Genomic DNA, 92,041 nt, shown 5'->3' on the forward strand with positions numbered 1-92,041 from the left:
GCGGGTCGGGCGATGCCAGCTTCCGGCTGGGCTTCAACGATCCCAACAGCGACGGAAAGCTGCGCATCCCCGAGATCGTCAAGGTGGTTGAGGCGGTGGCGGATTCCTCCGGCTTCGTCGAGGCGCTGGAACTGGTGTTCAAGGGCGACGGCGGGTTCTCGTTCGGTGCCAGTGCAGGGGGTTCGGTCGGTATCGGGCCGGCCTCGGTGAGCTTCTCGATCGATATCTTCGAGTTCGGGACCAGCTTCACCTTTGGCGGTCTGCCAATTCCGGGTGAGATTTCCTCGGACATTGCCGATACCGGCAACACAGCGATCCTGAACATCGGCTCCCGTTCCGGGTTGAGCCTGACCGACGCGACGGAGGATGGCGACGACCGGCTGGTCATCACCGGCCCGAATTCCCCGATCTCGGTCAACTGGACATCGGGCGGCACCAACCAGATCGCCGGGCTGGACCCCGCCACCAGCGCGATCATCATTCCGGCTGGCAATGGCGACAATAATATCGATATGTCGGGCATTACCGACACCACCCCGACGCTGACTTATACGGGCAGCGGCGACGACAATATCGTCCTGTCCGATCAGGGCTTCCACGTCGTTTTCGCCGGTGACGGGCAGGATACGATCACCGCCGGCGCGGGTGCGACGGGCGAATACTGGATCATCGGCGGCGGTGGGCGCGACACCATCACGGTGGGCGGCACGGGCAGCACGCTGATCTTCTCGGACGACGATTACGGTTTGCGCGATGAGTTTCTGGCGGCCTTCGCGGCCGGTGGGTTCAACAAGGCCGCGGCGGAGGCGATCGTCGCTGGCCAGTGGGGCGACCAGAACAAGACGCTGGACGATTTCAAGACCAGCTATACCCAATCCACGCAGAGCATTGCAGGCTCGGACGCGGATGTTGTCACGGTCGGATCGGGTGATCACGTCATCTTTGCCGGGGCAGGGGCGGATTCCATCACCACCGGCGGTGCGTCCGGCACGGTCGAGATCTATGGCGGTGCGGGCGACGACACCATCAACGGCAACGGCGATTTCGTCACGGTCGAGGGGGGCGCGGGTGCCGACCGCATCTTCCTGGGTGACGGGCAGAACAAGGCCTATGGCTGGTCGGCCCAGCTGAGCGCGGACGGTCTGTCGGGCGATACCGCGTTGAACACGGCGGCGTCGCAGGATGGCGCGGACCTGATCATCGGCGGCGAGGGTACGGACGAGATCTGGGGCCACGCAGGCGATGACGTGATCGAGGGCGGCGGCGGCGACGATCTGATCAAGGGCAACCTTGGCAACGACATGATCACCGGCGGCCGGTTCGAGGTGACGCAGGGCGGCAACACGATCGACGTCGCGGCCTCGACCCTGCATCTGAGCTTCCCCGGTGTGCTGGTGGTTGACAGCCTCGACCTGTCCGACGGGCAGGATACCATCGACGGGCATGGCGGCAACGACATCCTGCTGGGCGGCGGTGAGGGCGACAGCATCACCGGCGGCGGCGGCTCCGACATGATCGTCGGGGATTTCGGCCAGACCACCTTGAGCGCGAACCGCGTGGTGCAGGACTTCACCGCCGCGCAAGTGGATTCGACCAATCAGGGCGCGGACACCCTGACCGGCGGTCTGGGCAACGATATCCTGATCGGAGGCGGGGCGTCCTCCGGCACGGTGGACGTGTTGACCGACCTGTCCGGCACCGGGGTTCTGATCGGCGATTACGCCGACATTCGCGGCGCGCGTCTGATGGAGGGTGTGACCCAGGTCACGAGCGTCGCCACATCCTTTGGCAATGCGGACCGGATCACGGCGGGTGCGGGCCACGACATCATTCTGGCGGGTGAGGGCAACGACACCGTGGATGCGGGTCTGGGCACGAATATCGTGTCCGGCGATCTGGCCCATGTCGATCTGATCGGCGGTGAGATCACCGTGATCGCCACGCTGAACAAGTTTGCCGACAGCATCATCTCGGGCGTTGCCTCGGATGCGGGCGGGGCGGCGGCGGATGCGGCTGACATGATCGTCGGCGGCAGCGGTGATGACACGATCTCCGCCGGGATCGGGCGCAATGCCATTCTGGGCGATGACGGAACGATCCTGTTCGACGCGGCAGCGCGGCGTGCGATCATCAACTTCGTTCCCGCGCTGGATGCCAGCCAGGCGGAGGCGGACCGCGTGGCCGCCGACATCGCGTTGATCGAGGGCATGACGCTGCGCCTGACCGCCACCATCACCGATCTGGACGGCGATGATGTGGTCACGACGCTGGGCGATGACGATTATGCCGTTCTGGGCGGCGGGGACGATATTGCCGATCTGGGTGAGGGCGTGAACTGGGCGGCAGGCGACGACGGCGTTCTGCGGGTCGATCTGTTCCAGATCTCCTCACGCTCCGACAGCCGGGGGGGTGACGATTCCATCACGACCGGGGCTGGCAACGACTTCCTCGTCGGGGGATCGGGCGGCGATACGATCACTGCCGGTGCCGGGGACAACGCCGTTCTGGGCGATGTGGGCGATATCTACGTATCGCTCGACACGATCCGCGCGACGACGTTGTTCAGCTTTGGCGGATCGGCGGATGGTGAGGATTCCGTCACGGCCCTGGGCGGGCAGGACTGGGTCATTCTGGGCGGCGACGACGATATCGCGGATCTGGGGCAGGGTGTGAACGTCGTGACCGGCGATACCGGGTCCATCAGCAATACCGGCGATGCACGGACCGCCGCGACGATCGAGGCGGGCGACGATACCATCACCACGGGTGACGATATCGACATCATCCTCGGCGGCGTCGGCAGCGATTCCATCATTGCGGGCGAGGGCGACAACCTGATCGTCGGGGATGCGGGGCAGATCCTGTTCAACATCACGACCTTTGCGGCGCTCAAGTTGACCTCCGGCCATACAGGGGAGGACGGCGACGACACTGTCACGACTGGCGCGGGCGCGGATATCGTGATCCTGGGCGGAAGCGACGATACCGCCAATGTCGGCGATGGCTTCAACCGCGTGCTGGGCGACAGCGGGACGGTGGACATCGCGGCGGGCACTCTGCTGACCGAAAGCGATCTGGATTCCGGGGATGATTCCATCACCGGCGGCATTGATCAGGACATCATTCTGGCGGGCGTCGGCGCGGATACCGTCAGCGCGGGGACCGGCAGCACGAACACGATCCTCGGCGATACGGGGCAGGTGACATACACGGTCATCGGGTTCGGCGTGTCGAATATCGTCGGCACCTCGGACGTGCGCGACGGCGCGGATATCATCACTGCGGACGGCCTGATCAATCAGGTCATGGGCGGCGGGCGTGACGACACGATCACGCTGGGCAACGGCTATAATGTCGTGCTGGGGGATTCCGGGCGGATCGAGCCGTTTGCCGGCTTGCTGTTGGCGGGATCCGATGCGTTTGGCGGCGATGATGCGATCTCCACCGGCACCTCGGCTGATGTTATCATCGGTGGCAGTGGCGACGATACGATTTCGGCGGATGCGGGCGACAACTCGATCCTCGGCGATACGGGTGAGATCCGTCACGGCGTCTTCGATTTCCTCGGCTACACGATGCTGTCCACCGGCGTTTCGCGCGATGGCAACGATGTAGTGACGACGCTGGGCGGCAACGATCTGGTCATTCTGGGCGGTCTGGCGGATACGGCCGATCTGGGCGATGGCGACAACAGGGTTCTGGGCGACAGCGGCACGATCGAGACGCGCAACGCCTTCCTGACCAGTGCGACGGATATCTTCGTCGGCGCGGATGACATCACCACCGGTTCGGGCCGTGACATGATCATCGGCGGCAGCCGTGCGGACGTGATCCGCGCAGGCGCCGGCGACAATGCGATCATCGGTGACACGGGCACGATCAACCACGACCGCGATACGCTCGCCACGCTGAACATGGTTTCGGCGTTCGAGAGTGACGGCGCGGACACGGTGACGGCTCTGGGTGGCATGGATGACGTGATTCTGGGCGGCGGCAACGATGTCGCCGATCTGGGTGAGGGGCTGAACCGGGTCATCGGTGGATCGGGTGAGATCAACATCACCCAAGGCCGGATCGAGACCGCCCTGGGCACCGACGGCGTGACCTCGAACGACGACACGATCACCACCGGGGCGGCGAACGATCTGGTCATCGGCGGCTATGGCGCGGATACGCTGACGCTGGGCGCGGGCGACAATGCGCTGCTGGGCGATACCGGGCGGATTCTGTTCGATGCCAGTGACAATCGCCTGATCTCTATGCTGTCGGATATGGACGGTTCGGATGGCGCGGACAGGGTCACGACGCTTCAGGGGCGCGATTATGCGATCCTGGGGTCGCGGGCAGACATTGCCGATCTGGGCGAGGGCGACAATATCGTCGTGGGTGAGGGCGGCGTGATCGACCTGCATACCGGCACGGCCAGCACAGGGCAGGCTGTCTTTGGCGGCAACGACCGGATCACGACGGCGGGCGGTGCGGATATCGTGCTGGGCGGATCGGGCGCGGATATTCTGACCCTGGGCGCGGGTGCGAACCTGATTCTGGGCGATAGCGGCACGATCACCTTTACCGCCACACGGGCGGCGATGGTGCTGACCTCCACCAGCAACCCGTTCGACGGTATCGACACGGTGACGACCACGACCGGGGCCGACGTGGCCATTCTGGGCGGCGGCGGCGACGTGGCCGATCTGGGCGCGAACGATAACAAGGTTCTGGCCGACAGCGGCACCATAAACGCGGTGGCGGGCACGCTGACCAACGTATCCGACATCTATTCGGGGGCGGATACCGTCACGACGGGCGGCGGCGCGGATATCGTCATCCTCGGCTCCGGCAACGATACGCTGGACGGTGGCGCGGGTGACAATCTGGTGCTGGGCGATACCGGCACGATCAGTCATCAGGTGGGCACCGCGACGCTGATCGCGATGCAGAGCGTTACCGACACGCGCGACGGGCGCGACACGGTGCGCGTGCTCGAAGGATCCGACCGGATCATCCTCGGCGGCAATCAGGACATCGCCCAGATCGGCGCGGGCGACAATTGGGTGCTCGGCGACAGCGGCCTGATCGACCGGACGACCGGCACGATCAGCAGCGTTGCCTCGGACCAGTCGGGGGCGGATCGGATCGTGATCGCGCTGACCGGGGGCGTCGCCTCGGGTGCGAATACGGGCAACGATATCGTCATCGGCGGCGCGGGCGCGGATGAAATCGACGTCAGCGCGGGCAACAATGCCGTGATTGGCGACAGCGGCACAGTGATGTTCGCGGTAGGGGCGGAAACGCTGATCTCCCTCACCTCGACCAGCGACCGGCGCGATGGGGCCGATACGCTGCGTGCGCTGGAGGGCGACGACATCGCCATCCTCGGCGGTGCGGCGGATATCGCCAATCTGGGTGAGGGCGCCAATCGGGTGATCGGTGACAGCGGGATCGTCGATGTGGTCGGGATGAGCGTGAGCGCAACCTCCGCCACCTATCTGGATGCGACACCTGCCGCCAGCACGGCAGGGGATGCCGGGGCGGACACGATCATCACCGGCGCGGGCACCGACCTGATCATCGGGGGCAGCCGCGCCGATACGATTTCCGGCGGCAATGGCGACAACATCGTGCTGGGCGATACCGGCACGATCAACCACGATGCGGCGTTCGCGCTGATCGACGCTGTATCGCTTGCGAATGTGCGTGACGGTGTGGACAATGTGACGCTGGGCAGCGGTGCGGATGCCGTGATCCTGGGGGGGCGCGGTGACGTGCTGAACGCCGGGGCGGGCAACAACCGTATTCTGGGTGACAGCGGCTCCATCGACACCCCGACGCTGACAATGACCACAGCCAGCGACAATGTGGCGGGTGCGGACGATATCACCACTGGTAACGGCAACGACATCATCCTCGCGGGCAGCGGGGCGGATACGGTCGCGGGCGGAAATGGCGCGAATGTCGTTCTGGGCGATACCGGCACGGTAACGCATGGCGTTGGCGGCGCGCTGGAAACGGCCAGTTCCACCGCCGATGCGCGGGATGGCGTGGATACCGTCACGCTGGGCACGGGCGCGGATGCCGTCATTCTGGGCGGTGCGGGCGATGTGCTGAACGCGGGCGACGGGACCAACAAGGTTCTGGGCGACAGCGGCAGCATCGACGCGCTGACCGGCACCCTGACCACGGAGTCCGATATTCAGGCGGGCGCGGACAGCATCACCAGCGGCAGCGGCGCGGATATCATTCTGGCCGGAAGCCGTGCGGATACGGTGACGGGCGGCGCGGGCGACAACCTGATCCTGGCTGAGACCGGAACGATCCTGCACACGGTCGGAACCACCGATCTGTTGAGCATGGTCAGCGCGGTGGATGCGCGCGATGCGGCGGATGTCATCACGGTTCTGGGTGGCGACGACTGGATCATCGCGGGTGGCGCGGGCGACAGCGTGGCCTTCGGTGACGGCAACAACGTGGTTCTGGGCGACAGCGGCTCCATCGATAACGTCAATGGCGTGATCGAGACGGTGGCCGACGATGAGGCCACCGGTGATACGCTGGTCATCGCATTGGGCGGTGGCACCTCGACCGGTGATGATATCGTCGTGGGCGGCGGTGGCGCGGACCTGATCCGCGTCGGTGCGGGCGACAACACCGTGCTGGGCGATTCCGGCCGGATCACTTACACGCCCGGCGTTAATGCGATCCTGACGGTGAGCGCGGTGACCGATCTGCGCGACGGGAACGACACGGTTACGGCCCTGGGTGGCGACGACATCGCCATTCTGGGTGGCGGCGCCGATGTGATCGACACGGGCGACGGGCTGAGCCGTATTCTGGGCGACAGCGGCACCATCGACGTCGCCGGGATGGAGATCACGGCGACTGTGGCGAGCGTCTTTGACGGTGCGGACACGATCACCACAGGTAGCGGCCGCGATATCATCCTTGGCGGTTCCGCGAGCGATACGATCGACGCAGGCGCGGGTGACAATATCGCGATGGGCGATCAGGGGCATCTGACCCATGATGCGGCGCTGACTCTGCTGGCGCTGGATGCGACTTCGGATGCGCTGGACGGTGATGATACGGTGACGATCGGTGCGGGCAATTCCGTGATTGTGCTGGGCGGCGGTTCCGACACCTTGAACGGTGGTGTCGCGACGGGCGACCGCAAGGTTCTGGGCGACAGTGGCGCAATCGACGCGGTCGGAGGCAGCCTGACCAGCGGCAGCGACAGCCTGGCCGGTGATGATGAGATTGTGCTGGCTGGCGGCTCCGACATGGTGATCGCAGGCTCCGGCGCGGATAACGTCACGGCGGCGGAGGGTGCGAACCTGATCCTGGGCGATACCGGAACGATCACGCATGTGGCGGGCAGTGCTGCGGCGCTGGTCCTGCGCTCGGTCGCCGACACGCTGGACGGTGCGGATGTCGTTACCAGCGGGTCCGGCGATGATATCGCGATTCTGGGCGGCGGGGCCGACAGCCTCGTGACCCTGGGCGGCGCGAACATGGTGCTGGCCGACAGCGGAACCGTCGACACGTTCACGCAGACGATGACCGGCGATGCGGCGGATACGGACGGTGCCGACAGCGTGACCGCAGGGACCGGCGACGACTGGGTCTTCGGTGGAACCGGCAGCGATCTGCTGATTCTGGGCGCGGGGGACAACGCGGCGATGGGCGACAGCGGTGTTCTGACCTACGGCGCGGATGTCCTGACCATGACCGGAAACGCGGATGCGCGTGACGGTGACGATACGGTCGATGCGGGCGTCGGATCGGACAGTGTGATTCTGGGCGGCGGCGCGGATGTTGCGGTGCTGAGCGCGGGTGACAATATCGCGCTGGGGGACAGCGGCACAGTCGATCTGGTTTCGGGTGCGGTGTCCACCACGGCGGATGCGACGGACGGCGCGGATGATATCCGGACCGGCGGTGGCGTTGATATCGTGGCTGCGGGCGGGGCGGATGATGTGCTGACGCTCGGCAGTGGTGACAATCTGATTCTGGGTGACAGCGGTACGATCCTCTACAATGTCGGCACGCGGGCGGGGCTGTCGCTGACCTCCACCGCTGCGGCGCAGGACGGGAATGACAGCATCGTGGCCGCGGGTGGCGCGGATGCCATCGTCGCGGGCGGCGGGGCCGATACCGTAACGGGTGGCGAGGGGACGAACCGGATCATCGGTGACAGCGGCGTGATTGATTTCGTCGCTGGCACGCTGACCTCCACCGCTGCGGACAATGCCGGGGCGGATGTCATCGACGTGTCCAACGGAACCGATATCGTGATTGCGGGCCTGCGCGCCGACGTGGTGCGTGCGGGTGGCGGTGACAATATCGTCCTCTCCGATGGGGGGACGGTCAGCCATGATGTGCTGATGGCCCTGATCGCCGCAAGCTCGGTCGCGGATGCACGCGACGGTGCGGATGACGTGACCAGCGGGCTGGGCGACGATGTCGTGATCTTGGGCGGTGCGGCGGATACGCTGGACGCCGGCGATGGCGACAACCGGGTTCTGGGCGACAGCGGCACGGTCGACAGCGGCACGGACGATGTGCTGTCCGGCGTGTCGGATGCCTTCGCCGCAGATGATGTGATCACGACGGGCAGCGGTGATGATCTGGTCATCGCGGGCGCGGGCAGTGATCTGGTGACGCTGGGCGAGGGTGGCAATTCGCTGCTGGGCGATACGGGCACGATTACCGTGACGGGCGCCGGGGTCAGAACGCTGACCTCCGCCGCCGATATACGTGACGGGAACGACACGATCACGGGGGGCGATGGCGGCAATGCGATCATCCTCGGCGGTGGTCTGGACATGGCGACCACCGGCTCCGGTGCGGATGAGGTGATCGGTGACAGCGGGCGGCTGGTTTTCGATGCGGGACGTGAGCTGTTCACCACCGATGCCGGTATCGGCGCGGCGGACATCCTTGTGCTGGGCGGTGGCGACGATCTGACCGCAGGCGGCTTCGGCGGGGACAGCGTCAGCGTCAGCGGCGGCAACAATGCCGTTCTGGGCGATAACGGTGCGATTTCCATCATTGCGGGCAATATCATGCTGCAATCCGAGGCGGAAACCCTGGGCGGTGACGATACCCTGACCACCGGCGCGGGCGACGATAGCATCGTCGGCGGCACCGGTGCGGACAGCATCATGGGTGGCGATGGGGCAAACCGTGTGCTGGGCGATAGCGGGCTGTATTCCTTGACCGCCGGGGCGGGCGCGCTCGAAACAATGCGCGGAACGGACCTGTCGGACGGTGGCGCGGATGTCATCACGACCGGCACGGGCGCGGACCGGATCATTGCCGGTGCCGGGGCGGACACGGTCACGGCGCTTGGCGGTGACAACCTGATCATCGGTGACAGCGGCGAGAGCATCGTCAGCGATACGGACACCACCGTCCGTACCTTGCAGGTGAGCATTGGCGGAACCGATCTGCTGACCACAGGGTCGGGCGATGACACGATCCTGGCGGGCGCGTTTGCCGACACGGTTCACGCCGGAGCGGGCAAAGATGCCGTCGCGGGTGACCATGCCGAACTGATCGTCACAACGGGCGAGGTATTTACCTCTCTCGATGAGGCGGAGGGCGGTGACGACATCCTCGATCTGGGCGCGGGCGACGACGTGGCGCTGGGTGGCGCGGGTGCGGACAGCATAAATGCGCTTTCCGGTGAGAACATCGTGATCGGTGACAGCGGTGTCGTCGTCTTCGACGCGGGGGGCTTCGCCTCCGCCAGCAGCAGCGCCAGCGGTGTCGGAGGTGCGGACAGCATCACGACCGGCGCGGGCGCGGACCGGCTGATCGGCGGCGTGGGCGCGGATACGATCCGTGGCGGCGATGGCGACAACGGCGTTCTGGGTGACGAGGGCAGCATCACCTCCACGGCGGGTCTGGATACGTTACGCTCCACCAATGACAATATCGGCGGTGACGACCTGATCGAGACTGGCACGGGTGCGGATGCGATCCTCGGCGGTGCCGGTGCGGATAGCATCACGGCCACCGGCGGAGACAACATGATCCTGGGTGATGCCGGAACGGTGGTCGGCGCGAGTGTCGGGTTCGAGAGCGGCACGACATCCTCGGCCAGTGTTGGCGGTGTCGATCAGATCGTTAGCGGCGATGGCGCCGATACGATCCTCGGCGGTGCGCAGGGCGATGAGATCTCGGCAGGTGCCGGGGGCAATGTCGTGCTGGGCGATGCGGGACGGGTTGCGGGCGGGGTTGCGACTTCCACGGACTTCACGATCGGTGGCGATGACCGGATCACCACGCTGGGCGGTGGGGATATCCTCATCGGGGGTGTGGGCAATGACCTGATCGACGCTGGCGATGGCCAGAACCGGATCGCGGGGGACAATGCGACGATCGACGCTGCACAGATCCTCGATCTGGATCAGACGGTTGGTGGGGCGGACAGCATCACCTCCGGCGCTGATGCGGACGATATCGTCGGCGGGGCCGGTGCGGATGTCATAATGGCTGGGGCGGGTAACAACCGCATCGCCGGTGATGGCGCGCGGATAGATGCGGCGGGCATCCTGAGCCTGAGCGATACGGTCGGCGGCAACGATACCATCACGGCGCAAGGCGGCGCGGACGATATTGTCGGCGGGGCCGGTGCGGACAGCATCGACGCGGGCGATGGCGACAATGCGATCCTGGGCGATGCGGGCACCATAGGGGCCGACAGCATCGAGACGGCGACCGACGGATCTGGCGGTGACGACCTGATCACCTCGGGTTCCGGTGATGATGACATCGCCGGTGGGTTTGGCGCGGACGTCATATCGGCGGGGGCCGGGGCCAATCGCATCGCCGGTGACGGTGCGCGCATTGATGCTGTCGGTGTGGCCAGCCTAAACGATATTCTGGGTGGCAATGACGATATCACCTCGGATAGCGGCGATGACGATATCGTCGGCGGTGCGGGCGATGACCTGATCGACGCTGGCGCGGGCGACAATGCCATATTGGGCGATGCTGGCGTGATCACGGCGGGCGATCTGACATCCTCGACCGTGGCGGCCGGGGGCGACGACGTGATCGTCACGGGTGGCGGAAACGATGCGATTGTCGGTGGTGCGGGCAGCGATACGATTGCCGGTGGTGCCGGTGACAACCGGGTCCTCGGCGATGCCGGGTCGATCACGGCAAGCGATGTGACGGACATATCCGGCGGCTTCGGCGGCGATGATCAGATCACGGTGCTGGGCGGTGCGGATACCATCATGGGCGGTGCGGGTGCCGACCTGATCGCGGCGGGCGACGGCGACAACCGGATCGCTGGCGGTGCGGCGATGCTGACTGCCGCCGACTTTACCACGATCGAGCCTGCCGGCGATGGCGACGACACCATCACCTCCGGCACCGGCGCGGATATCGTTATGGGCGGTGAGGGGTCCGACGACCTGACGACCGGCGCGGGCGATGACCTGATCGCGGGCGATGGCGCGACAGTGGTGTTGAGCGCGAATGTCGCCATGAGCGCGACATCCCGGTCCAGCCAGGGCGGCGCGGGCGACCTTATCGACGGGGGCGACGGCGACGATACGATCCTGGGCGGTGCCGGTGCCGACGACATCACGGGCGGGGCTGGCGATGACAGATTGCTGGGCGATTTCGGCACGGTCGATCTGATCACGGGTGCCCTGACATCGCTGGATGTGGACCAGGGTGGCGATGATACGCTGGCTGGCGGCGATGGCGACGATATCGTCTTTGGCGGTGCGGGGCTGAACGTCTTCAGCGATACCGGAGGCAGCAATATCGTGATTGCCGGTTCCGGCGGGATCACGGGAGGCAGTCTCGTAACCCTCGACATCACCGGGCCGGTGGTCGATCAGGTTCTGACCGGCGGCGCCGGGAACGACATGATCTTTGGCGGCGCAGGCAACGATACGATCTTTGGCTTTGGTGGCAATGACACGATTGTCGGGGATATCGCGCAATATGTCCGCGGGGTCAGCCTGACCGCGACCGAGGCCGACCTGTTCGGCGATGACGTGATCCATGCCGGTGACGGGGATGACGTCGTGGTCGGTGGCAAGGGATCGGATACGATCGATCTGGGCAGCGGCGACGATGTGGCCTTCGGTGACATGGGCGATCTGACCTTTGGCGCGGACGGGGCCGTCCTGACGATGGTGGCGACCCAGCAGGGCGCGGGTGCGGCGGATACGATCGAAGGCGGGGCGGGCAACGATCTGATCTTCGGTCAGGGCGGGGCCGATCTGCTGACGGATATCTCCGGCTCCAACATCATGATCGGCGATCTGGCGAGCGTGACGTTCCTGACCACGACGCCGGCGCCTGTGGGCAACGGCGCCGCCGACCGGGTGCAGACGCTGGCCACGATCCGCAACGACATCGCGTTCAAGGATGTGATCACGGGCGGTTCGGGTCGGGATCTGGCCGTGGGCGGTCTGGGCAATGATACATTGACCGGAAACGGCGGGCAGGATCTGCTGTTCGGTGACACGATCGAGATGCAGCGGGCCTATACGCTGGACACGGTTCTGGGTGGCTGGGTCGAGAGCATCGCGATGCGCACGACCCTGACCGGCAGCGGTGGCAACGACATGCTGATCAGCGGGGTGGAGCGTGATTTCGTCATCGCGGATCGCGGCGCCGATTTCTTCGAGACCGATTTCGAGCGTAATTTCGTGGCTCCGGGCGCGGCGCAACTGACCGTTACGGGCAGCGTGGCCGGTGGCGGCACTGCGACCCTGGGGGTTGCCGGAACCTCGATCGGTGGATCGGGCGGTGGCTGGGTGTCCTTTATTCCCAGCGGGTTGAATGCCGGGCTGACACCGGCGTTCGCGCCGTCTTACAACGGCCCGGCCATGCTGGAGGCGCGCAGCAGTGCCAGCTACGACACCACCCTGTCCCTGACCCCGATCGCGGAGCCCGCCCCGGCGGATATGTCCGGGTTTGCCACGCAGTCGCGCCTGCTGTCGGATGAAATTGCGCGGGTCGTGGGATCATCCGCCTTCGTCTCCGAAATGGCGGAGTTGCAACGCTATGACCTGCAACATGACATGGTGATCGACAGCGCGCGGGCCTCACTGCTGATGCATTTGCAGGGAGCGGGATTGTTGAACGACATGGCATTGTTCGACGCCCTGTTCGATGAAATGGTGATGCAGATGCTGGAGGAGATTCTGGCGCTGGACCTTGACGCGGCGATCGCACTCGCGGCGGAATGACACCGTCCCGAAACGGGGCGGCCTGAAGGAGCATAACGGAAAATGTCCGATACCAAGACGACGAACGGCCTGACCCAGACTCTGCCCAATGGGGTGGAGCTGGTCTGGGACGATGCCGACATCATGTCGAGCTACGCCAATGTGGCCACGGCGACCGCAACGCAGGAGGAGTTTTTCCTGCTGTTCGGTCAACATCAAAGCTGGAAGGGTGTGCCCGAGGGCGGCAAGGTCGAGATTCAGTTGAACAATCGGATGGTCATGAACCCTGCGGCGGCCAAGCGGTTTGCCGCGATCCTCGTCCGCTCTCTCGAAGCGTATGAGGAGCGGTTTGGCAAGATAGGCGGATGAGCGCCGCGCCGGGCGGGCCGGGGACAGGCGCGCTCGACGCGATCGGGGCGCCGGTCGATCTGCTGGCGCTGATCGTTGGCGGGGTGGCGACACCCTTGATCGGGCCGCCGCCGGGCGCGGAACTGCGCGCGCTGATCCCCGAGTTCGAGAGCGAGCGCCCCGGTGCGCGCAGGCTGGCCGGGGGCCGGTTGGCCGTGCATGTGCCATTGGGTGACGGGCGCGCGCATCTGTGGCAGGTCGGGGATGGCGACGTCGCGTTGCCGCATCTTATCCGCACTCTGGTTCGCGCCAGCCGGCAGATCGCCTTTCAGAACAGTGCGCCGGTTGCGGCGGCGCCGGCGGAAAACCGCTGGCGGATGCCGCTTTTCCAGTCGCTGGTGTCCTTGCCCAAGCGGCTGAAGACCCGCAGGCTGGTCGCGTTGGAACGTCTGGCCGCTGCCACGGGGTGGACGGGTCTGGCCTTCATCGAGATCAAGGGCGGACGCGCGCGCAAGGTGCATCGCCTCAGCCCGACGGCGGATCTGCGCAGCGACAGCTTGAGGATTTTTGCCAACCGCATGATTGCCGAGGATCAGCCGGTGCTGGCCGTCGATGCGCGGCGGATCGGTGACGGGCCCGCCGATCTGGAACTGTTTTGCGAGGAGCACCGGATCCCCGGTTTCGTGATCGCACGCCCGGCGGAGGACGGCCTGGCCCTGTACGTCGAGGGGATGCCACCCCCCGACGAGGTGGTCGAGGCACAGGCCGCGCTGTCCGTCGCCTTTCCCAAGCGGGTGCGCGGCACCGGTGGCTGGGTGCGGCGCGGGCTGGCGGCGGCGGCGGTCGTGGCCTTGATCGCGTTCCTGGCCTGGCCGGTCCGGTTCGAGGTCACGGCCCCCGGCGAACTGCGCCCGGCGACCAGTGAAATCGTGATCGCGGCGGAGGAAGCGCGTCTGGCCTCCGTTCTGGTCAGCGTCGGGCAGAGCGTCTCCACCGGGGATGTGATTGCCACGCTGGTTTCCGATCCGCTGGACGAAGCCCGGGACGAGGCGGCGTTGACGCAATTGCTGGAAGGGTTGAGCGCGCAGGAGGCCCTCGCCGCCGGGGATTACGCGCGCTATCAGTTGGCCCAGCAGCGACAGGACATCGCCGCCCTGCGCGTGGCCCGGCTGGACCAGCGGATTGATGCGCTGGTCCTGACCGCACCACAGGACGGGCGGATCGCGGATCTGATCAGCCGGGGGGAGGTCGGCGCGATGATGAATGCCGGAACCTCCGTGGCGGAGGTTCAGGTCGGGGACCGGATGCGGGCTCTGCTGCGCCTGGCCGCGATCGACGCGCCGCTGGTGCGGAGCGGGACCGAAGGCACGTTCGTTCTGCGCGGCATCAGCGGTCGCAGCTGGCCGGTGACAATCATCGAGGATCCCATCGCCTCACGCAGGGAGGAAGGCGACGTTGTCCTGCTGGTTCTGGCGGAAATCGCGGAGGCGGACGCCGCCCTGTTCAAGGGACTGACGGGGATCGCCCGTCTGGATCTGGGGGAGCGCCCGCGCGTGGCCGTCCTGCTGCGCCCCCTCGCGGAATGGGTCCGGCTGAAGGCCTGGGAAAAGCTGGGTATCGAATTGTGAGCGGCATGGCCGGAGCCGGGCCGCTGCGCGAGGCGCGGTTGCATCTGTCCGAGGAAGGCGGCCGCCACCTCTACCTGCTGGCCGATCCCGCAAGCGGGCGCATCCTGCGGCTGGAGCCCAAGCTGGCACGCCTGATGGCCAATGTTCGCGCGCGCCTGAACGGACGCTTGACCGGCACCCCGCCCGAGGAGGAAATCGCCGCCGCAACCGTGATTGGTGAGTTCATCAGGGCGATGCGCGCCGATGCCAGCGGGGAGCGCAGGCGGAAGTTCAACCCCCTGTTCATGCAGGTGCCGCTGTTCGACGTGGGGCCTTGGCAGAAATATCTGAGAGGCCTCGCTGCCGTGACCTTCTCGACGTTCGGGGCGGTGGTGTTCGCGATGCTGGCGATGCTCAGCCTGTGGATTCACTCGGCGACGGATGGCGCGATGGTCAGCCGGATCGGCGATATCTTCAGCCTGTCGGCCATCGCCACCTTCGCGATGGTCGCGCCGGTGACGAAGGTCCTGCACGAACTGGGGCACGTTCTGGCGGCGACCCGTGCCGGGGTCAGGGTGCGCAAGGCCGGGGTGATGCTGCTGGGACTGTACCCCCTGCCATTCGTGGACTGTTCCGAGGCGGATTTGCTGGCGCGACGCTCTGGCCGGATCATGATCTCGCTTGGGGGGCTGTTCGCGGATCTCAGCGTGGCGATGGTGGCGTTCATCGTCTGGCATCTGGTCGAGGATCCGGCCTTGCGGCAGGTCCTGTCGTCGCTGGTGGTGTTCAACTCGATCAATACGGTGATTTTCAACCTCAACCCCATTCTGAAGCTGGACGGCTATTTCGCGCTGTCCGACGCGGCGCACCGGCGCAACTGGCATATGGAAAGCTTCGTGGCGTTGAAATCGGTGCGTTCGGCGCTGGCCGGTTTCGACATGGGCACCGCGATGCGCAGGGTGATGGATGCACCGCTGCGGGTGGCCTTCGCGCTGGCCTCGACCGGGTGGAAGATCTGGATCGTGGCGTTCGTGGCGTGGCAGGTGTTGCCGAAATTCCTCGGCCTGGGGCTGTTTCTGGTGGGTTGGGGGATGGCGGCGATGTTTTTCACGCCGCTTCTGTCCCTGAACGGGGCGTCGCCGCAGGGGCGGGGGCGTAATCAGGGTGCAGGGGATGGTCCGCGCGGCCCGCGTCGGGCAGGGCGGGGTTGGCTGTGGCTGCCGCTGCTGGCGGGGATCGCGCTGCTCCTGGCGTTCCTGCCGCGCCCCTATCATGTGACGGTGCCGCTGGACCTCGACATGGACGGGTCATATGCGATCCGGGTCGCGCAGGGCGGTGTGTTGCGTGCAATGGCCGATGCCGCACATGTCGAACCCGGTGCGGCACTGGTGCAGCTTGAGGCGCCCGGAGCGGAGGCGGAACTGGCCCTGGCCGAGGCGGAACGCAGGTTCGATCTGGCACTGGCCGACAGCGCCGCCGGGCTGGATCCCCTGACCGCCCAGGCGGCCCGCCAGCGCGCCGTGACTTCCGCCGCCAGAGTTGCCCGTTTGCAACAGATAGCGGAGCTGCGAACGGTGCGCGCCGCGCAAGCCGGGCTGTTCCGGCCCGAATCTACGTTGCACCGCGGTGCGCAGGTCGGGCCGGGCCGCGTGGTGGGGCACCTTCTGCCCGATCATGGGACGGCACGATTGACCGGAGCCTTCCCGGAGATATGGGTCGAGAAGCTGAGCGATGATCTGAGGGGGGCGACCTTGCGCAGCTCGCACTTCTACGAAGTCCTTGATCCGGAGCGGGATATCCGACTGGAGGACATGGCCGGGGATGTGACAGGCGGGGTGCGTCTGGCGGTTGTCAGCAGCCACAGCGCCACGGCCCTGACGGGGGAGCCGCTGTCCACGAGATTGCAATTCGGCGCGGAGCCCCTGTGGCGCCACGCGGTTTTCCGGGGCCGGATATTGTTGCTGAGATTCCGTGAGGCACAGCAAGCCGCCCAGGGTGCCGCAACGCAATAGTGAAAATTGTGTGTATGTCCGCACAGCCTAAAGCACCGCCTCCATACAATAAGCTGAGGATTACATCCTGTAGTTGCGTGACACGAACAGCGTATTCGTGCTTTTCTGCGGCAACCCCCGTCCGGCGCGCCGGATCATTACCAGGCACGCCCACCACGGCCTTCGTTTAGGACAGACAGATGACCTTCCAGACCCCTCGCAAGTCGTTCGCGCTTTCAACTGCCATCGTTGGTATGGGCCTTATGAGTTTCCCTGTCATCGCACAGGCGGGAAGCTGCACGCAGGTCGCACCGCTGACATTTGAGTGTAGCGGAGCACCCGACAATGTGAACGACACGACGCAAACGGTCGCGGCGGGGGCAACTGGAACGCTGACATTCCTGGCCGGGGCGGGTGTGGATACAACCGGTCTGGCAGGAACGAAGGAGGAGGATGCCCTGCGCGTCGCGGCGGGCACGGGTGCGGGGTCTTTCACCACGACGATCGTGGCCACCGGATCGCTGACTTCGAACAGCAATGCGCTGGTCCTGTCGCCATTGGGCTCGGCTGATGAGGGTTTCGTGCAGACGGTAAACCTGGCCGGCACGGTCACCGGTGGCGCGGATTCGGCCTATGACGGTTACGGCATCCTGCTGCTGGATGAGGCCCCTGCGGGCGGTGGCTTCGGATCGAGCGACATCAATGCCGTTATAAACGTGGAGGGGACGGGGTCCGTCTCAGGCTCGGTCGGGGCGATCCAGTCACTGACATCGCAGTCATTCACGCTGAACAACGACGGATCGGTGGTCGCGACCACCGGCGCGGCGGTGGAAATCGTGGGGGGTGACGTCGCGCTTGACAACACGGCCACCATCACGGGCGTTTCGGGCGGCTTCAGCGCGACCACCAGCGGGGCCGCGACGATCGTGAACTCCGGTACGATCACGACTACGGACAATGCGGCGGTGTCGCTGACGGTGAATTCCAACAGCGATCTGGGCAATGCGGAGCTGCGCACGATCACCAATACGGGCAGCATCACCTCGACCAACGGGTGGGCCGTCGATGTCAGCAACGATCAGTCGATGGATCAGCTGCGGGAACTGACCCTGAATCTGGGCGGTACGGTGGCGGGCGGCAGCCGGCTCGGTTCCTCGGCTGGTGCGTCGCAGATCAACGTGACAGGCACCGTGACCAATGATGGAAACGCGGTGGAGGTTTCCGGCGCGGGCAATACCGATATCGACGTCTCCGCCACTGGCTCCGTGGTATCGACGGGCGCGATGGGCATCGTGCAGAGCACGACCGGATCGGGCGGGATCGACGTGAATGTCGCGGCTGGCGGGTCCGTTCAGGGCGCGACGGGCGGCGCAAGCCTGACGAACAATGGCTCCGGCGCGGTCGATGTCGGCGTGTCCGGCACGGTAATCGGCCTGTCGGGCAGCGCGCTGAGCATCGCGGACACCGTGGCGGGAGCGGGGACGAGCGTCGATCTGGCAAGCGGTTCGACCGTTACCGGCGTCGCGGGCGGTATCGTGGTCACGGCAAACGGATCGGGACCGGCGAGCGTCGATCTGGACGGCTCCGTCACTGCCTCGGACGCGGCGGGAACCGGGGTGAGCGTGACGGCGGGCGGCGCGAACACATCGACCACCGTGACGCAGGGCGCGCCGGGTGCGATCTCCGGCGGGGCACAGGCAATCGTCGTTAGCAACACCGCCACGGGTGCGACCACCGGCGTTACGTTGAACGGCAGCGTCACCCAGACTTCGGCCACGGCGAGCGATGCGGCCGTGGCGCTCAGCACCAGCGGTGGTGCGGGCGACATGTTCCTGACGGTGAACGGATCGGTCACGGGGGCGGCCTCCGCCGGATCACTGATCGCGGTGGACAATTCGGGGGCAGGAGCCGCGACGGTCACGCTCGAAGGTGGTTTCACGGTTGGCGGCACCGCGCCCGACACGCTGATCGACATCGACGGGGGCGCAGGCTCCGCCGGGATCACGCTGGACGTTCAGGCCGGAGCGGCAATCGCCAGCTCGAACGGTGACGCCATCAACATTTCCTCCGACGGGTCGGGCGTGGTTGACGTGGATATCGCGCGCTCGGTCACAGGCACCTCGGGTGACGGGTTGGATGTGACGACCGGCGCGGCGGCCACCGGCGTGGATATCGACGTGCTGGCGGCGGGAACCGTGACGGGCGATGACGTGGCGATCCGTGCGGCGCATAATGGAACGGGCGATCTGAGCATAGATGTGGCCGGGACCGCAGGCGACATCGTTGCCACGACCGGGGCCACGGCCACGAATGTCAGTGTCGGGTCCACTGGCGCTGGCGGAACGATGGGGTCGATCACGATCAGCCATGCAGGCAGCGGTGCGGCGACCGTCGATCTGGACAAGACCGGAGCGGCGGGCCCGATCGACGTCACGACGACAGCGGGCACGACGGCGACCGTCACCAGCGAGAGCAATGTCATTTCGGCGACCGGCAACGGCATCGACGTGGATCACGGTGGAGCGGGGCTTGCCTCGGTCGAGTCGAACGGCGCGGTCACGGCGGCTTCGGGAACGGGCATCGCGGTGCAGACGACGGGTGCGGGCCTGTCCATCCTGACCGGAGCCGGTGGAACGGTCGATGGTCAAGGCGGGATCGTCGCGGCCAACAATGGCACGGGCACGACCATCGTCACGACAAATGCAGCCGTCAATGCGACAACAGGCACGGGCGTCGAGGTGACGGGCGGTGCCGGCGGCTCCGACGTGGGGGTGACGACCAATGCCAGTGTCAACGCCGATGGCGCGTTCAATGCCGTGGATGTCACGAATGACGGCTCCGGCACGACGACGGTTGCGGTCAACGCGGCAACGACCAGCGGTTTGGCGAGTGCCATAGACATCACCGCCTCGGGCGCGGGCGATGTGAGCTTGACCAGTTCCGCCGCCGGGGATGCCAGTGGAACGCGCGGGGCTGTCGTCTCGAACACCGGCACCTCCAGCACTTCTATCGATCTGGATGGCGATCTGTCCGGGACGACGGGCTTCGGTCTGGATGCGTCCAACGGGGCGGGCGCGCAGAACATGAGTGTCATCACTGACGGCACCGTGTCGAGCACCGGCGGCACGGCGGTCAGCATCGCCAATGCCGGCAGCGGAACGACCGGCTACACCGCCAATGCCGCGATCACCGGCGGGGCTGGCGGCATCGTGTTGAGCGGCAGCGGCACCACCACCAGCCTGACCACGGGGGCGGGGGGCGACGTCTCTGCCGCGACGGTCGGGGTTGACCTGAGCAATGATGGCAGCGCTGCGACAATCATCGACCTGGACGGGGATGTCACGTCAGGCGGCAGTTTCGGTGTGCGGGCATCGAACGCGGCGACGGCGACAACGTTGAGCTTCACCACCGACGGCACCGTGTCGAGCGGCGCGGCCGGAGCCGCGATCAGCCTGTCCACGCAAAGCATGACGGACGGGGCGATCAATGCGACTGTGAATGGTGCGGTCACCGGCGGCAGCGGCGGGGGCGTCGCGCTCGATAACAGCCAGGGCGCGCTGACGCTCATCACCGATGCCGATGGCGATATCTCGGCCACGGGCACCGGCGTCTCCCTGGTGCAGAACAATCTCGGCGGGGCGGTGACGGCGACGCTGGACGGAACGGTCGCGTCCACGACCCAGGACGCGATCAACATCTCCTCTGTCGGGACGGGCGATATCACGCTGACGACGAACGACGTTGTCACGGCGAGCAGCGGCGATCTGGATGATGTCGCGATCAGCATCACGCAGAACGGCGTGGGTGCGGTGGGTGTCACCGCCACGGCCGCGACCTCGGGCGGGCGCGGAATCGAGATCTTCAATCAAGGCAACGGCCTCAACAACGTCACTGTCAACAACACGGCATCGGTGACGGGATCGGCCGGTTCGGGCATCGCGGTCGCGTCGGGCGGGGCGGGCAGTGCGCCCTCCGGCCTGATCCTGATCGATATCGACGGCGCGGTCAGTGGCAACGGAACCGAGGCTGCGGTCAGCGTCACCAACTCCGCGACCTCGACCCAGAATGTCACGTTGGTGGCGGATGCGGGCATCACGGCGAACGGCACAGGCAACGCGATCACGATCGGGCAGTCCGCAGCCTCGACCGGGGATCTGAGCATTACGACGAATGCAGGCGGCACGATCACTGCCGGGACGGGGGCGATCCTCGACGCGACGAACGAAGGCTCCGGCCTGATCGACGTGGCGATCGCGGATGCGGTAAATGGCGGTGGCGCGGGTCTGAGCATGACCAGTGGCACCGGCGGAATTGCATTCCAGAACAGCGCGGCAGGCACCATCGACGTGGTTGGCGATGCGATCACGGCGACCAATGCGAACGGCGCGGCGGGCACCGGGATCGACATTGATGTGAACGGGGCTGTCGACAGCGCCTCCGGCATGGCGGTCGTGACCTCGAATTTGAACGCAGACACGGATATCGACATCGCGGCGGCGAGCAGCGCCGCAGGCACCGTGGTCGAGGCACGTTCGACCAATGGCGATATCGACGTGAACACCGCGCTTGGCGGAACATTGAGCACATCTGGCAGTGAAATCGCCATCGACGCGCGCGCGGCGGGCGGCAACGTGACGGTGGGAACGCTCGACACGATCGACGCTGGAAACGGTATTCTGGCGAATGTGGCCAGCGGCAGCGGGGATATCGACATCGACATCGCCGCAGCGATCACCGGCACGGCAGCCGCCGATTCCGAGGGGGTCAACGCCATCAACGCGGCGACCGACGGGTCCATCGCGATCAGCAACACGGCGACGGGGATCATTTCAGGGTTCACGACCGGTATCCGCGCCGAAAGCGCGTCCGGCACGGGAACGGTGACGGTGGATCTGGCCGGGGCGGTCACAGGCTCCACCGACGGTGCGGAATTGACTCTGCGCAACGCGGGCGGACTGGATTTCGATCTGAGCGCGGATCTGACCGGCACGACCGGTGCCGGGCTTGAGGTGATCGGGCTGACGGATCAGGGCGTGCTCGATATTGATCTGAATGCGGGTGGCGATGTGGCTGGGACCACGGGCATCCTGCTGGCCGGTGGGCCTGAGGTCGATCTCGACTTTGCCAGCGCCGTGACCGCAACCGGCGGACATGCGATCTCGGTCCAGGGGCGCACGGGGGGTGAGGCGGTCAGCATCGTCGGCACGGCGGCGTCCTCGGTCGATGCGACGGGAGGCAACGGTATCTTCGTCGGCGATCAGGGTGACAGCCCGACAAACTCCTCCTTCGGTGACATCACGATCGATATGGCCGGTACGGTCGATTCCACGCAGACGGGCATCGCCGTTTCGCAAGCGGGCGCCGGGGACATTGATATCGACCTGTCCGGCGCATTGACGGCGGGCGGCAACGGTATTGACGTCCTGACGATCGGGGCGGGCGCGGCGACGATCACGACGACCGGCACCATAGATTCCACAGGGTCCGGGCTCGACATCGCTTCGATGGGTGCGGGCAACGTCTTGCTGGATATCGACGCCGATGTGACGAATACGGGCACGGATTCTGTCGTGCAGGCCGCGTCCCTCGGTGCTGGCGACGTGCGGGTGGAGCTTGACGCCGCAGTCAGCGGTCTGGCGGCGGACTCGGGTGTCGAAATCCAGAATTCGGTCGGCGGCACGGTTGCTTTCGTCGCCGGGGCAGATGGGGATATCACGGCGCTGAACACCGGGCTTGCCATCGACAATTCGGCGGGAACCGCGACTCTGGTCGATACCGATGGCGATGTTACCGGCAATGTCGGCATGATCGTCGTGGCAAGCGGTTCCGGCGCGGGGGCGACCACACTCGACGCGGGAGGTGACGTGACGGGGCGCACCGGCGATGCGATCACGGCCAGCACCACAAATGGTGACGCGCTGTCGATCACGGTTTCGGGCGCGGTCACTGCTGCCGATGACGGGATCGACGCCACGAACACGGACGGTACCGACAGCACGATCATGGTCACCTCCACAGGCAGCGTGAACAGCGTTGATGGCGGTGTGCTGCTGGTGCATTCGGGCACCGGCGCGGCGCGGATCGATCTGGACGGCGCGGTCGCGCAGTCGGGCTTCATCGACGCGCAGAACGCGGTCAACCTGACGGTGAGCAGCGGAACGCAAGGGATCATTGAGGCTGGGGCCGATGTGACCAGCGCCGGTGGGAACGCCATTCGCCTGACGCATGACGGCTCCGCTCTGGCGGAGATTACCGTTACCGACAACGCCACGATCAACGGTGGTGGCGATTACGGTATCGTCGCGGATGCCAGCAGCGCGCTGCGGATTTTCACGGAGGCGGGAACCTCCGTCACCGGTGGGAATACCGGCATTTACGCCGAGAGTGACGGGCCGGGGCAGATGGTTCTCGACCTGAACGGAACGACGACCGGAACCGCCGACATGGGTGTCTTCGCGACGCAAAGCGGCAGCGGAACGGGTATGGATGTCGATATCGACGGTGTGGTCATGGCCGGCACCGACGGTCTGAACCTGAGCAGCAGTGCCGGCGGCACGATGGATATCGACGTCACCGCCATGGTGAGCGGCGGCACGCGCGGTGCCCTGATCGAGAGCAGCGCCGCTGATATTGATCTGAATACGGCGGCGCAAATCACCGGCTTGAACGGAAACGGGGTCGAGATTGCGGCGACCGGCACCGGCACGGTTGTGATGGCGGATATCAACGCAGGTGTTCAGGGAAGCGGCGCAAATACCGGAATCTCGATCGAGAATGCGGCGGTCAATGCAGGCGCCACCACGCTGCTGCTGGATGGCGCGGTCACGATGTCCGCCCCGGCGGCGGGTTCGAGCGGCGTTTCGGTTACGCAATCATCCGCGACATCCACTGCGGATGTGACGGTGGCCAGCGGCGTAACGGGCACGATCAGCGACGCGTTTTCGGGCTTGGTGGTCACCACGCAAGCGGGCGGCGCGACCGATATCGACATTGCCGGGGCCATCGCCCTGACGGGCGCCAGCACCGGCAGCGATGTGGGCATCGGCGTGACCCATGCGGGGCAGGGCGCGCTGACCCTCGACACGCTGGGCACGGGTACGGTCAGCATTGCGGGAAGCGGCACCGGCATCGTTCTGGACTCGGCTTCCGGCGCGGCCATCACGGCCAATATCGGCGGGGACGTGGATGCAGGCGGTGACGGCATCGTCGCAACAGTGGCGAGCGGTGGTCTGGACGGCGATCTGAGCCTGACGACAACGGCGGATACGATTGCACGGGCGGGCGACGGCGTGCAGGCGACACAGTTCGGCACGGGGGCCACGACGGTCAGCCTCGACGATGTGCAGGCATCCCTCACCGGTGTGAGTGTCACGAACGCAAACGCGGCCTCGGTGGCGGCGACGACGCTGACGCTCAACGGCGAGGTGACGGGCATCGGCGGGTTGGGCAACCGGACCGGGGGAATCGGTGTCGATGTCTCCTCGCTTTCCGGCGGGCTTGCGACGGTAACGCTGAACGGAGCGGTCAAATCGACCGGTACCGGCCTGAATGTCGATAACGCCACCGGTAACGTCGATATCAATTTGGCAAGCACCGGGTCCATCGACTCCTCGACGGGGGCGATGGTCGTGTCGGGTGGAGACGGGGACGTCTCGATCACGACGGACGGATCGGTTGCGGGACAGACGGGCGGCATATTCGCCACCGCCGATGCGCTCGGCGGGCAGATCGACATCACAACCAATGCGACGGTCCAGACGGCGACCGGCACTGCGGTCGAGGCGACCGCCGCGAATGGCGGGATCACCCTCGACATCAACGATGCGGTCACCGCAACCGATGCGAGCGCCGTCGGCGTGAACGCGACCGCGAACACGATCCTCGCGGATATCTCGGGTCCGATCACTTCGGGTGGCACCTCGATCCTGATGAGCAGCAATGCCGCGCCGGGCGGGACCGATGTGATCGATCTGGATGTGAGCGGGGCGATCACCTCGAACACGGGCCGGGGCATGCAGGTCAGCTCGACCGGGGCACCGATCCTGATTGACCTTTCCGCTGAGGTTTCTGCCGCGACGGGTGGCGTTTCCGCCAGTGGAGCGGGGGCGATCACGTTCACGGCGACGGGCGCGGGCGACATTGGCACGCTTGCCGGAACAGGGCTTGAAATCTCCTCCACCTCGCAACCGGCGACGGTCCTGGCGGGCGGAACGGTTTCGGGTGAAACCGGGATCAGCGTCACGGGCGGCGTGGTCGATATCACGACGAATGACGACGTGACCGGCACCGTGAACGAGGGGATCGTGGCGGCGGGAACCGTCTCGACCGAAATCCTCACCACGGGGGCAGTACAGGGTGTCACGCAGGGTATCGGCGCGTCGGCTGACGGAGATGTGACCGTGACCGCCGACGGAATGGTCACGGCGACCGGCGGTGATGCCATCGTCGCACGCGCGACCAACGGCGTGGTCAGCATTGCAACATCCCAAGCGGTGACCGGCTCGCAGAATGGTATCGTCGTGGGCGATGCCGGGTTCAGCGAAACCGACGCGGGTGATTACATCCTCGACATCGAGGGCGCGGTGACCGGTACGGCCGGCACCGGGATCGAGGTCAATCAGGCGGGTCTGGGTGCGGTCGATATCGACGTGGACGGCCCTGTCGTCGCCGGCACGACCGGCCTTGCGGCAACGATGGCGAACGCGGCATCCTCGGCATCGTTCGACGTAACGACCACGGCTGCGGGCACGATCACCTCGGGCATGGATGGCATTGTTGCGATCAATGACGGCACCGGCCCGACGACGATTCAGTTGCAAGGTGCGGTCGATGCCGGTGGAAACGGTGCGACGATCACGGCCGCTGACGGCGGCCCGGTGTTGTTTGCAAACTCCGCTACCATCGATAGCGACGCGACCGGGCTGGAGCTTTCGACCGGGGGCGCAAATGCGCTGGTGAATGTGGATGGACGCATCGCTGCGGCGGATGGCGGCGTCATTGCCGACGTTTCGAATGCCGGAACGATCACGTTTGCCAACACGGCCGCGATTGACGCGGGTACGGGCGCGGCAGTCAGCCTGACCGCCGATACCGGCGCGGTTTCAGCGACAATCGACGCGGCGCTGGGACAGATTGCCGGTGCGACGGCGACCTCTGGCCTGGACATCACGACGTCCGGAATGATCGTGGCCGACGTGAACGCGAATATCGATGTGATCGGTGACGCGCTGAGCCTTGTGCAGAATGGCGACAACACGGTGACACTGGATGTGGATGCCGATGTGACCAGTGCGAACGGCGCGATTGCAGCAATCTCGAACGCGGGCAACGCGCTGACGGATGTGGCTATCGCGGCGGGCACCACTTCGCAGGGTGTGAGCGGAATCTCCATCGACAGTGGCGCGACGGGCAGTGGGGCCAGGCAGGTCCTGATCGCGGGCTCGGTCACGGCGACGGGCGGATCGGCGCTCAGCCTTTCCTCCACCGCGGCGGGGACATCCTCGACGGTTGAGGTGGCGGATGGCGGTCTTCTGAGCGGATCGACCACGGGTCTGAGCCTGGTGGAGGTGTCCGCCCCCGTCGATCTGGACATTGCAGGTACGGTATCAGGGGGAACCACAGCGGTGGAGATCTCCGGCACGGGGGCCACGATTGATCTCGATCTGGATGATACGGCGATTGTGTCGGGCGGTACGAACGGCGTCGTTGTGACCTCCGGCATGGCGACGGCGATCACTGCCGATATTGCCTCCGGCGCGACTGTGACGGGCACGGGGGGCGCGGCACTCGCGTTCGATGTGAGCGGAACCTCCAGTCTGGACCTGACCATCGGCGGCATCGTTTCGGGCGATACGGGGTTGAGCCTGTCGGGCGATACGGGCGCGCCGATCATCGTGGCGCTGCAAGGTCAGCTGATCGGAACGGGCGGCACCGGCATCGACGCGTCGGGCCTGCTGTTGAACCTGAGCCTGGATGGCGATCTGACCGGTGACATTCTGGGCGGCGCGCCGGGATCGTCGCTGGTCTTCACCTCCGGTGTGGTCGATGGCGACATCATGCTGGCCTCCGGCGTCGATACGATTGATCTGGGAACCGTAGACGTGACGGGGACGATCAATACCGGCGACGGTGCCGATACCGTTACGATGAGCAATGGCGAGCAGCGGATCGGAACGGCGGCGGGCGCGACGGATCCGAAGCTTGACCTCGGCGCGGGTGACGACAGGCTGATCGTCGTCGGTGCGGGTGGTCAGTTCGATGATCTGGACGGCGACGGCATTCTGGACGTTCGTCAGGATGAGGTGGGCGACTCCAACGCGCGGCTGTTCTCGGCCTCCGGCGGTGCCGGAACGGGGGATGTCATCACCATCAGCGACGCGACGACCTCGGCCGAGGCGTTCGAGGACTTCACCGATTTCGAAACGTTGATCCTGAACGCGACCACGTTCGACACGGCGCAACTGGGCGGTACGACACGGATGCTGACGTTCCGGGACCTGGTCATCGGGGCCGGGTCCAAACTGCTCGGGGACGGCAACTCCCCCATGCGCACCACGACGATGGGCAGCGTGACCAATGGCGGTATCGGCATCGACCTGCGCGACCAGACGATGGGTACGATCGACGCCGTCGCGGGTGACGGGGATGATGCGCTGATCATCGGCGGTGATTATATCGGGGACGGTGGCACCATCTTCCTGGACGCGGCGCTCGATGCGACTGGTGAGGGGTCGCCGGACCGGGCGGGTGATCCCGACGGGCCGGATGCCGATTTCATCGTCGTGGGCGGCGATGTCAGCGGAACGTCCACTGTCATTGTCGTCAACGATATCGGCAACGGTGTCGGCTCGCTCACCGGTGCCACCGGGATCGTTCTGGTGGAGGTCGATGGCAACGCCACGGTCGGTGACTTCACTCTCGCCGGGGGTACGATTTCCACGGCGGGATTCATCTATTCCCTCGATTTCGACAGCGTGAATTCCGCGTTCGTCCTGCGATCCGAGGTTTCGGGCGCGGCGATGCAATATCCCGTTGTCGCAAACGCCGCCTTCGGGTTCGGTGTCGATCTGCTGGGCACAATGGCGCAGCGCAGTGCGGCGCGTCAGGGATACGGCGCGCAGGCCGATCTGGGTGAGATGCAGCAGCTCAGCTTTGCCGAGGTTGAGCGCGGCTATGCCGGGGGCAGTTGGATCCGGGTTCTGGCGGCCAGCGGGGAGTCGGACGGTGACATCACCGGGCTGCCGATCGACGCCGATTTCGACCACAGCCGCACCGCCATTCAGGCGGGCTATGATTTCGAGCTGTCGCGGACCGCGACATCGACCGTCATGGGCAGTGTATCCATCCACGCCGGGCGCATGACACAGGATGCGAGCGGCGCGGGCGGGGCGATCCGGGCGGATGGCGATGCGGATATGTTCGGCTTGGGCTTCGGCGCGACCTACACCACCAATACCGGGTTCTACATGGATGCGGGTATCAACGTGTCGTCCTTCGACTTCAGCTTCGACACCACAGGTGCCGGGCGCGGCGACACGGATGGAACGGCCGTCACGGCGAAGGTGGAGGTTGGTCAGCGGTTCGAGATGGACAACATCACCCTGATCCCGCAGGCGCAGTTGACGGTGGGTCAGACCAGCATCGACAGCTTTACCGACAGTATCGGTGTTGACGTCGATTTCGACGATGGCGATTTCGCGGAACTGCGCCTGGGCGTCCGGGCCGAGAGCGAGCTGGCCAATGGCGGCTTGCTGTACGGTGGGCTGGACGTCATCAGCGATCTGTCGGGTGAGACGACGACCACCGTCGCCGGAACGGAGCTGAGCTATGAGGAAGACGGCGCGTCGGTGAAGTTTTCGGGCGGCTTCCGCTCGGCCCCGCTCGGCGCGACCTCCAGCTTCTTTGGTGAGCTTGGATATGAAAACGGTTCCGACCGGAGCGAGACGACGGTGACTGGCGGTGTTTCGCTGCGCTTCTGATCCGGGGGCGGCGGGATGATCGATCTCGCCGCTCATCGACATCGGGCGACCGACCCGGCGCGCGATTTCTGCCTTTGGCCCTATGAGCGTCCGTCCCCACCGGGGAAGGACGCGCTGCGCACCAGTGCCTTGCTGTGGCACAGCTTTGAAGTGGCCGGAAACAGCCACCGGATGATCCCGCTGGTCGAGGCGATCCGCGCCGCCTTCGGACGCTTCGCGACGGTCTGGGGGCTGAAATGGGATGGGCGCGCGCTGAGCTGGGAATTCTATTTCTATGATTATCGGCGTGAGCAGCGCCGCAGGAATGTCGCGGATTTCCTGGGCGCGACGGCGGATGTGCTGCCCACATCGCTTGGCGCGCCCGATCATGTTCCCTATTTCATGTTCTCGGTCGAGATGGACGGGCAGGCAGAGTCTCTGGATCAGATCGACCTTTATATCGGCAATCCCGGCTCCACCGTATCCTCGGGCATCTGCTATGGCTGGACCGGGCAGGCGATGGAACTGCGCAACTTCTATTTCTTTTTCGATGCGGTGGAGGAGGCCGGCGCGATCCGGGCCAAGCTGACGGAAAGCGCGCATATGCCCGGGGAACCGGAGGACCTGACGCCGTGGTTGTGGCCACAGGTTCAGGCGCAAACCATCGTGGTGGCAAACAAGCGGCAGCGCGACGGGATTTATTTCTCACGTATCGGGGTGGATGACCTGATGTTCTGTGCGGACAGGCTGGCCTATCCCGAACCGATCCGGGCCTTTCTCACCCGGCACCGTGACGCCCTTGCCCATCATCTGTATGATGTGGGCTGGGACTGGGAATGGCGCGACGGTGCGCCGGTCCCGGTGAAGGGTAGTTTTTATGGCCTCCTCTGATGCGTTCGATATCGATGCGGCGCTGGCCGCGGTCAACGCGCCGGGCGCGCGCGGCGGGCTGACCACACCGGCGGCGCGGTTACGCGATCTGCCGCGATTGTCGCTGCGCGATCATGAGAAATACGTCTCTCTGACCATGGAGTTCCGCTGCAACCTGAAATGTGTGCACTGCATGATCGAGGGCACGATGGACCGCCTCGCCCCGACAGCCGAGGATACATTTGCCCGCATTCTGACGGACCAGCAGCAAAACGCCCGGTGGGAGGGGCTGGTGCTGACCGGATCCGAGATCACCCTGCGCCGGGATCTGCCCGACCTCGCGCGGCGGGCGCGGGCGGCGGGGTTCAGTCACGTTCGGATCCAGACGCACGGGATGCATCTGGCCCGGCCGGGCTACACGGACAGGCTGATCGACGCGGGCGTGGACGAATTTTTCATATCGGTGGCCGGGTCCGATGCCGAAAGCCACGACCGCATCGTTCAGGTCAAGGGGGCCTGGGACAAGATGCTGCGCGGGATGGAGCATCTGGACACATACGACCATATCAACATGATCAGCAATTCGGTGGTCACGACGCTGAGCTATCCCCTGCTGCCAGATATGGTCGATGCGCTCTCACATCTGCGGCGGCTGATCCAGATGGAGTTCTGGACCTATTTTCCCATGGCCGAAACGGACGAGAAGAACCTCGCCGCGCGTCATGCCGATATCCTGCCGCCCCTGCGGGCGGCGATTACCCGGGCCCGCACGCTGGGGCGGTTCGTCGAGGTGAAGAACTTCCCCGAATGTCTGCTGGGTCAGCAGGCCGATGCGCTGGTCAACGCACAGCCTTTGCTGGTCATCGACCCGGAATTCTGGACCGAATTCGACCGCAACGAATTTCATCAATGCCCGCATCGTGCCCAGTGCACATCGACGGAATGTCTGGGGCTGAGTGCTGCCTATGTCGCGAAATACGGGGATGAGCGTGACCTGCTGCGCCCCTTGGGGTGAGCGCATTGGTGAGACGCGCACCGCCTCGACACAGGCGCGTTATGTTCTGACCGCGGCTGCGCCGCTGATCGACTTGATTTCCTGAAAGGCGCGGATGCCCCAAAGCCCGGCCTCACGCCCCCAGCCGCTGGCGCCGACCCCGCCGAACGGTGCCCCCTGCGCACGGCTGGTGCCATTGACCTGTATCATACCGGCGTGAAGCGCCCTGGACACCCGGTCGGCGCGCACCGGATCCGTGGTCTGGACATAGGCGGCCAGACCGTAGGGCGTGGCGTTGGCCAGCGCGATGGCCTCCTCCTCCGTCTCGAACGGGGTCATGGTCAGGACGGGGCCGAAAATCTCCGTCTGGAAAATCTCCATATCCGGCGTCACATCCGCAAACAGCGTCGGGCGTGAGAAGAACCCGGCCATTAGACCGTCCGGCAGGCCGGGGCCTCCGCTGACGAGGCGGGCCTTCTCGGCAATGCCCTGGGCGATCAATTGCTGAACACGCAGGTATTGCGCAGATGAAACCTGCGGGCCGATATGGTTTCCGGGCACATCGGGCAAATCGACCGCGGTCTCGTGCATGTGTCGGGCGGTCAGGGCCACGGCTTGCGCGTATATCGGACGCTCGACCAACATGCGCGAGGCGGCGTTGCAGCTTTGCCCGGCATTGCGCACGCAATGGGCGGTTCCCTGACGGATCGCGGTTTCCAGATCGCAATCCGCAAACAGAATGTTGGCCGACTTTCCGCCAAGCTCCAGCGTGGTTCGCGCGAACCTGCCGGCTGCGACGCCGGCGATCTGCCGTCCGGCGCGGGTCGAGCCGGTAAAGGAAATATGGGCGATCCCGCTATGGCGCACGAGGTGGGCGCCAGTCTCCGCATCACCGATCAGCAGGTTCACCGCCCCCGGCGGGATGCCGGCGCGAAGGCAGCATTCAATCAGCAAACCGGCTGTGCGGGGCGACAGTTCGGATGGCTTGAGCACGACGGCGCACCCGGCGGCCAGTGCCGCGCCCAGTTTCAGCACGATCTGGTTCAGGGGCCAGTTCCAAGGTGTGATCAGGGCGCTGACCCCGACCGGCTCGAAGCGTATGCGATGCTCCGCCCCGTCCAGCTCTTCCTCACGCAGGGCCACGGGCATGGCGGCGATTGTGGCGTCCAGATGGCTCAACGCTGCCCCGACCTGCGCTGTGCGGGCGAAATCTATCGGCGCGCCGATCTCACGGCTGATGATCCGGGCGAAATCCTGCGAATATGTAGCGATCTGGTCGCGCAATGCCGACAGGGCGGCGATACGCTGCGCCGGAGTGCTGTTGCCCCAGTCCGAGGTCTGCGCGGCATGGACAGCGGCTGCGACCTGTGCCGTATCCGCCTTGCGATATATCGGACGCAATGAACCTGTGGCAGGGTCATGCTGCGCGGCAACGGCGGCGCCGCGCCCTGGTTCACGTGCGGTGCCGATCAGGTTCAGTGGAACTGGGTCGATATTCTCCATGGTTCTGCGTCACGGGGCGCGGCGCTGCTGTCAAGCGTCGCGGCCTGCACGAAATTGCCACCGGAACAATTCAAAGCCGTTCGAATGGATTTGGGCCGATGAGGTGTTGCATTCCGTTGGCTTGCGGATCGGCCAATCCCGCTTATCGTCCGGAGGGGGACGTTTCAGAATTGCAGAGCATGGGGTTCAGCGATCAACCGGTCACAATAGTAGAACGTGAGAGTGGAGCGCTAGACATGACAACATCTCATCCGGCATCGGCCCCCAATACACATGTAATTCGTGGCAGGCATCCAAGCGCGGTGAAGGCATATCTGCGCGATATGAAAACCGGTTTCAATCACAAATCTGCAGTCTGGTACTGCTTTGTAAGCCTGGAAAATCTCCCCTTCTGAATGGCATTCAGAATACTTTCTGCGTCACAAAGATCGTTGCCACGCACAGGGCCATGCACGAAAGCATGAAGGCGCGATTCCTTGTGAAGATCAACGTTACGGGGGAGACTCCGAAAATGCTCGAAACGATCGTCGCCGTTCCTGTATAGGGCGAAAACTGTGCCGAAAGCGCCCATCCGACCAGAAGCACAGCGACCAGAGCAATCGGCTCGATCCCGAGATTCAGCGGCTGGCTGATGATTCCTGCCGCTATGGCGCAGGTCAACACCGGGTTCAGCCCGACCATCGACAGGGCGATGATCGTCACAAGAACCCCGCTCAGGATAACCGAAGGGGAGGCCGAAGACGCGGCCAACAATGTGGTGATCGCGGGGACCGGTAGCAATGACACGATGATCGGCCCGAGAAACGCCGCCGATGTGATGACGCTGGTTGCCGCAGCCTGATCGGGCAGGCGGCTCAGAACCATGCCCTTGAGCGGGCCGGAGACGAGCCCGCGAAGCCTGTAACCCTGCAAAGCGATCAGCCACAGGATTGAGGCTGCGGGAATGATGATCATCACCGCCGCCGAGGTCGATACTGCCATCTGGCCCGATATGAAGAAGATCAGGGAAAAAAGACCGGCAAGCAGAAGGGAAATCCGCAGGATGGACCGTTTCGGAAAGGGCGCCGGGTCCGGTTGATCCAACGTTGTCTTTCGCACCTCCAAAGCGGTGAATAGAACGCTGAACAAAAGGATGGCTGCGGACAAGACGGCCCCCACCAGCATCGTCGTCTTCAGGCTGACTGCCGCCACGAGCGATGACAGGTAAACCGGAGGCAGGGCAAGGGGCGACCAGCAGGCCGAGGGGGAAAAGCCACGGATGGCCGCCAGAGCCGTGATCCAGGCACGTTCGGATTTCGGGCCGGTGGTGTCGTCGGCATCAGTGTCGCGCGCCAGGATGCCGATGAAGACCAGCGATCCCATGTTCATCATCAGCGCCATCAGGTTTGTGCCGCACAGCGTGAGCAGGGCCTGCTTGCGGATCGGCTGGGTGACAAGGAACCGACCCACCTTGGCCATGCTTTCGGATCGGCCCGCAGCCTCCTGAAGGGTGAAGACGGCGATGAGGAAAGCCTGAAAAAAAGCGGCACGTTGCAACGCCGATGCCAGGATCGGCACGGGCGCGTCCTGTGTCAGAACCACCGCTATGGCCCCCAGGACCGAGGCGGCAACGAAGAGCCGCCCCATCTTGCTGCCCTGCACCAAAAGCCAAGGGAGCATCGCCAGCATCAGAAGTGCGCCGCCAGCGGTGATGGACTCCGCATGTAGCCAGGCCCCCAAACCTTCGGTCACGACCAGGGCGACCAGCAACAGGCCAATGCCGCTGCGATACACCGATAACGGGTTCCGGGTGCGCGATGCCGCAGGCGGGTCGAGGGTGGCCATTGCTGTCATTCCTTAGAAAACGAGTAAAAGTCGCATATAAAGAGATCATTGACAATACTGGCACCCCATGTTTCCGTTCGGGCCATCGAATGTAGGGAGGACGAAGAGTGGGCGAAAACGTTGTGCTTCTTGGTGGAGCGGCCACGCCTGTCGGCAAAATGCAGGGCATTGCGTCGGACGGCACCCAGCAGCTTGAGCATGAAGTGCTGGCAAAACTCGTGGTCGAGGCGTTGGAGGATGCCGGGCTTCGGAAATGCGATGTGGGGTCGATGATCTTCACCTTGCCCAGGCCCTACACGCAGCAGAAATACTTCGCGACCTTCATGGCGAATTACATGCGGCTGCCTTGCGAGGGACTGGTCATGGAGGTGCTGGGCAACGGCATGACCCCGGCCCTGACGCTTCAGACCGCGATCGATCAGGTGCGCTTGGGCCGTACGAAAGTGGCGTTGGCGCTGGGGATCAATTTCGAAACAGGAACTTCGGCGCCCGAGCATATGATGTCTTCGATGCGCGCCACCGGGGACGTGGATTTTCACGTGCCTTTCGGGTTTACGCCAATCGCCTGGTACGCAATGGACGCCGTGCGCTACATGCACGAATACAATGTCACTCGTGAAGAGATCGCGATGGTTGCGGTGAAGAACCGACGCCACGCCGCCGACAACCCGATTGCCCAGTTCCGCAAACCAATGACGCTTGACGATGTGCTGGCGCAGCGCCCGATCGTCGAACCGCTGGGACTGTTCGAGGTGCCGGGGCGCGGCGACGGGGCGGTTTGCATCGTGGTCGCAAGCGAGGATGTCGCACGCGAGTCGGGCAAGCCATTTGTTCGCGTGAAGGGTGAAGGCTTCTATCACGAAGGCGCGCACCAGATCAGTGAGGTTCCCAATGATATGATCGCCTTCGAGGCGGCGAATATCGCCGGGGCGAAAGCCTATTCCAATGCGGGGATCACGCCGGGTGATGTCGATCTTGCGGAAATCTACGCGCCCTGCACCATCGTGGAAATCCTCGCGGCGGAGGCTCTGGGCCTTTGTTCGCGTGGTCAGGGTGCGGGGCAGGCGGCGAGCGGTGAAACGGCGTTGGGAGGGCGCATCCCGATCTGCACCTCGGGGGGGCTGTTGTCGCGTGGGCATCCGGCCTATGTCACCGCGCTTTACAACTATTTCGAGTTGATGGAACAGCTTCGCGGGCGGGCAGGGGCGCGGCAGGTCCGCAACGCCGAGCTCGGTCTCGCCTGCACCGAACTAGGCAATTACAACGCGGCAATGGTTCATATCCTGGAGGCCGTGGCATGACGATCCCCGTTGAAACCGCACCCGGCGTCCGCCCCTATCCGCCCCGGATGAGTGCCTTCACCAAGCCGTTCTGGGACGGCGTCGCGGCAGGGTTGTTTCGCACGAGCCAATGCGACACCTGCCACAAGCCCAGCTTTCCGCCCAAGCCGGTGTGCCCGCATTGCTGGTCCAACGCGGTGTCGTGGATCGACCTGAGCGGGCGCGGAACGCTGTATTCCGCGACCACCATTCACGCCGGACCGGCTGTGTTTGCGGCGGACCTGCCGTACCGCGTTGGGATCGTCGATTTGCCGGAGGGCCTGCGCCTCGCGACCCGTGTGTTGGACGACAGTGCGCTGGACGAGGCGGTGGAACTGGTCGCGCTGATCCATGATGACGGGCCGCTTTACGGCGCAAGGCGGCTGTCCGACCACGGGTGAGCAATCAACCGGCGAGGCGAGGCGTCGGGAAGACGAGGCTGCTATCTCCATCTGCGGGGCTGTAATTTATCAGCTTCTCGGAGATCCGGTTCGCCGCCCGCACCACGGCCTTTATCAATTCCTCCAGCTCTTGATCGGAGGTGATCTCGATCCGGCGGACATAGGTGAGGCTGGCCGAGACGGAAGACTTGTCGTGGAAGATCGGGGCAGAGACCCCGTAAACCGTCCGGTTCGACTCGTTGCCGACGCAATAGCCGATGCGGCGCATCTTGCGCATACTGGTGCGGAACTCCTCCCAGGTCTTGCCCAGACCCGCCTTGGAGATTTCCGCGCTGTTGGAACTGTAGAAGTTTCGCATCTGGTAGGGGGGCAGATAGGCCAGGATGATGCGCGACGGCGCGCCGTAGATAAGCGGAAAGCTGCGCCCCCGTTCCATGGTCAGAAAGATCTCGGGATCGAAACGATCCACCTGGATAGCTAGAACCTGATCGCCGTAGAAGCTGCTGATGCTGCGGGCGCCAATCAGTGGGGATTGATCCTCGTCCAGCAGCGGTTGCGCGATCTTGAGAAGTGGGTCCGAGCGCCGGATCTGTCGGTCAAGCTGCATGATCCTAGGGCCAAGCACATAGGTGCTGGCAGCTCCCGGAGCCAGCAGACCGGCATCGTAGAGCGCCTTGACATAGCGATAGGCGGTGGCGCGCGTAGCCCCCAGTTCGCTCATGATCATCTCGACCGTCCAGGCCGGGTTCTCTTCTGTGAAGAGGTCCAGAACGTTGAGCACTTTCCCCGCGCTGCTTTGCTTCTTTTCGCCGGATTTTTCCATGGAAATCGCCTTGTCCGCCGCCGCCATCAGGGCAGCGGGCATTATACAAATATAATCGCGTTATATGAGACTAGCGGAGGCGATCAAGTCATCCGCGGCGCCTGGCGCCGCTTTTCCGCTTGAAAGTCACAAATAATCCCGTTAATTGAGACTATCGAAAAATATCAAGAGGGAGTGCGCAGTTGGTCCGCCAATTTGTTGCCATCGCATCATGACCGAACAAGACAAACGCCCGATGTATGACTTTCCCGTGCACCCTGGAAACAATACGCAGAACAAGGGCCCGCTGGCGGGGCTGCGCGTCATCGACTTCACGCATTTCATCGCAGGACCGTTTGCGACGATGATGCTGGCCGACCTTGGGGCCGAGGTCATCAAGATTGAATCTCCGAAGGGCGAGGATTTCCGGCAGTTTCCCCCGGCCGATCCGGCGCTGGAAGGTCAGGGATCCCCCTACCTCTGGGCGAACCGCAACAAGAAAGGCGTGGCGCTCAACCTCAAGACTGAAGACGGGCTTGGTGTAGCCCGCGACCTGATCGCCACCGCTGATGTGCTGGTCGAGAACTTCTCGTCGGGTGTGATGGAACGGTTCGGACTGGGATACGAGGATCTGAAATCCGCGCATCCAGACCTGATCTACACTTCGATTTCCGCCTATGGCCGCACTGGTCCCGATGCTGATCGTCTTGGGTTCGATACCGTGGTGCAGGCTGAAAGCGGCTTCATGTCGTTCAACGGTTTTCCCGACCGTGAGGGCATCCGCGTGCAGCCGGTCATCATGGATTCCGCGACCGCCATGATGGCCGCCAACGGCATCCTGGCGGCGTTGATGCGTCGTGAACGGGTGGGCGGGGGCCAGCGTGTGGATGTGTCGCTCTACGACACGTCCATGATCATGATCGGATATGGCTCCATGCAATATCTGATGAACGGCAGCGAACCGACCCGTATCGGAAATTCAAGCAATGACACCGCCCCCACCGGGGTGTTCAACACGCAGGATTCCGCCTTCTTCGTTTCTTCGTCGAATACCGCGATCTTCCAGCGCATCTTCCGGTTGATCGGTCGCGACGACATCGCCGACGATCCCGCGCTTCAAAACCGCATGGAGCGTTTGAAGCGCCGCGAATGGATGAAGGACATCCTGTCCGAAGCCTTTGAAAAAAAGCCCTGGTCCCATTGGGCACCGCTGTTGCGTAAAGCGGGAGTTCCCGCGGGCGAAATGCGCACAATGGCCGCCGCGCTGCATTCCGAAGAAACCAAGTCTGCCGGGCTTGTCACACGCATTCCGCACGCAACCGCAGGCTATGTGCCCAACATCGCCCTGCCAATCCGCCTGTCCGACTCGCCCACCGTCGATCCGGTCGCCGCGCCCCGTATCGGAGAGCACACGCAGCAGGTTCTGGAATCACTCGGCTATGATTCCGACCGACTTGAGCGTCTGTCGCAAGGCGGAGCCGTGGCTGGCGTCGCACCCGAAAAAACAACCTGACATCAAAACAGGAGGAAATGTGATGAGAGGACGTTTCATCGAGGATTTCGAGGAAGGTGGGGTGGATATCAGCCCGGGGCGTACGGTGACCGAGACGGATGTCGTCACCTATTCCTGGATTTCGGGCGATGTGAACCCGATGCACACAGATGATGTCTATGCCAAGGCCTCGCCCCTCGGTGCACGGATCGCGCATGGCACGTTGGGAATGTCCATCGCGACGGGGCTAAGCGCGCAGATCGGCGGTTTGATCGGCACGGCGATTGCCGCGCTCGGCGTCGAGGAGTGGGCCTTTCTCAAGCCGATCTTTATCGGCGACACGGTCACGTTGCATGCGTCCGTACTCAGCGCGCGTCTCAGTCGCTCCAAGCCCGACCGCGGCGTTCTTGTTCGGCGGATGGACCTGAAGAACCAGGATGGAGAGATCGTCCAGTCGGGCATCATGAAGACCCTAGTGCGCTCACGCGCGGTTTACGGCACCAATTCGAAAGTGAACGACCAATGAAATTCATCAACACCGCCGGACTGACCGAAGATCAACAGATGATCCGCGACTCGGTTCTTGATCTGTTGAACCAGCATCTTCCGCTCGATTCGATCCGACAGATGGACGAGGACCGTGAATTCCCCCACAAGGCCTACAATGCCTTGGCCGAAGCGGGGTTCACCGGCCTGTTCTACCCCGAGGAATATGGTGGCGCGGGCGCGAGCGCGGGCGACCTGACCGCCCTGGTCGAGGCGTTGGGATATCACTACACCGGCATCGCCCAAGCCTATATGACAACCGTGATCTATGCCGGGATGCATATCGTCAATAGCGGCAGCCACGAGCTTAAGGCGCGGGTGCTGCCCGACATCATCTCGGGCAAGACAAAGCTGGCGCTGGCCATGTCAGAGCCGGGCACGGGGTCCGATGTCGCCGGCATCAAGACCTCGGCAATCCGGGATGGTGACCATTATGTGCTGAACGGCAACAAGATCTGGATCACCTGCGCGCATGTCGCAGACAAGCTGGTGGTGATCTGCAAGACCGATCCCAATGCCGGCCGTCACAAGGGGGTGAGCACCCTTCTGGTCGATACCAACGCCCCCGGCGTGGAAATCCGTCCTCTAAAGATGTTGGGCAGACGCACGACCCATGCCAACGAGATTTTCTTCACCGATGTGAAAGTGCCGGTCGAAAATCTTATCGGGGAGGAAAGCGGTGCGTGGAAAAGCGTGATGAAATGCCTCAATGTCGAGCGTCTGTGCCTGTCGGCAATCTCTGCCGGGCATTGCTATCGCATTACCGAATACGCCGCAGATTATGCGCGTGACCGCATCCAGTTCGGCCAGCCGATCTCTCAGTTCCAGGTTATCCAGCACAAGCTGGTGGACATGCTGATCGCCGCCGAAATCGCGCGGCAGGCGGCCTGGCGTGTGGCGGATCTGATGGACAAGGGCGAAAACCCGATCCGCGAGACCTCGATCGCCAAGATTGTGTCGTCGGAGTCCAATGTAAAATGTGCCGATATCGGTCTGCAGGTGATGGGCGGCGCGGGCTATTCGGCGGAATATTTGATGGAGATGTTCTATCGCGACTGTCGCGTGGGCCCCATCGGCGGCGGCTCGAACGAGATTCAGCGCAATGTGATCGCCAAGCAGATGGATCTCTGACCGCTCCTGACCTCCCGAAGATGTGGGCGGCCCGACAAGGGCCGCCATTTCGTGTCGGCCCAGCCCGGCCTGTCCGGGCGCGGCGCTCATCTCGATCACTCGCAGAGCCTGACGCTCAGTCCGTTGTCCTCTTGCGATCGGACCCGGTGCCACGTGGCTGTTCGAGGGCGGTACACAGGGTGTCAATCCTGGGAAGATCGGCAAGCCCGAGGCAAAGCCTTATCAGGCGCTCGGTCCGGCCCTCGCCCATGACCGGAGCGCACAGGCTGCGGAACTTCGCAAGGATTGCCTCATCCCCAAGGGGATTGCGATCGGACCCACGCGGCGCATTGTTGGAGACGGAAAATTCCCGACCGTCGGCCAAAGTGACCGAAAGCCGGGACTGATGATAATGTCGCAATCCGGTGCCCGGCTCCACGCGAATCCTGTCGAGCAACGCCAACAACTCGGGGCGCGCGCATTCCGCTTCGAACGCCTCGCTGGTGGCGGGTGTTACCGCCTCGAGCCCGGTAAGAGCGTGGGCCAGCATGTATTGCAGGTGGAATCGCGCCTCGTTCGCGGTGCCGGGCAGCCGGTCCTTGCGGATGGCCGGGACGGTGTAGGCTGGAACCTCGACCAGCACGCTGGCGATCTCCTCAATGGCGAAGCCCTCGGACTTGCGCAGATCAAGCGCCGCGTCATAGGCAGAATGGATGTAGCCGCAACAGGCATGCAGCTTGCGCCGCGGATGCGCCAGTGCCCAGGTCGAACTGTGAAACGGATCTATCGTCCATTGCGTCGCCATGGTGGCAAAGAACCCCATGGCGGAGGACAGGATGTCCGGGGGGCCGCTGATGCCCTGTTCGGCAGCAAGGGCAGCAGAAATCCCTGCATTGGCGGGAAGACCCCCGAAAAGCATCGGTTTGGCGCCGCGCCCGTCGCCGAAGATCACCTCCGCCGGGCACCAATTGGCCCAGGCTGCGGCAATCGCCAGAGCGTCTGATGTCTGTGACGGAGAGAGGTCGAGGATTCGTGCGCAGGCCGCCGCCGATCCGACGGCCGAGGGCAGCCCGACCGACACCATACCGACCTCCTCAAGGTTTTTCTGATAGGGATAAAAGGCCCCGTAGACCCGTGCGGTGGTCTCGATCCCGGCAATCAGCGCCATTTCCAAGGTTTCGCCTGATACGTTCCTGGCCTGACCCATCGCAAGCGCGGCTGCGACGTTGCCGATGCTGGCATGTCCGGCTATCAAGTCGTTCAGTTCGTATATGTCGCCCTGATAGGCATTGATACGCGCGGCCGAGAGCAAGCCCCCGCGTTTGCCGCCCACGATTGAGCATTGTTTGCCGGGGTTGGCGTTCAACTCGGCCGTGGCGATACGCCGGGCTGCGTCGGTTGCGGCGCCCGAAACCATGCAGCCGATGGTGTCGAGAAGACATAACCGCGCCTGCGTCTTGACCTCTTCGGGCACGACCGACGGGTGCAACGTGGCTAGAAAATTCGACAGATCGCGGATGGGGGAATGCTTCATGGCTGCTCCCGGGCGGCGGACGTCCCGATGGGAGAGCACATGAGAGGACGTATCAGGGTTGTGTTATCGGGCCCACCCGGCTGATCCCGCAACACTGCATCAACATCGACGTTTTCGATCAGCGTGATGCGATTGCCTAGGGCGCGACCCAGAATGACATCAAAACTCGCAAGGGCGGTATCCTGACTGACCAGCGCCGAGCCTTCATGCTCGCTTATCAGGCAATAGTCGTCGGCAAATATCGGTTCCGAGGGGGGGCGGGCCGGATGTTCGCGGATACGCTGCCCAGTCAACTGGCTGAAACGCTGGCTTTCGCTGTGCAGGGACAGGAACCGCGATTCCTGCGACATGATAACGGTGAAGGCAGGCTCGATGAACGCCCTCTGCCATTCGGTTTCACCGGCAAGCCCGGCCCGGCAGCGCATCCTGTGGTTGAAATCATCATAGGCCCACAGATGCACGATCTGGTTGAGCGGTCCGACATCCGACAGCCAGTAACCCAGCATGGGCAGATGACGCGTAACCAACGGCAAGCCAGTCGTGCGAAACAGTTCGAGATAGTGGAGCGCCTTTCCTGGTGCGGTTGTGTAGGTGCGCAATTCGTAGATCATCCCGGTTCCTTCATGTTGGCGGGCCCGGTTGGGCAGCCCGTGGCGGGGCCGTGGGTGTTGACGGCTCCTGCAAATTGAATAAATATCCTACAAAATGAGATTGTTTTTGACAAGAACTCGAATTTGGTCAATGTCAGAGTCAGAACCGAGCTGATGTGGCCGCCAGAGGGGAAGCGATTATGGGTGTTTCTGAAACGTGTGATGTGTTGGTGATCGGGTCCGGTGCCGGTGGTCTGACCACTGCTATCACCTGCGCCCAGCAGGGTCTGGACGTTGTGGTCATCGAAAAAGCGCCGGTCTATGGCGGCACAACCGCGTTTTCTGGCGGCGTTTTGTGGATCCCCGGAAATCACCACGGCATGGCGCAGAATCCGGACGACACCAAGGACGCCGCGCGGACCTACCTCAAGATCGAGGCCGGCAATCATTATGACGCGGATGCGGTCGATGCCTTTCTCGAAACCGGGCCGGAAGCAGTGGAGTTTCTGGAGCGCGAAACGGAGGTCAAGTTCATTCCGACGCTCTATCCCGACTATCATCCGCAATATGACGGTGGTGTTGAAGTCGGTCGGTCAATCCTTGCCGCTCCCTTCGACACATCGCAGCTTGGGGAAAACTTGAAACGTTTGCGTCCGCCGCTCAAGACCATCACCTTTGTCGGCATGATGTTCAATTCGTCGAATGTGGACATCAAGCATTTCTTCAACGCCACCAAATCGGTCAAATCCTTTGCCTATGTAGCGAAACGGCTGGCCAGCCACACGGTCGAAGTGCTGCGCCACGGGCGCGGGACCCAGGTCACCAGTGGCAACGCGCTGGCTGCCCGGCTGGCAAAATCGGCCTTTGATCTTGGCGTGACGATCCACACGGATTGTCCGGCAAAGCAGTTGCTGAAAACCGACGGTATCCTGACCGGTGCCCTGGTGCAGCGGGACGGGCAGGAGGTCCGCATCGCGGCACGTCATGCGGTCGTCATCGCGACAGGCGGGTTTTCGAACGATCCCACACGAACCTCGGAAAGCTACAGCCATCTCAAGGAGGGGGGGGAGCATTTTTCCCCTGTGCCCGAAAGTGTAACTGGCGATGGCATTTCGCTGGCTGAGAGTGTGGGCGCCGAACTGACCTGCAAGTTTGAACAAAGCGCCGCCTGGATGCCGGTATCGAAGGTTCCCGGTTCTGACGGCACCGTAACCGCGTTTCCGCATCTGCTGGATCGCTACAAGCCCGGCATCATCGCAATCGGGCCGGACGGAAAACGCTTCACCAATGAGTCGAACTCCTATCATGATGTCGGCGTTGCGATGGTTGATGCCAATTCGGGTCGCGGCCAGACGAGGGCCTGGCTGATCTGCGGCCAGCAGACGATCAAGCGATACGGGCTGGGATATGCCAAGCCCGCCCCGGTTCCACTGTCGATCTATCTGCGAAACGGATACCTGAAGTCGGCACGGACGATACAGGAACTGGCGCGCACCATCGGCGTCGATACCGCCGCTCTCGAACAGACCGTTCGCGATTACAACGGTCCCGCTGCGCGGGGTGAAGACCCGGAATATGGCCGTGGTTCCACAGCGTTCAACCGGTATCTCGGCGATCCCGAGCGCAAGCCCAACCCCAATGTCGGACCCATCGAAGCCGGGCCGTATTACGCGCTGGAAATCGTCATGGGCGATCTGGGCACATTCGACGGTCTGGCCACTTCGGTCGAGGGGCAGGTCCTGGACCGCGACGGGATTCCGATCCCCAACCTGTTCGCTGTCGGCAACGACCGGCGCAGCGTCATGGGCGGTGCCTATCCGGGTGCCGGGATCACTCTCGGACCTGCCATCACCTTCGGCTACCTGACCGGAAAAACCATAGCAGCAAAGGCTAAGAGCTCAGATCCTCACGCATAGAGGGATCCCGCTCAAGGGAGGATTCAATGGCATATACCGGCTCAACCCGGAACGACGCGACGCTTGACCCGCAAAAAACCTCACGACCGCGCGGCGGCGGGGGCGGGGGCGCGTTATGCACTGTCAACGCGGGGGGTTACCAACAATGACGACCTTGATAGGCATTCTGGACCGCCTGTTGCGTCCGTTGGAACGTTTCCTCGGCTATCTGGCGGGGTTGATCGTGCTGGTGCTGATGGTTCTTGGCGTGGTCGAAGTTATAGCGAGATCGCTCTTCAACCGGCCGATCCACGGCTCGATCGACATCATCGAACAACTGATGGTCCCGGTGGCGGCCTTGGGGATCGCGTATTGCCAAAGCATTTTTGGCAATGTTCGCATGACCCTGCTTACCCAGAAGTTCGAGGGCCGGACCAAATGGGTGGCCGAGGCATTCACCCTTCTGATCGCAACGATCGTGGTGGCGATCTACCTCAACGGCAGTGCGCTCAACTTGATGCGGGCCGTCACTCTTGGGGGGGACACGCCTGAAATCGGCATCCCGCTTTGGTACGGAATGGCCTGCGTCACCTGCGCGCTGAGCGTTCTGTTGCTGCGGCTCTTCGTACAGTTGCTCGAGGCGTTGCGTCTGATCGCGGTGCCGAATGACCAATCCGCCATTTTTGAAATATCACCGCATTAAGCAGGGAGGAATACACCATGGATCCGATCACTCTGGGTTATCTCGGTCTGGCTGTGCTCCTGCTGCTCGTGACAGTGGGCGTTCCGATCGCATTTGCCACAGCCTTCACTGGTATGGCCGGGCTGTTCATCCTGCGCGGTTTCGATGTGGCCATCGGGCTCAGCGGAATCGTGCCTTACGGTGCTTCCGCGCATTACAGTCTGAGCGTTCTGCCACTGTTCATCGCAATTGGTTTTCTGGCCATGCATGCCGGCATCACCACCTCGGCCTATAACGCGGCGCGAGTCTGGGTGGGGCGTGCGCCCGGCGGGCTTGCCACGGCGACAATCTTTGCCAGCGCGGGCTTTGCGGCGGTATCAGGGGCCAGCACGGCCAGCACGGCAGTCTTTACGAAACTCGCTCTGCCGGAAATGGAGGCGCGTGGCTACAACCGTTCGCTGGCCGCCGGCGTCGTTGCGGTCGGCGGAACGCTGGCGGCCCTGATCCCACCAAGCGCGATCCTGGTGATCTACGGGATCATCGTCGAGGAATCCATCGGCGCTCTGCTGATGGCGGGTTTCCTGCCGGGGCTGATATCCATCGTGGTCTACCTGATCGTGATCGCAACGGTCGTCACCATCAAACCGGACCTCGCACCCAAACTGGAGCGCACCAGCATAAAGGAAAAATTGCGCACCATTCCTCAGCTTGCCGGCATCGGCCTTGTGGTTGGCGTCATTCTCGTGGGAATTTACTTCGGCATCATGACACCGACCGAGGCCGCGGCTGTTGCGACCGCGATCATGTTCGTCATGGCTCTGGGCAAGAAGATCAGTTTCGCTGATTTCCGAAGCGGCATCCTCGACACTGTCCGCACCACCGTCATGATCTTCATGGTGATCTGGGGGGTTTTGGTCTTCGTCCGCTTTCTGGCCTTTACCGGGCTTCCCGCCTCGGTGACGGATGCGATCGTCGGGTTGGATATGCCGCGCGGCATGATCCTGTTTGCCATCATCCTGCTTTATCTTCTGCTAGGTATGGTTCTGGATGGCATCGGCATGATGATGCTGACGCTTCCGGTGATCTTTCCGCTGATCGCGGAGCTTGGATACGATCCCATCTGGTTCGGCGTCCTGCTGGTCAAGTTGATCGAGGTCGGCGTGGTTACACCCCCGGTCGGCCTGAATTGCTATGTTGTCAATGGGATACGCCCCGACATTCCGCTGCATGACGTGTTCAAGGGCGTCGCTCCGTTCCTGTTGGGAGAGGTGGTCATTATCGGGATCATCGTATTTTTCCCGGATCTGGTGCTGTTCCTGCCGAACATGATGAGGTGAAAAATCTCATAAAACGAGATAAATGTTGACTATATAACAGATGGCTTCCATAAGGATCTCGTAAACAAGTGGAGCCGAAAGGGAGGAAAATCCATGAAATTGACCAAATCCGTATTACTGGGCACTGCACTTGCCCTGGGCGCCGGACCCGTTTTGATCGCAACCACGCCAACATCGGCCACCGCCGCCGAGGTCGAGGGCCCGGAGGTGAAATGGAACCTGTCTCTGTGGGGTGCACGCCGCGGCTTCTCCGAGGGGTTGGAGGGTCTTGCGCAATATGTCTCGGAACAGACCGACGGGAACTTCGAGATCGAGCTGCACTATGGCGAGGTCCTTTCTGCCAGCAAGGAGAACCTCGACGGACTTTACCTCGGCGCCTTCGAGGCGGCGGCCTTCTGTCCGATCTATCATCCTGCCAAGACACCGGCGCTCAGTGTGCTCGATCTGGCCTTCCTGCCGGTCGAAACGCTGGCAGAACGGCGCGACCTGATCGAGTCGCTATACCAGGATCCGGCAATCATCGCAGATTTCGCAAAGTGGAAGGCGCTTCCGCTTATGGGCGTGATGATGCCCAATTATCAAGCGATGGGCGCCGGCGATCCACCGACAACACTTGAAGATTGGCAGGGTCTGCGCATCAGTTCGGCCGGCGGTGTCGGTGAGGTTATGGCCGGTCTGGGCGCAAGCGTCACGCTTGTCACCGCGCCGGACATGTTCCAGTCGCTGGAGCGCGGCATGATTGAAGCCGCAACCTTCCCCTATACCTATGCCTTTGCCTCCTACCGACTGCATGAGGTGTCGGACTGGGTGACGGATAACTGGTCCATGGGGGCGGTCGTCTGTCACTCGGCCATGTCCGAAAGTGCCTATAATGCGCTTCCCGAGCAGTACAAGACGCTGTTGGATGAAGCGGTGGAGTTCGGCTACGATCTGCAGATACAGAAATACAACGAAGTGGATGTGGAAAACGAGGCACTCTTCGAAGCAGAGGAACTGTACCGCGTACCCATGACCGATGAAATCGACGCGGCCATTGCCGCAGCGGTGCAGCCGAGCTGGGATGCCTGGATCGAGTCCGCCAGCGCCGAAGGCGTTCCTGCCCAGGAACTTCTGGACAAGGTTCTTGAGGCAGCAGCCGAATAGTTCACCATCCGGGCGGAGTGTGAACACTCCGCCCGGTTTGCGTCTTCGGGGATATGCGAAGTTGCCTTTGACGCCTATCGGATTTTCATCCGTCGCCGCGTCCTTTGTTCTGCAAGGCATCGTGCAGCGCCTGCCGAAACAACCGGACCGGCGGGGTCGGCTGCTCCTCGGCCCGGGCCATGATGCCGACAGGGCCGTTCATGGCGGATGTGTCTATCGGCAGTACCTCCATCCGCCCTGCGGTGATGTCGCGCGCGACGACGCCGTAACTGATGATCCATACCGCGCGCGACTGCCCCAGTGTCATGGATCTGCCAAAGGCGTCAGACACGGTTTCGATGCGGTTTCTCCAGCCGCCATGGCCGTTCGCGACAAGATAGCTTTCCACATGCGGGCGGATCGCGGCATCTTTGGGCGGGAACAACATCAGCCAGTCGCTCAAGGCGGTGAGATCAGAACGGCCGTTGAGCGGATGATTCTTGACCACCGCGAAAACCACCTGTTCGGAATAAAGCTGCGTAAAGGACAGGCCGACCATCGTCTCCGGGCGGCCCATTCGCCCGACTACGAGATCCAGTTCCCCCGACCGCAGACGTTCGAGCAGGGCATTGATACGACCGTCCTCCACGCTGACGAGCGTGGCTGGGGAAAGTTCGTTAAAGCGCACTATGGCATCAGGCAAAAGATTTGCGGCAACGCTGGGGAGCACGCCCAGGCGCAAGGGTGTCGCGCGCCCCGCGCTCAGCGCGTCCAAACTGGCCAACCCCAAGCCGAGCGCGGCGAGGCTCTGTTCGGCAAACTGGCGGAAAACGGTTCCTTCGCGCGTCAGCGCCACACCGCCCCGATCACGTTCCAACAGCTGCGCGCCAAGGATTTCCTCGAGGTCTTTAAGAGTCTTCGAAACCGCGGGCTGCGTCAGATGTATGCGCTCAGCCGCGGCCTTCAGGCTTCCGCATCGCACCGTTTCCACAAAGGCCGACAGGTGCCGCATCTTTATTCGCCGCGCCGCATTGTATTCCATTTTAGCAACCAAAGTTCAGAATAAGTCAATTTACATGCTTTTATATCGATCTTATCCGTTTCTCAAGTGCTGTGGAGGCTGATATGAAAACACAGGTGGCGATTATAGGCGGGGGGCCCTCCGGGCTTTTGCTGGCCCAGCTTCTGCACATTCGGGGCGTGGATAGCATCCTTCTGGAACGCAAGAACAAGGAGTATGTTCTGTCGCGCATCCGGGCCGGTGTACTCGAACAGGGCCTTGTCAATCTGATGGAGGAAGCGGGTTGTGCCGACCGGATGCATGCCGAAGGCTTCCTGCATGACGGGGCACTGATCTCCTACGGCGATGAGATGTTCCGCGTCGATTTCCGAAAGCTCACCGACACGCCCGTCATGGTCTATGGCCAGACGGAAGTCACAAGAGATCTTTACGCCGCGCGTGAGCAAGCGGGCGGCAAGATGGAATTCAACGTTGACGATGTGGTCATCCATGATGCCGATACCGCCACCCCGCGCGTCACATACAAAGTGGACGGGCAGGAGCGACGGATCGATTGCGACTTCGTGGCGGGCTGTGACGGTTTCCACGGCGTCAGCCGCCAGACCATACCGCTGGCCATGCGCCGCGAATACGAGAAGGTCTATCCCTTCGGTTGGCTCGGCATTCTGAGCGAGACCCCACCTGTCAATCACGAGCTGATCTACGCAAATTCCGAACGCGGCTTCGCGCTCTGTTCGATGCGCAACGACACGCTCAGCCGCTACTACATTCAGTGTCCGCTCAGCGACAGCCCTGCAAACTGGACCGACGCGGCCTTCTGGGACGAGCTTAAACGCCGCATCCCGTGCGAGTTCGCGGACAGCCTTGTGACCGGCCCCTCGATTGAAAAATCCATCGCGCCGCTGCGATCCTTCGTGACCGAGCCCATGCGGTGGGGACGGCTGTTTCTGTGCGGCGACGCGGCGCATATCGTCCCGCCGACCGGCGCCAAGGGGCTGAACACTGCCGCCTCCGATGTCCATTACCTTTATAACGCGCTGCGTGACTATTATGAAAACGGGTCCGAAGCCGGGATCGACGCCTATTCCGAGAAAGCGCTTAAGCGCGTCTGGAAGGCAGAACGGTTCTCGTGGTGGTTCTCCAGCCTGATGCACCGCCATCCGGAGCAATCCGAGTTTGACCTCGCTATGCAGACTGCCGAACTCGAATTCCTACGGTCCAGCGCGGCCGCACAACACTCCATGGCCGAGAACTATGTCGGCTTGCCATATTGAGGATGACCCCATGACTGACCGCTTTGACTCGGGGATGGCCGTGCGCCGCGCGGTTCTGGGCGATGCCCATGTGGATCGCGCAGAGGCTGCCAAAACCGAATTCGATGCCGCGTTCCAGCAAATGATTACCGAAAGCGCCTGGGGCACGCTTTGGGCCGGGGCCGGAATTACGCGGCGCGAGCGGTCGATGCTGACGCTGGCACTGCTGGCTGCGACAGGCAATTTCCAGGAAATTCCGATGCATATAAGGGCTACCGCGAACACCGGGGCCAGTCCGCAGGACGTGGCTGAGGCATTCCAGCATGTCGCGATCTACGCGGGCGTTCCAAAGGCCAACCATGCGATCAAACTGGCCAAGGAGACCTATGCGGAGATGGAGGAGCAGGCAAAGTGAGCAAACCGGAACTTTTCCAACGGGACCGCGAATGGCACCCGCGCGCGCTGACCCCCGACTACAAGACCAGCGTGTCGCGTTCACCGAATTACCCGCTTTTGTCGCTGCAGTCCTCGGACAGCGAAATCACCGGGCCGACCTTCGGGCATGGGGACATCGACCCGATCGACAATGACCTGCTGCGCAATTACGCGAAAACCGGCGATCCCATCGGTGAGCGGATCATCGTGCATGGCCGCGTCTTGGACGAAAACGACCGTCCTGTGCGCAATACGCTGGTCGAGGTCTGGCATGCCAATGCGGGCGGACGCTATCGCCACAAGAAGGACACCTACCTTGCGCCCATCGACCCGAATTTCGGCGGCTGCGGTCGCACCCTGACCGACGATGAGGGCTATTACATCTTTCGTACGGTCAAACCCGGAGCCTATCCTTGGCGCAACTGGGTCAACAACTGGCGGCCCGCGCATATTCATTTTTCGGTCTTCGGAACCGCATTCGCGCAGCGGCTGATCACGCAGATGTATTTCGAGGGCGATCCGCTGATCCCGCATTGCCCGATCCTGAAGGCAATTCCCGACGCGCGAGCCATCGAGCGTCTGATCGCGCCGCTGGATCTGAACGCCACCATTCCGCTCGACAGCATCGCCTACAAATTCGACATCGTCTTGCGGGGGCAATGCTCGACATTCTTCGAAAATCGTCCGGAGGGTAACTGACATGGTACAGTCACTCGACTACCTGAAGGAAACGCCGTCGCAAACCGCTGGACCTTATGTGCATATCGGCCTGGCGCCGGGTGCCGCGGGTTTTGATATCTATCGGCAGGAGCTGGGCCATGACATTGCCGGGCCGAACGCCAGCGGCACACGCATCAACATCAGCGGAACGGTGACAGACGGCTTCGGCGCCCCGGTGAAAGATGTGCTGATCGAGGTCTGGCAAGCGAATGCGCAGGGCATCTACGCAGGCGACGGCGCGGTCGAGGAGGGATTTCGCGGCTGGGGGCGGGTCGTACCCGATTTCGAGACCGGGTTGTTTTCCTTCGATACGGTCAAGCCGGGCATCGTGATGGGACGGGAGGGACGACCGATGGCGCCGCATCTGAATTTGTGGCTGATCGCGCGGGGCATCAACATTGGTCTGAACACCCGGATGTACTTCCCCGATGAGGTTGAGGCGAACGCCGTCGATCCGGTGCTGGGTCTGATCGAACAGCCGGTTCGCCGCGAGACGCTGATCGCGACCGCAGACGACGCAGGCTACCGGTTCGATATCAGGCTTCAGGGTGACCGGGAAACCGTGTTTCTCGATGTGTGAGGACGGTATGACATCACCTTGTATCATCTGCGTCGCCATTACCGGCAGCCTGCCGACCAAGGCCAACAACCCCGCGGTTCCGATCAGCATCGCCGAGCAGGTCGAAAGCACCCAGGAGGCGTTCGAGGCCGGTGCAAGCATCGTGCATGCCCATGTGCGCAACGACGACGAGACTCCGTCGAGCGACCCCGAGAAGTTCGCGGCACTCAAGGAGGGGCTGGGAAAGCACTGTCCGGGCATGATTATCCAGTTCTCGACCGGTGGTCGATCGGGCGCGGGTCAGTCCCGCGGGGGGATGCTGTCGCTGCGACCCGACATGGCCTCGCTGTCGGTGGGGTCGAACAACTTTCCGACCCGAGTGTACGAGAATCCGCCCGATCTGGTGGACTGGTTAGCCTCGCAGATGGTCAAATACGATGTGAAGCCCGAGATTGAGGCATTCGATCTGTCCCACATCCTGAAGGCCGCGCAGATGCACGCCGCCGGCCAGATCACGACGACGCCTTATGTCCAGTTCGTAATGGGGGTGAAGAATGCGATGCCAGTCGATCGGGAGGTGTTCAACTTTTACATCAAGACGGTAAAGCGGCTTTTCGGTTCTGACGCGCATTGGTGTGCGGCCGGAATCGGGGCGCATCAATACACGCTCAACGAATGGGCGGTGGCGGCAGGTGGCCATGCGCGCACCGGGCTCGAGGATAATGTGCGGCTGGACCGCGACACCCTCGCGCCGTCCAATGCCGCGCTGGTGCAGCGGGTGGTGGACCTCTGCACTGATCACGAGCGTCCTGTCGCCACCTGGCGTGAGGCCCGCGCCATGCTCGGCCTGCGACCCTCATCCGGGGTCTGAGCGATGCGTTTTGCCCGGATCGACGACACCACCCTGCACTACGATCTGACGCCGGGCGACGGCGTGCCGGTCGTCTTCCTGAACTCGCTGGGCACCGATCTGCGGATCTGGGACGATGTGCTGCCGGAACTTGCCCCCGGGACGCCCGCCCTGCGGATGGACAAGCGTGGTCATGGGCTGAGTGGTGAGGGGTCGAATGGCAATGGTGCCGCGAACATGGATCGATTGATCGCCGATGCGGCCGGACTGATGGATCATCTGGGGCTGGCCGGGGCGCTTGTCTGCGGGGTGTCTGTCGGGGGAATGATCGCGCAGGGACTTGCCGCCGCGCGTCCTGATCTGGTCCGGGGACTGGTCCTATGCTGCACCGGTGCGCGCATCGGCGATGCCGAAAGCTGGGCCGCCCGCATCGACACCGTGCAGGCGGGCGGGCTTTCACCGATGGCAGACGGTATCCTTTCGCGCTGGTTCTCGCCATGCTTTCATTCGGAAAGACCTGCCGATCTTGACGGGTATCGCGCGATGCTGACGCGAACGCCCGCTACGGGCTATGCCGCCGTCTGCGCAGTGATCCGCGACACGGAGCTGTCCACCCGCAGCGCGGCGCTGCGTCTTCCCGTGCATTGCATCGCGGGGGAGGACGATCTGGCAACTCCGCCGGATCTTGTGCACTTGCTGGCAGACCTAATACCGGACGCGACTATAGAGACGATCCCCCGCTGCGCCCACTTGCCTTGCATCGAGGCGCCGTGCGTCGTCGCCGCAGCAGTCAACGCCATGCGCGTACGGTTGTCATGAGCAATGCATTCGCGCACCCTTGGCTCGGCGGGCTTTTCGGCGATGAAGAGGGCGCCGCGATCTGGGCTTGCGAGCGGCAGCTTGCCCATATGCTCGCCTTCGAGGCCGCATTCAGTCGGGCGCGCGGCAAAGCCGGGCTGGTCGCATCAGAAAAGGCCGAGCGGGCTGCCGCCTGCATTGCGACGTTTGTCCCCGACATGAGGGCACTGCGCGACGGCACTGCACGCGACGGCGTGCCGGTGCCTGATCTCGTGCGCCAATTGCGTGAAGAGACCGGGCAGGACAGCGACGCGGTGCATGACGGTGCGACCTCGCAGGACGTGATCGACACGGCGCTGGTGCTGTGCCTGCGCCAAACGGCAGACCTGATAGATGCGCGCCTTGAAAAGCTACACGCCGCGCTGGACAAGCTTCGGGCAAGGTTCGGGCAGCACTCGCTGATGGGTCGCACCCGAATGCAGGCGGCGCTTCCGATCACGGTGGCAAATCGTTTGTCGTCCTGGACAGACCCATTGCCGAACCACCGCGAACGGCTTGCCCAACTGCGCCCACGGGTGGAATTGCTGCAACTCGGCGGCCCGACGGGCGACCGCGCCGCGCTTGGCAAAGCCGGTGACAGTGTTGCCGCGGCAATGGCGGCCGATCTGCACCTCGGCAATCCGCCACGCGCATGGCACAGCATGCGCTGCGGCGTGGGTGAGTTCGCTGGCCTTCTTTCGTTGATTTCGGGCTGTCTGGGCAAGATGGGACAGGACATCTGCCTCATGGCGCAACAAGGCCTGGAGGAGATTGCCCTGACGGGCGGCGGTGGATCGTCGGCGATGCCGCACAAGACCAACCCCGTGCTGGCTGAACTGCTGGTGACACTGGCGCGGTTCAATGCGACGCAACTGGCGGGAATGCATACTGCGCTGGTGCATGAACAGGAACGCTCCGGCGCGGCCTGGATGCTGGAATGGATGATCCTGCCCGACATGGCACAGGCAACGCTGCGGAGTCTTGCGGTAGCGCGGACGCTGAGTGAGGAGATCACGCGGATCGGATTCCAGGACTGACGGCAGTGCCGTCGCGATGACAAGTGGAAGCTCGATACGCTGCGAGAGGTTTAATATCAGGAGAGGTTTAATATCAGATTGTCTCCAGATCGTGCCGCAGGAGCCGGAGCGGGTGACCGACATGCAGAACGTCCAGCTTGCCGATGCGGACAAGGGCTGGACCACGCGCAACAAGCCCGAGGGGCGCAACGGCGGCACATATGGGGCGCCGCACGGCGGGCGCGCGATTATCTGGCGGATGGGCGGGTGATCTCGTGCTGCGGCTCAAGGTGCGTTATCCGGCGAAACCGGTCGTGTGGATCTGATCCGGTCACATCATGCAGAGTGGGACATTCAAGCCGGGCTGGACAGAACAAGAGGGCCCGAGCGTCGTCGAACCTTCTGGAAAGGGTTCTGGAATCAAGATAGTGACCCATCTCATGGGAAGCTATTTCAACGGAACCTCGAAGGTCGAGTATCCCCCGCAGGGGGTCCGCTTCGCAATTGTAAGTGTGGTGACGACATGAATAATGCCAATGATAGTAATACCAGTGATACGGTCGCGGCCGAAACCCGCGCTGCTTCCATTCTTGAATCTGGTCGAAATTGCTGGCGCATCGAACGGGCGGACCGGCTCGCATTGATCGTGGATGCTGCGGACTATTTCGTCCACCTGCGTCAGGTTCTGATCGCTGCCAAACGAGAAGTCCTTCTGATCGGCTGGGATTTCGACTTCGAGATCGACATGCTGCCCGGTGAAACCGAAACGAACGGTCTGGCCCCCGATGGCTATCCCAAACAGCTTGGTGACTTTCTGGAAGCGGTGGTGGAGAACAGCCCCGAGCTTCATATTTACATGCTGAAGTGGAACGGTGCGGTGATTGCCGCGCCGGGGCGGTTTCTGCCAACGATGGCGCTTCGCGTGTTCGCCCACGAGCGCATTCATTTCGCTCTAGACGGGCACCATCCGTTCGGTGCCTGCCATCATCAGAAAATTGTTGTCGCCGATGATAGCATTGCCTTTTGCGGAGGCATCGACGCGACGGAGGATCGTTGGGATACATCCGAACACGCGCCGGACGATGCCCGCCGCACGCGCAAGGACGGCTCACTCTACGGCCCCTGGCACGATGCCACAACCGCGCTGACCGGTGCCGCTGCCCGCGCCCTTGCGGAACTGTCCAGACGTCGGTGGCACCGCGCCACAGGCGATGAGATCACCGCGCCGGATGATGCGCCGCCACCCGTCTGGCCCGATGGCCTGCCCGTAGCCTTGCGTGACGTCGATGTCGGGATAGCCCGTACAGAGCCGCCCTATGACGGGGCGGAAATAATCAATGAGATCGAACTGCTTTATCTGGATGCCATCAAGGCCGCTCGGGAACGCATTTACATCGAGTCGCAGTATTTCGCGACCGAGAGCGTTTGCGCCGCTCTGGAAGAGCGCCTCAAGGAAGATGACGGACCGGAAGTGGTTGTCATCAATCCCGAGTCCGCCAAGTCCGAACTGGAAGACCGCGCCATGCATGTGCTGCGCGGACGCATGATCCGCCGGTTGCGTGCCGTCGATCATGCCGGTCGCTTTCGCATCTATCACCCGGTCAATGCTGCCCGCGTGCCGATCTATGTTCACGCCAAGATCCTCATCGTCGATGATCGGCTGCTGCGGATCGGATCCAGCAACCTCAACGAACGGTCAATGGGTTTCGACACAGAATGCGACGTTGCTTTCGAATGCGATGAGGCTGAAGCCCGCGACACTGGACAGGTCATCGCGGGTTTTCGCGCGCGATTGCTGGCCGAACATTTTGGTGCGGCATCCGAAGTCGTTGAACAGCTGCATCGTGACGGCCACTCGATCCTCGAAATCATCGACGAGCTGAACAGCGACATCGGCCGGGGGCTGGTATCTATCGAGCCGGAGAAGGAGGACTGGCTCGACGGTATGTTCGCCGACAAGCGCCTTCTTGATCCGCGCTATCTGCCGGGCGAGACAACATCCGCCGGTCAGGGCATAAGGCCGCGCCACCTTGCGGTTGCGGCCGCCGTGGTCGGTATCGGTTTTCTGGGCTGGTACGTCTGGCGATCACGCAGTCGGACGTGATGATCTACCTGCGGAACAAGGAAACACGCTGGCCGATATTCCAGACTGGTCAGCGCCTTTCGCAGAGGCGATCATTTTACGTTCGCTAGAGATCCTGGAGGTAGCACACGTCTTCGACGCGCCAGTCGTGGGCGTGATAGACTTGGATGTTCTGAAAATCTAGATCGCGCTCATAGTCGCCCAAATGCGCATGATGGCTGTGGGCTGGGCCTTGTGAGACTCGAACGATGTCATGATGAAAGCACAGATCAGCCTCCCCAATGTCCAGGAGAGCGGTATTGTCGTGATCTCTGTCGGTGCCATTTCCACGAGGTTACCTCTCTCGACCTCGTCCTTGACCGAAACGCTTCAGCCTGGGCGCACAATTTATTTCCCTTGGGTGTTCCTAGACATGGCCTTCCTCTCATGACGGGCGTTGTGGCATTGAGTTGAGTATCACGTCGAGCACCTAAAACGGCGATCTGCACCCTCTTGACCGGCACGCCCGACAGGCCTGGGCCACGCAGGAAACCGCGCAGGGCAGGCTGCCCGCCGGGGCGTGGCCGGTGCTGTTTCCGTAGGGGTGATCGCTCTGCTGCCGGTCCCGTCACGCCAGAGGGCAGGGGGACATAGAGCCGATTCTGACCCGATCCGCGGGACCGGGCCAGCATCCGGGTGCTACACCTGCAACATCTTGTCCAGTTCCCGGTAATCGTCGCGATCGCTCAGCAGCAGCGCCACGGGGCGCAGCGGTTCGATCCGGGCGCATATGACAAGCGCCGCGATCAGCACCGGCGTTGACAAAAGCGTACCCGGCACGCCCCAGATCCACGCGAAGAGGAGGAGCCCCGTCAGGATCACCACGGGTGAGATCGAGATCTGGCGACCCTGCACGCGGGGATCGACGAAATTGCCGATCACCTGCTCGATTGCCAGCAGCCCCGCCGCCACCGCGATTGCCGTGCCGATATCCTTGGTCAGGAACGCGTAAACGGTGGGCAGGACGCCCGACACGACCGACCCGAGATTCGGCACGAAGCTGAGCAGGAAGGTCAGGATCCCCCATACGAAGATCAGATCCACACCGAAGATCCAGAGCCAGATCATATAGAGCACCGCCGTCACCAGCCCCATCGCGGCGCGCACCAGCACGAAGCGCCGGACCAGGTGCCCCATCACGGTGATCGCCTGCAACGTCTTGTCACGACGTTCCTCGCCCGCCACGCGCGCGATCCGCCGGCGCCATCCCGGCGCGTCGACCAGCATCATCAGGGCGAGAAACACCACCAGCACGACCCCGCCGACCGCAGAACCCGCGAATTGCAGCCCCGTGAAGGCCACATTGCCAAGGGTGCCGATCAGGCTGGAGGCGAGATCCTCGACCGTCAGCTCAAATTCGGAGAGAAGGCCCTGCCCCCCGTCCTGCGCACCGTCCTGCGCACCGGCCTGCCCCGCGCTCTGCGTCCCGTCCTGCGCGCCTGTCGGGTCTTGCTGACCTGTCGGAACTTGGCCACCTGCCGGGTTTTGCGCGCCTGCCGGGGCGTCGCCTGGCTGCGATATGCCTGCCGAGGCGGCCTCGGCGGAGGTTTGCGCGGTCGACCCGCTGCCCAGTGCGGGGAACTCCGCCGCGATCCGCTGAACGGCAAAGAAAAGCCCCGCGCCCAGCACAACCAGCACCACCAGCATCACGAGCAGCGACGCGATATGACCGAGCCACCGTCGCCCGCCCGTCCGCTCCGCCACCGTGGCATCCAGCGGTGCCAGCATTACCGCCACGAAGAACGCCGCGACCAGCAGCGCGCTGACCGCCGCCGTGGCGTGCAGGGCCCAGCCGATCAGGATGGCGACCGCCGTGATCTGAAGCCCCAGAATGACGCGCGGGGCCGATCGCGCCGGCGCATGATCCGTGTGGAGGGGTGAATGTCTATCTTCCATGAAACGTCTCCCAGTTGGTTCCGCATCCCGGGGTGGTGCCGCTGGCGAAGGTGGTGCCGGAAGCGGATCGAAGGTGCGAGGAAACGGATGCCGTCATGCTACCGCCCTTTGCCTTTTACGCTGCCGGGGTTTGCGGCTGAAATTGCCGCATGTTTCGGATAAACGAATGAAACGCCGCTGCGTTCCTCAGCACGCGATCATTCCGGCCCCGGCTGCCGACCGGGCCGGGCTTTCGAGCGCTTCCCCGATATCTGGGTTCAAAGGAATGTCAGCAGCACCGCGTAAAGCCCTCCAGCCGCCGCGAACGCCCAGAACCGGCTGGCGCGCTCCTCTGGCAGTTCCTCCTTGATGACGTTGAGCACAACGCTGCCGGCGAGCACGGCGAAGCAGGTCGACAGGACGATCTGCGGCACCTCGACGGCAAAGCCCAGCCCGACCCCCGCCACAGCCGCGCCCGCCAGTATCCATCGCCCGCGTGTCAGGTAGCGTCGGCCGTGATGCGCGTAGAGCGAGCGATCGTTGACAACGAAATGCAGCGCCATCGCCGCCCCGTAAAGCAGAAGCCCCGTCAGGTCTTCCTGCCGGGCCTGCTCGTCCAACAGGTAGCCGATCAGCGCATTGTAGACCGCAAAGGACCCCAGATGCAGCCAGAACACCCCCGGCGGCGATGCCTCACGCGCATCATGCGCCGCGCGCCGCCGGATCAGCCGCTCCAGCCCATAGAACAGGGTGAAACCGGCCATGGCGCCGAGATAGAGCATCGGATCATCGCCCGCCGCATCCTCGTTCAGATGGGCAAGTTCGGGCAGCAGGTGCACGAAAACATAGGCCACCGAGACCCCGCCCGCCGCGGACAGCCAGATGCTGCGCGGCGTACGGTCGAGCCAGCGCAGCCAGGGCGAGGCGATGTGGACAAGGGCAAAGGCCATGCCGACCGCCAGCACCAGCCCCGCATGCGGCAATCCATCGGTCATCTGCCACACCCGCGCGGGCCTTCCCGCGAAACCGCCCCGAGGGCCGGAGGGGAAAGTGCTGAACCGCAAGGCAAAATCGGGACGTGTGCTGGCATTGTGAACTCCTGAACGATGATGGGATGATAAACCGAACCGGGGTGGAATTGTCCACCGGATCGAGCCTGAGGGATACGCGGTGTGCCGGGGAACCGACAATCGGTACTTGGGCTAATGGGTAACATAATACATATTATAAATATGTTCCTGATGTCGCCGGCATATTCCATTTTCGATTGCATCGTGGTTGCTGGATCGACACCCTCCTCGTCACTCTTACGAAAATACAATCAGGAAGACAAAAACTGTGAGGAATATCATAGCGCTTGCTACTGGCGCCGCGCTGCTCGCGGGATGCTCGAACATTGGCACCGTGAACGGGGTGGATGTAAGCGACAGCGAGTAGGCCTCATCTCAGGGGTCGCAAACGTTTTGCCAGGCTAATTCCGTCGTTTGCATCGCCGGTGTCGCGGTCGGCGTCGGGGTGCTGGGCTACATCATAAAAAAAGCGAATGATGAAGATGCTGACGAAGCAGATGAAGGCACCGATACTTTTTAAAGGGGCCCCCCGCGCAGGGGCATCTCTCTGCTTCCCCTGCCCTTGCCAGTCGATCTGGAACGCTTCTTAATCCTCGGCCAGCGCAGATCGCAGAAGTCGAAGCCAAACTGTTCTTCCCCAACGCTAGGGATTCTGGATATCGCAACTGAATCGGGTGCCTGCTCCCTTGGAGCAGGCGCAACATCGATGTTCCCTTCCTTATGTCGAAGGCTTCACTTGGCAAGCCTATCGTGGCTATCTCGCCGACGACTATGGTGACGACGATGAGGGGGCCGCGTAATGACTGCCCCCCTGCTCCTTGATCATCCCGATAATCTGCGCCTCGGTGAAACGGCTCTTTCGCATTCGTCTGCTCCTTCAAGGTGGGGCAGAGTCTACATTACGGTGAGGGATTTCACGGCGGGCAGGTCACCAGCCCAGAACCGCATGGCGTCCATTGAACTGACATGGCATAGCCAATCGGGAACCAATCCTGATTACACAACCACACATGCCAAACTGGGGATGAAACAACATCCGGTTTTTCCAGTTATCGAGTCTCAACGACGCAGGGCGTGGTGCCTACTGCCCTGTAAATTGTGGAGTGCGTTTCTCGTTGAATGCCCGTACACCTTCGCGTCGGTCTGACGTGGGGACCGTGCGGTTATACGCTTCGATCTCGATGGCGAGACCTGTTTTCAAGTCTGTTTCAATCCCTACGGTCATTGCGCGTTTGGCTTGCCGCACTGCGACAGGACCGTTTGCGGCAATCTGTCGGGCCAACGCCAGCACACCGGGCATCAGGTCTTTTTGGGGCCAAACACGGTTTACCATGCCCCATTCGGCAGCTTGAGCAGCGCTGAAAGGTTGTGCCGAGTAAATCAGCTCCTTGGCCCTGCGCGAACCGACTGCGCGTGGCAGGTTCTGTGTGCCTCCACCGCCGGGGATGATTCCCAGCTTAGGCTCGGTCAATGCAAAGCGAGCCGTTTCCGAAGCATGGATGAAATCACAAGCCAGAGCAATTTCCGTGCCACCGCCGTAGGCCGCTCCGTTCACGGCCGCTATTACGGGAACGGGGCAATCCATGAGTGTATAGAACGCCTGTTCGAAAATCACATGCTGGCGCTGCCAGTCCGCGTCAGACATGTTGTTTCGTTCCCGAAGATCCCCCCCGGCGCAGAAAGCTTTGGTTCCAGCTCCGGTCAGTACCACGCAGCGCAAATCCCCCGGATCCATCAATATGCTGCGAAACTGTTCGAGCAGTTCCTGGCCCATTCGAGTATTCAGGGCATTGGCGGAAGCCGGACGATTCATGGTAATCAGCGCAACGCCCATATCCATGTGTTCCAAAGTCAAGGTTTCAAATTGAGCCATGGAGTTCCTCTTTCATGTTTCCCGCTCCACCATGATTGTCTGGGGGAACCGGTCGCCGGGGTGGAATGAGAGGCTGACTTCGAACAAGACGCCCTCGTTTGACCAGTAGCGCCGCCGTTCCATAAGCGCCGGTGTGCCGGGTTCGCATAGCAAAGCCGTTGCCATATCTGCCGGCATCGGGACCGCCACGATCTGACGTTCGACCCTGGCTATGGAAAATCCGAATTGTTCGGTTATTTTCTGATAGATCGCTTTGGTTGCGTTCTGGGTATTGTCGCGAACGGCGATATACGGTTCTGCGACATATATTTCTGTCCATGCCACCCGCAATTCTTCATTCACGGCATGTCGAACGCCAGCAAATCGCAACCAGCGACTACCCGCATCCGTGCCCAGAGTCCTGGCAAGGGCTTCACGTACCGTGACCATCCCCTCCTGCTTTTTAATGAAGGCGGTTGCTTGCGCGTATCGTGTCAAATCATCAATGGAATCAATTCTGTAACTGTAGGTTGCCGGTGGCGTAAGCGCGATGACGGTCGTACCGGCCCCGGCTTGACGTGAGAGCAGACCAGCCGCCTGAAGCAATCTCAATGCCTCACGTACCGTATGCCGGCCGAGTTTGTAGCGTTTGCAAAGGTCCTGTTCGGTCGGGAAGCGACTGCCGATGGGATACACGCCGCTGGCCAACTCGGCGGCCAACGTGTCGCGGAGTTCCTTGTAGAGCGGGCGTTTGATGCGGGGCGGCTTATTCATGCCGCGCAACTTATAAGTTTGCCGGTCGCTTCCGCAATAAGATTTAGCCGTTGACATGATGGCATGAATTTTCAAACATCCGGATAGATTTTAAAACATCCGGATAATTGGATGCAGCGTAAGCTGCGCCGCACTGAGGGGCCCTTTCCAATGGGCCGACGATCCTGACGGGAGGGGGGATTTTGAGTTTCATCGGACGGCTATGCGATATGATCGGCACGCAACCTGCGCTGAGCGCGGCAGAACGTGGCGCAGTTGTGATGTCTTTCGAGGATACGGTGGCAGTGACGTATGCCGGGTGGAGTGCATCTTCGGCGGTGGCGGCACGACGGATCTTTGCTGACGGGGGGGCCAGGCTTCTGGACGGAAGCTATGTTCAAAGCCCTGAGCATGCCGCCCTGGTTCATGGTATCGCGGGCCACGCGCTCGACTATGATGATGTTCAACTGACCTCTGTTACCCACCCCAGTGTCGTGTTGGTCGCGGCACTGATGGCGATGTGCGATGCGCGCCCGAATCTGGCACCGCGCATGATAGATGCCTATGCGGTAGGTCTAGGCGCCAACATCGCATTGGGCGAAGTGCTGGGTTTTGAGCATTATGATCGCGGATGGCATGCGACCTCGACGATCGGACCATTGTCGGCTGCGGCGGCTCTTGCCTATCTGCTGGAGCTTGAAGGCCCTGCGGTGCGCAGTGCATTGGCGCTGGCCGCCGCGCAGGCAGGCGGCTTTCAGCGCAATTTCGGAACCGAAGCCAAACATGTGCAGGCAGGGCAGGCCGCTGCCGCCGGTCTGCGTTCGGTTTTGATGGCCGAGGTCGGGATTTCCGGTTGTCCGGACATTTTCGGCGAGCGGGGCTTTTTCGATCTCTACGGCGGGGCATCGCTAGCGGCGGATCCGGATAAGGTCGAAATTGCACCGAACGCCCTTTCTGTCTCGCGCAAGCTGTTTCCCTGCTGCTATCTGACCCACCGCATGATCGGCGCTGCACTTGCGGCGCGGCGCACTCTGGGCGCGGAAATGCCCGAAAAGGCCCGCATCGTCCTGCGCGTTCCTTATGGCGGTATGCGGCCGCTGCATGTGACCGACCCGCAAAATGGTGCAGAGGCAAAGTTCTGTGCGACCTATTGCACGGCAGTGGCTTTGGCGCAGGGGACTGTGGGGCTACAGGATTTTGAAGACAGCGCCGTGTTTCGCCCTGACATCCGCAATTTGATGGCACGGATCGAGGTGATCGAAGACGCGCTTGAGGGCGATATGCCGGTTGGCGTTGACCATGGAACGGTGAGGTTGCAGATTTCCGCAGGCGGACAGACCCTCGCGGAGGCTGAAGCCGTATTCTATCCCGGCGCACCTCAGGCACCGGCAACGCCCGAGGCCTTCGATGCCAAAGTTTCTGACTGTCTGAGTATCTGGCATCAACAGACCGGGCAGAGGCTGACCCTCGCCGGTTTTCGCCGCGACTTGCATGAAAAAATTTGCGCCGATGCGGCCCATTGTCCCTAGAAAAAACAGATCCGAAGGAAACCAGATGAGCGAAACGCTTGATATGCCCACATCCCTAGATTTCGGCGAAGATTATCCGGAAATCCGCGATGCCGTGCGCAAGATCTGCGCCCCCTTTGACGGGACCTACTGGCAAAAGTTGGAAAAAACCGACAGCTATCCCGATGAATTTGTCGAGGCACTGACCAAGAGCGGGTTTCTGGCGGTGCTCATCCCAGAAGAATTCGGCGGCTCTGGCCTGCCGCTTCGTGCGGCATCGGTCGTGTTGGAAGAGATCCACGCCACCGGCGGAAATGCGGGTGCTTGCCACGCTCAAATGTACATCATGGGGACCCTGCTGCGGCACGGTTCAGAGGCACAGATGAAGCAGTACCTGCCTGCCATCGCAAGCGGCGAGCTGCGCCTGCAGGCCTTTGGCGTGACCGAACCCACTACGGGGTCGGACACCACCAAGCTCAAGACCCGCGCCGAGCGCGACGGTGACGAATACGTGGTGAACGGCCAGAAGGTCTGGACCAGCCGCGCGCTCTATTCCGATCTGATGTTGTTGCTGGCCCGCACCACACCGGTGGATCAGGTGACCAGCAAGACCGACGGCCTGTCCGTTTTTCTGGTCGACATGCGCGCGGCACGTGGCAACGGAATGGAAATTCGCCCGATTGACGCCATGGTCAACCACAACACCACCGAGATCTATTTTGACAATCTGCGCATACCCGCCTCAAGCTTGATTGGTGAAGAAGGCCGCGGCTTCAAATATATCCTTGACGGTATGAACGCGGAACGCACGCTGGTCGCATCCGAATGTCTGGGCGACGCGCGCTGGTTTATCGAAACGGCGACGCGCTATGCGAATGACCGCGTGGTCTTCGGCAAGCCCATCGGCGCGAACCAGGGCGTGCAATTTCCAATCGCGCGCGCCTATGCGGAAATGCGCGCCGCCGAACTGGTCCTGCGCCGCGCCTGTGCGCTCTTTGACGCGGGCCAGCCCTGTGGTGAGGATGCGAATATGGCCAAGTTTCTGCTCTCCGAGGCCAGCTGGCACGCCGGTGAGGCCTGTATGCAAACGCATGGTGGTTTTGGCTACGCCTGCGAATACAACGTGGAGCGCAAATGGCGCGAAAACCGTCTCTACCAGATCGCGCCGATATCCTCGAACCTCATACTTGCTTATCTCGGTCAGCATGTTCTCGGCATGCCACGCTCGTATTGATCAAAACCGCTGCGCGCTGCACTGCCTCGGGGCGTATATGCGGAAAAAAACAGGCAGAACGGGAGGAATTAATATGACTAAACTCACTCAATCACGGCGCGGTTTCCTGGCGACTTCTGCAGCGACACTGGGTGTTCTGTCGGCGCCATCGGCGCTGCGCGCGCAAAGTGAACAGGTTATCAAAATCGCGTATAACCTGCCCGAGCATCATGCCACAGGCACATATTTCGAAGTGCTGGCAGAAGAAATTGCCGCGCGTACGGCTGATACCTCGATCAAGCTGGTGCCTCAGACTTTCCCTGATGGCCAGCTTTACAACGACACCCAGCTGCCGGATGCGATTTCGACGGGTGCGACCCATATCGGTCAGGTCAATCTTGGCTTTATGGCCGGTCGCGATGCCGAATTACTTCGGATCTGGGCGATGCCATTCCTTTATGAAACCTGGGAAGCCGAGTGGGCGGCCGAAGACAGCGCTGAAATGCGCAACGCCTTTTCAACGCAGTTGGCCAAGTACGATCACGAGATGCTGGGCTGGACGGCCTATGGCACCGTTGAAATCTACACGAACACACCGGTTCGGGTTCCTTCGGACATGGAGGGGCTCAAAATGCGCTCGTTCGGTCTGGATGCCACGCGACTGCTCAGCTTGCTGGGTGCATCGCCCGTCACGATGAGTTCACAGGAAATCTATCAGGCGATGCAACGAGGCACTATTGACGGTTGCTTGACCGGCCCGTCTTCGGTGCTTTCGCGCAAGCTCACCGAGGTGACACAATACGGCACCAACATCGCATTGGCGCGTTTGCCGTTTGTAGGGTCTGCGTCCAAGATGTGGTGGGATACGCTGCCGGAGGATGTGCAGGCCGCTGTCAATGCCGCAGCGCAAGTCGCCCAAACAGCATCACGCGAACAGGGCAAGGCGGACAACGAAGCAATTGCCGAAAAACTCAGGGCCGGGGGTGTGGAAATTATCGAACCAACGGTGGAGGAGCGCCAGTTGTGGAGCGAGGCGGCTCAGCCGCTTCTGGAGGACTACAAGGAAAAAACAGGCGATGCCGGTGCCGAAATTCTCCAGGCCATAGCGGAAGCCAACGCGGAGCACCCTGCCAGCTAGACTTCATCGACGCGAGAATGTTCACATTTGTCCGACCGGCGGTCCTGTCTCCGGTCGGACAGATCTCTTCCAGCAGTCAGGCAAGGTTCCCATGCAGCGAGCAATTCAGGCTTTGGCCACGGTCCAGCATACCGTCATAAGCATGGCGGCGGCCGCACTTCTGGCACTGCCGATCATCACCGCCTATGACGTGACATTGCGCTATATTTTTCACGCGCCCACGGTTTGGGCGACTGAAATCTCGATTTACCTGCTGCAGTTTGCAGTCTTCATGACACCCGGAGCCCTATTGGCGAGCGGGCACCACCTGCGTGTCACTTTCTGGATCGAGAACCGTACAGGCATGACCCGTCGGATCGCCGAGATCGCAACCACGTTGGCGGTGCTGCCCTATGCGGGCATCCTGATCTGGTATGGCACGGCATACGCCGTGCGCGCGTTTGACCGGGGTATGCTCGCGCCGACGCTGCTCGAAACGCCTTTGTGGTTCATCTATGCGATGGTCCCGATCGGTGGTGTGCTCCTGATCCTCGGGGTCATCCTCAGGTGCTACCTTCTGGCCAAAGGTAAAGAACTGGATGGTAACAGAATTGATGTGGAGTCGAACATATGATTTCTGGCCCCGTCATTATCATTCTACTCACCGTTCTATTGGTTTGCCTGGTTTTCGGCGTACCGATCGCCTTTTCACTGGGCCTGGCCGGTGCGGCAACGATCGTTGCCGCCTCCGGTATTCCATTTCTGATTCAGGTTCCATTGACCTTGCAACGCACGCTGGCCGATCCGGTGATGCTGGCCGTGCCCATGTATATCCTGATGGGAGAAATCCTCTATCGGGGCAAGGTTGGTCAGCAACTGTTCGAAGTCGCGAATGTTTGGGTCGGCAGAATGCGCGGAGGGACCGGCGTCTCCGCTGTGAGCGCCTTTACCTTTTTTGCGGCTATTGTCGGCTCCTCAATGGCATCGGTGCTGACAATTGGTCGTATCGCACTGCCTGAGATGGAGAAGGCGGGATACTCCAAGCGGCTCAGCTATGGCCTATCTGCTGTAGGTGGATCGCTGGGCATTCTGATCCCGCCGTCCATTCCGCTGATCATCTACGCTTCGCTTGCTTCGGTTTCACCGGCACAGCTTTTCATAGCGGGTCTGCTTCCGGGCATTTTGATTGCGGCGCTTTTGGCGGCTTGGGCAATGTTCGCGGCACCGCCCACGCGGGATATGAATACCGCAGCATGGTCCGCCAGGAAGGCGCTGCGCACAACCTGGCGCGCACTTCCCGATCTTTCGTTGCCTGTTATCGTTCTGGGGGGAATCTATACGGGCATATACACTCCGACAGAGGCTGCCGGTATCGGCGTTATATTATCGCTGCTGCTAACCGTCGTTCTACGCCGCAGTCTTTCCCTGAAAGATCTACCCGGGGTTCTCATCGTCGCGACCCGCCATTCGGCGAGTTTGCTGGCGATCGTGGCAGGCGCGTTGATCCTTGGATCGGCTCTGACGTTGATCGGTTTGCCCCAGTTTCTGGCAAAAACGGTCATGGAAGCCGGAGTAGAACCATGGGTCGTGCTGCTGATCATGATGGTGACCTGGACCATTCTGGGTTTTTTCCTGGAAGTGATTTCAATCATTCTGATCACCGTGCCGGTCTTTGTTCCTATCGCGGTGGCCCTTGGTTTCGATCCCTTGTGGTTCGGTATTTTGATGGTTCTCAATATGGAGCTTGCCGTCATCACACCACCGCTCGGCATGAACCTTTTCGCGCTAAAGGCCATCCTTCCGGATGAGAAGATCGAAGTCATTATCCGGGCAACTCTGCCATCACTCGCGATCGTGCTGACAGTTCTCGTACTTGTTTGGATTTTTCCGGATATCGCACTGATATTGACCCGCTTTTGACCAGCAATTTCCGGCATATGGAGGCACCATGACGGAAGCTACAGATTTACATCGCCCCGATCAGCCCTTGCGGGGTATCCGGGTGATTGAAATCGGCCACTCTGTCGCGGCACCTTTTTGCGGACAGGTGCTGGCGGATCTCGGTGCGGAGGTGACCAAAATAGAGAATCCCGATGGCGGCGATGATGCACGCCAGTGGGGCCCGCCATTCATCGGAGAAACGGCCGCGGCCTTCCACAGCCTCAACCGGAACAAACGGGCGATTGCTGTCGACCTCAAGGATGCGGATGAACGCACAAAGCTGGAGGGTCTCATCAAGGAAAGCGATATTGTCGTTCACAATATGCGTCCGGGGCTGATGGAGCGGTTTGAACTGGATGCAAAGACCCTCTGTGCCAGATATCCCAGATTGATCTACTGCAATCTGGGGGCTTACGGCGCGACCGGACCGCTGAACCGTCAAACTGGCTATGATCCCTTAATGCAGGCCTTTTCAGGCATTATGTCTGTCACAGGCGAAGCGGGTCGCCCTCCGGTGCGTGTAGGACCGTCGATTATAGATCAGGGCAGTGGGATGTGGTGTGTCATAGGCATCCTTTCCGCTCTGCTGGGGCGGGCGATCAGCGGGCGCGGTTGTATTGTGGACACCTCCCTGTTCGAGACAGGGCTGAGCTGGATGACCGTGCCCATTGCAAATGCCCTGGCCTCGGGGAAAGAACCCGGCAAGACCGGATCGGAAACACCGATGCTGGCCCCTTACCGTGCATTCCCAGCGCGCGACCGGCATGTCGTTATTGCAGCAGGCAATAATAATCTGTTCCGCCGGTTGTGCGACGCTCTGGGCCAACCTGAATGGGCCCAGGACGACAGATTTCGCGACAACGCCAGCAGGATCGCCAATCGCGAGGTGTTGAACAGGATTATTAGCGAGGTGATTGTCCAACAGGATGCCGATCATTGGGTCACAGTGCTGGAAAAGGTCGGCGTACCTTGCGCCGCCGTCAACAGCGTATCCGAGGTGCTGATGCATCCACAAACCCAGGCACTCGGCATGTTGCTGGACAGCGGCGACGAAAAGCTGGGGCTGATCGGTACACCGTTGCGATTTGACGGCCGTCGCCCTGAATTGCGCACCACTGCCCCCGAAGCGCCGAAGAGCGGTATATAGAGGGCGGTCATGAAAATTTCCATTACTGAGGTTGCGCTGCGAAACGTGCCAGAGGCTGATGGTCGAAAATCATTCGGATTGAAGACCAACGGATCAGCATGCCTCTGAGGGGCATTAGGTAGAGGCTTGTGCCATCGTATGATGGTGTGTGGCGCTGGTCCGGTTGTATTGTCCGAGACCTTCGGCTTCATGGGCGGCAAAGCTGGCATAGGGCTTTGAGCCGTCCAAACCTGGTTTTATGATAAGACCCGATCTTATGTGTCAGGCGACCTCGCTATCTGACACCAACGGATTGAAGCAGGCGAATTCGCGGTCCGGCCCATCAGCGACCAATACTGGCCTTTCGGCACGGCACTGAGCCGTTGCGAAGCTGCATCGTTCATGAAAGGCGCAGCCAGCGGGGGGGGACAGCGGGTCGGGCAGTTCGGTTTGTGCATTTTCAGGTGCGGCGATGGGGCGACCGACTTCGGGCGCGCTTTGCGCCAGCAGGGCGGTATAGGGATGGCGCGGATTGGCGAAGATTTCGCGTGCTGATCCGACTTCGACAACCGCCCCGAAATACAAAACCGCGATGCGGTCGCTGACCGCTTCGACCACGGCCAGATCGTGACTGATAAACAGATAGGTCAGGCCAAACTCGTCCTTGAGATCGGCCAACAAGTTCAAGACTTGCGCCTGCACCGACACATCCAGCGCTGAAACCGGTTCATCAAGGATCAGGATGCGCGCCTGTGCGGCCAGGGCACGGGCGATCCCTATGCGTTGCGCCTGTCCGCCGGAAAACTCATGCGGATAGCGGTTGAGGAATTCCTCGCGCAGGTTCACGGCGTCGAAAATCTCGCGGATGCGGGCGGCGCGGGTCGCCTTGTCCATGTGGTGCAATTTACGCAGTGGCACCTCCATGATCTGACGGATCGTCTTGCGCGGATTCAGACTGCTGATCGGATCCTGGAATACATACTGGATGCGCTTGCCGAAAATGGCCGGATCGGCGTTATCCAGTGTCTTCCCCTCGATCTCGATTTGGCCAGTGCTGGGGGCGAGCAACCCTACCAGCATTTTCGCAAGGGTCGATTTCCCGCACCCGCTTTCGCCGACAATGCCAAGGGTTTCGCCAGTTTGAACGGTCAGGTCGATGGGCTGCACCGCGCGCACCAATCCCCTGGGCGCGCCGAACAGGCGCTTGCCGACGGGAAAGGATTTCGACAATCCGGTCAGTTTCAAAGCAATGCTCATGCGCGCGCCCTTTCCATGTTTTCGGGGAAAAGACAGCGGGTCTTGCGCCCTGCATCCGTAGCAACCAGGGCGATATCACCAGCCCGGCAGGCATCCCGTGCCTTGTCGCAACGGTCAGCAAACGCACACCCTTCGGGCAATCTGTCGACCATCGGCGGCCGGCCGGGAATGGCCGCCAGTTTGCGCTGCCCGCCGCCCAGCGTGGGCACGCAATCAATCAGACGGCTGGTATAGGGATGTTGCGGCGCGCTCAGAACGGCATCGGTCGGCCCTTCCTCGACGATGCGTCCCGCATACATGACCGCGACACGGTCACATAGCTGCCCGACCACGCCGAAATCATGGGTGATAAAGATGATCGCCAGCCCCCGGTCACGGCGCAGATCGCTGAGGACCGACAGGATTTGCGCCTGTACAGTCACATCAAGCGCGGTGGTGGGTTCATCGGCGATGATCACATCAGGGCCATTGGCCAGCGCCATGGCGATGCCGACGCGCTGGCGCATCCCGCCCGACATCTCATAGGGGAAACTGTCGATGCGGTTTTCGGCATTCGGGATACGCACGGATTTCAGCAGGTCGATGGCGCGGGCACGGGCCGCAGGTTTCGATACTTGTTCATGCGCCTGGATCGCTTCGATCAACTGGTCACCGACACGATAAAGCGGATGCAATGTGGCCAGCGGGTCCTGAAAGATATAGGCCACCCGCCGCCCGCGCAGACTGCGCAGGATTTTATAGGGCGCGCCGATCAGATCTGCGCCATCGAAATGCACGGCCCCGTGGGTGATCACGCCGGGGGGCGATGCGACAAGCCCCATCACACTCAGCGCGGTGGCGGATTTTCCCGACCCGCTTTCACCAATGATGCCAAGGCACTCACCCTTTTCCACATGCAGATCGACACCGCCAACCGCCTTGTAAACGCGGCCCCGCACGCGAAATTCGGTGCGCAGCGCGGCGATATCCAGAAGGCTGTTCGTCGCGGCCGGAACCGGGTCTTTGCGATCAACTTGTGTGGCGGCCATCGGGCGGCTTAGCGCGCCGGATTTCAAACGCGGATCAAGCGCGTCGCGGATCCCGTCGCCCAACAGATTGATCCCCATGACGATGATCAGGATCATCGCGCCGGGCACAACCGAGGTATGTGGGTTGGTGATCAGCGCCGCGCGCGCCTCGCCCAGCATCGACCCCAGATCGGCCTGCGGCGGTTGCGAGCCGAGGCCCAGAAACGACAGGCCAGCGGTTTCAAGGATCATCCAGCCCACGGTTGTGGACATCGCGATGACGATCACGGGCGCCACATTCGGCAAGACTTCGCTGACGATGATCTGACGGTCGCGCATCCCTGCAAGGCGGGCCGCATCGACGAATTCCTTATGAGCGATCCCGACCGTGATCCCGCGAATGTTGCGCGCAAAGAACGGAACGTTCACCGCCGCCACCGCGATCAGCGCATTCATCAGACCCGGCCCGAGGGCGGCGACAATCGCCAGCGCCAGCAGGATATAGGGAAAGGCCATCAACATATCGACACCGCGCATGATGAGGTTATCGGTGCGCCCGCCGAAATAGCCGGCGATAATCCCGATAGCCGACCCCAGCGCGGCAGCGATCACCGCCGCAGCAAAACCCATCGCCAGGCTAAGGCGTGTGCCCCACATGAGGCGGCTCAGCAAGTCACGGCCCAAATGGTCCGTCCCCAGAATGGCCCCGCTGCTGAAGGGCGGTTTGAACCGGTTCGGGGTGTCCGTCACGTCAGGATCGGCCAGCGGCAGCAGCGGTGTAATCACCGCAAGCAACACCACGATGCCGATTACGATCAGACCGAGTAGCGCCAGTCGGTTGCGCGCCAGCAATTTGAAGAATGCCATCATGTCTTGATCCTCGGATCAAGCAGGGCCTGAGCCACGTCCACAAGGATGTTGAACATCACATAGCACGCGGCGATGAACACCACCCCACCCTGAACCAGCAGAATGTCGCGTTTCAGGATTGCATCGACCAGCATCCGCCCGACTCCGGGCCACTGGAACACCATTTCGATATAGACGGCACCCGACAGCACGAAACCCGCCTGAATACCCAGCACCGGAATGATCGAGACCATTGCCGCGCGTAGGGCGTGACGCCAGATCACACGACGTTCGCGCACGCCCTTGGCGCGGGCCGTGCGGATAAAATCCTGTCGCAGCACTTCAAGCATGGCCGAGCGCGCCAATCGCGCGACCACCCCCGTCGCCACGACCGCCAGCGCAAGGGCCGGCATCGCCAGGTGATCGAGCAGCACCAGAAAGTTGCGATCCCCGTAAATCGGCCACATGCCAGAGACCGGAAACCACCGCAGTTTTACGGCGAAAATCAGGATCATCATCATCCCGAGGAAAAATGACGGGATGGAAATACCCAACAGCACAACAAAGGTGATCGCCTTGTCCGCGAACCCATATTGCCGCGCGGCCGAGACGACACCGGCGGCAATCCCAAGGATCGAACACAGCACGAACGATGTGCCCGCAAGGATCAGCGTCGCGCCGAAACGGTCCAGCACCTCGTCGATCACAGGACGGTTCAGCGCGAAGCTCCGCCCGAAATCACCCTGCAACATATTGCCCAACCAGATGAAATACCGCGCGACCAGCCCCTGATCCAGGCCCAGATCGCGGTTCAGCTTTTCGACGTTTTCGGGGGTGGCATAGGATCCCAGGATCGCCGTCGCCGGATCGCCGGGGATCAGCGCCATGATCAGAAAGACAATCACGCTGATCCCGAGCAGCACAGGAATAGCCGAGACGAGCCGCTTGAGGATGTATCCGGTCATGCGCCCGCCCCACGTGTTTGCGCGGCCCCACCATCGGGGCTGCGCAGCGTTTCATCAGTTCTTGGTCACATCGTCCAGCAACAGGAAGAACGATGGTTGCAGCGAAAAGTCTTCGACGCGGTCACTTGTCACGGCGTTCTGCTTCCAGTTGGCCACAAACACCCAAGGCGCGTCTTCGTGCACGATCACCTGCATTTCGCGATACAGGCGCGCGCGTTCGTCCTGATCGGTCTCCACACGGGCCGCTTCCAGCAGGGCGTCCACTTCGGGGTTGGAATAATAGCCCGAATTGAATCCGCCCTGATCAGGCCACGCCTCGGTGCGCAGCGCGAGGAAAGGCAAGGTGTCGGGATCGTTTGTCATCCAAGCCATTTCCGCCATGTCCGCCTTGCCCTCAAGACCGGGGTTCACGTTGCCAAGGAACGTATTCCATTCATAGGTTTCGATCGTGACATCAAAGCCCACTGCCTGGAGGTCAGCCTGAATGGCTGTGCCCATCGCAACAGGATCAAGCATGCCTGACCCGCCTTCAGTCACATAGAATGTCAGCTCGGAACCCTCGGCTCCGGCCTCGGCGATCAGCTCACGGGCACGATCAGGGTCATACGGGTACGGTGCCAGCTCTTCATTGTAGGCCCAGGCAAAGGCAGGCGGTATCGGGCCAGCGGCCACTTCGGCAGTACCTTCCAGCACGTCATCGACGATTGCCTGCTTGTTGACAGCATAGTTTGCCGCCTGACGCACACGCACATCGGCAAAGGGGCCTTCCTTGGCATTCAGGATCAGGAACCAGACATGCGGACCGGCCTGTTCGTGCACGGAAAACGCATCACCCTGAAATTCGCTCAGGGCGACGGGCGGCACTTCGACCATCAGGTCAATGCCACCGGCCAGCATTTCCGCGGTACGGGTGTTGGCGTCGGTGATCGGGCGGAACACCACCGTCTGCAATTCGGGCGCGCCGTCCCAGTAATCGGGGTTGGCCTGCACGACCACCGCTTCGTTGCTGCGCCATTCATCAAAGGTGAACGCGCCGGTGCCCGACGGGTTGCGCCCGAAATCAGCGCCATGTTCCCTCACCGCGGCAGGCGATACGATCAGCCCCGTGGGGTAGGCAAGGTTGGTCAGGAACGGTGCATAGGGTGCGTTCAACGTGAACTGCACCGTTTGCGCGTCGATCACCGCCACGTCCTGCACGGCGGAAAAGAAGAACGCCAGCGGGAACGGGCCGGTATCGTGATAGGGGTGCTCTTCGTCCAGCATCCGGTCGAAGTTGAACTTGACCGCTTCTGCGTCGAAAGCGCTGCCATCATGGAACGTCACGCCTTCGCGCAGGGTAAAGGTATAAACGGTGCCGTCTTCGGAAATGCTCCACTCGCTCGCCAGTGCAGGCTCGACTTCAAGCGTGCCATCCTTATAGCGCACCAACCCGTCATACATGTTCATCAGGATGCGGAAGTCGTTCACGGCAGTGACCGCAGCGGGATCGAGCGCCTGGGGTTCCGCGATCTGGCCAACGATCAGCACGTCATCAGGCGTTTGCGCCGATCCCGTGCCCGCAGCAAGTGCCAATGCGGTCGCCGCCGTGGCCGCAAGCAGCGCATGGCGCGGAAGGGTCAGGAATGTCATGGCAGATCCTCTCTGTTGCAACATATTTATCATGATTGATTGTATTGGGTCAAATTCTCATGATAAATTCAAGATAAATGTGCTAGGGGTGCTCTCATGACGTTTTCCATTCTGACATTTGACGCAAAAACAGGCGTTTATGCGGGGGCAGCTGCCACTGGCAGCCTCTGTGTCGGTGGCTGGGTTCTGGGCGGGGACATCGAATCGGGCCTCTGCGCATCGCAAGGCACCGCCCCCAGCACGTTCTGGCGCGACGATGCGATCCGCAGATTGCACGCGGGCGACACGGCGGAAAACGTGGTTTCCGGGCTGACCGGCAATGACACAGGGCGCGATCATCGCCAGCTTGCCGTGCTTGACAAATCCGGCGGCACGGCGGGATTCACAGGGGCGCAAAGCATGCCATTTGCAGATGTCATCGCAACGCCGACCCTGATCGTGGCAGGCAACATGATAAAGTCGCGCGATGTGCTGACGGCCCTCGCAGACGGGTTTCGTGCCAGCGATGGATCCCCGCAAATGCGCCTGCTTGCCGCCTTGCACGCAGCGCAGATTGCGGGCAGCGATGTGCGCGGGCTGCAATCAGCGGCCCTGCTGGTGTTATCGCCCGATGCGCCACCACTTGATCTGCGCATTGACCACAGCGCCACACCTTTGAACGACCTTGCCGCCCTTGCGCAGCGGGTCAGCCAGCCCCCCTATGTTCACTGGCTGGACAAGGTGCCGGTTCTGACAGACCGCGATCGCGCGCCGGATCGGTCAGCCGCGTCCGCGTCGCAGGGCTGAGCGCACCCGGTCATTCCGCCATAAACTCACGCGTGATCTTCATTTCCTGCGCGTTCATCATCGTTTCCGCCTCTTGCATGTGCGAGCGCATGATGTCGCGCGCGCTCTGCCCATCCCCACGCGCAAGAGCCTCCACCAGATCAATCTGGTGGCGCCGGCCCCGTTCCCAAAGCGCCCTGTTGGGGGCGGCATAAAGGCGCCGATAGACGGTCAGGTCGGCCAGTATTCGCGCCATGAAGGAAATGACGAAATCCAGCAATTCGTTGTCCGCCGCATCGGCAATCCGCGCATGAAACGCCAGTGAGGTGATGTGCTGCTGTTTTTCTTCTTCGGGTGTGCGGGCCGGTTCGGGATGCCGGTGCGCCATCTCGCGCAATTCGTCCAGCGTTTCGTCGTCCAGTTTGCCCGCCAGGGTGGCGACCAGCTCCGGTTCAAGCACTTTGCGTATTTGATAAATGTCGGACAGGGACAGATCCTTGAAATAGAAGTAATTCCCAAGCAGCGACATGGCGCGATCCTTGCTGACCTCGCCCACAGAGCTGCCACCACCCGGCCCTGTCTTGGTGACGATCAGCCCCTGCGCCTCAAGGATGCGCATCGCCTCACGCACGGTGCCTTTGGACACGCCAAATTGCGCGATCATCGCCGCCTCGTTCGGCAGCTTGTCGCCTTTGCGCAGGTCACGCTCAACCACCCAGCGTTTGATCTGATCCGCGACCTGCACGGGCCGCGAGCGTTTCTGCGCGCGCGGTGCGTCGGTCATCTTGGGATCAGTCGGAAGCGCGTTTCTTCTCATGATAATTTTCTAGACGAGGCATGGCGCGTTGTGTAGCCGTAAATTGATAATGATAAATTGGTATCCCGATGAACTATGGTGACATCGCCCAAAGCCGCCTGACCGCAATCGCAGGCTGTTCGTTGCGCGGCGATGGCGTGACCCGCCTGCCTTTCACGCCAGAACACCGCGCCGCGCTGGAACATATTCTCAGCTGGACGGCAGCGGCAGGACTGCAAGCGGAAATGGACGCTGCCGGAACCCTGATCGCCCGCCGTGGCGGACCCGGGGAGGGCAAGACATTCCTGATCGGCTCGCATCAGGATTCGGTGCCCAACGGCGGGCGATATGACGGGATCATGGGTATCGTGTTGGGGTGCCTCGCGCTGGAAAAGCTCCGCAATGACGGTGTGAGCCTGCCTTTCGCAGTCGAAGTTTTCGCATTTGCCGATGAAGAAGGCGTGCGCTTTCCGACAGCGCTTCTCGGGCCGCGCGCTCTCGCCGGAACCTTGAATACTCGCGACCTTGTGCGGGCAGATCGCGACGGCATAACCCTGGGGGCGGCCCTTGCCGCGTTTGGGGGCGATCCCGCGCACATCCCCGCTCTGCGTCGTGATCCAACCAGGATTCTTGGCTACCTTGAGGCACATATCGAACAAGGTCCGGTTCTGGAGCGCAAATCGGTGCCTTTGGGGGTCGTCACGGGCATCTGCGGAATTGAACGCAATGCTTTGCGCTTTACCGGCACAACCGGCCACGCCGGAACGGTGCCCATGGCCGACCGGCGCGATGCCCTTGTTGCGGCATCACGGTTTATCACCGCGGTGTCGGACCACGCCAGCAGAACCAACGCCATCCGTGCCACGGTCGGGACGATCAAAGTTGCGCCAAATGCCGTCAATGCGATCCCCGATATCGCTGAATTCCCGCTCGAAATCCGGTCGGTCGATGACGCGGCCCGCGCCAGCTTCGCCGACCGGATGCACTCCATGGGCAATGACATCGCCGCAGCATCGGGGCTGACTTTCGATATGGACCGCACCTATCTGCAGCCTGCCGTCGCCTGTGATCCTGTGCTGACGAATACCTTGGCCAAAGCGATTGCAGACAGCAAATATCCAGCCGTCGCGCTTCCTTCGGGGGCCACCCACGACGCTTCGGCAATGTCGGATCTTTGTCCCATCGCAATGCTATTTGTCCGTTGCAAGAACGGCCTCAGCCATCACCCCGATGAATATGCCAGCGCTGCGGATATGGGGGCCGCAGTGGACGCGATCGCGGAGTTTTTGAGGTCATTGGCATCATAAGAGCCCACCTGGCATGACCACATTGCCACCACTCTCTACGTTTCAGCCTTCGGCAATGTGAAACGCACAGTAAAGTTCGACATAGAGAACATATGCATACCGCGATCAGGGCTCTTCGGTAGCATTTTCTGCGGGCGACAAGAACATTTGCAACGTATGCCGGGTTCGCTCAACCACACCAGTACAGAAAAAGGGGAACCATGTTCCAGCGGCTCCAATCGCTGACAGGTAGGGTAAGGACATTCGCAAAAACCTGCCACGATGGCATGGTCTAGCGGTTCGACGTTCCATGCTTGACGATGTTCGAGCGTTCGCTGTGCGCGTGGCAACGCCCCCTTCCTTTCTCGAAGAAAGCGCGGTTCCGGAGGGCGTCCTTGCAGAACAAAAGGTCCCGATGAACATCGCAGTCGAAGGCATTCCGTATAACGTGATTGCACTCGGCGGCAGCGGCCTCACACACTGACGGCCAGTCCGGCGCGCGTCCCTTCGCAGGCGTGCGCCAAAACAGATATTCCCCTGCGATCCCCGTCGTACAAGGCCCCGGCCCTACACGCGCGCCTCTGCCTCTGACTTCAGCCTGCGCGCGGCCCCGCCGGGCGCGGCGTCCCAGACGGCGATCCAGCGATAGAAGACCGGCGTCAGGAACAGGGTAAACACCGTGGCAAAACCCAGACCGCCCACGATCACCCAGCCCACGGCGATGCGCGCTTCCGCCCCCGCGCCCGAGGTCAGGATCAGGGGCAGCCCCCCGAAGACCGTTGAGATCATCGTCATCATCACCGGGCGGATCCGCAGGCGCAGCGCGCTTCGGATGGCGGTGTCGATATCCTCACCCGCCGCACGCAGCTGATTTGCAAACTCGACGATCAGGATGCCGTTCTTCGCCATGACCCCGATCAGCATCACAAGGCCGATCTGACTGTAATAGTTCAGCGAACCGCCGGTCATGGAGATCGCCAGCAGCGCCGCGGCAAGGCCGAAGGGCACCGTCATCATGATGACAACCGCGCTGGCAAAACTCTCAAACTGCGCCGAGAGCACCAGAAGCACGACGATCAGCGCCACGCCGAAAACCATGTAGATGTCGCCCTGGGAATCGTCGAGCGTCGCGGCCTCTCCGGTGAAGGTAATGCCCATGCCATCGGGCAGAACCTCGTCGGAAATGGCAAGCACGCGGGCCATCGCGCTCGACAGGTCCACCCCCTCCCCCAGATTTGCCTGCAACGCGACGGACAGCGCCCCGCCCAGACGTTGGATCTGCGCGTCGCTGACCACCATATCCAGCGAAGCGACGGCAGATAGCGGGATATACGCGCCATTGTCGAGGCGGATGGACATGGATGCGATATCGGACGGATCGTCGATCGGCGGCCCGCCGGGCAGGACGTTAACGTCTGTTTCCACATCATCGGCAAAGACGCTGACAGCGACATCCCCTTGCACCATGGCGCGGATCAGGGCGGTAACATCCGAACTGTTCAGCCCCATATCGCCGGCGGCGCTGTCATCGACGGTCACTTCCAACTGCGCATTGACGCTGTTGTTGGACAGTTGCGGGTTCAGAAATGTAGCGTCCTGCGACATCGCCGCCGCAAGGGCATCTGCGGCTTCGGTCATGTTGGCGAGGTTCGTGCCCGTCACCGCGAAGCTCAACCCGCCGCCCGCGCCCCGAATGTTGAGGCTGTTGGTGGATCGCGCGCTGACCTGCACCCCGGGGACCGAGGCGAGACGACCGCTGATCTGGGCGATCAACTCCTGCTGGGTCACATCGCGCGCCGACCAGTCCGGCAGACGGACGACAATAAAGGCACTGGTTCCGCCGCCGACGCCGATGATGCTCTGCACCGTCTCGATCTGGCCGCTCTCCTGATACGGCGCCAGAATATCCTCGACCAACAGCACCTGCGTGTCGAGGTAATCGACCGTCGTGTCCGAGGCCCCGCGCGCCTGCACCAGAAAGAAACCCCGGTCCTCTTCGGGCGTGACGGTCGAGGGCAGCGTCATCGCGGCCCCCATGGCGATGATGGCGAAACCGATGGCGACCGACACGACCAGCAGGGGCGTGCGAATAGCGAAATCCATCACGCGGTCAAAGGCGCGGGACATGGGCCCGGGTTCCGTTTGCCCCGCCTCGGCCTGCGTCTTTCCGGGGTCCAGAAGGGCTGACAGGACCGGTGCGAGGGTCAGCGCCGTGATCGACGACAGCGTCACCGCGAAGGCGAGCACGAAGCCGAATTCCGAAAAGACACCCCCCGCCTGACCGGGCAGGAACGAAATCGGTATGAACACCGCAGCCAGCGTTGCCGTGGTGGAAATGACGGCAAAGAAAACCTCGTTGGTGCCCGATGCAGCGGCGGCAAAGGCCCCCATGCCCGACTTGCGCTTGCGCACGATGTTTTCAACCACGACGATGGCGTCATCCACCACCATGCCCGTCGCCAGAACCAGCGCGAGCAGGCTGATCGTGTTGACGGAAAAACCAGTCAACCAGATCGCGGCCAGCGTACCGATCAGCGCCACCGGGATCGTGACCGCCGGGATCAACGTCGCGCGCGGGGAGCGCAGGAACAGAAAGATCACGGCGACCACGATGCCGGTGGCCATGAGGATGGATTTGACGACTTCGTTGATCGACCCCTCGATAAAGATACCGTCGTTCGAGGTGACCAGCAGTTGCACGCCTTCGGGCAATTGTTCGCGCAATTCATCCACCGCGACAGCCACCTCGCGGGAGATTTCCAGCGTGTTTCCAACCGATTGCCGGGTAATATCCAGACCGATGGCGGTTTCCCCGTTCACGCGGGTGAGAACGTTCGCATCCTCGGGGATCAGCTGGACAAAGGCGACATCCGCGACGCGGGTCGTGTCGTTGATCGGCAGCTGGTTTATGGTCTCCACCGCGACGGCCTCGTTGCCCACCCGCAGTGACAGCGTCTGGGATTCACTCGTAAGCTCGCCAAGGGCCGTGTCATCGCGCAACTGCGCCAGCGCGGCGGAAACGTCAAAGATGGTCAGACCGCGGCTCATCAACGAGGGCATGTTCACCGCCACCCTGAATTCATCGGCACGGTCGCCGCGCACCGTCACCTCCGCAATGCCATCGATCAGCGAGAGGCGTTCATATACCGTGTTTTCAGCCAGATAGGTCAGCGTGTCGAGGCTGGCATCCCCCAGCAGGGCAAGGCGAATGATCGCATCGGCGTTGCTGTCACTCTTGCTGACGCTGGGATCGTCGATATCATCCGGCAGGGACCGCAGGGTGCCCGACACGATCTCCCGCGCCTCGTTGGCGGCGACGTTGACATCCGTGCCGTCGGACAGGTCGATGGTAATCCGGCTGGACCCCGCGCTGGAGGTGGACTCGATATAGGCCATCCCCTCAAGCGCGCTCAGCGCATCTTCGAGCACCTGGGTGACTTCGGTGTCCACCGTGCTTGCCACCGCGCCGTCATAGTTGGTCCTGACGGAGAGGACGGGCCGGTCCACATCGGGCATTTCGCGGATGTCCACACTGCCGAGCGCCGCCAGCCCGGCGATGATGATCAGCAGGTTCAGCACGATCCCGAAAATCGGCCGCGCAACGAAGATATCGGCGAACCCGGCCTTGTGCGCGCGTTTTTCCAGACTCATGCGTCCGATCCCCTGCGTGCGTTGGCATCAGTGACCTGCGCGCCCTCACGCAGCTTCGATGCCCCCTCGGCCACGATCTGCGCGCCCAGAGGGTCATCTGACTCGACCCAGACCTGATCCCCCTCGCGGTAGCGGATGGTAACGGCCACGCGGCGGACGCGGCCTTCCTCGACGATCCAGACCCCCGCGCCGGTGCGATCCCAGGTGATTGCCGTTGCAGGCACGACGGGCAAGGCATCGGTGTCTTCGGTCATGCGGATGGCAAAGGTCATGCCGGCCAGCAACAATCCGCCGGGGTTGTCGATCTCCGCCTCTACGGTGGCGCTGCGCGTCACGCTGTCGAGCCGGCTGTCAAAGGCGGTGATCTCACCCTCGAAAATCCTGCCCGCATAAGTCGGTGTGGAGACGAAAACCCGCTTGCCTTCGCTCAACAGACCGATGGAGCGTTCGGGCACCTCGAATGTGGCGAGCAGGCTGGTGCTGTCGTCGATCGTGACGATGGCATCCCCGCTCGACACACGATCCCCGACGCTGACATCGCTCAGCCCCAGTTGGCCCGAAATCGGGGCGGTGATCGTTCGGTCATCCAGCGCGACCTCGGCCAGTCCGACATTGGCTTCGGCCAGACGCAAGGCAACGCGCGCGTCGGCAAATGCCACGTCCGTCACGATCGAGCTGCCATTGCTGCGCAGCCCCTCATAGCGGGTGACGGTGGCCTGCGCCTGATCCCGGTTGGCCTGTGCGATCTCCAGCGCCAGCCGTTGCGTGCGATCATCCAGACGCAACAGGACATCACCCTTTTCCACCATCTGATTGGCATGCAACGCAGTCTCGACCACCTCGCCCGCATCCGTCGCGGTAACTTCGGTGCGGTGAAGTGAGACAGCACTGCCGACGGTTCGCAGAACGAGGGTGTAGGCCCGGGCCTCCAGCGGGGTCAGAACCACCGTCGTCGCGCGCCCCTGCCCCTGCCGCCCGGTTCGTGCGGGTTGCGGGGCACTGGCCGTTTCAGTCGTGCTTGCCCCCCAGAACCGGCTGACCTGCTCGGGAACACCGAAAGCGATGCCATAGGCGCCCGCAATGATGATGAGGGATAAGATGGCGAAGAATGATTTTTGCACTGGCTTCTCGGCTCCTCAGGGGCGCTGTCCATCCGGACAGGTTATCGTAATCTTTGCTCAGTCAAACACCATCGCGCCGAGAGTGGGGACGCCAGGCCAGCTTTCATCAGCTTAGGGTTCATCAACTCAGGGCCCATCAACTCAGAGATTGAATGGTCCTGGCCCCCAAAGGTGTTCACGCTTTTTCTTATACGATCACCCAAACCCATTCCGTCGCGCCGATTTGGATTATTCTCACCAAAGGACAATTTAATTGCCGAACGCGGCTGACGCGGATCAACGCCCTGCCCCGCACGTCGGCTGATACTGGATATTGCGATGGCGCCAGCGCGCTGTTCTTTCTGCGTATTCCGCCATCCTCGGGTAGAATGCCATCACTTCGGGCCATGCGGATCGGAACTTCCCGATCCTGCGCGTTGTTCTAGCTGAGATGGAGGTATTCATGACCGATCATAGCAACAGGAAACCCGACTGGTGGAAAGGCGCTGTCATCTACCAGATTTATCCCCGCAGCTATCTGGATACGACCGGCAGCGGGACAGGCGACCTGCGCGGCATCACGCGCAAGCTGGACTACATCGCCGATCTGGGCGTGGACGCGATCTGGATATCGCCGTTCGTCGCGTCCCCGATGCTCGATTTCGGCTATGACGTATCGGATTATCTGGCGGTCGATCCGCTGTTCGGAACACTCGACGATTTCCGGCAATTGCTGGACGCCGCGCATCAGCGCGGGCTGAAGGTGCTGATGGATCAGGTGCTGTCGCACACCTCCGACCAGCACGCCTGGTTCCTCGAAAGCCGTCAGGACCGCGACAACCCCAAGGCCAACTGGTATGTCTGGGCTGATCCGACGCAGACAGGCGGCCCGCCGAACAACTGGCTGTCGGTCTTTGGCGGTCCGTCGTGGCAGTGGGAACCGCGTCGCGGGCAATACTACCTGCACAACTTCCTGCGCCAGCAACCCGACCTCAACTATCATTGCGAGCAGGTGCAGCAGGCCGTGCTGGACACCTGCCGGTTCTGGCTGGATCTGGGGGTGGACGGGTTCCGGCTGGACGTGTGCGCCTTCTACTTTCACGACAGCGAACTGCGCGACAACCCCCCCAATCCGGTTCAGCCGGAGGGCGCGCATTTCATGTTCAACCCCTATTCCATGCAAGCGCACAAATACGATATCGGGCGACCCGAAAATCTGGAATTTCTCGAACGGTTGCGCGCCCTTTGCGACACATATGATGACAGGATCCTTCTGGGCGAGCTCAATCAAGAGGACGGCGAGGAACTGCACAAAAGCTACACCGCCGGCCATCGCCTTCACATCGCCTATGGCTATTGGCTGCTCGGCTCCGAGGAGGTCAGCGCAGCGCTGTTTCGCGATACGGCCCGCGAACTGGGATATGGCGACGGCGACGGCTGGCCGTGCTGGGCGCTGGACAATCACGACTTCACCCGCAGCCTGACCCGTCTGGGGTTGGAGCGTAACCCCGAGGCAGGGCCGATCCTGACAGCGGCGATGACGTTGCTGCGCGGGGCCTCGTGCCTCTATCAGGGGGCGGAATTGTCCCTGCCCGAGGCACAGCTGCCCTATGACCGCATTCGCGATCCCTATGGCCGCGAATTCTTCCCGGCATACAAGGGCCGCGACGGCGCGCGCACCCCGATGCCATGGAACAGGGACGCCCCCCATGCAGGCTTTTCCGAGGCGGAGCCATGGCTGCCGGTGGTCGAACCGCATCAGATTTCCGCCGTTGACGTGCAGCAGGTGACCCTCGGCTCACCGCTCAACCGGGTGCGCACGTTCCTGAAATGGCGGCGCGAACAGCCCGAGCTGCTGCAAGGAAGCATGAGCTTTCTCGACCTGCCCGAACCATTGCTGGGCATCCGGCGCAGCGGCGAGGGCCGGTCGATCATCTGCATCCTCAACCTGTCGAACGACGAGGTCGTGCACGAATGTACCGAGGATTTCTGCGGAACGCCGATCACCGGGCATGGCTTCACGGCCATTCACCGCAACGGCATGCTGGAAATCCCGGCCTTCGGCGCGTGGTTCGGGGCGACGGAATGACCGGCGGGCGCGATATTCTGCTGGCGGACGCGATCCTGCGTGGCGGGCAACCGACCTTCGATGCGCGCGACTGGTGGCGCGGTGCCGTCTTCTATCAGGTCTATTTGCGCAGCTTTCGCGACAGCAACGGCGACGGGATCGGCGACCTGCGAGGGGTGATCGAGAAGCTCGACTATATACAAGGGCTGGGCGTGGATGGGATCTGGCTGGCCCCGTTCTATCTGTCCCCGCAAAAGGATTTTGGGTACGATGTCAGCGACTTGCGCGCGATCGACCCCCGGTTCGGCACGATCGAGGATTTGCTGGAACTGATCGAGGGGGCGCATGATCGCGGAATGCGCGTGCTGGCCGATTTCATCCCCTGCCACACGTCGGACGAACACAAATGGTTCCGCGACAGCCGGGCCTCGCAGGACAACGATCACGCCGACTGGTACGTCTGGGCGGATGCCTCTGCCGACGGAACGCCGCCGAACAACTGGCTGTCCTCGTTTGGCGGGCCCGCCTGGACGTGGGAACCCCGGCGGAGCCAGTATTATTACCACCCGTTCCTGACCTGCCAGCCCGCGCTGAATCTGCGCAACGAGGAGACGTTGCAGGCCGTGATCGACGCGATGGCCTATTGGCGCGATCTGGGGATCGACGGGTTCCGGCTGGATGCGGTGCAATGCCTGTGCTGGGACGAGGCACTGCGCTCCAACCCCGCGCGCGTCACGCAGACGGACGATGTGGCCTTGGGCGGCGGTCCGAACAATCCCTTCGCCCGGCAGGAACATCTGTTCGACCGCGACCTTCCGTTCGGCATGTCGATCATCGAACGGTTTCGCAAGGAGTTGACCGACGGTCACCCGGAATTCGCCCTGATAGGGGAGCTGGCGGACGTGGACACCTCGCGTCTGGCCGTGAAATACACCGGCGGCCAGGACCGCCTGCACGCCGTCTACGATTTCGATCTGATCCATAAGGGCAAGTCGATCCGGCGATGGGTCGAGACCCTGCGCGTTCGCTCCAGGTTCATCAATTCCGGCTGGCTGCTGAACGTGATGACCAATCACGATTCGGAACGCGCGGTCTCGAACCTCACCAAATTCGCCGAGGATGCGGGCCAGCGCGACGCCGGTGCCAAGCTTTTGCTCTTTCTTCAGGCCACGCTGAGGGGCGGCGCCATCGTGTTTCAGGGGGAGGAACTGGGCCTGCCGCAACCGAAGCTGGATTTCGAGGACCTTCAGGATCCGTGGGGCATCAACCTCTATCCCGATTTCGCGGGGCGTGATGGCGTGCGCACCCCATTCCCGTGGCGGCACGACCTCAAGAGGGGCGGCTTTACCGATGGAAAGTCCTCGTGGCTGCCGATCCCGAAGGAGCATCTGCCCTTGGCCGTGGACAAGCAGGAGCATGACGAAAACAGCGTCCTGTCGTTCTTTCGCGCGCTGATGGCATGGCGCAAGGAACACGCGTTCCTGCGCTGGGGGGGCGAGGTCGTTTGCGACGCCGACACCGTGCCGATCATCGCAATAGAGCGGCGCGGCGACAACCGGGCGATCACCTTCCTCGCGAATTTCAGCCTCGAAGAGCGTTTCTACCCCTGCCCCGGCAAACTGATCGCGTTTCCCCACTCCACCGCCCGGCAGGATGCGAAGGGCATTCACCTGCCCGGACTAAGCTTTGCCGCAACCTCGGCGGGCTGAACCGGGTGAGCGCGGCGCGGCGGTCGATCACCAGCGGGCCGCGCAGGGAATATCTGTTTCTCATTGTGGCCTCATCCTACTCGAGTAGTTGAAGCTTCCGGCAAACCGGGTCAGCAGGTTTCACTGAATCTATACAGTCAGCCCCCGGAAGGACCGAAGTGAAGCGCGCGCAGCCAGGCGGCGAAATCCTCTTCGCTGGTGTGATCCGCAGCCAGGCCCTCCATCATGCGAACGCCCATTCCGGGATCGGGTCGCAGAGCCACGCCATTCAGCCGCAAGAACGTGAAGGCTGCAACGAAAGCGGTGCGTTTGTTGCCATCGACGAAGGCATGCGCCTTTGCGATGCCGTAGGCATAGGCGGCGGCGATCGCGAACACGTCCGCGTCATCATAGGCTGCCCGGTTCATCGCCCGTGTGCATCCCATTTCGAGAAGGGCCTGATCGCGGGTTCCCGGCGCCCCGCCGTGCCGCGCGATCTGGCGATCATGTACAACGTGCAAGGCGGCCAGCGGCACCCAGACCCATGCCTTCATGCAAGCGCCTGAAGCAGATCGCGGTTCTCATCCATCACGATCTCGGCAGCTTCGAGTGCGGCCTGCAGCTCCGGGTTTTCCGTCATCAGTTTCAGCCCGCCATCATCCGTGCGCACGGCATAAAGGGTATCGCCCTCCTTGGCATCGAGCAGGGCGAGCATCTCCGCGCTGAGGGTCACGACAGCGGAATTTCCAACTTTGCGAATCTTTGCTTCGATCATGGCAGGCCCCTACATATACAGATGTATATACGCAAACGCCTGTCTCTCGTCAAGATCGCAGGAGCACCAGGAACCGGGACTACAGGGGATAGCCAACCGGCTTTCCGTCGATCATCCGCTCGATGTATTCCGTCATTCCGAAGCCTTCACGCCCGTCCCAGGTGAACCGCGAATAACCCTCGGCAATGCGGGAAACCAGGACCTCCCCCTCAACCGGGCGGCGGTTTCGCAGCGGGGCGAGCGACAGGATTTCGCTTTGAATGACCGCCCGTCGCCTGGCAGTGGCGACCCCCAGCGTGGCCCGTTCCGGATCCTGCTGATCGGTCCATTCGGTGTGGATGTTGAGATCGGTAATCTCTTCGTAGTCGCCATCGACCAGCATCACGCCAAGGCGCCGGGTCTCACCCTTGTTGTCGGTGATGCGCAACAGCATGAAGCCGTCGCCGTTCTCGAAATTGCCGATGAACAGACGATAGTAGTGGATGGCCTGCCAGTAACGGGGCCCCCAGCTGTGATCACGCCAGCCGCGCCCGTCGATCTGCCAGCTTTCGTCACCGACGCGGATCACGCCGTCTACCTTGCCATGCTGGTTGAAATGTCCGCGTGAGAAATCGCGGCCATACATGGTCGGCGTCACATCGTCCTGCGGCTCACCGCCATGCACGGGGGATGAGGCCGAATGCGTGAACCTGACCTCGGCCGGCAGACGTGGAGCATGCGCGAAGAGTTTCTGCGGTTCACGCAAATCGTCGGGATTCTCGACGATGATGACCTCGCCGTCATATTGCATTCGCGTCTGGCTGAGCGGCTCAACCACATCATAGGACAGCCCCCCGGCGTCAAAGGCATCGTTGTGCGAAATGCCGGGGCGCTGGAACTGGCAGGCAATGCGCCCGTCCGGCAAGTACAGACAGACCGAAAGCTCGGCCCGCCCCTCGTTCACACGGTTTCCCAGACGCATCCAGCCGCCGACGCGCTGCTTGAAATCGAAACCGTTCATGTAAACGCTTTCGTTGAAGCTCGACACGGCGTCGGGCGCGTGCATGTACTCGTCTTCGGGTCGCATCAGGAAAACGTCGTCTTTCATGTCGAAAGCTCCTCTGTGCGCGCGGTTGCGCGTTTCAATTCCGCGCGGGCCAGGGCCTCACGGTGCACTTCGTCGGGGCCGTCGCCAATCCGCAGAAACCGGGTTTCGGCAAAGGCCATGGCAAGGAAGAAATCCTCAGACAAACCTGCGCCGCCATGGATCTGAATGGCGCGGTCGATGATCTGCCCGGTGACCGTGGGCACAAAGATCTTGGCCATCGCGATTTCATCACGCGCGGCCTTGTTGCCGTGCCGGTCCATCGCCCAGGCCGCTTTCAGGGTCATCAACCGGGCGGCTTCAAGCTCGGTCCGGCACTGGCCGATGACCTGACGCACGCCACCCATCGCTGCCAGCTGGCTGCCGAAGGCGGCGCGATCCTGCGCGCGCGCGCACATCTCCTCGATGGCGCGTTCGGCCAGTCCGATGAAACGCATGCAATGGTGAATGCGCCCCGGCCCAAGCCGCCCCTGCGCGATCTCGAACCCGCGCCCGTCACCCAGAAGGACATTCCCGGCGGGAACCCGCACGCCCTCGAAAACCACTTCCGCGTGACCCAGCGGCGGATGTTGAAAGCCGTAGACCGACAGGGGACGCTCCACGCGGACGCCCGGTGCATCCATGGGGATCAGGATCATGGATTGCTGTTGATGGCGCGGCGCGGCGGAATCGCTCTTGCCCATGACGATGGCGACTTTGCAGGCCTCGGCCATTGCGCCGGTCGTCCACCATTTGCGCCCGCTGACGATGTAATCGTCGCCGTCCCTTTCGATCCGCGTTTCGATATTCGTCGCATCGGAGGAGGCGACGGCCGGTTCGGTCATCGCAAAGCAGGACCGGATGTCGCCTGCCAGCAAAGGCTTCAACCAGCGGGCCTTCTGCGCATCGGTGCCGTAGGTCGCGAGGATCTCCATGTTGCCCACGTCCGGCGCGTTGCAGTTGAAGATCTCGGGCGCGGCCAGTGACCGGCCCAGAACCACGCATAGATGCGTGTACTGGTAGTTCGACAGCCCCTGCCCCTCGGGCCCGTGGTTGTAGAACAGATTCCAAAGCCCCTGCGCCCGAGCCTTCGCCTGCAAATCGCGCATCAGCGGCGTGTGGGTCCACCGGCCCTCCGCCCGCCCCTCGTCGAGAAGCTGTTTTTCGTTCGGATAGACATGCGCGGCCATAAAGGCGGTCAGCTTGCCTTTCAGATCTTCGGTTTTGGGGTCGATAGCGTCAAACATGGTGTGGCCTTACGTGCTGTGGGTTTCGCGTTTGATGCGGATGCCGGCGGCTTCGCGATCCCAGGTGTCGTCGGTCAGTCCTGCCTCGCGCAGTTCGACTTTGCGGATCTTGGCGGTCGGCGTGCGCGGCAGCTCATCGACGAAGCGCAGGTAGCGGGGGATCATGAAATGGGCCATGCGCGGTTTCAGAAACGCGATCAGGTCCGCCGGGTCGAGGGTCGCGCCGGGGCGCAGGGCGAAGATGGCCAGCACCTCGTCCTCCGCCACATCGCTTTTCACGGCAACGACTGCGGCTTCGCGGATCGCGGGATGTTCGGCAATGTCGCTTTCCACCTCGAATGAGGAAATGTTCTCACCGCGTCGCCGGATCGCATCCTTCATCCGGTCGCAGAAGTAGAAGTTTCCCTCCGCGTCCTTTCGAAACCCGTCGCCCGTGTGGAACCAGCCGTTGCGCCATGCCTCCGCCGTTGCTTCGGGGTTGGTGGCATAGCCATGGTTCAGCTCCCACGGGCAATCGGTGCGCACGATCAGTTCGCCCACCTCGCCCACCGGCACTTCACAGTCGTTTTCATCGACGATCCGCACCTCAACCCCGGCGCGCTGGCGTCCCGCGCTGCCTGTCGCGGTCGGATTGGGCTGCGACACGATGGGCATCGAAATCTCGGTCATGTTGAAATGCGTGTGCACGTCGGTTCCGAACCGCTGATGAAACTGCCCCGCGCTTTCGTTCATCGGAACATAGGTGCAACTGCGCAGAGTATGGTTGCGGTCATCGGGGCTTTCCGGTTGCTTGAGCAGGAAATTTCCCATCACACCCAGCAGGATCGACGTGGTTATTCCGGTATCACGCACGACGGGCCAGAACTGGTCGGTCTTGAAGCTCTCGACCATCACGATGGAGCCGCCATGGATCAGCATCGCGGTCACGGGCATGACACCGCCGGAATGGAACAGCGGCAGATTGACCATGTATCGGTCGCTTTCGTTCAGAAACGGTGCGGCCAGCGCCATGTTGTACAGATGGCAATAGGATGACAGCACGCCCTTGGACGGGCCGGTGGTGCCGGAGGTGAAGATGATCGACTGCAAATGCCACGGCATGACAGGTTCGGCCAGCGGGATCGGATCGGTACGGTCGCTGTCCAGCGCCGCGGCCACGTGCACTTTCTGACCGGCGATTTCAGACGCATCCCCCATCAGCACCACGACCTCCTCGACCTGGCCGGGGGTCACCTCGGACAGATGCGGCGCAAGCTCGGCATGGACGATGGCAAGCCGCGCCTCGGACAGGGCCGCGGCATGGGCCAGAAGCGTTCCGCGATACGCGGTGTTCATCGGAACGAACGTCGCGCCGAGATAGTTCAGCCCGAACCAGACCCGCAGCGCCTCGGAGCAATTCGGCATCCAGACCAGCACGCGGTCCCCCTGCTTCACCCCCAGATCGGCCAGCGCATGCGCGGTACGGATCGTGATCTTCAGCGTTTCGGCATAGGTCCACGTCGCACCGTCGGGCCAGACGGCGAAAATCTTGTCGGGCTGCGCGGCGGTCTGGCGTTCCAGCAGGTATCGCTGAACACAATCCTGCGGCGCAGGCATGCGCGGGTCTACATGTGCGCTCATCCGCTCGCCCTCTTATCGTTCGTCCCGCCCGTGGAGATCTCGGCAAACGATGGGCGATGGACCATTTTCATCTCTTCGCGCAGCTCATCGTGCATATGCTGGCGCAAACGGGCGACGGCGGCATCGGCGCCCCCCTCTGCCATCCATTTCAGAAGCCTCTCGGAAATGGCCCGGTCCAGATCGGCGGCCTGTGCCAACAGGAATGCGCTTGTGATCACATCTTGGGCGGAGGTCGGCTGCGTAGAGTCTGACTGCGCGGGATCTGGCGGAATGTCGGAGCCCGTGGCCAATGCCTCAGCCTCGACCAGGGCGCGCCGCTTGGCGTCAACCTCCCGCGCGATCAGGCCCGTATCCCAATCCAGCCGGGCACCGAAATTGTTGAGCAGATCAATGATCCCCAATGCCTGACCCCGGCCATAGGCATCGCCCACATGGGGGATCACGTCGTCGCGCAGCGTCTCGACAATGCCGGCAATCATCCGTTCGACCGAAAGTGTCATGCCGCTGCCTCCAATGCCCGCTCGACCTGCAACAGGAGGCGCGGAATCTGTGCCCCCATGCCGGCCATGCGCATGTCGTTGAATCCGCGCTTGTCGAAACAGTGGAACGCGCCCAGATGCATGACGGCGAGCTTGAACGTCCCGAAAGCTTCGAAATAGGCCAGCCGCTGCGGGTTCACATTCAGGCCGGTGCGGGCGACATATCGCTCCACCAGTTCCTCACGCGTCAGCAGGTGGCACATGTAACTGGAGCCACCCCGCCACGCGCGCAGGCAGGTCCAGCCCAGATCCTCCAGCGGATCGCCCAGATGTACCGTTTCCCAATCGAGAAAGGCCTGAATCTCGCCATCGACCTCAAGGAAGTTGCCGATGCGAAAGTCGCCGTGGATCACACTGATCCGCTCCGCCACCGGGGCATGGTCGCGGAACCACCCGGCCGACCATTCCAGCATGGGAATCCTGCGATCCGACCATTCGTGCATCCGATCGACCCAGTAATCTATCTGCACGCGGGTCGCGGTCTGCGCCGTGGCACCGTTATCCAGTTCGGCCACCTGGGTGCCGCGCCAATCGAAATTGTGCAGATCGCCCAGGATGTCGAAGAACTGATGCCCCAGCTTCTTGCGCTTCACCTCATCAAATGCGGGGCCGCCATCGGGCGTCCAGGGGATCGGCACCTCGCCGGCCACCTTGTCACAGATGAAGAACGGCGCGCCGAAAACCCGGCTCGTGTCATCATGCCAATAGACCCCCGGCACCGGCAGGCCAGCGGCCTTCAGGGCCTGAAGGGTCAGGAACTCGGGCCGCGCGCGGTACGGCCCGAAAATGCCTTTCGGGGGACCGATCCGCAGGATCAGATCGCGTGAGACGCCGCCCCATTCGGCGGTGAAGCCATAGGTGACCCAGGAAAATCCGACCGTGAACCTGTTGAGCCGCCCGATGCTGACAGGCCTGCCGGTCTGTTGCGTGACAAAGGCGGTCAGCTCACCCCTTACCCGCTCGGTATCGAACGGATCGAAGGCGCGCGGGGCAGTGGTGACTGGTGTCTCAATCATCGGCCTGCCCCGTTACCAACCGCCGCGCATCCCGCCAGATCAGCCGCAGCATCTCGACGATCATCAGCACGAAGGCGAGCAGAATGAAGATCACGACCGGCCACAGGGGCCAGAAACCGGTGCCGACCTGCATCTGGCGACCCGTCTCGATCGCATCGAGCACGAACTTGCCGACGAACCACACCAGTAGGGAATAGATCGCCACCTCGACCACCAGCACCAGCAGCGCCACCGCGGCGGCCCCCCTTAGCGGCAGCTTCTCTGCCAGAAGCTCCAGCTTGGGGAACAGCGCATCGCGATGCGCGGCAGGCAACGCCCAGAACACC

At 62.5% G+C, this 92,041-nt stretch carries 61 protein-coding genes (1 of these 61 running past the window's edge); 36 read left to right on the forward strand and 25 right to left on the reverse strand.

Features of this window, described 5'->3' with window-relative positions; genetic code table 11:
- From H1S03_RS11290 to H1S03_RS11320, 7 genes are all read left to right on the forward strand, one after another.
- Positions 1 to 13,223: the 3' portion of a calcium-binding protein gene (locus H1S03_RS11290; protein ID WP_185804539.1), read on the forward strand. The gene continues 6,892 nt to the left of window position 1, outside the view; the window shows 13,223 of its 20,115 coding nt (coding positions 6,893–20,115); its start codon lies beyond the left edge, outside the window; it ends in the stop codon at positions 13,221 to 13,223.
- Between the two features lie 42 nt (positions 13,224 to 13,265).
- The gene (locus H1S03_RS11295; RefSeq protein WP_166194435.1) at positions 13,266 to 13,571 is read left to right on the forward strand and encodes a DUF3467 domain-containing protein; all 306 of its coding nucleotides are present in this window, start codon (positions 13,266 to 13,268) and stop codon (positions 13,569 to 13,571) included.
- Positions 13,568 to 15,178, forward strand: a complete 1,611-nt coding sequence (locus H1S03_RS11300; protein ID WP_185804540.1) for an efflux RND transporter periplasmic adaptor subunit — start codon at positions 13,568 to 13,570, stop codon at positions 15,176 to 15,178. The genes H1S03_RS11295 and H1S03_RS11300 overlap by 4 nt, the downstream gene beginning before the upstream one ends.
- Before the next feature lie 5 nt (positions 15,179 to 15,183).
- Entirely contained in the window at positions 15,184 to 17,169 is a 1,986-nt protein-coding gene (locus tag H1S03_RS11305) for a zinc metalloprotease (RefSeq protein ID WP_185804541.1), read from the forward strand.
- Positions 17,170 to 17,348: 179 nt separating this feature from the next.
- On the forward strand, positions 17,349 to 29,126 hold the full coding sequence (locus H1S03_RS11310) for a hypothetical protein (protein WP_185804542.1): 11,778 nt from the start codon (positions 17,349 to 17,351) through the stop codon (positions 29,124 to 29,126).
- Positions 29,127 to 29,141: 15 nt separating this feature from the next.
- On the forward strand, positions 29,142 to 29,996 hold the full coding sequence (locus H1S03_RS11315) for a hypothetical protein (protein WP_185804543.1): 855 nt from the start codon (positions 29,142 to 29,144) through the stop codon (positions 29,994 to 29,996).
- Positions 29,983 to 30,990, forward strand: coding sequence for a radical SAM protein (locus tag H1S03_RS11320; RefSeq protein ID WP_221892682.1), 1,008 nt, complete (start codon positions 29,983 to 29,985; stop codon positions 30,988 to 30,990). The genes H1S03_RS11315 and H1S03_RS11320 overlap by 14 nt, the downstream gene beginning before the upstream one ends.
- A gap of 39 nt (positions 30,991 to 31,029) precedes the next feature.
- Here H1S03_RS11320 and H1S03_RS11325 read toward each other — a convergent pair whose 3' ends face one another.
- Both H1S03_RS11325 and H1S03_RS11330 read right to left on the reverse strand, forming a co-directional pair.
- On the reverse strand, positions 31,030 to 32,472 hold the full coding sequence (locus tag H1S03_RS11325; RefSeq protein WP_185804544.1) for an aldehyde dehydrogenase family protein: 1,443 nt from the start codon (positions 32,470 to 32,472) through the stop codon (positions 31,030 to 31,032).
- 402 nt (positions 32,473 to 32,874) lie between these two features.
- Positions 32,875 to 34,296, reverse strand: a complete 1,422-nt coding sequence (locus H1S03_RS11330; protein WP_185804545.1) for a hypothetical protein — start codon at positions 34,294 to 34,296, stop codon at positions 32,875 to 32,877.
- A gap of 107 nt (positions 34,297 to 34,403) precedes the next feature.
- On the opposite strand from H1S03_RS11330, the gene H1S03_RS11335 reads away from it, so the two are divergent.
- Together H1S03_RS11335 and H1S03_RS11340 are read left to right on the forward strand one after the other, a co-directional pair.
- Entirely contained in the window at positions 34,404 to 35,597 is a 1,194-nt protein-coding gene (locus H1S03_RS11335) for a thiolase C-terminal domain-containing protein (RefSeq protein ID WP_185804546.1), read from the forward strand.
- Entirely contained in the window at positions 35,594 to 36,016 is a 423-nt protein-coding gene (locus tag H1S03_RS11340) for a Zn-ribbon domain-containing OB-fold protein (protein WP_185804547.1), read from the forward strand. Before H1S03_RS11335 ends, H1S03_RS11340 begins: the two co-directional genes overlap by 4 nt.
- Positions 36,017 to 36,020: 4 nt before the next feature.
- On the opposite strand, the gene H1S03_RS11345 is transcribed toward H1S03_RS11340, so the two are convergent.
- A complete protein-coding gene (locus tag H1S03_RS11345) occupies positions 36,021 to 36,881 on the reverse strand; it encodes an IclR family transcriptional regulator (protein WP_185804548.1) in 861 nt (286 codons plus the stop codon).
- Between the two features lie 169 nt (positions 36,882 to 37,050).
- On the opposite strand from H1S03_RS11345, the gene H1S03_RS11350 reads away from it, so the two are divergent.
- Genes H1S03_RS11350 through H1S03_RS11360 form a run of 3 tightly spaced genes read left to right on the forward strand, consistent with a single transcriptional unit; the run spans position 37,051 to position 39,987 of the window.
- Positions 37,051 to 38,331, forward strand: coding sequence for a CaiB/BaiF CoA transferase family protein (locus H1S03_RS11350; RefSeq protein ID WP_221892683.1), 1,281 nt, complete (start codon positions 37,051 to 37,053; stop codon positions 38,329 to 38,331).
- A gap of 22 nt (positions 38,332 to 38,353) precedes the next feature.
- Positions 38,354 to 38,836 carry a MaoC/PaaZ C-terminal domain-containing protein gene (locus H1S03_RS11355; protein ID WP_185804549.1) on the forward strand — a complete coding sequence of 161 codons (483 nt, stop codon included), beginning with the start codon at positions 38,354 to 38,356 and terminating at the stop codon, positions 38,834 to 38,836.
- Positions 38,833 to 39,987: an acyl-CoA dehydrogenase family protein gene (locus H1S03_RS11360; RefSeq protein WP_185804550.1), complete on the forward strand. Its 1,155-nt coding sequence runs from the start codon at positions 38,833 to 38,835 to the stop codon at positions 39,985 to 39,987. The genes H1S03_RS11355 and H1S03_RS11360 overlap by 4 nt, the downstream gene beginning before the upstream one ends.
- Positions 39,988 to 40,102: 115 nt before the next feature.
- On the opposite strand, the gene H1S03_RS11365 is transcribed toward H1S03_RS11360, so the two are convergent.
- Both H1S03_RS11365 and H1S03_RS11370 read right to left on the reverse strand, forming a co-directional pair.
- Positions 40,103 to 41,500 carry an MmgE/PrpD family protein gene (locus H1S03_RS11365; RefSeq protein ID WP_185804551.1) on the reverse strand — a complete coding sequence of 466 codons (1,398 nt, stop codon included), beginning with the start codon at positions 41,498 to 41,500 and terminating at the stop codon, positions 40,103 to 40,105.
- Positions 41,497 to 42,111 (reverse strand): NIPSNAP family protein, encoded by a 615-nt coding sequence (locus H1S03_RS11370; RefSeq protein ID WP_185804552.1) that lies wholly within the window; start codon positions 42,109 to 42,111, stop codon positions 41,497 to 41,499. The genes H1S03_RS11365 and H1S03_RS11370 overlap by 4 nt, the downstream gene beginning before the upstream one ends.
- A 179-nt stretch (positions 42,112 to 42,290) precedes the next feature.
- On the opposite strand from H1S03_RS11370, the gene H1S03_RS11375 reads away from it, so the two are divergent.
- The 4 genes from H1S03_RS11375 to dctP all read left to right on the forward strand — a co-directional run bounded on the left by H1S03_RS11375 (position 42,291) and on the right by dctP (position 47,147).
- Positions 42,291 to 44,006 (forward strand): FAD-dependent oxidoreductase, encoded by a 1,716-nt coding sequence (locus H1S03_RS11375; protein ID WP_185804553.1) that lies wholly within the window; start codon positions 42,291 to 42,293, stop codon positions 44,004 to 44,006.
- A gap of 145 nt (positions 44,007 to 44,151) precedes the next feature.
- Positions 44,152 to 44,688: a TRAP transporter small permease gene (locus tag H1S03_RS11380; RefSeq protein ID WP_185804554.1), complete on the forward strand. Its 537-nt coding sequence runs from the start codon at positions 44,152 to 44,154 to the stop codon at positions 44,686 to 44,688.
- A gap of 17 nt (positions 44,689 to 44,705) precedes the next feature.
- Positions 44,706 to 46,004 (forward strand): TRAP transporter large permease, encoded by a 1,299-nt coding sequence (locus tag H1S03_RS11385; RefSeq protein ID WP_185804555.1) that lies wholly within the window; start codon positions 44,706 to 44,708, stop codon positions 46,002 to 46,004.
- A gap of 93 nt (positions 46,005 to 46,097) precedes the next feature.
- On the forward strand, positions 46,098 to 47,147 hold the full coding sequence (gene dctP / locus H1S03_RS11390; protein ID WP_185804556.1) for a TRAP transporter substrate-binding protein DctP: 1,050 nt from the start codon (positions 46,098 to 46,100) through the stop codon (positions 47,145 to 47,147).
- Positions 47,148 to 47,232: 85 nt separating this feature from the next.
- Here the strand turns inward: dctP and pcaQ are convergent, their stop codons facing one another.
- Positions 47,233 to 48,168 (reverse strand): pca operon transcription factor PcaQ, encoded by a 936-nt coding sequence (gene pcaQ / locus H1S03_RS11395; protein WP_185804557.1) that lies wholly within the window; start codon positions 48,166 to 48,168, stop codon positions 47,233 to 47,235.
- An 83-nt stretch (positions 48,169 to 48,251) separates the two neighbouring features.
- Between pcaQ and pobA the strand changes: the two genes are divergently transcribed.
- From pobA to H1S03_RS11440, 9 genes are all read left to right on the forward strand, one after another.
- Entirely contained in the window at positions 48,252 to 49,421 is a 1,170-nt protein-coding gene (pobA, locus tag H1S03_RS11400) for a 4-hydroxybenzoate 3-monooxygenase (protein WP_185804558.1), read from the forward strand.
- A gap of 10 nt (positions 49,422 to 49,431) precedes the next feature.
- Complete coding sequence (gene pcaC / locus H1S03_RS11405) at positions 49,432 to 49,815, forward strand: 4-carboxymuconolactone decarboxylase (RefSeq protein ID WP_185804559.1); 384 nt, start codon at positions 49,432 to 49,434, stop codon at positions 49,813 to 49,815.
- On the forward strand, positions 49,812 to 50,534 hold the full coding sequence (gene pcaH / locus H1S03_RS11410) for a protocatechuate 3,4-dioxygenase subunit beta (protein ID WP_185804560.1): 723 nt from the start codon (positions 49,812 to 49,814) through the stop codon (positions 50,532 to 50,534). The genes pcaC and pcaH overlap by 4 nt, the downstream gene beginning before the upstream one ends.
- Position 50,535: 1 nt before the next feature.
- A complete protein-coding gene (gene pcaG, locus H1S03_RS11415) occupies positions 50,536 to 51,135 on the forward strand; it encodes a protocatechuate 3,4-dioxygenase subunit alpha (RefSeq protein WP_185804561.1) in 600 nt (199 codons plus the stop codon).
- A gap of 7 nt (positions 51,136 to 51,142) precedes the next feature.
- Positions 51,143 to 51,985, forward strand: a complete 843-nt coding sequence (locus H1S03_RS11420; RefSeq protein WP_185804562.1) for a 3-oxoadipate:acetyl-CoA acetyltransferase — start codon at positions 51,143 to 51,145, stop codon at positions 51,983 to 51,985.
- Between the two features lie 3 nt (positions 51,986 to 51,988).
- Positions 51,989 to 52,783 carry a 3-oxoadipate enol-lactonase gene (gene pcaD / locus H1S03_RS11425; protein WP_185804563.1) on the forward strand — a complete coding sequence of 265 codons (795 nt, stop codon included), beginning with the start codon at positions 51,989 to 51,991 and terminating at the stop codon, positions 52,781 to 52,783.
- A complete protein-coding gene (locus H1S03_RS11430; RefSeq protein WP_185804564.1) occupies positions 52,780 to 53,838 on the forward strand; it encodes a 3-carboxy-cis,cis-muconate cycloisomerase in 1,059 nt (352 codons plus the stop codon). Before pcaD ends, H1S03_RS11430 begins: the two co-directional genes overlap by 4 nt.
- Positions 53,839 to 53,950: 112 nt before the next feature.
- Entirely contained in the window at positions 53,951 to 54,088 is a 138-nt protein-coding gene (locus H1S03_RS11435) for a hypothetical protein (RefSeq protein WP_185804565.1), read from the forward strand.
- Between the two features lie 45 nt (positions 54,089 to 54,133).
- A complete protein-coding gene (locus H1S03_RS11440) occupies positions 54,134 to 55,921 on the forward strand; it encodes a phospholipase D-like domain-containing protein (RefSeq protein WP_347339229.1) in 1,788 nt (595 codons plus the stop codon).
- Between the two features lie 657 nt (positions 55,922 to 56,578).
- Here the strand turns inward: H1S03_RS11440 and H1S03_RS11445 are convergent.
- From H1S03_RS11445 to H1S03_RS11460, 4 genes are all read right to left on the reverse strand, one after another.
- Complete coding sequence (locus tag H1S03_RS11445; protein ID WP_185804566.1) at positions 56,579 to 57,835, reverse strand: AI-2E family transporter; 1,257 nt, start codon at positions 57,833 to 57,835, stop codon at positions 56,579 to 56,581.
- Between the two features lie 257 nt (positions 57,836 to 58,092).
- On the reverse strand, positions 58,093 to 58,809 hold the full coding sequence (locus tag H1S03_RS17480) for a ZIP family metal transporter (RefSeq protein WP_185804567.1): 717 nt from the start codon (positions 58,807 to 58,809) through the stop codon (positions 58,093 to 58,095).
- Between the two features lie 1,156 nt (positions 58,810 to 59,965).
- The gene (locus H1S03_RS11455; protein WP_185804568.1) at positions 59,966 to 60,757 is read right to left on the reverse strand and encodes an enoyl-CoA hydratase-related protein; all 792 of its coding nucleotides are present in this window, start codon (positions 60,755 to 60,757) and stop codon (positions 59,966 to 59,968) included.
- 12 nt (positions 60,758 to 60,769) lie between these two features.
- Positions 60,770 to 61,567, reverse strand: a complete 798-nt coding sequence (locus H1S03_RS11460) for a GntR family transcriptional regulator (protein WP_185804569.1) — start codon at positions 61,565 to 61,567, stop codon at positions 60,770 to 60,772.
- Positions 61,568 to 61,692: 125 nt separating this feature from the next.
- Between H1S03_RS11460 and H1S03_RS11465 the strand changes: the two genes are divergently transcribed.
- The 6 genes from H1S03_RS11465 to H1S03_RS11490 all read left to right on the forward strand — a co-directional run bounded on the left by H1S03_RS11465 (position 61,693) and on the right by H1S03_RS11490 (position 68,415).
- Positions 61,693 to 63,018: an MmgE/PrpD family protein gene (locus H1S03_RS11465; RefSeq protein WP_185804570.1), complete on the forward strand. Its 1,326-nt coding sequence runs from the start codon at positions 61,693 to 61,695 to the stop codon at positions 63,016 to 63,018.
- A gap of 43 nt (positions 63,019 to 63,061) precedes the next feature.
- Positions 63,062 to 64,231 carry an acyl-CoA dehydrogenase family protein gene (locus H1S03_RS11470; protein ID WP_185804595.1) on the forward strand — a complete coding sequence of 390 codons (1,170 nt, stop codon included), beginning with the start codon at positions 63,062 to 63,064 and terminating at the stop codon, positions 64,229 to 64,231.
- Between the two features lie 73 nt (positions 64,232 to 64,304).
- Entirely contained in the window at positions 64,305 to 65,348 is a 1,044-nt protein-coding gene (locus H1S03_RS11475; protein WP_185804571.1) for a TRAP transporter substrate-binding protein, read from the forward strand.
- A gap of 142 nt (positions 65,349 to 65,490) precedes the next feature.
- Positions 65,491 to 65,961 carry a TRAP transporter small permease gene (locus tag H1S03_RS11480; protein ID WP_166194548.1) on the forward strand — a complete coding sequence of 157 codons (471 nt, stop codon included), beginning with the start codon at positions 65,491 to 65,493 and terminating at the stop codon, positions 65,959 to 65,961.
- A complete protein-coding gene (locus H1S03_RS11485) occupies positions 65,958 to 67,247 on the forward strand; it encodes a TRAP transporter large permease (RefSeq protein WP_185804572.1) in 1,290 nt (429 codons plus the stop codon). The genes H1S03_RS11480 and H1S03_RS11485 overlap by 4 nt, the downstream gene beginning before the upstream one ends.
- A gap of 28 nt (positions 67,248 to 67,275) precedes the next feature.
- Positions 67,276 to 68,415 (forward strand): CaiB/BaiF CoA transferase family protein, encoded by a 1,140-nt coding sequence (locus tag H1S03_RS11490; protein ID WP_185804573.1) that lies wholly within the window; start codon positions 67,276 to 67,278, stop codon positions 68,413 to 68,415.
- A gap of 261 nt (positions 68,416 to 68,676) precedes the next feature.
- On the opposite strand, the gene H1S03_RS11495 is transcribed toward H1S03_RS11490, so the two are convergent.
- Genes H1S03_RS11495 through H1S03_RS11510 form a run of 4 tightly spaced genes read right to left on the reverse strand, consistent with a single transcriptional unit; the run spans position 68,677 to position 74,101 of the window.
- Entirely contained in the window at positions 68,677 to 69,651 is a 975-nt protein-coding gene (locus H1S03_RS11495) for an ABC transporter ATP-binding protein (protein WP_185804574.1), read from the reverse strand.
- Positions 69,648 to 71,525 (reverse strand): dipeptide/oligopeptide/nickel ABC transporter permease/ATP-binding protein, encoded by a 1,878-nt coding sequence (locus H1S03_RS11500; RefSeq protein ID WP_185804596.1) that lies wholly within the window; start codon positions 71,523 to 71,525, stop codon positions 69,648 to 69,650. Before H1S03_RS11500 ends, H1S03_RS11495 begins: the two co-directional genes overlap by 4 nt.
- Positions 71,525 to 72,472, reverse strand: coding sequence for an ABC transporter permease (locus tag H1S03_RS11505; RefSeq protein WP_185804575.1), 948 nt, complete (start codon positions 72,470 to 72,472; stop codon positions 71,525 to 71,527). Before H1S03_RS11505 ends, H1S03_RS11500 begins: the two co-directional genes overlap by 1 nt.
- Before the next feature lie 54 nt (positions 72,473 to 72,526).
- Positions 72,527 to 74,101 (reverse strand): ABC transporter substrate-binding protein, encoded by a 1,575-nt coding sequence (locus tag H1S03_RS11510; protein ID WP_185804576.1) that lies wholly within the window; start codon positions 74,099 to 74,101, stop codon positions 72,527 to 72,529.
- A 96-nt stretch (positions 74,102 to 74,197) separates the two neighbouring features.
- On the opposite strand from H1S03_RS11510, the gene H1S03_RS11515 reads away from it, so the two are divergent.
- The gene (locus H1S03_RS11515) at positions 74,198 to 74,887 is read left to right on the forward strand and encodes a DUF1028 domain-containing protein (RefSeq protein WP_185804577.1); all 690 of its coding nucleotides are present in this window, start codon (positions 74,198 to 74,200) and stop codon (positions 74,885 to 74,887) included.
- Positions 74,888 to 74,897: 10 nt separating this feature from the next.
- On the opposite strand, the gene H1S03_RS11520 is transcribed toward H1S03_RS11515, so the two are convergent.
- Positions 74,898 to 75,650, reverse strand: coding sequence for a FadR/GntR family transcriptional regulator (locus tag H1S03_RS11520; RefSeq protein WP_249777892.1), 753 nt, complete (start codon positions 75,648 to 75,650; stop codon positions 74,898 to 74,900).
- A 101-nt stretch (positions 75,651 to 75,751) separates the two neighbouring features.
- Between H1S03_RS11520 and H1S03_RS11525 the strand changes: the two genes are divergently transcribed.
- The gene (locus H1S03_RS11525) at positions 75,752 to 76,969 is read left to right on the forward strand and encodes a M20 family metallo-hydrolase (protein WP_185804579.1); all 1,218 of its coding nucleotides are present in this window, start codon (positions 75,752 to 75,754) and stop codon (positions 76,967 to 76,969) included.
- Between the two features lie 289 nt (positions 76,970 to 77,258).
- Complete coding sequence (locus H1S03_RS11530; RefSeq protein ID WP_185804580.1) at positions 77,259 to 77,432, forward strand: hypothetical protein; 174 nt, start codon at positions 77,259 to 77,261, stop codon at positions 77,430 to 77,432.
- Positions 77,433 to 77,515: 83 nt separating this feature from the next.
- Here H1S03_RS11530 and H1S03_RS11535 read toward each other — a convergent pair whose 3' ends face one another.
- Positions 77,516 to 80,599, reverse strand: coding sequence for an efflux RND transporter permease subunit (locus H1S03_RS11535; protein ID WP_185804581.1), 3,084 nt, complete (start codon positions 80,597 to 80,599; stop codon positions 77,516 to 77,518).
- A complete protein-coding gene (locus tag H1S03_RS11540; protein ID WP_185804582.1) occupies positions 80,596 to 81,720 on the reverse strand; it encodes an efflux RND transporter periplasmic adaptor subunit in 1,125 nt (374 codons plus the stop codon). The genes H1S03_RS11535 and H1S03_RS11540 overlap by 4 nt, the downstream gene beginning before the upstream one ends.
- Positions 81,721 to 82,162: 442 nt before the next feature.
- On the opposite strand from H1S03_RS11540, the gene H1S03_RS11545 reads away from it, so the two are divergent.
- Positions 82,163 to 83,788 (forward strand): alpha-glucosidase, encoded by a 1,626-nt coding sequence (locus H1S03_RS11545; RefSeq protein ID WP_185804583.1) that lies wholly within the window; start codon positions 82,163 to 82,165, stop codon positions 83,786 to 83,788.
- Positions 83,785 to 85,476 (forward strand): alpha-amylase family glycosyl hydrolase, encoded by a 1,692-nt coding sequence (locus H1S03_RS11550; RefSeq protein ID WP_221892684.1) that lies wholly within the window; start codon positions 83,785 to 83,787, stop codon positions 85,474 to 85,476. The genes H1S03_RS11545 and H1S03_RS11550 overlap by 4 nt, the downstream gene beginning before the upstream one ends.
- A gap of 137 nt (positions 85,477 to 85,613) precedes the next feature.
- Here H1S03_RS11550 and H1S03_RS11555 read toward each other — a convergent pair whose 3' ends face one another.
- The 8 genes from H1S03_RS11555 to H1S03_RS11590 all read right to left on the reverse strand — a co-directional run.
- Positions 85,614 to 86,009: a type II toxin-antitoxin system death-on-curing family toxin gene (locus tag H1S03_RS11555; protein WP_185804585.1), complete on the reverse strand. Its 396-nt coding sequence runs from the start codon at positions 86,007 to 86,009 to the stop codon at positions 85,614 to 85,616.
- The gene (locus H1S03_RS11560) at positions 86,006 to 86,230 is read right to left on the reverse strand and encodes an AbrB/MazE/SpoVT family DNA-binding domain-containing protein (RefSeq protein ID WP_185804586.1); all 225 of its coding nucleotides are present in this window, start codon (positions 86,228 to 86,230) and stop codon (positions 86,006 to 86,008) included. The genes H1S03_RS11555 and H1S03_RS11560 overlap by 4 nt, the downstream gene beginning before the upstream one ends.
- Before the next feature lie 79 nt (positions 86,231 to 86,309).
- Positions 86,310 to 87,317, reverse strand: coding sequence for a DUF7064 domain-containing protein (locus H1S03_RS11565; RefSeq protein ID WP_185804587.1), 1,008 nt, complete (start codon positions 87,315 to 87,317; stop codon positions 86,310 to 86,312).
- Positions 87,314 to 88,540: an acyl-CoA dehydrogenase family protein gene (locus tag H1S03_RS11570; protein ID WP_185804588.1), complete on the reverse strand. Its 1,227-nt coding sequence runs from the start codon at positions 88,538 to 88,540 to the stop codon at positions 87,314 to 87,316. The genes H1S03_RS11565 and H1S03_RS11570 overlap by 4 nt, the downstream gene beginning before the upstream one ends.
- Positions 88,541 to 88,549: 9 nt before the next feature.
- Positions 88,550 to 90,160 (reverse strand): AMP-binding protein, encoded by a 1,611-nt coding sequence (locus H1S03_RS11575; protein ID WP_221892685.1) that lies wholly within the window; start codon positions 90,158 to 90,160, stop codon positions 88,550 to 88,552.
- Positions 90,157 to 90,660: a hypothetical protein gene (locus H1S03_RS11580; protein ID WP_185804589.1), complete on the reverse strand. Its 504-nt coding sequence runs from the start codon at positions 90,658 to 90,660 to the stop codon at positions 90,157 to 90,159. Before H1S03_RS11580 ends, H1S03_RS11575 begins: the two co-directional genes overlap by 4 nt.
- Positions 90,657 to 91,715: a phosphotransferase family protein gene (locus H1S03_RS11585; RefSeq protein ID WP_185804590.1), complete on the reverse strand. Its 1,059-nt coding sequence runs from the start codon at positions 91,713 to 91,715 to the stop codon at positions 90,657 to 90,659. Before H1S03_RS11585 ends, H1S03_RS11580 begins: the two co-directional genes overlap by 4 nt.
- On the reverse strand, positions 91,708 to 92,041 hold a 334-nt coding region (locus tag H1S03_RS11590; protein WP_185804591.1), incomplete at its 5' end, for a TRAP transporter small permease subunit. The genes H1S03_RS11585 and H1S03_RS11590, both read right to left, overlap by 8 nt.

The organism is Pontivivens nitratireducens (genome assembly GCF_014235845.1).
GTDB lineage: Bacteria > Pseudomonadota > Alphaproteobacteria > Rhodobacterales > Rhodobacteraceae > Pontivivens > Pontivivens nitratireducens.

Coding starts and splice junctions, on each gene's coding strand:
- H1S03_RS11295 (WP_166194435.1), top strand. CDS start 13,266: ATGTCCGATACCAAGACGACGAACGGCCTGACCCAGACTCTGCCCAAT.
- H1S03_RS11300 (WP_185804540.1), top strand. CDS start 13,568: ATGAGCGCCGCGCCGGGCGGGCCGGGGACAGGCGCGCTCGACGCGATC.
- H1S03_RS11305 (WP_185804541.1), top strand. CDS start 15,184: ATGGCCGGAGCCGGGCCGCTGCGCGAGGCGCGGTTGCATCTGTCCGAG.
- H1S03_RS11310 (WP_185804542.1), top strand. CDS start 17,349: ATGACCTTCCAGACCCCTCGCAAGTCGTTCGCGCTTTCAACTGCCATC.
- H1S03_RS11315 (WP_185804543.1), top strand. CDS start 29,142: ATGATCGATCTCGCCGCTCATCGACATCGGGCGACCGACCCGGCGCGC.
- H1S03_RS11320 (WP_221892682.1), top strand. CDS start 29,983: ATGGCCTCCTCTGATGCGTTCGATATCGATGCGGCGCTGGCCGCGGTC.
- H1S03_RS11325 (WP_185804544.1), bottom strand. CDS start 32,472: ATGGAGAATATCGACCCAGTTCCACTGAACCTGATCGGCACCGCACGT.
- H1S03_RS11330 (WP_185804545.1), bottom strand. CDS start 34,296: ATGGCCACCCTCGACCCGCCTGCGGCATCGCGCACCCGGAACCCGTTA.
- H1S03_RS11340 (WP_185804547.1), top strand. CDS start 35,594: ATGACGATCCCCGTTGAAACCGCACCCGGCGTCCGCCCCTATCCGCCC.
- H1S03_RS11345 (WP_185804548.1), bottom strand. CDS start 36,881: ATGCCCGCTGCCCTGATGGCGGCGGCGGACAAGGCGATTTCCATGGAA.
- H1S03_RS11350 (WP_221892683.1), top strand. CDS start 37,051: ATGACCGAACAAGACAAACGCCCGATGTATGACTTTCCCGTGCACCCT.
- H1S03_RS11355 (WP_185804549.1), top strand. CDS start 38,354: ATGAGAGGACGTTTCATCGAGGATTTCGAGGAAGGTGGGGTGGATATC.
- H1S03_RS11360 (WP_185804550.1), top strand. CDS start 38,833: ATGAAATTCATCAACACCGCCGGACTGACCGAAGATCAACAGATGATC.
- H1S03_RS11365 (WP_185804551.1), bottom strand. CDS start 41,500: ATGAAGCATTCCCCCATCCGCGATCTGTCGAATTTTCTAGCCACGTTG.
- H1S03_RS11370 (WP_185804552.1), bottom strand. CDS start 42,111: ATGATCTACGAATTGCGCACCTACACAACCGCACCAGGAAAGGCGCTC.
- H1S03_RS11375 (WP_185804553.1), top strand. CDS start 42,291: ATGGGTGTTTCTGAAACGTGTGATGTGTTGGTGATCGGGTCCGGTGCC.
- H1S03_RS11380 (WP_185804554.1), top strand. CDS start 44,152: ATGACGACCTTGATAGGCATTCTGGACCGCCTGTTGCGTCCGTTGGAA.
- H1S03_RS11385 (WP_185804555.1), top strand. CDS start 44,706: ATGGATCCGATCACTCTGGGTTATCTCGGTCTGGCTGTGCTCCTGCTG.
- dctP (WP_185804556.1), top strand. CDS start 46,098: ATGAAATTGACCAAATCCGTATTACTGGGCACTGCACTTGCCCTGGGC.
- pcaQ (WP_185804557.1), bottom strand. CDS start 48,168: ATGGAATACAATGCGGCGCGGCGAATAAAGATGCGGCACCTGTCGGCC.
- pobA (WP_185804558.1), top strand. CDS start 48,252: ATGAAAACACAGGTGGCGATTATAGGCGGGGGGCCCTCCGGGCTTTTG.
- pcaC (WP_185804559.1), top strand. CDS start 49,432: ATGACTGACCGCTTTGACTCGGGGATGGCCGTGCGCCGCGCGGTTCTG.
- pcaG (WP_185804561.1), top strand. CDS start 50,536: ATGGTACAGTCACTCGACTACCTGAAGGAAACGCCGTCGCAAACCGCT.
- H1S03_RS11420 (WP_185804562.1), top strand. CDS start 51,143: ATGACATCACCTTGTATCATCTGCGTCGCCATTACCGGCAGCCTGCCG.
- pcaD (WP_185804563.1), top strand. CDS start 51,989: ATGCGTTTTGCCCGGATCGACGACACCACCCTGCACTACGATCTGACG.
- H1S03_RS11430 (WP_185804564.1), top strand. CDS start 52,780: ATGAGCAATGCATTCGCGCACCCTTGGCTCGGCGGGCTTTTCGGCGAT.
- H1S03_RS11445 (WP_185804566.1), bottom strand. CDS start 57,835: ATGGAAGATAGACATTCACCCCTCCACACGGATCATGCGCCGGCGCGA.
- H1S03_RS17480 (WP_185804567.1), bottom strand. CDS start 58,809: ATGACCGATGGATTGCCGCATGCGGGGCTGGTGCTGGCGGTCGGCATG.
- H1S03_RS11455 (WP_185804568.1), bottom strand. CDS start 60,757: ATGGCTCAATTTGAAACCTTGACTTTGGAACACATGGATATGGGCGTT.
- H1S03_RS11460 (WP_185804569.1), bottom strand. CDS start 61,567: ATGTCAACGGCTAAATCTTATTGCGGAAGCGACCGGCAAACTTATAAG.
- H1S03_RS11470 (WP_185804595.1), top strand. CDS start 63,062: ATGCCCACATCCCTAGATTTCGGCGAAGATTATCCGGAAATCCGCGAT.
- H1S03_RS11475 (WP_185804571.1), top strand. CDS start 64,305: ATGACTAAACTCACTCAATCACGGCGCGGTTTCCTGGCGACTTCTGCA.
- H1S03_RS11480 (WP_166194548.1), top strand. CDS start 65,491: ATGGCGGCGGCCGCACTTCTGGCACTGCCGATCATCACCGCCTATGAC.
- H1S03_RS11485 (WP_185804572.1), top strand. CDS start 65,958: ATGATTTCTGGCCCCGTCATTATCATTCTACTCACCGTTCTATTGGTT.
- H1S03_RS11490 (WP_185804573.1), top strand. CDS start 67,276: ATGACGGAAGCTACAGATTTACATCGCCCCGATCAGCCCTTGCGGGGT.
- H1S03_RS11495 (WP_185804574.1), bottom strand. CDS start 69,651: ATGAGCATTGCTTTGAAACTGACCGGATTGTCGAAATCCTTTCCCGTC.
- H1S03_RS11500 (WP_185804596.1), bottom strand. CDS start 71,525: ATGGCATTCTTCAAATTGCTGGCGCGCAACCGACTGGCGCTACTCGGT.
- H1S03_RS11505 (WP_185804575.1), bottom strand. CDS start 72,472: ATGACCGGATACATCCTCAAGCGGCTCGTCTCGGCTATTCCTGTGCTG.
- H1S03_RS11510 (WP_185804576.1), bottom strand. CDS start 74,101: ATGACATTCCTGACCCTTCCGCGCCATGCGCTGCTTGCGGCCACGGCG.
- H1S03_RS11515 (WP_185804577.1), top strand. CDS start 74,198: ATGACGTTTTCCATTCTGACATTTGACGCAAAAACAGGCGTTTATGCG.
- H1S03_RS11520 (WP_249777892.1), bottom strand. CDS start 75,650: ATGACCGACGCACCGCGCGCGCAGAAACGCTCGCGGCCCGTGCAGGTC.
- H1S03_RS11525 (WP_185804579.1), top strand. CDS start 75,752: ATGAACTATGGTGACATCGCCCAAAGCCGCCTGACCGCAATCGCAGGC.
- H1S03_RS11530 (WP_185804580.1), top strand. CDS start 77,259: ATGCTTGACGATGTTCGAGCGTTCGCTGTGCGCGTGGCAACGCCCCCT.
- H1S03_RS11535 (WP_185804581.1), bottom strand. CDS start 80,599: ATGAGTCTGGAAAAACGCGCGCACAAGGCCGGGTTCGCCGATATCTTC.
- H1S03_RS11545 (WP_185804583.1), top strand. CDS start 82,163: ATGACCGATCATAGCAACAGGAAACCCGACTGGTGGAAAGGCGCTGTC.
- H1S03_RS11550 (WP_221892684.1), top strand. CDS start 83,785: ATGACCGGCGGGCGCGATATTCTGCTGGCGGACGCGATCCTGCGTGGC.
- H1S03_RS11555 (WP_185804585.1), bottom strand. CDS start 86,009: ATGAAGGCATGGGTCTGGGTGCCGCTGGCCGCCTTGCACGTTGTACAT.
- H1S03_RS11560 (WP_185804586.1), bottom strand. CDS start 86,230: ATGATCGAAGCAAAGATTCGCAAAGTTGGAAATTCCGCTGTCGTGACC.
- H1S03_RS11565 (WP_185804587.1), bottom strand. CDS start 87,317: ATGAAAGACGACGTTTTCCTGATGCGACCCGAAGACGAGTACATGCAC.
- H1S03_RS11570 (WP_185804588.1), bottom strand. CDS start 88,540: ATGTTTGACGCTATCGACCCCAAAACCGAAGATCTGAAAGGCAAGCTG.
- H1S03_RS11575 (WP_221892685.1), bottom strand. CDS start 90,160: ATGAGCGCACATGTAGACCCGCGCATGCCTGCGCCGCAGGATTGTGTT.
- H1S03_RS11580 (WP_185804589.1), bottom strand. CDS start 90,660: ATGACACTTTCGGTCGAACGGATGATTGCCGGCATTGTCGAGACGCTG.
- H1S03_RS11585 (WP_185804590.1), bottom strand. CDS start 91,715: ATGATTGAGACACCAGTCACCACTGCCCCGCGCGCCTTCGATCCGTTC.